At 44.0% G+C, this 115,343-nt stretch carries 95 protein-coding genes and 1 tRNA gene (1 of these 96 running past the window's edge); 58 read left to right on the forward strand and 38 right to left on the reverse strand.

Annotation, left to right across the window (positions count from 1 at the left end; all coding sequences use genetic code 11):
• Positions 1–84 precede the first annotated feature (84 nt).
• The 6 genes from WD077_05690 (at position 85) to WD077_05715 (ending at position 6,357) form a co-directional block, all read left to right on the forward strand.
• Positions 85–1,131, forward strand: a complete 1,047-nt coding sequence (locus tag WD077_05690; GenBank protein MEX0966709.1) for a hypothetical protein — start codon at positions 85–87, stop codon at positions 1,129–1,131.
• A 157-nt stretch (positions 1,132–1,288) separates the two neighbouring features.
• Positions 1,289–1,696, forward strand: coding sequence for a hypothetical protein (locus WD077_05695; GenBank protein ID MEX0966710.1), 408 nt, complete (start codon positions 1,289–1,291; stop codon positions 1,694–1,696).
• Positions 1,697–1,982: 286 nt separating this feature from the next.
• A complete protein-coding gene (locus tag WD077_05700; protein MEX0966711.1) occupies positions 1,983–3,485 on the forward strand; it encodes a T9SS type A sorting domain-containing protein in 1,503 nt (500 codons plus the stop codon).
• A 308-nt stretch (positions 3,486–3,793) separates the two neighbouring features.
• Positions 3,794–4,495, forward strand: coding sequence for a toll/interleukin-1 receptor domain-containing protein (locus WD077_05705; GenBank protein MEX0966712.1), 702 nt, complete (start codon positions 3,794–3,796; stop codon positions 4,493–4,495).
• Between the two features lie 238 nt (positions 4,496–4,733).
• Positions 4,734–5,900, forward strand: a complete 1,167-nt coding sequence (locus tag WD077_05710; GenBank protein ID MEX0966713.1) for an XRE family transcriptional regulator — start codon at positions 4,734–4,736, stop codon at positions 5,898–5,900.
• Positions 5,881–6,357 carry a DUF4411 family protein gene (locus tag WD077_05715; GenBank protein MEX0966714.1) on the forward strand — a complete coding sequence of 159 codons (477 nt, stop codon included), beginning with the start codon at positions 5,881–5,883 and terminating at the stop codon, positions 6,355–6,357. Before WD077_05710 ends, WD077_05715 begins: the two co-directional genes overlap by 20 nt.
• A gap of 173 nt (positions 6,358–6,530) precedes the next feature.
• On the opposite strand, the gene WD077_05720 is transcribed toward WD077_05715, so the two are convergent.
• From WD077_05720 to WD077_05730, 3 genes are all read right to left on the reverse strand, one after another.
• Positions 6,531–6,731 (reverse strand): hypothetical protein, encoded by a 201-nt coding sequence (locus WD077_05720; protein ID MEX0966715.1) that lies wholly within the window; start codon positions 6,729–6,731, stop codon positions 6,531–6,533.
• A 78-nt stretch (positions 6,732–6,809) separates the two neighbouring features.
• Positions 6,810–8,180 (reverse strand): exonuclease domain-containing protein, encoded by a 1,371-nt coding sequence (locus WD077_05725; GenBank protein ID MEX0966716.1) that lies wholly within the window; start codon positions 8,178–8,180, stop codon positions 6,810–6,812.
• 196 nt (positions 8,181–8,376) lie between these two features.
• Complete coding sequence (locus WD077_05730; GenBank protein ID MEX0966717.1) at positions 8,377–9,312, reverse strand: diacylglycerol kinase family protein; 936 nt, start codon at positions 9,310–9,312, stop codon at positions 8,377–8,379.
• A 187-nt stretch (positions 9,313–9,499) separates the two neighbouring features.
• Between WD077_05730 and WD077_05735 the strand changes: the two genes are divergently transcribed.
• The 7 genes from WD077_05735 (at position 9,500) to WD077_05765 (ending at position 18,387) form a co-directional block, all read left to right on the forward strand.
• Positions 9,500–10,954: a glycine--tRNA ligase gene (locus tag WD077_05735; protein MEX0966718.1), complete on the forward strand. Its 1,455-nt coding sequence runs from the start codon at positions 9,500–9,502 to the stop codon at positions 10,952–10,954.
• Between the two features lie 132 nt (positions 10,955–11,086).
• Positions 11,087–11,533, forward strand: a complete 447-nt coding sequence (locus WD077_05740) for a lipocalin family protein (GenBank protein ID MEX0966719.1) — start codon at positions 11,087–11,089, stop codon at positions 11,531–11,533.
• Between the two features lie 286 nt (positions 11,534–11,819).
• Entirely contained in the window at positions 11,820–12,269 is a 450-nt protein-coding gene (locus tag WD077_05745) for a hypothetical protein (GenBank protein MEX0966720.1), read from the forward strand.
• 282 nt (positions 12,270–12,551) lie between these two features.
• Positions 12,552–16,205 carry a PKD domain-containing protein gene (locus WD077_05750; GenBank protein ID MEX0966721.1) on the forward strand — a complete coding sequence of 1,218 codons (3,654 nt, stop codon included), beginning with the start codon at positions 12,552–12,554 and terminating at the stop codon, positions 16,203–16,205.
• A 96-nt stretch (positions 16,206–16,301) separates the two neighbouring features.
• Complete coding sequence (locus WD077_05755; protein ID MEX0966722.1) at positions 16,302–16,604, forward strand: GNAT family N-acetyltransferase; 303 nt, start codon at positions 16,302–16,304, stop codon at positions 16,602–16,604.
• A gap of 56 nt (positions 16,605–16,660) precedes the next feature.
• On the forward strand, positions 16,661–17,212 hold the full coding sequence (locus WD077_05760; protein MEX0966723.1) for a DUF4287 domain-containing protein: 552 nt from the start codon (positions 16,661–16,663) through the stop codon (positions 17,210–17,212).
• Between the two features lie 137 nt (positions 17,213–17,349).
• Positions 17,350–18,387 (forward strand): CNNM domain-containing protein, encoded by a 1,038-nt coding sequence (locus WD077_05765; GenBank protein MEX0966724.1) that lies wholly within the window; start codon positions 17,350–17,352, stop codon positions 18,385–18,387.
• Between the two features lie 69 nt (positions 18,388–18,456).
• On the opposite strand, the gene WD077_05770 is transcribed toward WD077_05765, so the two are convergent.
• Both WD077_05770 and WD077_05775 read right to left on the reverse strand, forming a co-directional pair.
• The gene (locus tag WD077_05770) at positions 18,457–19,746 is read right to left on the reverse strand and encodes an aspartate kinase (protein ID MEX0966725.1); all 1,290 of its coding nucleotides are present in this window, start codon (positions 19,744–19,746) and stop codon (positions 18,457–18,459) included.
• Positions 19,747–19,802: 56 nt separating this feature from the next.
• Positions 19,803–20,351 carry a GNAT family N-acetyltransferase gene (locus tag WD077_05775; protein ID MEX0966726.1) on the reverse strand — a complete coding sequence of 183 codons (549 nt, stop codon included), beginning with the start codon at positions 20,349–20,351 and terminating at the stop codon, positions 19,803–19,805.
• Here WD077_05775 and fbp point away from each other — a divergent pair.
• Positions 20,350–21,348, forward strand: a complete 999-nt coding sequence (fbp, locus tag WD077_05780) for a class 1 fructose-bisphosphatase (protein MEX0966727.1) — start codon at positions 20,350–20,352, stop codon at positions 21,346–21,348. The genes WD077_05775 and fbp overlap by 2 nt on opposite strands.
• On the opposite strand, the gene WD077_05785 is transcribed toward fbp, so the two are convergent.
• Entirely contained in the window at positions 21,349–22,194 is an 846-nt protein-coding gene (locus tag WD077_05785; protein ID MEX0966728.1) for a formimidoylglutamase, read from the reverse strand.
• Positions 22,195–22,236: 42 nt separating this feature from the next.
• A complete protein-coding gene (locus WD077_05790; GenBank protein ID MEX0966729.1) occupies positions 22,237–24,303 on the reverse strand; it encodes an adenylate/guanylate cyclase domain-containing protein in 2,067 nt (688 codons plus the stop codon).
• 206 nt (positions 24,304–24,509) lie between these two features.
• On the opposite strand from WD077_05790, the gene WD077_05795 reads away from it, so the two are divergent.
• A complete protein-coding gene (locus WD077_05795; protein ID MEX0966730.1) occupies positions 24,510–24,944 on the forward strand; it encodes a hypothetical protein in 435 nt (144 codons plus the stop codon).
• Positions 24,945–25,117: 173 nt separating this feature from the next.
• The gene (locus tag WD077_05800) at positions 25,118–25,969 is read left to right on the forward strand and encodes a pirin family protein (GenBank protein ID MEX0966731.1); all 852 of its coding nucleotides are present in this window, start codon (positions 25,118–25,120) and stop codon (positions 25,967–25,969) included.
• A gap of 75 nt (positions 25,970–26,044) precedes the next feature.
• Here the strand turns inward: WD077_05800 and WD077_05805 are convergent, their stop codons facing one another.
• The 4 genes from WD077_05805 to WD077_05820 form a co-directional block, all read right to left on the reverse strand.
• Entirely contained in the window at positions 26,045–26,743 is a 699-nt protein-coding gene (locus tag WD077_05805) for an outer membrane beta-barrel protein (GenBank protein MEX0966732.1), read from the reverse strand.
• Between the two features lie 158 nt (positions 26,744–26,901).
• Positions 26,902–27,501 carry a hypothetical protein gene (locus WD077_05810; protein ID MEX0966733.1) on the reverse strand — a complete coding sequence of 200 codons (600 nt, stop codon included), beginning with the start codon at positions 27,499–27,501 and terminating at the stop codon, positions 26,902–26,904.
• A 48-nt stretch (positions 27,502–27,549) separates the two neighbouring features.
• Entirely contained in the window at positions 27,550–27,996 is a 447-nt protein-coding gene (smpB, locus tag WD077_05815) for an SsrA-binding protein SmpB (protein ID MEX0966734.1), read from the reverse strand.
• A gap of 333 nt (positions 27,997–28,329) precedes the next feature.
• A complete protein-coding gene (locus WD077_05820; GenBank protein MEX0966735.1) occupies positions 28,330–31,974 on the reverse strand; it encodes a gliding motility-associated C-terminal domain-containing protein in 3,645 nt (1,214 codons plus the stop codon).
• A 300-nt stretch (positions 31,975–32,274) separates the two neighbouring features.
• Between WD077_05820 and WD077_05825 the strand changes: the two genes are divergently transcribed.
• Complete coding sequence (locus WD077_05825; protein ID MEX0966736.1) at positions 32,275–33,177, forward strand: MerR family transcriptional regulator; 903 nt, start codon at positions 32,275–32,277, stop codon at positions 33,175–33,177.
• A gap of 245 nt (positions 33,178–33,422) precedes the next feature.
• The gene (locus WD077_05830) at positions 33,423–33,929 is read left to right on the forward strand and encodes a sigma-70 family RNA polymerase sigma factor (GenBank protein ID MEX0966737.1); all 507 of its coding nucleotides are present in this window, start codon (positions 33,423–33,425) and stop codon (positions 33,927–33,929) included.
• A 62-nt stretch (positions 33,930–33,991) separates the two neighbouring features.
• On the opposite strand, the gene WD077_05835 is transcribed toward WD077_05830, so the two are convergent.
• Positions 33,992–34,396 carry an START-like domain-containing protein gene (locus tag WD077_05835; GenBank protein MEX0966738.1) on the reverse strand — a complete coding sequence of 135 codons (405 nt, stop codon included), beginning with the start codon at positions 34,394–34,396 and terminating at the stop codon, positions 33,992–33,994.
• A 286-nt stretch (positions 34,397–34,682) separates the two neighbouring features.
• On the opposite strand from WD077_05835, the gene mnmE reads away from it, so the two are divergent.
• The 13 genes from mnmE (at position 34,683) to WD077_05900 (ending at position 51,008) form a co-directional block, all read left to right on the forward strand.
• Positions 34,683–36,143: a tRNA uridine-5-carboxymethylaminomethyl(34) synthesis GTPase MnmE gene (gene mnmE / locus WD077_05840; protein MEX0966739.1), complete on the forward strand. Its 1,461-nt coding sequence runs from the start codon at positions 34,683–34,685 to the stop codon at positions 36,141–36,143.
• 170 nt (positions 36,144–36,313) lie between these two features.
• On the forward strand, positions 36,314–36,745 hold the full coding sequence (locus tag WD077_05845; GenBank protein MEX0966740.1) for a helix-turn-helix domain-containing protein: 432 nt from the start codon (positions 36,314–36,316) through the stop codon (positions 36,743–36,745).
• Entirely contained in the window at positions 36,742–37,830 is a 1,089-nt protein-coding gene (locus WD077_05850; protein MEX0966741.1) for a site-specific integrase, read from the forward strand. Before WD077_05845 ends, WD077_05850 begins: the two co-directional genes overlap by 4 nt.
• A complete protein-coding gene (locus WD077_05855; GenBank protein ID MEX0966742.1) occupies positions 37,827–38,627 on the forward strand; it encodes a hypothetical protein in 801 nt (266 codons plus the stop codon). The genes WD077_05850 and WD077_05855 overlap by 4 nt, the downstream gene beginning before the upstream one ends.
• 159 nt (positions 38,628–38,786) lie before the next feature.
• On the forward strand, positions 38,787–39,158 hold the full coding sequence (locus WD077_05860) for a helix-turn-helix domain-containing protein (protein ID MEX0966743.1): 372 nt from the start codon (positions 38,787–38,789) through the stop codon (positions 39,156–39,158).
• The gene (locus WD077_05865) at positions 39,155–39,826 is read left to right on the forward strand and encodes a BT4734/BF3469 family protein (GenBank protein MEX0966744.1); all 672 of its coding nucleotides are present in this window, start codon (positions 39,155–39,157) and stop codon (positions 39,824–39,826) included. The genes WD077_05860 and WD077_05865 overlap by 4 nt, the downstream gene beginning before the upstream one ends.
• Positions 39,827–39,829: 3 nt before the next feature.
• Complete coding sequence (locus WD077_05870) at positions 39,830–41,647, forward strand: DUF3987 domain-containing protein (GenBank protein MEX0966745.1); 1,818 nt, start codon at positions 39,830–39,832, stop codon at positions 41,645–41,647.
• Positions 41,648–41,823: 176 nt separating this feature from the next.
• On the forward strand, positions 41,824–45,189 hold the full coding sequence (locus WD077_05875; GenBank protein MEX0966746.1) for a helicase-related protein: 3,366 nt from the start codon (positions 41,824–41,826) through the stop codon (positions 45,187–45,189).
• A gap of 1 nt (position 45,190) precedes the next feature.
• Positions 45,191–48,562, forward strand: a complete 3,372-nt coding sequence (locus WD077_05880) for a DNA methyltransferase (GenBank protein ID MEX0966747.1) — start codon at positions 45,191–45,193, stop codon at positions 48,560–48,562.
• A gap of 173 nt (positions 48,563–48,735) precedes the next feature.
• Positions 48,736–49,323 (forward strand): hypothetical protein, encoded by a 588-nt coding sequence (locus WD077_05885; protein ID MEX0966748.1) that lies wholly within the window; start codon positions 48,736–48,738, stop codon positions 49,321–49,323.
• A gap of 139 nt (positions 49,324–49,462) precedes the next feature.
• Positions 49,463–49,972, forward strand: coding sequence for a hypothetical protein (locus WD077_05890; GenBank protein ID MEX0966749.1), 510 nt, complete (start codon positions 49,463–49,465; stop codon positions 49,970–49,972).
• The gene (locus WD077_05895) at positions 49,951–50,499 is read left to right on the forward strand and encodes a hypothetical protein (protein ID MEX0966750.1); all 549 of its coding nucleotides are present in this window, start codon (positions 49,951–49,953) and stop codon (positions 50,497–50,499) included. Before WD077_05890 ends, WD077_05895 begins: the two co-directional genes overlap by 22 nt.
• Positions 50,500–50,525: 26 nt before the next feature.
• Positions 50,526–51,008: a DNA-binding protein gene (locus WD077_05900; protein ID MEX0966751.1), complete on the forward strand. Its 483-nt coding sequence runs from the start codon at positions 50,526–50,528 to the stop codon at positions 51,006–51,008.
• A 580-nt stretch (positions 51,009–51,588) separates the two neighbouring features.
• Here the strand turns inward: WD077_05900 and WD077_05905 are convergent.
• The 3 genes from WD077_05905 to WD077_05915 all read right to left on the reverse strand — a co-directional run bounded on the left by WD077_05905 (position 51,589) and on the right by WD077_05915 (position 54,077).
• The gene (locus tag WD077_05905; protein MEX0966752.1) at positions 51,589–51,987 is read right to left on the reverse strand and encodes a hypothetical protein; all 399 of its coding nucleotides are present in this window, start codon (positions 51,985–51,987) and stop codon (positions 51,589–51,591) included.
• Positions 51,988–52,091: 104 nt separating this feature from the next.
• A complete protein-coding gene (locus WD077_05910) occupies positions 52,092–53,312 on the reverse strand; it encodes a DUF4407 domain-containing protein (GenBank protein MEX0966753.1) in 1,221 nt (406 codons plus the stop codon).
• 87 nt (positions 53,313–53,399) lie between these two features.
• On the reverse strand, positions 53,400–54,077 hold the full coding sequence (locus WD077_05915; GenBank protein ID MEX0966754.1) for a hypothetical protein: 678 nt from the start codon (positions 54,075–54,077) through the stop codon (positions 53,400–53,402).
• A 320-nt stretch (positions 54,078–54,397) separates the two neighbouring features.
• Here WD077_05915 and WD077_05920 point away from each other — a divergent pair, with 320 nt between their 5' ends.
• Both WD077_05920 and WD077_05925 read left to right on the forward strand, forming a co-directional pair.
• On the forward strand, positions 54,398–56,122 hold the full coding sequence (locus WD077_05920; GenBank protein ID MEX0966755.1) for a hypothetical protein: 1,725 nt from the start codon (positions 54,398–54,400) through the stop codon (positions 56,120–56,122).
• 13 nt (positions 56,123–56,135) lie between these two features.
• A complete protein-coding gene (locus tag WD077_05925) occupies positions 56,136–57,494 on the forward strand; it encodes a hypothetical protein (protein MEX0966756.1) in 1,359 nt (452 codons plus the stop codon).
• Between the two features lie 232 nt (positions 57,495–57,726).
• On the opposite strand, the gene WD077_05930 is transcribed toward WD077_05925, so the two are convergent.
• The 3 genes from WD077_05930 to WD077_05940 form a co-directional block, all read right to left on the reverse strand.
• Entirely contained in the window at positions 57,727–58,011 is a 285-nt protein-coding gene (locus tag WD077_05930) for a hypothetical protein (protein MEX0966757.1), read from the reverse strand.
• A gap of 172 nt (positions 58,012–58,183) precedes the next feature.
• Positions 58,184–58,510 (reverse strand): transposase, encoded by a 327-nt coding sequence (locus tag WD077_05935; protein ID MEX0966758.1) that lies wholly within the window; start codon positions 58,508–58,510, stop codon positions 58,184–58,186.
• Between the two features lie 32 nt (positions 58,511–58,542).
• Positions 58,543–58,953 carry a transposase gene (locus WD077_05940; GenBank protein MEX0966759.1) on the reverse strand — a complete coding sequence of 137 codons (411 nt, stop codon included), beginning with the start codon at positions 58,951–58,953 and terminating at the stop codon, positions 58,543–58,545.
• 202 nt (positions 58,954–59,155) lie between these two features.
• Here WD077_05940 and WD077_05945 point away from each other — a divergent pair, with 202 nt between their 5' ends.
• The 12 genes from WD077_05945 to WD077_06000 all read left to right on the forward strand — a co-directional run bounded on the left by WD077_05945 (position 59,156) and on the right by WD077_06000 (position 74,087).
• Positions 59,156–59,767 carry a DUF262 domain-containing protein gene (locus tag WD077_05945; protein MEX0966760.1) on the forward strand — a complete coding sequence of 204 codons (612 nt, stop codon included), beginning with the start codon at positions 59,156–59,158 and terminating at the stop codon, positions 59,765–59,767.
• A 128-nt stretch (positions 59,768–59,895) separates the two neighbouring features.
• Positions 59,896–60,159, forward strand: coding sequence for a hypothetical protein (locus WD077_05950; GenBank protein ID MEX0966761.1), 264 nt, complete (start codon positions 59,896–59,898; stop codon positions 60,157–60,159).
• A 212-nt stretch (positions 60,160–60,371) separates the two neighbouring features.
• A complete protein-coding gene (locus WD077_05955; GenBank protein ID MEX0966762.1) occupies positions 60,372–62,759 on the forward strand; it encodes a TonB-dependent receptor in 2,388 nt (795 codons plus the stop codon).
• A 26-nt stretch (positions 62,760–62,785) separates the two neighbouring features.
• A complete protein-coding gene (locus tag WD077_05960; GenBank protein ID MEX0966763.1) occupies positions 62,786–63,058 on the forward strand; it encodes a hypothetical protein in 273 nt (90 codons plus the stop codon).
• A complete protein-coding gene (locus WD077_05965; protein MEX0966764.1) occupies positions 63,055–64,980 on the forward strand; it encodes an adenylate/guanylate cyclase domain-containing protein in 1,926 nt (641 codons plus the stop codon). The genes WD077_05960 and WD077_05965 overlap by 4 nt, the downstream gene beginning before the upstream one ends.
• Positions 64,977–66,941, forward strand: a complete 1,965-nt coding sequence (locus tag WD077_05970) for an adenylate/guanylate cyclase domain-containing protein (protein MEX0966765.1) — start codon at positions 64,977–64,979, stop codon at positions 66,939–66,941. The genes WD077_05965 and WD077_05970 overlap by 4 nt, the downstream gene beginning before the upstream one ends.
• Positions 66,938–68,884, forward strand: coding sequence for an adenylate/guanylate cyclase domain-containing protein (locus WD077_05975; GenBank protein ID MEX0966766.1), 1,947 nt, complete (start codon positions 66,938–66,940; stop codon positions 68,882–68,884). Before WD077_05970 ends, WD077_05975 begins: the two co-directional genes overlap by 4 nt.
• On the forward strand, positions 68,881–69,051 hold the full coding sequence (locus WD077_05980) for a hypothetical protein (GenBank protein ID MEX0966767.1): 171 nt from the start codon (positions 68,881–68,883) through the stop codon (positions 69,049–69,051). The genes WD077_05975 and WD077_05980 overlap by 4 nt, the downstream gene beginning before the upstream one ends.
• 22 nt (positions 69,052–69,073) lie before the next feature.
• Positions 69,074–69,556: a hypothetical protein gene (locus tag WD077_05985; GenBank protein MEX0966768.1), complete on the forward strand. Its 483-nt coding sequence runs from the start codon at positions 69,074–69,076 to the stop codon at positions 69,554–69,556.
• A gap of 674 nt (positions 69,557–70,230) precedes the next feature.
• Entirely contained in the window at positions 70,231–73,281 is a 3,051-nt protein-coding gene (gene secDF, locus WD077_05990; protein ID MEX0966769.1) for a protein translocase subunit SecDF, read from the forward strand.
• Positions 73,278–73,997, forward strand: a complete 720-nt coding sequence (locus WD077_05995; GenBank protein MEX0966770.1) for a peptidylprolyl isomerase — start codon at positions 73,278–73,280, stop codon at positions 73,995–73,997. Before secDF ends, WD077_05995 begins: the two co-directional genes overlap by 4 nt.
• A 15-nt stretch (positions 73,998–74,012) precedes the next feature.
• A tRNA-Val gene (locus WD077_06000) sits at positions 74,013–74,087 on the forward strand.
• A 273-nt stretch (positions 74,088–74,360) separates the two neighbouring features.
• On the opposite strand, the gene WD077_06005 is transcribed toward WD077_06000, so the two are convergent.
• Positions 74,361–75,905 carry a glycosyltransferase family 39 protein gene (locus tag WD077_06005; GenBank protein ID MEX0966771.1) on the reverse strand — a complete coding sequence of 515 codons (1,545 nt, stop codon included), beginning with the start codon at positions 75,903–75,905 and terminating at the stop codon, positions 74,361–74,363.
• Positions 75,906–76,563: 658 nt separating this feature from the next.
• Between WD077_06005 and WD077_06010 the strand changes: the two genes are divergently transcribed.
• Both WD077_06010 and WD077_06015 read left to right on the forward strand, forming a co-directional pair.
• Positions 76,564–79,101, forward strand: coding sequence for a hypothetical protein (locus WD077_06010; protein MEX0966772.1), 2,538 nt, complete (start codon positions 76,564–76,566; stop codon positions 79,099–79,101).
• A gap of 17 nt (positions 79,102–79,118) precedes the next feature.
• Entirely contained in the window at positions 79,119–79,346 is a 228-nt protein-coding gene (locus WD077_06015) for a Type 1 glutamine amidotransferase-like domain-containing protein (protein ID MEX0966773.1), read from the forward strand.
• Between the two features lie 65 nt (positions 79,347–79,411).
• Here the strand turns inward: WD077_06015 and WD077_06020 are convergent, their stop codons facing one another.
• The 4 genes from WD077_06020 to WD077_06035 form a co-directional block, all read right to left on the reverse strand.
• The gene (locus WD077_06020) at positions 79,412–80,062 is read right to left on the reverse strand and encodes a heavy metal-binding domain-containing protein (GenBank protein ID MEX0966774.1); all 651 of its coding nucleotides are present in this window, start codon (positions 80,060–80,062) and stop codon (positions 79,412–79,414) included.
• A 14-nt stretch (positions 80,063–80,076) separates the two neighbouring features.
• The gene (locus tag WD077_06025) at positions 80,077–81,159 is read right to left on the reverse strand and encodes a cytochrome c peroxidase (GenBank protein ID MEX0966775.1); all 1,083 of its coding nucleotides are present in this window, start codon (positions 81,157–81,159) and stop codon (positions 80,077–80,079) included.
• A 6-nt stretch (positions 81,160–81,165) separates the two neighbouring features.
• Positions 81,166–82,083, reverse strand: coding sequence for a T9SS type A sorting domain-containing protein (locus tag WD077_06030; GenBank protein MEX0966776.1), 918 nt, complete (start codon positions 82,081–82,083; stop codon positions 81,166–81,168).
• A gap of 121 nt (positions 82,084–82,204) precedes the next feature.
• Entirely contained in the window at positions 82,205–82,834 is a 630-nt protein-coding gene (locus WD077_06035; GenBank protein ID MEX0966777.1) for a class I SAM-dependent methyltransferase, read from the reverse strand.
• 601 nt (positions 82,835–83,435) lie between these two features.
• On the opposite strand from WD077_06035, the gene WD077_06040 reads away from it, so the two are divergent.
• The gene (locus tag WD077_06040; protein ID MEX0966778.1) at positions 83,436–84,308 is read left to right on the forward strand and encodes a DUF72 domain-containing protein; all 873 of its coding nucleotides are present in this window, start codon (positions 83,436–83,438) and stop codon (positions 84,306–84,308) included.
• Between the two features lie 129 nt (positions 84,309–84,437).
• Here WD077_06040 and ftsZ read toward each other — a convergent pair whose 3' ends face one another.
• From ftsZ to mraZ, 13 genes are all read right to left on the reverse strand, one after another.
• Complete coding sequence (ftsZ, locus tag WD077_06045; GenBank protein ID MEX0966779.1) at positions 84,438–85,928, reverse strand: cell division protein FtsZ; 1,491 nt, start codon at positions 85,926–85,928, stop codon at positions 84,438–84,440.
• Between the two features lie 143 nt (positions 85,929–86,071).
• Entirely contained in the window at positions 86,072–87,373 is a 1,302-nt protein-coding gene (ftsA, locus tag WD077_06050) for a cell division protein FtsA (protein ID MEX0966780.1), read from the reverse strand.
• A 3-nt stretch (positions 87,374–87,376) separates the two neighbouring features.
• On the reverse strand, positions 87,377–88,162 hold the full coding sequence (locus WD077_06055) for a hypothetical protein (GenBank protein ID MEX0966781.1): 786 nt from the start codon (positions 88,160–88,162) through the stop codon (positions 87,377–87,379).
• Positions 88,159–89,547: a UDP-N-acetylmuramate--L-alanine ligase gene (gene murC / locus WD077_06060; GenBank protein ID MEX0966782.1), complete on the reverse strand. Its 1,389-nt coding sequence runs from the start codon at positions 89,545–89,547 to the stop codon at positions 88,159–88,161. Before murC ends, WD077_06055 begins: the two co-directional genes overlap by 4 nt.
• A 56-nt stretch (positions 89,548–89,603) precedes the next feature.
• Positions 89,604–90,701 carry an undecaprenyldiphospho-muramoylpentapeptide beta-N-acetylglucosaminyltransferase gene (murG, locus tag WD077_06065; protein MEX0966783.1) on the reverse strand — a complete coding sequence of 366 codons (1,098 nt, stop codon included), beginning with the start codon at positions 90,699–90,701 and terminating at the stop codon, positions 89,604–89,606.
• On the reverse strand, positions 90,698–91,855 hold the full coding sequence (locus tag WD077_06070; GenBank protein MEX0966784.1) for an FtsW/RodA/SpoVE family cell cycle protein: 1,158 nt from the start codon (positions 91,853–91,855) through the stop codon (positions 90,698–90,700). The genes murG and WD077_06070 overlap by 4 nt, the downstream gene beginning before the upstream one ends.
• Before the next feature lie 62 nt (positions 91,856–91,917).
• Entirely contained in the window at positions 91,918–93,267 is a 1,350-nt protein-coding gene (gene murD, locus WD077_06075) for a UDP-N-acetylmuramoyl-L-alanine--D-glutamate ligase (protein ID MEX0966785.1), read from the reverse strand.
• Between the two features lie 2 nt (positions 93,268–93,269).
• Entirely contained in the window at positions 93,270–94,541 is a 1,272-nt protein-coding gene (mraY, locus tag WD077_06080) for a phospho-N-acetylmuramoyl-pentapeptide-transferase (protein ID MEX0966786.1), read from the reverse strand.
• A complete protein-coding gene (locus WD077_06085) occupies positions 94,541–96,004 on the reverse strand; it encodes a UDP-N-acetylmuramoyl-L-alanyl-D-glutamate--2,6-diaminopimelate ligase (protein ID MEX0966787.1) in 1,464 nt (487 codons plus the stop codon). The genes mraY and WD077_06085 overlap by 1 nt, the downstream gene beginning before the upstream one ends.
• 16 nt (positions 96,005–96,020) lie before the next feature.
• Positions 96,021–98,123, reverse strand: a complete 2,103-nt coding sequence (locus tag WD077_06090; protein ID MEX0966788.1) for a penicillin-binding protein — start codon at positions 98,121–98,123, stop codon at positions 96,021–96,023.
• Positions 98,123–98,482 (reverse strand): FtsL-like putative cell division protein, encoded by a 360-nt coding sequence (locus WD077_06095; GenBank protein MEX0966789.1) that lies wholly within the window; start codon positions 98,480–98,482, stop codon positions 98,123–98,125. Before WD077_06095 ends, WD077_06090 begins: the two co-directional genes overlap by 1 nt.
• Before the next feature lie 73 nt (positions 98,483–98,555).
• Complete coding sequence (gene rsmH, locus WD077_06100; GenBank protein MEX0966790.1) at positions 98,556–99,476, reverse strand: 16S rRNA (cytosine(1402)-N(4))-methyltransferase RsmH; 921 nt, start codon at positions 99,474–99,476, stop codon at positions 98,556–98,558.
• A complete protein-coding gene (gene mraZ, locus WD077_06105; GenBank protein ID MEX0966791.1) occupies positions 99,457–99,927 on the reverse strand; it encodes a division/cell wall cluster transcriptional repressor MraZ in 471 nt (156 codons plus the stop codon). The genes rsmH and mraZ overlap by 20 nt, the downstream gene beginning before the upstream one ends.
• A 168-nt stretch (positions 99,928–100,095) precedes the next feature.
• Here mraZ and WD077_06110 point away from each other — a divergent pair, with 168 nt between their 5' ends.
• The 7 genes from WD077_06110 (at position 100,096) to pdeM (ending at position 109,743) form a co-directional block, all read left to right on the forward strand.
• A complete protein-coding gene (locus WD077_06110) occupies positions 100,096–100,584 on the forward strand; it encodes a protease complex subunit PrcB family protein (GenBank protein MEX0966792.1) in 489 nt (162 codons plus the stop codon).
• Between the two features lie 83 nt (positions 100,585–100,667).
• On the forward strand, positions 100,668–101,612 hold the full coding sequence (locus WD077_06115; protein ID MEX0966793.1) for a hypothetical protein: 945 nt from the start codon (positions 100,668–100,670) through the stop codon (positions 101,610–101,612).
• A gap of 620 nt (positions 101,613–102,232) precedes the next feature.
• A complete protein-coding gene (locus WD077_06120; GenBank protein ID MEX0966794.1) occupies positions 102,233–105,406 on the forward strand; it encodes a T9SS type A sorting domain-containing protein in 3,174 nt (1,057 codons plus the stop codon).
• A 386-nt stretch (positions 105,407–105,792) separates the two neighbouring features.
• On the forward strand, positions 105,793–105,990 hold the full coding sequence (locus WD077_06125; GenBank protein ID MEX0966795.1) for a DUF6435 family protein: 198 nt from the start codon (positions 105,793–105,795) through the stop codon (positions 105,988–105,990).
• A gap of 189 nt (positions 105,991–106,179) precedes the next feature.
• The gene (locus tag WD077_06130) at positions 106,180–106,464 is read left to right on the forward strand and encodes a hypothetical protein (GenBank protein MEX0966796.1); all 285 of its coding nucleotides are present in this window, start codon (positions 106,180–106,182) and stop codon (positions 106,462–106,464) included.
• A 91-nt stretch (positions 106,465–106,555) separates the two neighbouring features.
• Positions 106,556–109,006, forward strand: a complete 2,451-nt coding sequence (locus WD077_06135; GenBank protein ID MEX0966797.1) for a ligase-associated DNA damage response DEXH box helicase — start codon at positions 106,556–106,558, stop codon at positions 109,004–109,006.
• A 47-nt stretch (positions 109,007–109,053) separates the two neighbouring features.
• The gene (gene pdeM, locus WD077_06140) at positions 109,054–109,743 is read left to right on the forward strand and encodes a ligase-associated DNA damage response endonuclease PdeM (GenBank protein ID MEX0966798.1); all 690 of its coding nucleotides are present in this window, start codon (positions 109,054–109,056) and stop codon (positions 109,741–109,743) included.
• A gap of 8 nt (positions 109,744–109,751) precedes the next feature.
• Here pdeM and WD077_06145 read toward each other — a convergent pair whose 3' ends face one another.
• Complete coding sequence (locus WD077_06145; GenBank protein ID MEX0966799.1) at positions 109,752–110,774, reverse strand: isoaspartyl peptidase/L-asparaginase; 1,023 nt, start codon at positions 110,772–110,774, stop codon at positions 109,752–109,754.
• Positions 110,775–110,818: 44 nt separating this feature from the next.
• On the opposite strand from WD077_06145, the gene WD077_06150 reads away from it, so the two are divergent.
• Positions 110,819–111,181 carry a carboxymuconolactone decarboxylase family protein gene (locus WD077_06150; GenBank protein ID MEX0966800.1) on the forward strand — a complete coding sequence of 121 codons (363 nt, stop codon included), beginning with the start codon at positions 110,819–110,821 and terminating at the stop codon, positions 111,179–111,181.
• Between the two features lie 56 nt (positions 111,182–111,237).
• A complete protein-coding gene (gene polA, locus WD077_06155) occupies positions 111,238–114,015 on the forward strand; it encodes a DNA polymerase I (protein MEX0966801.1) in 2,778 nt (925 codons plus the stop codon).
• A 128-nt stretch (positions 114,016–114,143) separates the two neighbouring features.
• On the opposite strand, the gene WD077_06160 is transcribed toward polA, so the two are convergent.
• Complete coding sequence (locus WD077_06160) at positions 114,144–114,833, reverse strand: T9SS type A sorting domain-containing protein (GenBank protein MEX0966802.1); 690 nt, start codon at positions 114,831–114,833, stop codon at positions 114,144–114,146.
• Positions 114,834–114,999: 166 nt separating this feature from the next.
• Between WD077_06160 and WD077_06165 the strand changes: the two genes are divergently transcribed.
• A protein-coding gene (locus WD077_06165) for an Omp28-related outer membrane protein (protein ID MEX0966803.1) crosses the window boundary here: on the forward strand, positions 115,000–115,343 show its 5' end (the start). It continues 586 nt past the right edge of the window; the window shows 344 of its 930 coding nt (coding positions 1–344); its start codon is at positions 115,000–115,002; its stop codon lies off the right edge, out of view.

The raw sequence follows: 115,343 nt of genomic DNA on the forward strand, positions 1-115,343 counted from the left end.
AATAGACCTAAACTCTTTTGAAAAATCTCTCCAAGAAATAGGGGTCTAAGACAATTAAACTCGCTTAGAGAAATCATTGAAAGTTTGGATTCTCGTGAAAGTAAACCTCAAATTGGTACAACGGAGTTGAACAACCCTATTGTTATTAATCCAAAAAGCTCATTTGAGCTCACGTTATACAACGCAAACGAAAAAGAAATCAAAAAGGTGATTCAAATCCTGAAAGACGACAACATTTGGAACAAGGAAAAGGATTTACTCCCATTGTTCACCGCTCACAACATTAAGTGTAAAGAGATTGAAGATTACATTTTAGAGTATAAACCACAATACCATAAATTCATTGAACAGGCAAAGGCAAATTCTACCGAGTACAAAACAGCTTCCGAAATGGATAGATTGGATATTGAAAATGAATTCAAAGAAGAAGCAATCAACAATCTTTATGAAAGAGCAGCCTGCGAACTTGATATTCTCTTTGAAGGGAGTGAAATACCTGAAACTATTGACGATGAATTAATACAAGAATATGGGTTCGAGACTATCTCAAAGTATATCGGTTTTAGTTATCGCAAGGATAAGATTATAAGCAATTGGGAAAGAAAAGAATTTGAAGACTTACTAAAAGCAGATTTAGCTATTTCAGGGAATGACCTTCCAAATGAAGAAGTATTATCTTCTCAAACACTTAAAACACTTAATAAGATTGCTGAAAAAGAAGAAGGGCATTTTAAAAGAAAGCAAAAGGCTATTGACTATTTGACAGAAAACCCAAATCTATCAGACAACATTGGAAAGCATGTTTCAACCCGTTCAATGTTTAAAATCAAACCATTACCTGAAAAATTTAGAAATATTGATTTGGAGAACCTTTCTGCTTCATGGTCATACGTCAAAGAGTACATTAGACTATTGACAGATACTTACAGAGATTCGGAACGCTGTACTGAAGACATAAAAGGCGATAAATCTTGGATTAAAGAATTTAGAGTTGAAAAACACGAAGATTTTGTTCCCGACTTAATTTGTCAACGAGCAAGAAAAGAATGTGAGAAAAAATACAGTAAAAATCGACCTCCAAAACTTCCTTTTCATGTTGGTTGTAACTGTAACTTGAGAAGAGAAATATAAAAAAACGTGTGCCAACAATGGCTAAGAAAGCATGGGGCAGGTAAGGCTTTCATAAAGGTTCGTTCATTTAGCAAATTTCGGTTTCGGTGGACAGGAAATCGCATCGAAAGCCCTACGTTTCTTAGCCGAGGCCGTTGCCACACATATAAAGACGACAATGAATGATTGGAACAAGACAGGAAAGGTTAAAGCCGTAATTCTTGGTATTCTTTTCCTTCCGAACATAATTAAACCAATTGGTGCTCAACCTGACATGAGTTTTGCAATGATTATTATGCCGTTAATCTTCGGGATAATTGCAATTCCATTTATCACAAAAATCAATGCAGCCATTTTCGGACAAGTAATTGAAAGACCGACATGGAATGACAATCCTTTAACCTTCAAAAAACCTTTGAGCTTTTTCCATTTTGGTGCATTCTTCTTCCTGACAACAGGACTAAGTATGATAATTGGAACATTGATAAAATTTCAGCAATTAAATCAATTCGGACTGACAGCTATATCTTTTGGAATTGGAATTTTAATTGGTATTCAACTACTTTTAAAAATGACTAAAAAATGAGATTTACAATTTTGATACTCCCGCTCTCGCTCCGCATCCTGCGAGTGTAAGCTATTTCAGCCCTCTGGGCTAATTTAGGCGGGACGCCCTGCATTAGATGACACTCCGCAAGTATGCGGAGCGACAGCCGAGTGCCAGATCAGGGGTGTTCAGTATCCATTGAGAATATGGATATTTGACGCAGGGCTAAAAACAAGAAAAAGCGCAGAATAACGTCCCGGGTAGAATGTTATTGACGGCTTTATCGTACATATAAACAGTTGGGCACCACTAAAGCAACATAACAATGAAAGGTTTAACCATATTTGGACTCTCCATTCTTTTAATTTCCTTCCACGGCTTTTCAGATAAGCACAGAAATACCGAAAGGCGAAATTATGCAGGTAAGCCTGGTTCAGAAACCACCATATCAATTGATAGCAGAATCAGTCAGGTGGTCTTAAAAACAGCCAACGGATGCGGCATAGGAAATTTTTTAATCCCCTGCACAGGAGATACCAGCCAAGGTACTCCGCCCTTGATTGGTTCAATTACATACAATGGGTCCAATTATACCTATAACGTATTGGATACGGTACCGGGAACACACATCAAGGGTGTTGCATTTAAAAGATCATGGTGGTGGCCCCCAAATACGACCATCTTATCCGCCCACTCACCTGCGGAACCTTATGTAGTTGTTTCGGACATAGGTATGTTCTCATACTCGTTTGACGAGACTTTCAGTCCGCAGTACGGCAGCATATCTAAATTGGATTCTCTATTCATACCGGGTATTTTGAAAATGGCCAAACAAATAACCACAGATGCCACCAATCCCATTGTTTTGCTCGTTCAGGATACGATTAGCACCTACCGCATACGGGTTTATTCCTATCCTAATCTACTGGAACAATTCAGCTTTGCTTTTCACTTTGAACCGGAAATATTTGAGGTAATCGAAAATGCTCTGTTCATTACCGGGTGGGACACCAGCGGCACCTATATGCTGTACCATTTCAGCTCCTTACAAGATACTTTATATGCAAGCTACCCGATGAACGATTTTGCCTCTAATGCGCAGGAGTTCTTGAAAATAAGAGATTCACTTTTTGTACTCAGCTCTCCCGGTGACAGTATTACAGTTCTCACCACGCTTAAGACAACAGACAGCACGCTATCACAAAGCGTTGTATATCCCCATTCTGGTGCGCGGGCTACCTACAACGAGTACAAAAACCATAAAAACTTTACCTTTCAACCGACCGATTCAGTGCTTGATAAACAAATTCTTGTACTTGATCCTGCCAATGCTCAGGTCATAGACACTTTGATGATCAACCATAGTCTGGACTGGTTCAAGCACCCGACTCCTGTGCCCGATGCTTTTGGATATTTTTCAATGGGATGGATAGGTGCAAGATGGGGAAATGGCATTAACGACAGTGTGTTTGTTTCAGATGCCTATGCAACCAGCGTTATACAAATAGAAGCAGGAGCCTTTCCGCAACATATAAATGCCACCTACGGTTGCTGGGTAGGAGTTCCTGAGAATGAGCTGGAAGCAATAAAGTTTGAAGTGTATCCGAATCCGGCATCTTCAATTGCAGTAATTAATCTGACAGGACTGAAAAAAGATAGACAATACACATTAACTATTAGTGACATGTCAGGAAGAGTGTATTATACAACCTATCTTAAGGCATATCAGGAAATCAACCTTCCTTTAGGTGATCTTTCAGATGGAGTTTATATGCTGAATCTGGATACCGGAAGAAATATCATTACCAAAAAATTGGTTATTCAATAATAGGCATGTGCATGCCACTTGGGCAATTGTGGACTGCTAACCGTGAAGGTACAAACGAATGCTCGCACCAGACAGGGGGAACTTGTGTTTACGGCTTCTACCGCTTAGTTTTGCTAAAGGTGATGGGATTAAGATACGCGCCCCAGGAGCGTGCCAGATCAGGGGTGTTCAGAATCCTATTGAGAATATTGATATTTAAGGGTGAGGGCTAAACTTGATAAAAATCACATAATAACAACCTCAGTGGAGGGCTAAATGTGATAAAATGAAATATATAAACAAGTTGTACGCAAGCTAAATAACTGCAAATGAGAAAATCCAGCTTCAACATAGAAAGTTTTGATAATCTAAAAGATTTCTTTAGTGAATACGATAAAAATGTATTGTTGCTAAAGAAGAATCACGAATTGCTGGAACCTCTTTTAAACTATAAAGAGAAAACGGATTCAGACGATGAAAAACAAAAATTACAATGGGAAGTTGAAGCCAATTTGTTTGATTTTTATGGAGGCAGATTGTTTTCTTTTTCAACAAGCAATGGAAAAGAAGTTGGTGAGATATCAGAGTATCCGCAGTTGAATGAATACCAGAATACTGCTTTTGATTATTTGAAAAATAGAGCAATTAATTCTCAATCAACATATTTAAAGGCAAGATATAATTTATTGCTGTGGCATAGCAATGGACTTAATGTTTGGTATGATGAATTTACTTTGAGAGTTGGCGACAGCCTAAGACGCTCTATTGACCACGGACTAAATAATTCACGTTATGGAATTGTGGTTTTATCAGAAGCATTTTTCAATAAGGAATGGCCTAAAAGAGAGTTGGACGGGCTGTTTGCAAGAGAAGTAAACGGAGAAAAAGTAATACTTCCAATCTGGCATAAAATCAGTAAAAACGAAGTGTTGAAATTCAGCCCAATAATAGCAGACATGTTGGCTTTGAATACAGCGAGTTTTACAATTGAAGAAATCGCAAAAGAAATCTCAAATAGAGTATTAAATTAACCCTTGAAATCTAAAATAATGGCAAAAAAGACAGTTCCGGTAAAACCTCACAAAAAGTCAACACCGTCTCCCGTTCCAAGAAAAAATCCGGATAAGACCAAGCCTGGCCCTAAAACGATTCCAGTGAAACCGCATAAACGTACACCGCCTTCAAAATAACTGTTTATGATAATTTTGCGTTCAAAAGATATTGAAAATTTCGAAATCTCGTTATTGAGTGTAACTTTGTAAAGTCATTATGCCAAGAACCAACGCACATATTAATCCGGAAATGCTTGTATGGTCAAGGAATACGGTAAAATTAACCGTAGAACTTGCTGCGGAGAAAATTGGTGTAAAGACCGAAAAGCTGGAAGCATGGGAAAATGGTGAATCTTTCCCCACAGTAAAGCAACTTTATAAAATCGCAAATGTTTACAGGCGTCCGTTTGCATTGTTTTACTTCCCAAAGCCACCCAAGCATTTCAAGCCATTAAAGGATTTTAGAAAATTCCATCATCAATACACTCTAACCGAAAACGAAGAGTATATTCTTCAAAAAGAGCTAATGCTTTTCCAGCAAAAGAGAGAGATTGCTCTTGAATTGTATGAACAGCTTGATTCAGAACCTCCTCAGTTCAAATTAAAAGGCACAGTAAATCAGTCACCTGAAGAATTAGCTGAAAAAATCATTGAATATCTTGGCATTAATCACAATGAAGTTGGGGACATTAAGCCGGGTTATGACGCTTTAAACTATTGGAAGAAGCTTCTTGAATCTAAAGGAATTCTGGCTTTTCAAACTTCCGGTGTTCCACTTCATATTATGAGAGGAGCGTGTGTTGCCAAAGATGTATTGCCTGTAATTGTCATTAATAGCAACGATACACAAAACGGACGTATTTTTTCATTATTTCACGAATTGGTACACATTGTATTACGTGCAGATGGGATTAGCAATTTTAGGTACAGCGATAAAGATTTATACGAACAGATAGAGGTTTACTGCAATCAAGTCGCAGCGGAAGTATTAGTTCCTTCAAATTATTTATTGGAATCACTTGTAGTTCGCTCTCATGATTCACGTAATCCCAATTGGACAGCAGACGAGCTAAGAAAGCTGTCAAATAGATTTTGTGTAAGCAGAGAAGTAATTTTAAGACGATTGTTGACCCTTGAAAAAACCACCAATCGATTTTATCAGGATTATCGAAACAATCAGGACTATGAAGATAAAAAAAGCTCACCTGGCGGAGACTATTACCGAAATATAATTGCCAAAAACGGAGGGTTATTTCTGAATCTTGCTTTGCAAGGATATTATCAGGATAAACTGACAGCTTCCTCTCTTTCGGATTTTATAAAAATTAAGGTGTCCAACCTTGCAAAACTTGAACAACTGCTTTATGCAAAAGTACAGTATTGATGCAAGTGCCATATTGGATGCCTGGGTAAGATATTATCCTCACGACACGTTTCCGTCATTTTGGGATAGGTTCAAAGAATTAGCAGAATCCGGTTCAGGTATTGCAACGGAACTCATTGAACACGAAATCAGCAAAAAGGATGATGGATGCCATAAATGGTTCAAGCAAAATAATCTGAATGGATTTTTCATTGAACTTACTGACTCAGTTCAAAATGCTGTTTCCGACATACTACAAAACCCAAACTATCAAAGATTGGTAGAAGATAGAAAGGGGACTTATGGAGCAGACCCTTTCGTAATAGCATTGGCAAAAGTTGAAGACTTAGTTGTTGTAACTGGTGAAAGAGCAACGAATAACATTGCAAAGCCTAAAATTCCGGATGTTTGCAGCGACATGGGAATTGAGTGTATTAACATTTTGGATTTGATGCGTAGAGAAGGATGGCGATTCTAAAACCAACCCTGTTTTGCACATTGAAATCCTCGTTCCTGCGGTTGCAAAGAGCAAAACGGCCAGCGCACAGAGGAAATAGAGAAAAGAAAACAAAAAGCTTCCCCTTCTGGCGCGAGTATTCACTCGTGCCTCACGCTCGGTTAAGCCATCAGCTTAATACCTTCCAGCAGCCCTTATTCTCCGCTGTAGTCCAGGGCACTGCTGTATAAGCAATGATGTGGTTCAGCTACAAAGCCGGCTTTCACTGGATTTTCATGGATATAATCCAGCTTTTGCTGCATCATATCATTTGTGATCAATTGGATTGGATTATTATGCTGCTGCCAAAATTGAAAGCCTTTATTGTGCTTTTCTTTTTTGCCTGCCCTTTTCATCACAGGCTGTAAATTGGACGCCAATCCTGAAGTTATCGGTGATGTTCGAAAGGTAATCTTAACACGAAAGCCAAGTTATTAATACTCAATCAAATCAAATTTCTTTTCTTTTTTCAGGAATTGCCTTAGTATTTTCCGGACGTCAGGATTATCTTTTTTGGCCTGGATGCAGTTCAGAATTTCAGCAGGGCTTTTGGAAGCGCCATTTACAGAAAAGTAACCAAAGCCCTGGTAACTGTGGTTTTGGACCTGGACGGCTGCATATTCATTCACTTCCCTGCCGGGCACAATAATCATAAAGTCGGGCTTTGAAAACCTGAAATTCCCAATGGCTGATTCCACTCGTAAATTATAAGAAACGGGAGGCTCCTTGCCTGCACATGCACCGAGACATTTATGCAGAGAGTAGCCAAAACAATTGCCTTTTCCTGATTCCAGGCCGGCAAGTTTCTCACAAAGCTGGAATTGTTTCACCAGCCTTTTCAAGTGGTTGCGCGCCTGGACGGTAGTGGTAAACATCAGGACGGCCTCGCGGTCAGACTTTACCGGCATGGCTTTGAGGTGCAAATATCCCTCATGGCATGAGCTGGTGTAAATGCCATAGCGGAAACCGGCCTTTCGTCCTGCGCGGTTGTATTTTGGCGCCAGGCGTTTTATTTCATGGTCTTCCAGCAAACATGCAAGCAAGTCGCTTCCGGTCACCTCGCAATCTACGTAGGCCACTTCCTGCTTCATCCGTAGTGATTTGCCGCTTTTCAGGTCGGCTGAGAAATGGCTGATAACACGTTTGCGGATGTTGCGGCTTTTCCCTACATATATAAGGTCGCGGTTTTCATTATAAAAGTAATAAACACCCGGTTCATGAGGCAGCGCATCCACACATTCACGATCCATGTTGGGTGGAAATATCGCATCGGTCATATCATCACTGATGAGCGGCCCGCCATAACTGCGCTGGTATTGCTCCAGAATCATGTCAAAAAGGATGGCTGTAGCTGCGGCATCACCCATTGCGCGGTGGCGGTTAGCCACCTGTATATTGAGTGAACGGCACAATTTGCCGAGGCTGTATGAAGGATGGCCCGGCAGCAATTGCCTGCTGAGCTTCACTGTGCATAATTGCTTCCGCGCAAACTGGTATCCGAGGCGCTGGTACTCGCCCTTCAGCATGGCATAGTCGAACCGGGAATTGTGCGCCACCAGGATCCTGCCTTCCGTGAGTTCAATGATATTCCGTGCTATTTCATAAAACCGGGGGGCATCCCGCACCATGTCGTTGGTAATGTGCGTAATCCCGGTAATGTCAGGGTTGATAGGACATTCCGGATTTACGAGCGTTTGATACCGCTGCACCACCTTTTGGCCGTCATGTACGCAAATGGCGATTTCAATGATCTTGCTGTATCGTGGACTTCCTCCGGTTGTTTCAGTATCTATTATGGCGTACATGAGGCGAAATTAGCACTTTTCAGATATAGTTTTTTGATATGCCGGACCTTTGATATGCCGGACCACAGAATTCCAAAAAACCAAATTAATTTAAAAAATAATCTTATTATTAGAATTTAGTTTTTATCAATAAAATATAAGGAAACACCATTAAAGATCGAAAAGCCAGCGCCATTCGTATTCTTCTAAAGGATATTTAAATTTCTGCATTCGTTTTCCTTACCAGATCCTGAACCTTTGATTTCGGATAAATTACCTTTAATGCAGAGGGTAAAATCCTGAATTCCAATTTTTCGTCAAAGTTCTTAGGCTCTCCATCTATGTGAAGAGGAGCATTATCATAGTTCCAGATCGTTGCACGGGTAGCTTTGATGACCCGGCTATAATTGGTATCATCAATATTCTCAAATAGCATTTGCACAAAAAGTCCCGGAGAGGCAATTTTCGGAAAAGGTTCGATGATCAGAATTTCAAATTTTCCATCCGCCACATCGCCTCCGGGATTAATTTTCAGCCGGGTTCCGAATTGCCGTGCATTGGCAATACTGATCATAAATGCTTTGCCCACAAAAACTTCACTGTCCTCATCAGTCACGATTTTATACCGTGTTGGTTCATACTCCCTGAATTCTTCGAGAGCTATGCGGGTATAAGTACTGAGGCCCCGGCTTTTTTCTTTTGCAAAAAGCTCCACCACGCGGGCATTGAATCCTAAGTCGCTGAGGTGAATAAAATAATAACCGTTTACTTCGAGCACGTCAATAGGCCAGGCTCTGCAATCGCACAAAAGAGTGAGCGCTTCATTCAACTCCAGCGGTATTTCCAGGTCTTTGGCCATGCCATTACCTGAGCCATGCGGTAATATTCCCAGCGTTATGTCAGTGTTTACCAGTAATGAAGCAAGCATGTTTACCGTACCATCCCCGCCTACGGCTACAACTACATCAAATTTGTTTTCCCGGATCTTTTCTTCAATTTTCTGCCGGTCATCTTCTCCGGTGGTAAAATAGATGCTTTTTGAAAGATTATATTTTTTACAATGAAGTTCAATGGAATTAGCGATTTCTTCCTTTTCCAATACCCCGGCAATCGGGTTTATTACAAACAACAGGTGCTGATCTTTCGGCTGCATTTTATTCAGTGATTTTAACGCGATATAAACAGGTTGACGGGCTTTTAGTTTCTTTTCAAATGTGCGAAAAGCGGAGGTCCAGGTGTAAATATTTTCAGCGTATCTGCACAATCTCAAAAAGCAGAATTGTGGACTGAATGCAGAACCGGGTGCAGGTATTTCCGTCTGTCAAATTACTTTTGCGGCTATGGCACAACAAGAAGATCCTCTCAGGAACATCACCTCCCATTGTAAGGAGTATGGTTTTATTTTTCCCAGTAGTGAAATTTATGACGGGCTGGCGGCTATTTACGACTATGGCCAGAATGGCGTGGAGCTAAAGCGCAACCTGCGCGACTATTGGTGGAAAGCTATGGTGCAGATGAACGAGAACATCGTGGGGCTGGATTCGGCAATTTTCATGCATCCAAAAACCTGGAAGGCAAGCGGCCACGTAGACAATTTTAACGACCCGATGATTGACAATAAGGATAGCAAAAAGCGCTACCGGGCCGATGAATTGATCGAAACGAAAATTGCCCAGTATGAAAAAAAGGGCAAAACGCAGAAGGCCGGAGAAATACGCCAGCGCATGGAGGAATTGCTGGAGCAGGGCGACCTGAAAGCCGTGAAAGCCTTGATAGAGGAACTCGGTATAGCTGACCCGGTAAGTGGCAGCAAGAACTGGAGCGAGGTGCGGCAATTCAACCTGATGTTCGGTACGCAGATGGGCTCCGTGGCTGAGGGCAGTGATGCTGTATGGCTCAGGCCGGAAACCGCCCAGGGAATTTTTGTGAATTTCTTAAACGTACAAAAAACCGGACGCATGAAGCTACCCTTCGGGATAGCGCAGGTGGGAAAGGCTTTCCGGAATGAGATCGTGGCGCGGCAGTTCCTGTTCAGGATGCGCGAATTTGAGCAAATGGAAATGCAGTTTTTCGTGAGGCCGGGAACCGAGATGGAGTGGTTTGAATACTGGAAAGAGAAACGAATGAACTGGCACTTGTCACTGGGCCTTGATAAAAGCAAATACAGAATACATGAGCATATCAAACTTGCACATTATGCAAATGCTGCCGTGGATATTGAATATGAATTTCCCATTGGTTTTAAGGAAGTGGAGGGCGTTCACAGCCGCACCGATTTTGACCTGAAGCAACACCAGGAGCACAGTGGCCGCAAAATGCAATACTTTGATCCGGAGGTGAATGAGAACTACATCCCGTATGTGGTGGAGACTTCCATCGGACTTGACAGGATGTTCCTGTTGCTGCTCTCAGCGGCTTATACGGAAGAGGACCTTGGAGAAGGCAGCAGTCGTGTAGTGCTGAAACTGCCACCCGTTCTGGCACCGGTAAAAGTAGGAATCCTGCCTTTGCTTCGAAAAGATGGCCTGCCGGAAAAAGCGCGCGAAATATTCGATACCATGAAATATCGCTGGCGGTGCCAGTACGAGGAGAAAGACACCATCGGCAAGCGATACCGCAGGCACGATGCCATTGGAACGCCCTACTGCATAACGATAGATCATGACACTTTGCAGGACGATTCAGTAACGGTGCGCTACCGCGATACGATGGAGCAAAAGCGCGTGGCCGTAGGAGAGCTTATGCAAATGATGGAAAAGGAACTTGATGAAGCTGCCTTGTTGCGGAAAATTTAACACATCATAGAATGCTCTATATGATTATCCAATAAAAAATATTGGTATTGCACAATTTTCGGAGTTAATTTTTAATCCTGTGAATGCAGCAACCCATATATTTGCTTTTATTTTCAACAAAACACCGAAATCATGAAAAGAAATCGAACCAGCACCATTTCACTGGCTTCTCTGGCTACCGCAGCCATTCTGTTCAATCTCCAGGCTTGCAAGAAGTATGAGGATGGCCCAGGCTTTACACTGAGGACACCTGAAGGCAGGCTTGAAGGAGAATGGGAACTCACAAAAGTAGATTCTAATTCTTTATTAGGCTTCTTTGACGGGGTTGTGGTGGAATTTGAGAAGGACGGGGACTTGGATATTACCTTAACCTATCTTTATACCTATTATGGATATTCAATTCCATACAGCTATACATACAGCGGTGATTGGGAATTTGAAGATGATAAGGAGACCCTGGTACTTGAAATTGAAGGGGAAGAAATGGAATGGGAGATCTTAAAATTGACCAAAGATGAGCTATGGGTCGAATCTTTAGATTATGGCCGCATTTCCGAATATGAATTTGAGAAGCAATAGGTAAAAATATTCGCTCTTGAAAAAAAAGCCTCCACTGCGAGGCTTTTTTTGTGAAATAATATTAAGAATTTATTGGTTTTTATTTTTTTGAATGGACTAATTATTTATATATCAGTGAATTTGGATGGTTGGAAACTATGTGTGATCTTTCGAAAAATTTAACGGAGCATAGAATGCTAATTATGATTATTCAATAATATTAGTTTTTGAAATTGCAGAAATTGCAGTGTGATTTAATGCAGCAAGAGATATGTTTGTTTTAATTTAAACAAAAACACCCAAAGTCATGAAACTCAACCGCTACAACACGATTTCGCTTGCTTCCCTGGCTACCGCAGCCATTCTGTTCAATCTCCAGGCTTGCAAGAAGTATGATGAAGGTCCCGGCTTTACATTGAGAACACCTGAAGGCAGGCTTGAAGGAGAATGGGAACTTACCAAGGCAGATACAAATTCCTTGTTAGGCAGATATGATGAGGTGGTGTTAGAATTTGAGAAGGATGGGGACTTTGATTTGGCAGTAACATATATAGATTCGTATTATGGATATGGAGTGCCTTATACATATAGAGTATCAGGTGATTGGGAGTTTGAAGACGACAAGAATACCCTGATCCTTGAACTGGGTGGAGGTGAGTTGGAATGGGATATCCTCAAATTGACCAAAGATGAATTGTGGGCCGAATCGGTAGAGTATTATGGCCGCATTTCCGAATATGAATTTGAGAAGCAATAAGGAAAAGTTATTCGCTCTTATATTGAAAGGCCTCCACTGTGAGGCCTTTTTTGTGGAATAGAATAAAAGATTTATAGTTTTTTTATACCTGTTGAATTACTAAATATCTATATTTCGGTGCATTTAGAAGACAGATGCCGGCCTGGAACTTCGTGTCGTGTCGGGGCCTGCACAGGAAACCATTTCTCAAATTTTTACGTCCTTTACATCAGCACCCCGGAGAAACCGGCTAATAACCCGCGCACTGAATGAAGTAGTTTAACACATAAATGATTGGCTACCATGAATAAAGCCCTGTACTCCCTGTTTCCCTGTCTCCTCCTTTTACTCCTCCCGGTCTCACCATTAAATGCCACTCATCTAATGGGTTCCGATATTCAGTGGCAATGCCTCGGCAACGATACTTTCAAGATCACCATTACCATTTACCGCGACTGCAATGGTGTGGAACTGTGGAATGATGACCTCACCATAAAGGGCACAGATTGTAATTATAGCTACTCCGAGAGGCCGTTTATGTCAGCTCCGGTTGACATTACGCCCACTTGCAGCAAGTCCTGCACGCGATGCACATCCCCGGCTTGTGCTTTTCCTTACGGCATCCAAAAAATACAACTTACCAGGATTGTTGACCTCGGCAGTGTAAGCTGTTGCCAACTGGAGATCAGTTGGGGCCAAAATGCAAGGAATGATATCATCACGACCGGTATGGCGGGCCAGAGATTCCATATCAACGCCATGATGAATAAATGCCTTGCAACATGCAATAATTCTCCTGTTTTTACCAATGCTCCTGTATCAATGATCTGTATTGGAGAATGCCTGATCTACAACCAGGGTGTAACAGATGAAGAGGGCGATTCACTGGTTTATTCTTTTACCTCTCCCCTCGTTGCATCCGAAGAGCCCGGGAATTACCTCTCCCCCTATTCATTTGAGAAACCATTGCAATTCCAGGGCTTTCCAAATGCTGACCTTCCATTTAACCGCACCACCTGCGAGGGCCTTCATCTCGATTCAGCGAATGGTGATTTAAAATTTAAGCCGCTGATGGCGCAGGTAACCGTTATGGCAATAAAGGTTGAAGAGTACAGGAATGGGCAAAAGATAGGTGAAGTAAGGCGTGATATTCAACTGATTATAATGCATTGCCCTCCAAACAATGCCCCGGTGCTAAGTGGAATTAACGGAACATCAGAGTTTACTGCTGAAGCCTGTCCCGGCCAGCCATTGTGTTTTGATATTTTTAGTGAAGATGAAGATCAGGGAGATACTTTAACCATGGAATGGAACAACGGAATTCCGGATGCAAACTTTTCAATTTCCGGAAAACGAAGACCTACAGGGAGGTTTTGCTGGATCCCGGAAGAAGGAGATGCACGAGCGGCTCCATATTTCTTTACCGTAAAACTTAAGGATGATGCATGCCCTTTCGTGGCGGCTACTGCACGGGCCTATAGTATTTATGTACGGCCCTTGCCTTCTGCTGATTATGTGGTAAATGCCGGACCTTGCGGCAATTACAGCATTGAGATCAACACCAAAAAACCTCCCCATGCAACGATTGAATGGGCCATAGAAAATTACTCAAAACCTTATAATACGGTTGCTCCCAAGCTCGATCTGCAATTGGAAGAAGGCCGGGAATATCCTTTCCGGCTCCGTGTGCAATCAGAATGCAGCCGGGTTTATCGTGATACAATCCGAACGCTGTTTTCAAGTCTTCTGAATAAACATGAAGGAGAAATATGCAAGGGAGATTCAATTCTTTTTGATCCGCAAATTCCACCAACGCTGCAATGCAGGTGGATTGATCAGAGTGATTCCTCATTTGTTTCTCATTCCTCAATATTAAGAGTGGCTCCTGACAGGTCTACAAGCTACCGGCTGGAAGCAACGGATACTATGGGTGGCGCCAACTGCGTGAGAGCCGATACATTTCGTGTCTATGTTCATAATGCTCCATCCCTGGTGCTGAAACCGCTTTCTCCGCAATGCCTTAATAGTGGAATCAGCAGCCTTGAGAACTTTGCCACACCTGCAAATGCCACCTGGAAAGGAAATGGTGTTACGGCCAATCGCTTTAGTCCGTACCAGGCGGGAGTAGGCAGCCACTGGCTGGGGGCTGAAATTACTTCTCCCGCCACCGGTTGCACAAGCAATGATTCCATGCAGGTGGCGATAAGGGACTTGCCCCATTTAAGTGGAACTGGAAATTTTGCCTTATGCATTACAGACGCTGTCAAACCGCTGGTAGCCCAACCTGAAGAAGGCATTTGGCGGGGTAAAGGCATTAAAAAAGACAACAACGGCCAGTTTACTTTTGAGCCTCAGCAGGCTGGTCCGGGGAAATTTCCACTCACTTACATATACACTGATTCCAATGGATGCTCCAATCACCATGTGGCGGAAGCGGAAGTTTTTGAAAAACCCACGGCAGACTTCATAATTCCGGAAAACATTTGCGAGGATTCAATAGCTATACGCCTGCAGGGTATTCCCGAAGGCGGAATTTTTTCCGGGGCAAAAATTGTGGACAGCTTATTTATGCCTGATGTTCCAGGCACGCACAGGGTAATGTATACCTACACTGGCAAAGGAGGTTGTACGGACACGATCAGCAAAAACATCAGGGTGAATGCTCGCCCTGAGGTAAATGCCGCTCTGGCCGGTAACATTTCTGAGCTGTGCATATCTGCGGATGCTACGGAACTGAACGGCACACCGGCTGGCGGAACCTGGCAGGGAAAGGGCGTAAAGGCTAATACTTTTTTGCCTGAAGAAGCAGGAGCAGGAAATCACAGACTTCGCTATACCTATCAAAATCGTTGGGGATGCAGCAGTGAGGATGTGGTGCAGGTGACGGTGGTAGCAGCCCCAACAGTTTCACTTAAAGCACCGCAAGAGGTTTGTGCAGGAGAAGATATAACCCTGCAGGTATCGGCTGCAAACGTCCAAGAACTTACATGGCAAAGCTCAGGCAATGGTATTTTTAATGGCCATCCATCAGAGACCGTTTATCATCCCAGCTCTGAGGACATAGGAACCGGCTTAGTTAAAATTTCCGTTAGCACTGACGGCTCTGTATGTCCATCTACAGCAGACAGTGTCATGGTAATCATCAACCCGATACCTAAAGTAGATTTTTCTTCAAATTATAATATTGGCTGCTCCTCACCAATGGTGGTCCAGTTTAATGAGAAAGCGAATATTCGGGATGGAAACATCAGCCGCTATGACTGGGACTTTGGAAACGGACAATTGGCAGTCGGAAAAAGTCCGGTAGCGACCTATGAGAATGCCGGACTTTATACGGTACGTCTCGTTGTGGTTTCCGATAAAAATTGTTCCTCAGAAGTTACAAAGGAGCAATACATCCGCGTCAATCTCGCCCCTGTCGCAGCTTTTGAGGCCAGCCCGGAAATCACCTCTCTTTCATTTCCTGAAATAAACTTTGAGAATAAATCAGTCAACACAGCCGGGCCTGCTTATTCTTGGAGCTTCGGAGATGCGATGGCCCCTGATGGCGGGATTTCGACAGCCGAAAATCCTGTGCATACCTATTCTGACACGGGCAACTACCTCGTGCGGCTTGTGGTACAAAATGAAAATGGCTGCCTGGATACTGCTTTCGGAGAAATTTACATTCATCCTGATATGCTTGTTTATATCCCGAATATATTCTCCCCAAATTACTCCGGCCCGGCTCCAAACGAAACCTTTCGTCCATCTGTGTATGGAACTTCGGAATATCTGTTCCAGGTCTTCGATCGCTGGGGCGAAAAGGTATTTGAAACGACAGATCCTGAAGATGGCTGGGATGGCCGCTATAAGGGAGAACTGTGTCCGGAAAATGTACATGCTTATGTGCTTGTGGTGAAAGACCAGCAAGGCAAAAGCTACCGGTATACCGGTACCGTTACGCTACTAAGATAGTGGGCCGGTGATTTCTCAGGATGATCCGAGGAACTCCCACTGAATTGAAAAATAGAATAATTTTGTTTTGCTAAAAACAACTAATCCTAAATTCAAATGATCAAGATAAAGCAGGAGATACGGGAAAAGGGCGGTTCATTTTATTATGAAGAAAATGGACAGAGGCTTGCGGAAATGGTATACGTAAATGCAGGGAGCGAAACGCTGATCATTGAACATACCGAAGTTAATGGATCGTTAAAAGGGAAAGGAATTGGCAGAAAACTTTTAGGGAGTTTGGTGGAATTTGCCCGTGCAGAAAAAATCCGGGTAATAGCCCTTTGTCCCTTTGCCAAAGCGATCTTTAAACGCAGCCCCGAATGGCAGGATGTGCTTTCTAAATCCATTACTCCTATTTAAGTCCTTGCAGAAATATTCCTGATATAACCGAACCTATAAAAAATCCCGGATTTACTATGGATAAGGCCACGCAAACCATGATTGAAAACCTGCATAAGAATACAGGCAAATCACTTGAAGAATGGATATCGATTGTTAAAGAGCAAAACCATTCAAAGCACGGAGAGATAATCAAATTCCTGAAGGAGCAACATGGTTTCACGCATGGGTTTGCCAATCTTGTTGCGCATAAAGCCAAAGGGTCAGATGCCGGTTCATCAAGCCAGGATGAGTTGATCGCGAAGCAATATCAGGGCAAGGAGCATCTTAAACCGATATATGATGTGCTGATAGCTCAAATGCAGCAGTTTGGAGAAGATGTGGAAATTGCTCCCAAGAATACGTATGTCAGCCTGAGGCGGAAAAAGCAATTTGCTATGCTGCAACCTGCTACGAAAACGCGTTTTGAAATTGGAATAAATTTAAAAGGCCATGAACCGGAAGGAAAGCTGGAGGCCATCAGAGCAAAAAATTCTATGTGTTCTCATAAAATTAATATTAATGATATTAAGGAGATTGATACTGAGGTGGTAAAGTGGCTCAGAATGGCTTATGACGAGGCCGGATAAGCCTGCACAGCCTTGTTAACCCCGCAGGTTGGGTCAACAGCAGAATAAACATCGCTGCTTAATTCACGGTTATCCATTGCAGGGTTGCGGTGTCAGGAGTTTCCTGGCCGTTGCATTCTATTTAATTATTGATCTTCATGACGCTGTTATTCCTTTATTTATTTATTGCACTTTTTACTTCTTTTTTATGTTCCTTGATGGAAGCTGTTTTGCTTTCCACACCGCTTTCCTACCTGCTGTCGAAATCGGAGCAGAGAGTATATTCAGCCACCGAGTTTATTAAATTAAAGGAAAATATTGATAAGCCTCTTTCTGCTATTTTATCTTTAAATACGATTGCGCATACGGTAGGTGCAGCGGGAGTTGGGGCGCAGGCCACACTGGTATTTGGAGAGGCTTCATTCGGAATTATTTCCGCGATACTCACCATCCTTATCCTGGTGGTGAGCGAAATTATTCCTAAAACGCTGGGTGCCAATTACAGCAAGGAGCTTATGGGCTTCACGGTCAGAATCATTAAGGGGATGATTTTTATAACTTATCCTTTAGTAATACTCTCTGCAGGATTAACGCGATTGCTCTCCAGGAAAAATACTGAATTAACCACAAGCCGAGAGGAAATTTCAGCTTTGGCAAACATAGGACAAGAAGAAGGTGTATTTGGAGATAAAGAAAATAAAATAATTCAGAATCTTATCAGATTAAAAAGTATCCGGTTGTCAGAAATATTGACGCCCAGGATCGTAGTGGAGGTGGCGGACGAAGAAATGAAACTTCAGGAGTTTCTCGATAAAAAGGAGCTTATGCACTTTTCGAGACTACCGGTTTATGCTGAAAACAGGGAAAATATTACAGGTTATGTATTTAAAGAATTGGTGTTTGAAAAATTAGCAGAAGATCAATTTGACCTGAAACTAAAAGATATAAAAAGAGAAATTATAATTTTTCCTGATTCACAAACACTGTTCATGGCCTGGGAGATCATGCTCAGCAAAAAGGAACATATTGCGCTGGTAACGGATGAATATGGAGGAATGGATGGAGTCGTTACGCTCGAAGATATTATTGAGACCTTGCTGGGTTTTGAGATTGTTGATGAAAAAGACAAGGTGGATGATATGCGGAAATATGCCCTGGACAAATGGAAGATCAGGAGAAATAGAAATAAGAGCTGAGCAAAAACCTCATGATCTTTTCATTAAAAGAAAACAGGAAATTTAATTGTTGAGGAAATATTTTTAATGTTATAGAAATGAAATATCCTCTTTAATATTTCCTTTAGGCAAAACATATTGCAGCGTTTTACCAGTTTTTTGTTCCAGCATGATGGCGCTTTCATCAAGCAGTTTATTTAGCAGTTTGCCATGATGGTGGCGAATAGTGAGGAGTTCAAGTCCTTCTACGGTTTCGATTTTAAAATGCTTCTCGAGGTTTTGCAGGAATTCGGTGAGTTTGCGCTCGTGATGGTCAGTGCAAATGGAAAAGCTGATGGCAGATTTCTGCATCACGTTCATCTTCATACCTGAGCGTGCCATTTCCCTGAATATTTCGCTCATGTGGTGCTCAGCCATAAAAGAGAAGTCGCGGGTGGAGAGCGACACCAGCACCTGATTTTCCTTAACAATAATAATAGGTACGCCCTCCTGCATTGGAATTCCGGACTCAATGAGCGTTCCCGGTGTTTCCGGCTTCAGGAATGACCGCACCCGCAGCGGGATCTTTTTATTTTGCAGCGGCTTTATGGTTTTTGGGTGGAGCACCGTAGCGCCATAATATGTCATTTCAATTGCCTCTTCGTAGGAGAGCTTGCTGAATTGCCGCGTACCAATGAATTTTTTGGGATCGGCATTGAGAATTCCCGGTACGTCTTTCCAGATCACAACCTCATCAGCATCCAGCGAAAATGCAAAAATGGAGGCCGTGAAATCCGAGCCTTCACGGCCCAGGGTCGTGGTATGGTGGTCGGGCGTGCTTCCAATAAATCCTTGCGTAATGACCGGCATTCTTTCCAGAATGGGCATCAGCTTGTTGCGTATAAGGTTTGGCGTAACGTCCCAGTTCACAACGCCCTCGCGGTGGTGGTTGCTCGTCATAATGAAGTTCCGGGCGTCAACCCACCGGCAGCGCAGCCCGGAATCGTTCAGGTAGGCATGTATAATCCGTGTGGCGAACAGCTCCCCATAACTCACTACCTGATCGTAAATGTAGTCGTATTCCTCCGAAAATTCCTTTTCAAAGTAGCATTCCAGGTTCAGGAACAAAGAATCCACTTCTTCCCAGATTTCATTATCTTCATCAGCAAAAAGCGATTTCATTATTGAAAAATGAAAATCCTTTATTTCATTAAATATTTTAAGAAAATCACCTTTATCGTAATATGTGTCCAGCAGGTTTTCCAGCGCGTTGGTGGTTTTCCCCATAGCTGAAATGACGAACAGCAGCCTGTCATCAAGATTTTGCTTAATAATGGTAGCAATATTCCTCACAGCTCCGGCATCCTTTACGGACGCACCTCCAAACTTAAATATCTTCATTATTTGAAATTATAAAAATTAAAAGCGGGTAAAAGAAAAGATTGTTCAAAAAATAACTAATGGGTGGCAAGTTGGGAAATTTGCTGTTCCCGTAGCCTGCCATTAATCCATTCCGCATCCAGTTCAGCCTTGTATTTTTTGTAAAATTCAATAGCAGGATTGTTCCATTCCAGCACCTGCCACGCCATGCGCCTGGCTCCGGTGCGGTGCGCTTCGTTCAACACAGCCTCAAAAAGCAGGCTGCCGATTCCTTTACACCGCCAGTTCTCCTGCACCACCAGATCTTCCAGGTACAGCGTTTTCCCTTTCCAGGTGGAATAGGTAAAGAAATAAAGCGCCATGCCCGTGATCTTCCCGTCATTCTCTGCGACAAAAAAATGAAATGCCGGAGATTCTGCAGCAAAATCAAGCTGAAGCTGTTCCAGCGTGAGCGTCATTTCTTCCGGAGCTCTTTCAAATACCGCCAGTTCATATATAAGCTTATGCACCTGTGGAAGGTCTTTTTCGGCTCCTTTCCGGATGTGGCTTGCCTGCATTACGATTGTAGATTGCTGATTGGATAAAAAGTGTGAATTTTGGGCGCGAAAATAATAAAATGATAACATGCTCAATCCAGTTAAAACCCTCTCTCAATTCATTGTTGAAACACAATCTCTATTTCCACATGCTACAGGCGGATTTACCCGGCTGATGAGCGACATCAGTACGGCAGCCAAAATCGTGAACCGGGAGGTAAACCGGGCCGGGCTTGCAGAGATCCTGGGCAGCGCAGGCACCACCAACATCCAGGGAGAGGAAGTAAAAAAGTTGGATGTGCTGGCCAATGAGCAGTTCATTGCTGCCCTCTCAGCCGGTGGAGAATGTTGTGTGATTGCTTCTGAAGAAAATGATCATGTCATCCCCGTGGACAATGATTTTACTGCCGATGCAAAATATGTGGTAACAATGGATCCGCTGGACGGCTCCTCTAATATTGATGTGAATGCATCTATCGGGACAATTTTCGCGATTTACAGACGCCAGTCGAAATCGGGAGCGGGCACTGAGGCTGATTGTCTGCAAAAAGGCGATGCGCAAGTGGCAGCGGGCTATGTCATCTACGGATCATCTACCATGATGATATATACCACAGGATCAGGTGTCAATGGTTTCACGCTGGATCCTTCTATCGGTGAGTTTTGCCTTTCGCATCCAAATATTCGCACTCCGGAAAGAGGGAAGATATTTTCGATAAACGAGGGCAATTATCCGCACTTCAGCGATGGCATCCGCAAATACATTGAGTTTGCGAAGGCTGACCACAAAGCTTCTGACAGGCCCTACTCCGCCCGGTATATTGGCTCGCTGGTGGCCGATTTTCACCGCAATCTGCTGAAGGGAGGTATATTCCTGTATCCGGCCACTACCACCGCAAAAAAGGGAAAACTGAGGTTGGTTTACGAATGCAATCCCCTCGCATTTATTGCAGAACAGGCTGGCGGCAAGGCCACTGATGGTCGCCAGCGCATTATGGATATCCAGCCCGGAGAATTGCATCAGCGCGTGCCATTGTTTATTGGCAGTGCCGCAATGGTGGATGAGTTGGAAAAGCTGCTGGATTAATTACGGATTGATCCTGGCAGCCGCAAAATGATAAGCGGCTACAGCCGCAAGCCTTGCGGTTTGGTTATCAATATCGAAACTGGGATTAAGCTCATAAATTCCGAGAGAAATAATCTTCTCTGCTTTCCCGGCTATTTCCATCATAGCCAGTATTTCTGAGGGGGTAAATCCATCGGCAGCAGGAGCGGAAACGCCTGGCGCAAAAGCGGCCTGTAAAGCATCCATGTCAAGGCTCAGTACAATTTGATCGCATTTTTCCCGCAACTCATTCAATACCGTTTGAAATGCCGCAACTGCTTTCCCCAAACGGATTTCCTCGAAAGGAGCCACATGTACCTGTTTCTGCCTGGCATATTCCCAGAGCTCCGGTGCATTGGCGTGCTTCTGTATTCCGAATTCCACAAGATTTTCTCCTGCGATCAATTGCTGCTCTATGGCCATGTAGAATGGAGAGCCACTGGTAATAAGCGGCTTATCTTTCCGAAGATCGAAATGCGGATCAATATTGATGCAGCCAAGCACAGCGCCCGGAGGCATCGAAGTTTTTATACCCTTCAGGTGGCTGTAGGCATGGTCGTGGCCCCCGCCAACTACCACCCCAAAAGATCCTTCAGATGCTGCTTTTGTAATAGCAGCCGCAGCCGCCTGGTGGTTTTTGTCAATATCTGTCCCGCATTCAGCATCTCCCCCATCGTGGAACTGTTCCATAACTCCGTGCGGCCCTTTGAGGCGGGCAAACATTTCGCGAAAACGTGCGGGTCCTTCTTTAGCGCCTTGCCTGCCGCCAGTATTTGCTACAGCAACGTCATCAGGGATCCCTGTGAGCCACCATATATTTTTGTTCATGACCAAATATTTTAAATATTACGTCCGAAATTGTTTGATGTTTTAGTCGCCATCGGGAGGACGCGTAACCGTAACCGGCTGGCCGGCTTCATTTTTATTTAATACCGGTTCTTCTACGAAATACATCTCCACCTCGCCTTTATTTTTAGCATGAATTTTCCCGCGGTACCGGCATTTGAAGTGGTCTTTTATTAAATGGTAGGTGGCACTTGAAATATTCACCTGCCCGGGTTCACAGTTTTGTTCCATACGGGCTGCAAGATTTACAGTGTCTCCCCAAATATCATAGGCGAATTTTTTCAGACCCACTATTCCTGCCACCACAGGTCCGCTGTGCAGTCCAATCCTGATGTTAAAAATTCCCTGCTGCTTTCTATACTCTATGATAAAATCACGGATGGTCAGCGCAGCTAAAGTACATTGAACGGCATGGGCAGGATTATCTTCAGGCAAGCCACACACCGCAAGATAAGCATCACCTATGGTTTTGATTTTTTCCAGATTATACTTTCCGGATATATTATCAAAGGCTGTAAAACAATAGTCAAGTTCCTTTACTAGGTCATGTGGCGATAATTTTTCACTAATCTGGGTGAAGTCCACGAAATCGGCAAACATTACCGTTACGAACTCAAATTGCCGTGCATCTGCTGAGCCTTTTTGCTTTAGCTCCTCCGCCACCTCTGCCGGAAGAATATTCATAAGAAGGTCATCTGACTTCTTTTTTTCGACTTGCAACTCTTTGGTTCTTTCATTCACTTTAATCTCAAGTTCCTCTTTTCTTATTTCCAGAAGCCGCTGTTTCTCCTGCTCTTGTTCCAGTGTTTTCTGGGAAAGCACTTTTACCTGCGAAAGCTGATGGGTCAGGTTTTTATGAATATCGCCAAAATACCAGGCTAAATAAACTGAAATGGAAATTGGTATGCTAACGCAGGCCAGGCCTATGCCGATCAAAGCCAGCAGTCCTGAAACCGAATCATCAGATGAAATAACTATTTTTGTTTTTACCATAGCCAGGACAGAGATGGTAAGAATAAAAAGTATGCAAAATAATAGTCCTGCTCCTAGTATTTTCGCACCTTTTACTTTCCGCAAAATACCATACATAATAGCTATTATGGCTTCTACTGCAACAACCAGAAGTAGTGCTGTAACTGAATAGATAGCCCATCCTATTCCAAAAAGCCGAAGGATAATTGTAACAATTGATAAGGAAATTATTAAATAAAATATTATCCTTTTTTTCTTAGTAAAAATTTGATTAATGAATCCGCTGAAACTTATTGACAAAGAGCAAATCAAAGGAACAATCATATAGAGCGCCTTGAGTTGGATACCTGGATTATGCATAATTTGATTTAAATAACCAATCATACATAAACCGGCCACACTAATTGCAAAAAAACTGAAATATAGGTTTGAAATAATAAATCTGGAATAAAAAAACAGAAATAGATGAAGAATGCCCAGCGTTAAAAAAATGGCAAACAAAAGAATTGTGATGAAGCTGAAAATAGTTGTCCTTTCGTGCGTGGCATTAATTGCGGAATCAGGTTGCATCAAAAACATCCTGAACCCTGCGAAGGATGACCAAAATCTCCGATAGTTTTTGGAGGCATCAAAATTCGCGTATCTGACAGCCAGCACTTGTTTCCCTGTATCGGCAAAAGAGAATACAAAAGGAACATTTTGCGGGTCATAATATACACTGCTATTCCTGTCTTTTATTTCCCCATAAGTTTTTATAAGGACACCATTCAGATAAATTTCTGAGGCGCCACGATGCGATAAGGTTAGCGCAAGAGGTACATTGACCAGCGATGAATCAATAAACAGATGCAACCGGAACCATGCAATTCCACTAAACCAATGGTCTGTGGCTTTTCGTGACTCCGGCAGTTCCATGTCCGGTTCCTGTATCTTCCATTCGCTGTCATCAAACGCTTTATCAGCAAATTCCGGTGAATCCTCCTGAACGAACCTCCAGTGCTCATTAAAATTGTAGGTCAGGCTATCTTTAGTGAGATACAGCGGGTTTGTCTCATTGGCATCTTTCGCTGATGCCACTACGAAAAGGAGAATTGCAAGGGCCGATAACAGAATTTTCATTTGAGCAAGTTAAATACATTATTGTAATTTAATACTCTGCCCGGTAAAATTTTACACCCATCGTCACGGGTGTGCTGATTTTGCGATAGATTGTTAATTTTACCTTTTTTTTGATAAATATCAGCATACGTTATTTACATGATGAGTAGCTTGTTTTTCTCAGCCGGATTTAAATGAGTTTGACACATCAAAAAATCTTGAGAACCATGAAGGATGCAAATGCACTTTTAGACAGGATTAAAAGAAAACGACAGGAAGTTGCGGACTATCTTAATAAGAATGAGCCGAAGCAATCCCGTTTCATCACAATCTCAATCGTTGCCGGTGCACTGGCTGCGGCTTTAACTGCCGGACCCGGTGTTGGCGGGAGTGGTTTTATTGAAACGGCCAGCGGACTCGTTTCTTTCGGTATCCCGGTATGGCAGGTGCTCTGCCTGTTGGCTACTGTTCTATCCGTGTCAGCAGTTATCTCAAACGGGTTGTTGAAGTCAAACGATCTGACATCCAAAATTTCACAGGTTCGCGGCTGCGATGCAAAACTTGAGGGCCTGGAAATTATGCTCGATATGGAACAGATTGACCTGAAGCAGGCAACCTCTCTGTATACACAGTATCTTACCGAAATACCACACGTCAGATGATGTGTATCCACATTTTCTCCCCGCGTTTAATCAGAAAATGCGTATTGGAAAAATTATGTGCGAAACTTGAGTTAATAATTTAATAGCTGATTATATTTTGGGGAATTCAGGTCTGGTTGTAGCCCATAAAAACATTGCGTTACAGAAATAGTTATGATAAAAAAGTTTACCCAATGCGAAAGATTAAGCAAACCCACCAGGCGGTTTATGCCCCTATTGACGATCTCATCACCTACCGGGCTTTGCCGCTCCCTGCTCTTGAATTTCTGGATCCATTCCTTTTTCTGAATCATCACGGGCCGCAGCATTATAAACCCGGCAATAATGGACTTCCATTCGGACCGCATCCCCACCGCGGGTTCGAAACGCTCACACTGATCCTGAACGGTGAAATAACGCATAAGGATTCGTCAGGTGGCGAGAGCACGATCTATGCTGGCGGCATACAGTGGATGACCGCAGGTAGCGGACTTATCCATTCTGAAGTTTCATCAGAAGAATTTAAGGAAAATGGCGGCCTGGAAGAGGTGATCCAAATTTGGCTGAACCTGCCTTCAAAGCTCAAAATGACGGAGCCAGAATATACGGGACTACAGAAAGAGGAAATTCCGAAAGTTGTGCTGGATAATGGCCGGGTTAGCGTGGATGTAATTTCAGGGCAGTGGGGCCAGACGCAAGGCGCCATTGATCCACCCACCCACATCAGCATGTTTACGATCAAAGGAAAGGAGGGGGCTAAATGGGAGGTGGAGGTGCCGACAGCGCACAATATTCTCTTTTATGTAGTGAATGGAAAAGTGAAAGTAAATGGCCTTGAAGCTGAGACCCATCACCTGGTGGAATTTGCTCATGAAGGAGAGAAACTGCAGATAGAAGCGCTTACTGAGGTGACCCTGGTTTTCGGTCATGGCGCTCCATTTAATGAACCTATTGTGGCGCATGGTCCATTTGTTATGAATACGCAGGAAGAGATCCGGCAGGCTATCAGGGATTATCAAAGCGGCAAAATGGGTGAATGGAACTGAAATGTTAAAATCAGCATAAAAAAAGCAGCTACCTTTCTGATAGCTGCTTTTTTTATATTTAGGAAATAGCGAAAATTAATTGCCTATTAAATATTTAAAGCCCAGCATAAAGCCGGCAGTAATATTATTAGTTGGAGCACGGTCATCGGCACGGCCAGGAAAGTCCTCATTTTCTGAATTTCCAAATGAATAATCGAACCGGAACCCGGTATTAAGCAGGAAGCTTTCTAAAATACGAATATCAATTCCGGTTTCCATCATGGCACCTATAAGCATGCTCTCGTAAGGATCGGGCTCACTCGGAATAATTTCAATTTCATCGCCATCACCATCTTCAAGGGAAGAACTCAGCAACAAAGAAATTTGCGGCCCTGCCCTGAATGCAAACATTACACGATTATCAGGATTGCTATTCAGGGTAAGTGCCAGCGGTATTTTGAGGTAATTGACCTTTTGCTGAAATGAGTATGTCTGCTTTGCTGTATCGGTCATAGTATATTTTTGGCCTTCCATGCTATAAATGAGATCCAGGCCCAGCCCTGCTTTGTCTGAGAACTTGTATCCCCCGCCAAGTCCAAAAGCAGTGCCCATGGTGAATTCGTAATTATGGCTGCCTCTTTCTGAATCGTCTGCGTTCAGCATCATGGTAGCTTGGGGCATTGCGAAAATCCTGATGGATGGCCCTGACTGAGCTGCAACGTTTGCAGGCAAAGCCATTAAAACAATTGCCGAAGCAATAAGGCTGAAAATGAATTTCTGATTTGTGTTTTTCATGTTGAGTTGATTTGAGATTAAAATTTTGATATTGTAAACAAAAAAGGATTCAGTAAAAATTCCTTAGTCGTTTTATTGCCATTTTTCCAGTACAGTTTTCTTCAGGATGTTAGAACACATTTCGGTACAGTGGGTTGCAGAAAAGCAAAAATAAACATTTACACCGCGTTTATTTGCTCCCGGACGAGCTGGCTCAGATTTTCCCAAAACCGGCCTTTCTGATGCCAAATCGGGCTGCGATGAACGATCAGGGTAACAAGAAATCCGCTCTTTTCTGTAAAGCTCATTGTGGTGCCTTGAATTTTTCCGGGTCTTGCTATGCCGAGCAAGCTAAGCAGTTTGTTGTTGATCACCGGATCGTCTTCCAGTTGATACTCCACAACGAAGCGGGTACGATCCTTCACCTCCAGATGAGCAGCCTGGAATGCATTGATATGGACAGTTTTGCCCAGTACTCCCTCTTCCCCAAAGGCTTCTGCCATCCCTTCTGCAAAAGCGCACCCCATACTGAAACCGACCAAATGATGAGGCCCTTCGGTGGTCGAAATTTCCAATAATTTTTCCCGTCCAAATTCATATCCCAAAGCATAGCGCGCACGGCAGGTAGAGAGAAATTTAAAATCAAGGGGTGGGAATTTCATTTGAGGATCGTCAAAAAATTTCGCAGCACCCTGCACAAATTCATCATCTCTTCCCCAGAAAATCCGGCCGGCAGGCGGGGAGCCGAAGCCTATTTTACCATTGATAAACCAGATCATTTATTTTCAGCTTTGGAAAAGGAGTTGTGAGAAATATGGAAATACGCTTCAGAATTGGGTGCGGTCTATTTCGCGCTTTGCATCCTTTTCCTTCAATGATTGGCGCTTATCATAATGCTTCTTTCCGCGGGCAATGGCAAATTGCATTTTCGCAAAGCCGGTATCCGAAATGAATACGCTGAGCGGAATAAGAGTTATTCCCTTGGTTTTCACCTCATTCTCAATTTTGCGCAATTCCCTCTTGTTCAATAGAAGCTTGCGTTCGCGCAGGGGTTCATGATTATAAATATTGCCCTGCTTGTATTCGGCAATATGCATGTTTCTAATCCACATCTCGCCTTGCTTCAGGTAGCAGTAGCCCTCGGCAATGCTGGCCTTCCCCGCCCTGATAGATTTAATCTCGGTTCCTGTCAGGCTCAGCCCTGCCGTAAACTTATCCATGATCTCATATTCATGGTAAGCCTTCCGGTTGCGTATATTCAGGTTTTCACTCATGTCTTGCTTGCCGGTTCTATATGCTGCGAAGGTACAGCAAGGTTTATTTGATTATTGGATAATAGCAGTTTTTGCGCAGTCGTTTCGTACAGCTTAATAATCCCCATTTATTTTATACCCTTTTATTATTTCTTTAAAATTAATCCATAAAAAATAAATTTAAATAATTAAATAAAGCTTATTGTGGTTAAAAAATCAAATATTAAAACAAACAAACTTTTAAAAATAAGTTTTCATTTCTCAATATATATTACAGAAAATTTGATTTTTGAATCTCTTATGGCCAATGACGATTAATCGACCGTGAAAATTATTTATAAAGGCGAATGAATTTTACCGGATGATGGTAACGGTTCCTTTGGTGTGATGACGGCTTTCGTCCCAGCCGGTATAGGTGATAATGTATACGAAGACGGCATCGAAGGGCTCTCGGTCTTTGTATGTGCCGTTCCATCGGTCGTGGCGGTCATTGCTATGAAAAACGCGCTCGCCCCAGCGATTATACACTTTCACTTCAAAATCTTTTACGAAAACGGGGACCATGTTCCACAGGTCATTGCTCTCGTCATCATTAGGAGAAAATACGTTGGGTACGTATAATTCCGGAGCCTGTACAAGCTCGATTTCATTGCTGACGCTTTCGGCACCCAATCCTTTGTCGCCTTCGTGGCCAATGATGCGGTACCAATAGAGGCCCACGTCCAGATTGAGATTTTTATCTATCGTCTGCAACATGTGCTGTTCTGTGATGATCACGACAGAGTCAGGATTATACGGATCTCTACGGATCACTTCATATTCTCTTACACCGCCTTTCCATTTCTCATATTTATTCCAGTCCAGATAGTGCTCAAAAGGAACTGATTCACCTGAAAGATGAATGGAGCAACTGAAGTTGCCGGATGCGCTTTGCAGGAAGCACTGGTCTACATTAGTTACTACATAGCAATAGGAATGATTATGTACGTCAGCCGAATAATCAAAGAATGTAGTATCATCAATATTTTTTATGGTATGCAGCACTTCAAATTCACTATCAGGATTATTTTTCTTCCTCAGAATTTTATACATGTAATAATCATCTTTGGAATATCTCTGCCACACCAGTTTCAGGTAGTCATTATCTACCACGGTTACTGTATAGATATAGGATGAAGGCGGCAGGGAATCTTCGTCAGGAATCGAACATTCCCAACGGGTGGAATCGCCTGACATTCCGCAGATATTTACACCATGAATTAGGTAGCAATAATCCACGTTCGCATGATCGGGAGCGGCCTTATCCAGGAACTGAATATCATCGGGGTTTCTAATCTCCTTGAGAATTTCGATTCGGCCATCCGGGTATCTTTTCAGGAGGTTGTAATGCGACACATATTTGCCGGTTTCAAATTCACCCCAGTTCAGCTCAAGGTTGTTGTCAGACATGCGTTTTAAGCAAAATATGGCAGGGGGGGCTGGGGGTGGTGGAGGTTGCACTACGATTTTGATGGTACCTTCCGAAGTGCGTGGTGTGGGGCAGCCATCATCTCGCATATATATCGTTGCAACAAGGGTATCAGCGTTTGTTATATGATCGCAGGAAGTTTGCCAGGTAAAGCGCCCTGTGGCGCTTGAAATACCGAATTTGCTTACAATCTTAGCATGAGGTCCCGGAAATTTGTCAGGGTCAAACATCGGCCCTCCGAAACTAAAAAATACGGAATCGTAAGGATCTTTGTCAGTGACCATAAATGAAAAATCAATTTTTTCGGTGGCCATAACAGTTATGATCGTATCCCTGAATTCAGGAGCAAAGTTGGATGAGTTCAAATCAATTTTAAATAGAGCGTTGTTACAGCCACCTTCCGGTGAATTGGGGCGCTTTCCATTGTTTGTCTGAGACCAGGCATCTTCGGTGGTCGGAAAATCTGAAAATCCGCCACAGCCGGCACAAACCGATTGATATACCTTCCCGTGTTTGTCGAAACGGCTGGTTCCGCCATCCACATGTTCGCTGCTTCTGCCTCCGCCAAAATAGGTGGCATACACCAGGTCTTTCATGGAGCGGGAAAGGATGATCAGGTAAAAATCTGAGCCATCGGTTGTTGTCTGATATTCTTCCTTGAGGGGCATTCCTGTCATCACAGAACCCGACTGATTGTAAGTATTATTGGTTTGCCCTCCCCAGCCTGAAACATATACACGACCGCATAGATCCACAAGAAATGCCGAAGGGGAGATGTCCGGTACAGAATTTCCGGTTCCAAATACGGTGGAGGCCTTTCGGGTGCTGAGCGCTTTATCAAGCACGGTGATGAACTGCTTGCCGTTGTTGTTGCTGTAAACTCCCGAAGTTACAGGCCAGATGCCTTTTGTCTGGCCCATTGCGTATACCTGTCCTTTGCCGTCAAGCTGTACAAAATAGCACTGGTCATATTGATTGGTACCCAGAAATGTAGAAGCCTGTAATTCTCCCGTCAGCGCATTAATTTTCGCTACGAAGCCATCGGTGCCGCCTGCGAATGTTTCTGTCAAAACACCCGGAGTGGTCTTGAAATTATTGCTTTTTGTTCCGCCACAAACGAACAATTCATTGTCTGCTGAAATGTGCAGTCCGTAAGCGGCATCTGTGCTGTTCCCTCCAATAAAAGAACTCCAGAGGAGCATATCAAGGTCATCTGTGAGTTTCAGCACCACTCCGTCCTGGCCTCCGCCATAAGTCCCCTGAAAAGCATTTCGTACCGGAAAATTTGAGGACTCGGTACAGCTTGCAATTAGAACGTTGTCATTTTGATCTGTAATCACTTCCCCGCGAAATTGGTCGCCATAGTTGTAAGCCAGGGGACTTGTAGCGAATCTTCCATCTCCGTTCAGGCCATCATTGTTATGTCCTCCGGCCAGCGTAGAGGCCAGCAGTGTTTTCCCGTCAGCAGAAATGCGCGAAACGAAAATATCGGTTCCACCCTGCAAGCTGCGATTGAAGGCATTTGAAGAGGTTGGAAAATTAAAGGAAGAGGTAGTCCCCAGGATGATAAGTTCGCCTCTGCTGTTAACCACCATGCTATGGGGCCTATCATCGCCTGAACCTCCCAGGTAGGTAGCATAAAGAAGTTGTTTGCCATCCGGAGAAAGTTTCATTATGCCTGCATCGGTTCCGCTAGAGAGGCCGGATGGGAAGGGACCTTTGAAATTTTGCTGATAAGCACCCGCGGTTACAGGATATCCTTGTTCGTATACGGTTCCGCCACCGTAGCCATTACCCTGATCATCGTAGGTAGCCGTAAAGCCGAAGTTATCACCCACCGATCCGGAGAAGGTAGAGAACACCACCAACGGGTCAATCACTAATGGAATGCTTTTGTTGTAGCGGCCGACTTTAAACTGCATCCTCTCATTTTTCAGCCTGAAGCCGGATTTTACTTCTTTCTCCTGTTCTCCCTGAATTTGGTAGCTGTAAGGTTCCTGTTCCACTATCTTGTTGAGTGAGGTAGACAGCGTGAGTGCGCCCTCCTGAAGTGCCAATTCATCACCTCCTGAGTAAAGCAGCGCGATATCATCAGGATCTCCCCCCGGGTTGACGATAAAGTTATACTTTACGGCCTGGTCCATCGCCACGATCTCAAGATCAATATGATCATAAATATTCCTGTAAATCACTTTTCCAAATGCCTTTACACCAGAAGCCCAACGCGTGGGATCATTACCCAGAAAATAATTGTAGTATTCGGATGAAGTATCATATCCGACAGGTATAACAGCATTGGCACCTTGAAATTTCACTTTTACAGCATGCCCTGAATAGGACTCGGTCGTAGCGCTGTTGTGATAGCGATCATGCACCGCGCTTTCATCATAAAAGGAGTAGGTAAGACCGTCCTTTTCCAGAAACAGCTCACCACCGGGAATTGAAGTCCTGAATTTTACAGGCTCCTCCCATTGCCCTTTGTTCTCACGGAACTTAACCTGAGCTGTGGCAGAGATACATAGAAAAGACAAAAGCAATACGATTGCACTGCTTTTTTGGTAAAAATTTACCTGCATTTGTTGTGCGTTACCTGATTGTAGACGTACTGAATCGGCAGTTAGTTGTACAGGGTGTATTTATACCCGGTTACGTTATTACAAAGCTACTTAATTTAGTCCGTCTTATTATGTGAAAAATTTATAAAACCGGCCATTTAAAAGAATTGAGAAGGATTTTCAGGAGTTCAAACAAATAAAAAATGCTTTCGTTACAACCCGGTCATCTCACAGGCCAATGAAAAGGCTCATCACAAGATTTAACCACCAGGAGATTTGAATTTTTCTATCCGGGAACTTGAGGCGCTCTCAGGCATTAAAGCGCATACCATTCGTATATGGGAGCAGCGCTATGAAATTTTGAAGCCGAAGCGTACAGGTACGAACATACGCTACTATGACGAAGAGGATTTGCGGTTATTGCTGAATGTGGCTTACCTGAACCAGCACGGCTATAAGATCTCTCAGATTGTGGAAATGAGTCCTGAACGGTTGTCGGAGCTCGTTCGCAACCTTGGTGAAAAGGAAAACAGCTTTAACCCGCAGATAAATGCGCTGATCCTGGCTACGGTGGAGCTTGATGAACTGCAAGTGGAAAAGCTGATATCATCATGCACATTGCGATATGGCTTTATCCAGACGATGCTGAAGATCATATCGCCATTGTTTGAAAGGATTGGGATTTTGTGGCAAAGTGGCTCCATCCGGCCCGCACAGGAGCATTTTATTAGCAATATTATCCGTCAAAAAATAATTGTTGCCATAGATGCGCAGGGAACTTCTACTGACCCCGAAGCTAAGAAATTCCTGCTGTTCCTGCCCTCCAATGAGCTGCATGAAATAGGGCTGCTTTTAGCGGCATATATCATCAAGTCCTACCATCATAAGGTCATCTATCTTGGGCAGGCCGTGCCCTTTGCCGATCTGAAGCTGGTATATGAGTGTTATCATCCGGATGTTGTGGTTACCTGCTTAACGCATGTGGCCCCTGCCGGGAAACAGATCCGGGATTTTATTGACGGACTGGCGGAGGCTTTCCCCAAGGCACAGATCATAGCCGGAGGGCTCCAGGTCAGGTGCAGCGACCTCTGCGCGCAGGAAAGGGTTCATTTCCTGCGAAATCTTCCTGAATTCATAGATTTTCTGGAATCGCTAAAAAGAAGCGACAGCCGCAACTAAAAAATATTTCAGGAAGATTTCTCTTTTTTCTGACACATTCCCTGTAAGTTTGTTTAACTTTTTACAACATATATTAAACATTATATGATCATTTCATGTAAATGTCAACATAGAAGAAAATTTCTCCATATCATAGCTCAGGAATTTAGAAATGTTCGATTCAAAAAGGAAGGGCTTCTCTGAACAGGATTCCCTTTTGAAATGTATTGTTTAATATTTTGTTAGTACCATTAAACGTAGAACCAATGCCAACCACAGATTTTACTTCCCAGGTGTATCAGTTTTCCAATGACCTGAAGCCAGTAGCGCTCAATCTTACGCGCGATATGGAAGATGCAAAAGACCTGATGCAGGAGACAATGTTAAGAGCACTTGCCAGCCAGGATAAGTTTAAAGAAGGCACCAACCTCAAAGCGTGGTTATACACCATAATGAAGAACATCTTCATTAATGATTACAGGAAGAAAAGCAAGCGCAGGGTGATTTCGGATGGAACCGATAACCATTTTTTCATAAACTCTTCCACCTCAAGGGAAGTGACGAATGGAGGCGAAGGCCAGCTCGCAATGGAAGATATTGACTGGGCAATGGAGCGCATAAACCCAGACTTTAAGACGCCATTCCTGATGCACTTCAAAGGCTTTAAATATCAGGAAATAGCCGATGCATTTAGCCTGCCCATCGGAACAGTGAAAAGCCGTATCCACTTTGCCCGCAAAGCGCTGAAGAAGCAGCTAAACGGTATGCGCTGATTGTTTTTGTATCCTGCTTTCCATGCCTGCCCGAAGAAAGGAGCAGGGGCTGAAATGAAATGTTATCCCCCGATGGTGCTTTTTAGCTGATCAATAGAAACCTGCCAAACCATTTTGGCTTCCTGTATTTCATCCTCATTCTCAAAGTCAGTAACCATCAGCGCCACATCCCGGGTCAGTTCATCCAACTCTATTTCGAAGGTGAGATACTCTTCAGCATCCCGGTCAAGCCACTGAAATTTTACAAGCTTTCCGGGCTTTTTCCGGATCATTTGCGCCCGCTCAGGGCTTCCATCCCACATAAACGTATAGACATCACCATTTACGGTTACATCATCAGCAAACCAGGCCGTGAGGCCGGATGCCGTTGCCAGGTAATTATAGAGAAGATCAGGACTTGATCTTAGCTGAAATTCTGCTGTATACTTTTCCCTTTTGTTGCTCATGGGGATTTTTGTATTTGTCATAGTTGAATTTTCTTAGGTGGGGCAATAAAGGAAAACTTCCTTGTCTTTCCAAATTTCCAGAGGTATATAAAATTCCCTGTTTATTAAAAAAGCGCGTATCTCACATTTTGTTTTTTGAAGAATGATTTTTTTGCTCCAAGAATTTCAAGCCTTTGCTAAAAATGTTTATCCACTGTCCCTGAGCTTTTCCTGACTCATCACTGTAACCAACCGGCCCATATCTTTTTTCCGTTCGCTAAAAATTCTTATTCTTATTCAACCTTTGCTGTTCAGGAAAAAACGGGTTATGAATTTCAGACAGGACGATACAATTGCTGCAATAGCCACGGCTGCCGGCCCTGCGGCAGTAGGCATGATTCGTATTTCAGGTAAGAATGCTTTTTCCAGCGTGAATCCACTTTTCATCGGCAAGGATCTGACTTCAGTAAAAAGCCATACCCTTCATTACGGTACTTTACAGCATGAGGGACAAACCCTGGACGAGGTGGTGATCGGTATTTTTCGCGGACCGAAAAGCTATACAGGCGAGGATGTGCTCGAGATCAGTTGTCACGGCTCCTCGGTGGTGCTTGAGCGTGTGATGCAGGCATTGATGCTTCAGGGAATTCGCCCGGCAAAAGCCGGAGAGTTTACCATGCGTGCTTTCCTGAATGGGAAGATGGACCTCAGCCAGGCAGAGGCCGTGGCCGACCTCATCAACTCCGAATCGGAGGCGGCCTATAAAACCGCACTTTTCCAGATGCGGGGTGGGTTTGCAGAAAAAATAAAGCAACTGCGCGGACGGCTGGTTCACTTCACGGCACTCATTGAATTGGAGCTGGATTTTGCGGAGGAAGATGTGGAATTTGCCAACCGCGACCAATTCCGACAGTTGATTACAGAAATAAAGGACAATGTCAGTGGCCTGCTAAAATCTTTTCAGTTGGGCAACGTCATCAAAAAGGGCGTATCCGTAACCATTGCCGGCAGGCCCAACGCAGGTAAAAGCACGCTGCTCAATGCCCTGCTTCAGGAAGAGCGCGCCATCGTCAGCGAAATCCCCGGTACCACGCGCGATACGATTGAGGACACCATCAGCATCAACGGCATCCTCTTCCGGTTTACTGACACGGCAGGAATCCGCGAAGCCGGGGATGAGATAGAGCGCATCGGCATTGAACGCACCCGCCAGAGCATCGGCAAGAGCAACATCCTCATCTACTTATATGACGTGAATGAACTTACTCCAGCCGAAGTAAAACAGGACCTGGCAGAGCTGAACCTACAGCAGGAACCGGTTGTGGTGGGAAACAAACTGGATTTAAGTTCTGAGTTCAAAGTTCTGAGTTCAAAGTTCCGGGTTCAAAGTTCTGAGTTCAAAGTTCAAAGTTCAAAGTTCCGGGTTCAGGGTTCACAACGCGAAACTCGCAACGCGGAACCCAGAACCCAGAACCCAGAACCGATATATATATCCTCGAAAACCCATGAGGGCATTGACCAGCTAACCATGGCATTGCTCAACCGCGTTAACCTCGGCAAAGGCATCAGCGACTATGGTGTAGTCACCAACCTGCGCCACCACGAAGCGTTGAGCCGCGCCAGCGAGGCCGTCCGCGATGTCCTCTCCGCCCTCGACAGCGGCCTCACCACCGATCTCCTCACAGTGGACATCCGTAGAGCACTTCAAGCCCTAGGTGAGATCACCGGGGAGATTACTACTGATGAGATTCTGGGGACTATTTTTTCAAAGTTTTGTATTGGAAAGTAATTACTTTTCAGATGTTTAGCTAATCCTTTCTTAGTTATAGCTTAAAGGCTGTTTTATCTATTTTTATTTGTTGCTAACTTTCCTTTTTTGGCATAGATTTGTTGCTAATCTGTTGCTGACATCCCGATTATTGTTGTTAGCAACAAAATATTTAGAACACGGGCGAAATTATGATACATAGAGATACATTGGGATACAATGAGAGACAATCTGATACATACTTTGGCCACAACAAGACATCACACAATATGAGCAGCAACATTAGAGTACCAAAAATCTGTCAGCACTGCGGAACTGAGTTTATTGCCAAGACCACAGTTACCCAATATTGTGGGGACAACTGCGCCAAACGGGCATACAAGAAACGAGTGAGGGAAGCCAAGATTCAAGAGGTAGTACCAACGGCCATCCAGAAGCAAGACTTCATTCAGGAGCAAGTCAGCCAAAAAGCTTTCCTGAGTATTGCGGAAACCTGTAAACTCCTCGGAACAAGCAGAATGACCCTATACCGCCAAATTAAAACCGGGAACATAAAAGCAGGTAAAGTCGGTAGGCGTACGATCATCAAAAGATCATCCATCGAAAAGCTTTTTCAAACATGAAAGTAACGCTAAGAGAACGCAACCAGGGCGGACAAACCAGCCTCTACCTTGACTATTATCACAAGGGCCGGAGAAAGACGGAATCTCTTAAACTATACCTGAACCCTAAAGCCAGGACTAAGGAGGAGAAGGAGATTAATAAAAAGACGCTACAACTGGCAGGTACAATTAGAGCACAGCGACAAATCGAAATCCAAAATGGGATCTATGGGTTTCGTGATAATGCGAAACTAAAGGGTAGCTTTACAGCCTACATTGGATTACTCACCGAGAGACGAAAAGACAGCTCCGGCAACTACGGGAATTGGGACAGTATGCTTAAACATTTAAAGGAATTTATGCCTGCAAACATAACCTTCGCGCAGGTTGACAGGCAGTTTGTCCAGGAGTTCAAGTTTTACCTCGATAAAGAGGCCAGAACCAAAAGCAATGAGCCGCTATCTCAGAACTCCAAATACTCCTATTTCAACAAATTTAGGGCAGCACTGAAGCAAGCCGTAAAAGATGAAATCCTTCCAACCAATCCAAGTGAAGGAGTTGAAGTATTCAGGCAGGGTGAACCGGAGAGAGCATTTTTGACACTGGAAGAACTGCAAGCAGCCGTAAATTCAGAATGTGAAATTCCGTTACTGAAAACCGCCTTCATCTTTTCATGCCTTAGTGGGCTTCGCTGGTCAGACATACACAAGCTACTTTGGTCTGAGGTGCAACACTCCAAGAGCATGGGGTATTATATCCGTTTCATGCAAAAGAAAACTAAGGGGACTGAAACCCTTCCTATCTCAGAGCAAGCCTATAACTTGCTAGGCGAACGCCAGGAGAACAGCCAAAGGGTTTTTGATGGATTAAAATATTCGGCATGGCACAATATGAAGTTGCAACAATGGATGATGAAGGCAGGTATTTCCAAGACCATCACTTTTCACTGTGCCCGACATACCTATGCTACGTTACAGCTATCCGCTGGAACAGATATTTACACGGTTTCCAAACTCTTAGGACATAGAGATTTAAAAACAACCCAAGTATACGCCAAGGTTATTGACGACAAAAAACGAGAAGCAGCTAATAAAATCAAAATATGAGGCCACCAAAAAATTTTCTTTATGCTATTTCCTTTATTGAGATGAGTTCTATAAACTGTCTAAATAATGAAAGGAAAATCTATGAAATCTGCATAGAAGATTTAGAAGAACTGAGACAAAAGTTGAATTTTATTTCTCTAAATGATGCATACTCCTACTATGTTTTAGAAAGGATAAGTAAATTCAATGTTTTTCAAAAGAAGGAATTTATAGTTTATCAGTTTTCATTAGTGGAAAATGAAAAACAATGGTTTCTTGATTTGCAGAGTCTATTAGATAAAGCCCAAACTTTTATGGGTGAAACCTATAACCCCTGGGAGAATTCTCTTAAGGGCATCAATGAAATAATGAAAGAAATATATGAGGAGTATTTCAATATTATAGAAGGTAAACCTAACCTTAAGAATAAACAGATTCCATCGAGTACTCATTCATTTACGTATCTTCAATATGCGGTAGACCCCGACAAGCTTGCCAACCTATATGAAAGTTTAAAATTTACTCACCTGATTGATGCAGGCACGAACCTTTCAAATTTTAATAAGGTATTCTCAAATAAAGAAATTAAAACTCCTACAACTTGGACCGGCAGCATCAGTCAGCTTTACTATTTCATCAAACTCATTCATAACGATTGGAAATTAATAAAGAACCTAAAACAAGAGCAATGGAAAGTAACCTGCCAGTGCTTTGTTGATGCTGATGGGAACTCCTTTGACAGAAAGAAATTTAGGTCAATGAAAAAGCCAGTAAAAACCGCGCACATTATTGAAAATGCAGCATCCCACTTGAAGTAGGGCACTCTGCACCCTGCACTATTATTTTTTTTTGCTTTTGTTTAGGCCTTTCTTTCTCAGAGTGAGCTCTTGTTTTCACCTGACCGAACACTCTGCACTCTGCACTCTGCACTGCACCTGCCTTGCTGTGGTCATATCCCCCTAAAACTCAATATATTTTTGAGCCGTATTCGACAAACGAATATGGCTTTAGCGCTAAAGTCCATTTCTCACATCATAATTGACATGAAAATGGACGAAATAATATTACGTCTTGACAATCTCCAACGCCTCATAGAGCGCCAGGGGATTCAAACTAAGGAAGTTTTGAACTTCAAAGAGGCTTGCGAGTACTTGGAGCTTTCTCAGTCACACTTGTACAAATTGACAAGTGCAGGGAGTATTCCGCACTACAAGCCCAATGGGAAGAAGCTTTATTTCAAAAAAAGTGAGTTGGAAAGCTGGTTGCTGCGCAATCGCAATTCCACTCAGGATGAAATTGACCAAAAAGCTGCTGATTATCTAATCAAAAAAGGGAGGGTGAAGCTATGAAAGAGATAAATAGTCCCGTCCGTACTGAATCGCATGATGAGTTCCTCAATTCAGGCAATAATTGCTATCCAAGCGTAGGCAAACACGAGGAATTACAATCTGAACTTGCCGATAATGAATTTAAGAAGATAAAATCACCTGTATTCAGCTACTTTAAGAAACCCTTGTTTAATCTGTTTCCAAGTCACACTGTTTCCCTGGTAGATGTATTTCACCTTATTAGGCGAAAAGATTTTAATTGGGCTACAGATAAACTCCGCAAAATTCAGGATGTAATTGCTTCCAGAAATTTTAAGGCTAAGAATTTTGATTATGTAACCTTTTCTGGTTTGTTCACGCAAAGAGCTAATGCATATCTGCAAAAACATTCAGGATTACTTACCATCGATTTTGACCACCTTAAGGACATTCCTAACCTCAAATCATCACTGCTGAATGATCGTTATTTTGAGACTGAGCTACTCTTTACTTCTCCTTCAGGGAATGGCCTCAAATGGATAATTCCAATTGACTTGACTAAAGCAAAACACAAGGAATATTTTAACGCTGTAGGAAATTATATACTCAAAAACTATCAGGTTAAAATAGATGAAAATGGAAAGGACATATCTAGAGCCTGTTACCTCCCCCACGATCCAGAAGTATTCATCAATCCCAAATACTTATAGGACATGGAAAGAGAAACATTTAATCCTATGGATTGGCTTGATAAACCTACCCCGCAAAGCAAGGTTACAGAGCAGCACCAATTCAAGACAGATGCCCAAACAAACGAAGTAGAACGCATCATCCAGTACATTGAAACCAACCGGGTAGATATTACCTCTGCTTACAAAGATTGGGTAAATGTAGGTTTCGCCTTTGCCCATGAATTTGGGGAGAATGGCCGGAACCTATTTCATAGGGTAAGCCAGTTCTACCCCGACTATTCAGCTCCTGAGTGCGACACGCAATTTGACAATTGTTTGAAATCAAAAGGTCGTGGGGTTTCACTGAAAACCTTTTTCTACCTCGCAAAGGGTGCTGGAATTGATATTACACCTCCACGGACAGAAAAACAGGATCAGCACACTTTCAAGAGGGAGAAGCTGAACGGTAGTCAAACTGAATATCACCAGCACGGAAATCAGGAACAGGAAGAAATGCCAACATTTCCTGATTCCTTATTTCCTGAACTTCCTGACTTTCTTCAAAGGGTAGTGAAGGCAGCATCCTCTAACGAGGAAAGGGATATTTTGCTCCTGGGATCCATTGTTACCATCAGTGCCTGTTTACCCAATGTTTTTGGCATATATGATGAGAATCGGGTCTATCCCAATCTGTATCTGTTTATTACAGCACAGGCATCCGCAGGGAAAGGTCGTTTGGTTCATTGTCGGCAATTGGTTAAACCCATCCATAAAGAACTAAGAGACCAAGCCAAACTCAACAAACAGCAATATGAATCAGAAATGGCAGTATACAATTCCAAAAAGAACAGAACCGCTGATATTGAGAAGCCAGTTCCACCGCCTATAATGTCATTTATCATTCCAGCCAATAATAGTGCAACAGGCACATATCAGATCTTAAACGATAACAACGGCATCGGACTTTTATTTGAGACTGAAGGTGATACATTAGCCCAAGCTTTTAAAAGTGACTATGGGAATTACAGTGATGGGTTTAGAAAAGCTTTTCATCATGAGCCCATAACATATTTTCGAAGAACTGATCGGGAGTACGTAGAAATAGAAAAGCCATGCCTTTCAGCGGTTCTTTCTGGTACGCCAAAACAGGTTTCGACTTTGATACCCAATGCGGAAAACGGCTTATTCAGCCGTTTCATTTTCTACTATATGAACGTTCGTCCAGTATGGAAGAATGTATTTTCCAACCGAACGGATAATGGTTTAGATAATTACTTTGAAGCATTGGGCAGTGAGTTCTACAAGTTCTATAAAAGTCTTATGAAAGATGATCTACGCCAGGTTTTGCTAACCGCAGATCAACAAGACCAGTTCCATCAATCCTTTAGACAATTACTGGAAAAGTACTATAGCCTAAAAGGATTGGATTACATGGCCACGATCTATAGGCTGGGTTTGATAGCCTACCGTTTCTGTATGATATTGACGGTATTGCGGAACATGGAAACAGGCGATACAGCCAAGGAGCATATTTGCGAGGAAAGGGATTTTCAGACTGTACAAGCTATGATCAAAGTTTTAGTGAAGCATTCAAGCAAAGTGTTTGGCGAGTTGCCCCAAGAAGAAATCAAACCCTCACGGAGGAACAAGAAAGAAAAGTTCCTCTATGAGTTACCTTATAACTTCAACCGCCAGAAGTACCTTGAAGTGGCTAAAGGTTTGGGGATTCCAGACAAGACTGCCGAGGGGTATATTACAAGCTTTGTCACCTCGAACTTGATTCATCGAGAATCCAAAGACCAGTACATAAACACCTCACTTGAGGAAATTCAGGATTCTAAGGAAACTAAGGACGGATAATCCTTAGTTTCCTCTAATTCCTCAAAATCCTGAAATTAGTTTTCTCCCTACTTCTTGCTTTTTAATCGTTTTCTTTCAACATTTTGAGATAATTATGGATCTGATAGCAGGGACATTTGGTGCCATCACAGCTACCTGTCTTGTAAACATCAGGGATCAGACGTGTGATTGCAAAAATGTTTTCCATACTTTCACCGCAAAAAGCTTTGCCCCGGATATTTGATAACATCGAGAAACACCTCAATCAGGGATTAAAGGATTCCATCGAAGTGGCGTACAAGAGTGATTTCTGTATAGGCTACTTCAATCTTAGAGGTTGGAAACATTTGGCGGATTATGTAGAACGCTGGGAAGGAGGTGATGAGAAATGCTGCCGATTACTCATTGGAATGCAGAAGCACCCGCAAGAGGTGCTTAAAGATTACTTCAACCATGTTGAGACTGGTGAAATAGATAACAAGCGGGCTAAGGATTTCAAGACCAAGTTAGCCCACGAGTTTCGCAACCAGTTAACCATCGGAATCCCTACCGACCAAGATGAAATAACATTACGCCAGTTAAAACATCAATTGCTCTCAAAAAAGGTAGTAGTGAAGCTTTTTTTGAAGCACACCCTTCATGCAAAATTGTATTTGCTTTACCGGGATGATAAAAATAATCCACGAACCGGATTTGTTGGAAGCAGTAATCTCACCATGTCCGGTTTGGCGAAGCAGGGAGAACTTAATGTGGATGTTCTGGATCATGATGCATCAGAAAAGCTGGAAAAGTGGTTTGCCGATCGTTGGGAAGACCGCTGGTGTATAGACATTACTGAGGAACTTGCTGAAATAATCGAAGAATCCTGGGCCCGTGAAGAACTTATACCTCCTTATCATATTTACTTAAAAATAGCTTACCACCTTTCGCAGGAAGCGCGGTCTGGCCTTTCAGAGTTCAAACTGCCCAAGGAATTTGAGAAGAAACTGTTTCCTTTCCAACAGCAGGCAGTGAAAGTAGCGGCCCATCATCTCAATAAGCGGAATGGAGTTTTGATTGGTGACGTGGTAGGGTTAGGAAAAACAATTACAGCAACTGCATTAGCCCGCATTTTTGAAGAAGACTTCAGCCTGGAGACTTTAATTATTTGCCCCAAGAACCTGGTGAAAATGTGGGAAGATTATGCTTTCGAGTATAGACTTAGAGCAAAGGTGCTATCCATTACCAAGGTTCAGGGTGAACTCACGGATATGAGAAGATACCGTTTATTGATAATTGATGAAAGCCATAACCTCAGAAACCGATTTGGCAAACGATACCGGGCTATACACGAATATATCAAACTCAACGGTAGTAAGGTAATCCTTCTGACAGCTACCCCTTATAACAAAACCTACCTTGACCTTTCGGGCCAATTGCGGCTATTTATTGACGATGATCAGAATTTAGGCGTCAGCCCGGAGCGTTACATAGAACGGATTGGCGGAAAAACGCGTTTTTTGGCCCGCCACCAAACGGCAGTAGATACGCTACCTGCATTTGAGCACAGTGAGTTCATTGACGACTGGCGTGAATTAATGAAGCTATTTCTTGTGAGGAGAACCAGGAGCTTTGTTAAAAACCACTATGCGCTTACTGATAAGACAAATGGGCGGCAATACCTGGAATTTCCAGATGGCAGCAAATCTTATTTTCCTGATCGCGTTCCAAAGGCGGTCCAGTACCCGTACAACCCGGAGGATTCAGAGGATCAGTATGCCAGGCTTTACTCACCAGCGGTAGTAAGTATCATTGCCGGATTAAATTTGGCCAGATACGGATTGGGCAACTACCTGAATGACAATGCTGAGAATAAGGCTACTGAAGCTGAAAAGACAATTATTCAGAACTTGTCCCGTGCTGGTAGACGGTTAAAAGGTTTTGCGCGTACCAACTTGTTCAAACGCCTTGAAAGCAGTGGTTGGGCTTTCCTGCTTTCGGTTTCGCGGCAGGTTATGCGGAATTACACATTTATTTATGCTATTGAGAATAAAGAAAAACTTCCCGTTGGACAACAGGAAGCAAATATGCTGGATTACTTTCTGGAAGATAAGGAGCCGGACGGGGAAAGCAAGCCTGATATAACTATGAATCTGCTGCTTGATGAGAAGCAATATCTTAATAAGGCAGCATCTGTTTTCAAGGTATTAAAGGCTGAGAAGAATCAAAAGAAGTTCGATTGGATTAAGAGTGACTTGTTCGAGAAGAAGTTGAAGGATGAACTATATGCTGATAGCAAGAACCTCCTAAAAATCCTTGAAGCAGGCAAAGAATGGAAAGCACTGGAAGACAGACAGCTCAATAGGCTTTTTGAGTTGATAACGAAAGATCACCCGAAAGAAAAAGTCCTCATATTTACTCAATATGCCGATACCGCCTATTATCTGTGTGATGAACTCAAAAGGCGAAAGGTCAAATCGCTTGAATGTGTAACGGGAGACGTAGAAGAACCCCGTGAATATGCGGTCAGGTTTAGCCCTAAAAGCAATGGCCGTAGTGAGATAGAAAATGAATTGAGAGTACTGGTTACAACAGATGTTTTGAGCGAAGGGCAAAACTTACAAGATGCACATATTGTGGTCAACTACGATTTGCCCTGGGCCATCATCCGGTTAATACAGAGAGCTGGACGTATTGACCGCATTGGGCAACAATCAAAGGAGATAATCTGCTACTCATTCTTGCCCGAAAATGGAGTAGAGCAGATAATCAATTTAAGAGGACGGCTTCGTCAGCGCATTGAAGAAAATGCTGAAGTAGTGGGAGCCGATGAAGTTTTTTTCGAGGGCGATCCGGTAAACCTGGCAGATTTGTATAATGAAAAATCCGGTATCCTGGATGATGCTGGTGAGGAAGAAGTAGATTTGGCCTCCTATGCCTATCAAATTTGGAAGGACGCCATAGATGCCGATCCTAAATTGAAACAGATCATTACCAACATGCCTGATGTAGTCTATTCCACTAAGCCCCTCGGTAATAGAGAAAAAGATGAAGGTACGGTTGTTTATTGCCGAACCGGAGAAGGAAATGATGTGCTCACCTATGTGGATAGCCGTGGAGGTGTGGTGACCCAATCCCAATTCAGGATTTTAAGGGCCTTAAAATGCACACCAGAAACTCCGGCACTCGAACGCTTGCCGAATCATCATGACTTGGTGGCAAAGGGTGTTGATTACGTTCGGGAATTTGAAAGCCAGATTGGCGGCCAGCTTGGCCATAAGCGTAGTGCCCGGTACAGGGTTTACATGAGCCTGGAAGGGTTTTACAACGCCAGTCCTGATGATCTTTTTGCAGGCCCACGCCTGAAAGCGGCAATTGATGAAATTTATCAGTTTCCACTCAAGGAATATGCACGTGACATCCTGAACAGGCAGTTGAAAACCGGAATATCAGATACTGATCTTTCAGAATTGGTTATCAACCTCCGCGAGGAAGATAGATTGTGTATTGTTGATCCAGAGGGTGTTAAAGAATATAAAGCCCCGCAAATCATTTGTTCAATGGGCTTAAAAGAGGAAAATTAGAATGGAGCATCTGATTTCAAAGAAAGTTTTTAATCAATATCTAAAGTCGTTCGATTTCTCAGGGTTATTTGTTGATTTGGGCTGGGCCCACGCAAAGAAAAGGGAACCGGTTGAAGCAGCCAACGAAGTTTACACACTCAATGCCGCTGCCGAGAAGCAGAGTTTTGTGGTGTTGATCTGTGATCCGGGGCCTGATGGTAAAATTCCTGAAAGCGCCATTCGCAGAACCATAGAAAAAAAGGTGCGTAGCCTGTTCTTTGAGCACATCATTATTTATGTAGATAAGGCCCAGAAAGAACAGCTTTGGCAGTTGGTGATTCGTGAGCCTAACAAACCTGCGCGAATTGTGGAGCACCGCTACCATGTGAACCAAGCCGCAGACTTTTTATATGAAAAATTGCAGGGCCTTCTCTTTACGCTGGATGAAGAAGGCAATATTGGAATAGTTGATGTAAAAGCGCGTGTTCAGGCACAGTTTAGCCAGAATGCAGAGAAAGTGACCAAGAAGTTTTATGCTGAGTTTAAGCAGCAGCATGGCGCTTTCCGCCAATTCATTGATGGAATTGCAAAAGAAACGGACAAGGATTGGTACACCAGCCTGATGTTAAACCGCCTTATGTTCATCTACTTCATTCAGAAAAAGGGATTTCTGGACAAGAATTTCAGTTATTTACAGGACAAGCTTAAAGAGGTAAAGGCGCAAAAAGGTAAAGGTAAGTTCTTTAGCTTTTATCGCAACTTCCTTATGCGGCTTTTCCATGAAGGGTTGGGGAATCCTGACCATTCTGATGCGGACTTGCAAAAGCTCATCGGCAGGGTTCCTTATCTCAATGGCGGCCTCTTCGATGTGCATGAACTGGAAAAGGATCATGCAAAAATCAACATTAAGGACGAAGCATTTGAGAAGGTCTTTGCTTTTTTTGATAAATACAACTGGCATCTTAATACTAATATCTCATCATCCGGCAAAGACATTAACCCGGATGTAATCGGGTACATATTTGAGAAGTACATTAATGATCGCGCCCAAATGGGTGCCTACTACACCAAAGAGGATATTACCGACTATATCGGTAAAAATTGCATTATTCCCTATTTGTTTGACCAGGTAAAGGAACGTTGTAAAGAAGCTTTTACAGGCGATAGTAGCCTTTGGAATATGCTGAAGGAACAGCCTGACCGCTATATTTACCCTGCTATGAAACATGGAGTGTGGGAAGAACCACCCACCGATGGAAAAGATGGAAATCTGCGGGAATTGCCGGGGAATATTGAAATTGGGGTGGATACCAGCAAGCCCAACCTCATTGAGCGCAGGAAGGATTGGAATACCTCAGCGATAGAAGAATATGCGCTTCCCACCGAGATTTGGCGGGAAACCGTGACCCGCAGGCAGCGCTATTTTGAAGTAAGAAACAAGCTGGTAAATGGGGAGGTAACCAACATCAATGATTTCATTACCTATAACCTTGATATCCGGCAGTTTGCACAGGATGCTGTGGAGCAGTATGAAGGCATTGACTTTACCCGTGCCTTTTACCGCACGCTGCAAGAGGTCACTATTTTAGACCCTACCTGCGGTTCCGGGGCATTTTTATTTGCCGCGCTTAATATTTTGCAGCCGCTTTATGAAGCTTGCCTGTTGCGCATGGGGCAGCACAAAGACGACATGGAACGGCAAAACCGCAATAAGAATACCTATAAAAACGAGCGGGAAATTTTAGCCCAGGCAGCGCAACACCCCAACCTGGATTACTACATCTTAAAGAACATTATCCTGCGCAATCTTTATGGGGTTGACATTATGAATGAGGCCGTGGAAATAGCCAAGCTGCGCCTGTTCCTGAAAATGGTGGCCGTGGCCGAACCGGATTACCAGAAAGAAAACTTAGGGCTGGAGCCATTGCCTGACATTGACTTTAACATCCGGGCAGGGAATACATTGGTGGGCTTTGCCACGGAGGCGGAGTTAAATAAAAGCTGGCATTTGTTCCCGAACGATTTGTACGATAATCCAAAAGAAGCCAAAACAAGGGTGAACGATAAAATGGACTATGTTGCCAAAGCATTCACCCGCTTTAAAGAAGTACAAACAGCTCACGTTCAACTTCAAGATTTCAAGTCTTTTAAAGATGTGAAGTCAGAACTTGAAATAAAGTTGAAGGAGCTAAGAAACGAACTCGATTATGTTCACGCCCTGACTTATGGAATTTATCCAAATACCAGTCGAAAGCAATTCGAGGATTGGAAGCAAACGCACCAGCCCTTCCATTGGTTTGCCGAGTACTATGGCATTGTGCATGACCGTGGCGGGTTTGATGTGGTAATTGGGAATCCACCTTATGTTGAATATTCGAAGGTAAAGAAGTCTTATTCTATTATAGGACTCAAAACAATACAGAGTGGTAATCTTTTCGCCTTTTGTATTGAAAAAGCACTAAATATTTTACAAAAAAAAGGGTGGTTTGGATACATTGTTCCTGTTAGTTTGACTTGTACTCAGCGAATGGCGTCATTGCAAAACCAATTCCTTCAATATTCTGATGAAGTTTGGCTATCAAGTTATGGAGAACGTCCTTCAAAGTTGTTTGAAGGAGCTGAAGTATTGCTTTCTATTTGTATGTTTTCAAAAGGCAGCCAAAGTTTATTGAGGTCAACAAATTTAAGGAAATGGCACAGTGATTACCGTCCGCATCTGTTTGAAACAACTCAATACTCTCCTCCAGTTCAAAGGATTAGGAATTACATCATCCCCAAAGCGAAGGAGACACTAGAAGTTTCTATAATCCAAAAACTAAGTGAAGGAAATTCAGTTCTTGAAAAATTCTATACTGAGAAGAACAAAAACAAAATATACTACAGAATTGGTGGAGGTCGATACTGGAAGATTTTCACCACTTTTCAGCCAAATTTCGTTTTAAACGGCACTCAATCAGTGTCCTCCCGGGAAAACTATCTCTATTTCGATAACTTGCTTACGAGAGACTTGGCTGTAGCACAGTTAAGTAGTACCCTCTTTTTCTGGTGGTATTCAATTACCACTAATGGTAGAGATATGAACCCTGTAGATCTTGCCAAGTTTCCATTTGCTTACCAGAACCTAAGTAGTAAAACAATATCTGCTCTTCAAGGTGATAGTCAATTATTAATGGCAGACTATTCTAAAAAGAAAGTGGAAAAGGAGAAGGTGTCAACTAAAACTGGCAATGTTATTTATGAAGAATTTTATCCAAGACTTTCAAAGGGTCTAATTGACCAAATTGATATACAACTTGCCCACTATTACACCTTCACAGAAGAAGAACTTGACTTCATCATCAACTATGACATCAAATACCGGATGGGAAAGGAATTGGAGGGGAATGAGGAGTAAGGATAGAGGACATACAGCGGGTACTCTACGGATAGAGGGCACTGCGCCAGCGAACGAACCAAGAGCATCACAAGTTGTAAGAATATTAAATTTGCGCGGAAATGGAGAAATACGGAATTCCTGAACGCTTCAAGCCAGGCTTTGAAGCGCTAATAGCCCTGGATGAAAAACAGGTGGAAGAAATTGCTGAAGTGATAAGCAAATATGAACCGGGTGTAGGGCCGGGCATTTTCGCCAGTCAGCTCTCTGAAAAGTTTCAGATTCCCGATATGAGGGAGATAGCAATGGTTGCTTTTAGTTTCGGGAGTTTATTAATCGCGGCTGATGATGGAACTGAACAACTTTCACAGGCATTGGCACAGTCTTACTATACTCAGTTTGAAAAAGAAGCTGAAAAGAACTATGTGGATTCGCTTGCTAAAAAAATACATTTGCTATTGCAAAAAAGCGATCCTTTAAAAACCTATAATAAAGCTTTGGGGCTGATTGCAGAAAGCGATAAGCTGTTCCGGGATTGCCGCATAATTAGTGATATTAGGCTGCTATTTCAGGAAAGTATCAGCAAGGAAAGCAACCATGCGATTGTGCTACATCAACTTAAGATTGAATATCAGACCAATGAAGAATTGAAAAGCGCTTTCTTTAACCTAAAACGGGAAGAGCTAGAGCAATTGAAGAAACAGGTAGATAGAGCTTTAGAAAAAGAAACAAGCATCTATAAGAATTTTCCAGGAATTCAGTTTATCCAATTAAAGAATTAATGCAATGAAAGATAGCCTCCAGATTGAGAACAAAAGCAAGTCATCCAGAACATCAGGTTTTTTTGCCGATAGTTATGAGCCTGAGCATATTGCAGTAATACAGAATAAGCCTTATGGCTCAGGTAAGTCTAAATTGCCGTTGGAACTGATAAAGGCTATATCGAAAAAGAAACTCCCATCCGTGCAGATAATTAACACAGAGACTGCCTCAGAAAATGAGATTATATTGGAATTAATTGATGTAAAGGTAAATATTGATTTCAGGTTTTCTGAAATAGCAGATGAGATTGAAGCATCCAAGTATATTTTGGAGTTAGAGCAGGGATGGGATGGGGAAAATGCTGAAATCATAAAAAGTGAAATATGGAAAGCCGCCACTAAATTTTTGATTAATGCTGCTTTGGAAATCAATAAGGAATATTCGGTTATTATTCAGACCCCGGAAATAAACCCTGTTAAAGATGGATCAATTGATCTATCATGGAGAACGGAGAAGGCAAGAATGCTGATCAACGTAAGAGAAAGAGCGGGTGAAATGGTTGCGAATTATTATGGTGATTTCTATAATAATGAAAAACCCCGGAAAGGTTCTGATTCACTTGATTCCAATATTGAAGATTTAGTAGTATGGATGAGGAATCTGGTTTAGAAGAAAATCCTTTTGAGGTAAAAGAGATCCATGAGGAGCATAATGTATTCAGACAGGTTCATTTTAGCGATTTAGTTGGGCCAAAGAAAAAAAGATTTCCCTCTGAAGCTCATTTTGCCCCAGACCCGGATGGCCTATCGGTCTATTGGGGTCAAATGATTAATGCAATGGGAGTTCTCATTACCATAGGATTATCCTTTAAAAAAGACGATACCTTTAAAAATCCCACGGAATTTAAGGTACTGGAATTCACCGTTTCTTATCTACGTAGTATTGAAGGTGTTCTAGACTTAATTCACACGCCTCAGTTCAATGGAAATCCTGCTGCGGTTGGATCACCCAATATTCCTTCACACGCCTCAGTTCGCTATGGTATAGAAGATTTAGAGGTTCGGGTTAATTTGAGTGATTATTGCCGCGAGAATCGCGAAGAAGTGTTTTGCTCCATTAATGCAAACTCAGTATTGGAGGAGGTAGAGCAATTACGACTGAGATTAAATGATACACCATACCATATAGTGAGTTAGCAACAAACTTCTAATGCTGGTTAGTCATGAAGGTTATTACCCTATATGATCGAAAAGTTTCGGTTTTAGGAGACACTCAAATCCTTGACCAACAAAAAACTGCTTTTTTTTGTAGCCGCAAATTCCCGGCATCCGTAGTCCTCAAAGCTTATGACTGGGCCACCGAAATGCGCGACCAGGGTAGGTGCGTTATTTCCGGCTTTCACTCACCAATTGAGAAGGACGTGCTTCATTTTCTTCTAAAAGGCACTCAACCCATCATTCTGGTCCATGCCCGGTGTCTGAAGAAACGAGAAGAACCGGAGGTATTGAAAGCAGTATCAGAAAATCGTTTATTGGTGCTTTCTCCATTCAACGAAGATCAAAAGCGTATCACCAGCAGGTCAGCCTTCATTCGTAATCAATTTATGGTTGAAATGGCTGATGAGATTGTGGTAGGTTATGGCAAACAGAGTGATTCAATCGCAAAAATTCTCAATAATAGAATACATATCAAATATTTAGTATAGGCAGCTATTAATACCAGTACAAACCTTTTTTACCGGAAAGCTTTAAGATTAGCCGCTTTACGGTGGATTGGAATGGTTGGCCGAATAAATTCGTTTTCCACCGCTATTAACGCTTTTTTTGCCATTACTGAGGTATGCCGCAGGAGAGAGGCCGGTTCAACTCCCTGAATCTTTGTATTCCTGCTGACACCACAAAGGAATGCTAAAATTGCAATTTTCGCGGTCATAGCGGTCAATTGCGAGGATATTCAAGTACATCCCCACACTTTGTCCCGAAGCTCTGTTACAACTTGCACTAGCCAAAGCCCCCGTGCAATCCCGAAAAAATGCAGTAGAACTCGTTAATTTCCGCATTTTCATTGTACAGCCGCAAGCTTAGCCTTGCCGATAAGAAAGAGATTTAAATATCCCGCTTGCTCAAAGAAGCCTCACAGGCGGATGATGAAGCTGGGCTAAATGTGTTGCACCAACTTACTGAGCAGGTGCTGTAAGAGGTTGGAGTTGGTGGAAAGTGTTGACGATGTCAACCGGAGTATAGGTGCCTGTTTAGTTAGTATCCAGTCCGTTCAGATATAATTTCTTAGAACCCCATTAAAACCATTATGCTCTCCACCAATTCCTTTGCTGGTTTTAAGCGTTCATCAACAAAAACTAAATGGCGTTGATTTTCATCCTGGTAAACCACATACAATTTTCCAGCAATATCAATTATTTCACCCTTTCGATAAGGGACCGGAGTAAGGAGTAAAATATCTTCTCCGCTATCGTCTGTTATAATTGCTTTGCTATAATTTAAAACGCTCTCACATTTGGTAACACGAACATTTTCTAAGGTTATCAGACTATCAGCAAAAACTGATTGCCTATTATTTAGATCAGCAATTGTAGTGGCTGGTTCAATTTGTTTTTCAATAATTCCTTTGCAGGAAAATTGAATTAAAGTGACAATTGACATAATTACCATGAACAAATTTTTCATTGCTTTAAATTTTAAGGTGTAAGATGAAATTTGAAGAAGATGCTTGTCTTTAGTCGCAACATGCCCTCAGCCCTTATTGAGGACTGAGGGTATATTACTTACGATTAGCTCAGGTCGCTGATATAATCGGAACTTGGATCCTTTTTATCCATTAGCCTTCGCAAGGCTTTCTCGAAGTCCAGATAAATGTCTTCTACCTGATCCAAAAGATGGTTACGGAAGCCTTCATCCTTAACCGTCTTAAAAATTTGAAACTGTACTTGCAATTTATGATCAGATGCACGCTTGAGTTGACCCATGAAGAAATCGAATCTTTTTTGTGCATCCTGCATAATCGAACTCATTTCGGTGAACTGCAATTTCAATAACTCCGCATTGACAAAGGCACGTTGTTGTTTCACCATCAATTCAGCCCTAACCTGTTCAGTTTGTTGGTTCACACTGACTGCCGTTGCCCCATTCTGCTTCACAATTTCATGATAAGTATCTCCATCCTTACCTGAACTCAGTTTGATCGAGATTGGCACCAATTCAATACTTAGGAAAAACAGCCTTAGTAACCATATGCCCCAAAAGACTGTATTGTCCTCCTTACTCAGCGTTCCTAATGCTCGCATTCGCCCAAGAAACCCTTCTGCTTGCGCCTTGGTGATTTGCGTAATCTTTTCCTTGCGCTGAAGATTCAGAGCTGCAATTTCAGTGTTTTTCGCACTTGTATAGATTTTGGCATCTGATTCTGCCGCCTTCCACAATCTTTCCTTTTCTCGTGCGATGGGACCTTTATTAGCCTTTCCAGAGCCGGAAGTGCCATCCACTTCACCAATATAGGAAAGGCGCAAGGCTTCCACTTTAGCTGCGGAAGTATTGATTTTATCATTCAAACCTGCGATTTTCACATCAAAGTCAGCATCTATGAGGGCCACCTTGTTACTGAGGTTGTCAGAAAGCTTTTCTTGAATCGCATCTTCAAAAACCTTCAACTCCATTGGCACCGCTATCACCACGGCAAAAATGGTTGCGAGCAGCAGGCGCGCAATCACTCCCAAATTGATTACACCCGGCTGAGTATTAGCCACAATGGCACGCTCAATCATAAAAATCACAAAACCCCATAAAAAACCAAAGCCAAGGGATAGGGGCAAGTTTTCACTAAAGGTGAGTATGGCAAATGTTCCTGATGCAAATCCCAAAATTGGGGTGATCAGGACACAAGAGCCAATTATCGCCTTTTTTCGCTGTTCTGCGGAGTTACATTGCCTCAAAGTGGCTATGTCACACCCGGCACAACTACACAAGAATTGAGTGAGTAAACCAATACGTTTCATTGTATTCATTTTTAGTTGTTAAAAAGAAAGGTTTTAGTTTGAAACGAACTCCCGTGCATTTTCAAGAACACACGGGAGTTCGTGGGTTCAACTGAATTTCTTCAGCTCTTCTCTGATGATGTTTTCAAAGTTCATCATCAGCTTTTCCAAAAAGTCGAAGTACCTATCCTGCTCACGTTCTATTTGAGCTGCATACCTGTTGGCCGTTCCAGGGATGTCCGACATGGTTTTCAGAAACTGGTGCTTTTCACGCACCATTTGGATGAAGGCATACTGCCGGTTCTGTACATCTTTCGACAGACCTTCCAATTTGCCCATCATGAATGAAGCTACTTGTGAACGATACTCGGCCTTGATCATCTTCAAAGCCGCATCGTATTTTTCCCGCATCCCCTCAAGCATGAACTGCGTGTTGAGTTTGTATAGGTTTAGGCGAAACTGCAAAGCTTCCTTGGCCGTGTTCCTTTCCATCTCCGCAACCAGCTTATCCATTTTGTTTGGGAAAATCTTGCGCAGAAGTGGGCGGTTCGTTTCGAGTAACTGTCTTGTCCGCCCATCGATGCTTTGGGCATTTCTGATCATTAGATCAAAATTGTCATCAGCTCTCTCCACCAGGACTTTGTTCTGCTTATCCTTCATGGCGTTCACATAGGCCGCATTGGTTTGAACCTGCTCATCGCTATGTTGTGTGAAATTTCCAGAATCAGCTTCCTCGAAGCCACTCTGATGGTTTTCACTCATACCATCTTGGAAGTTTTGTTCCATTTAAGTAAAATTTAGCGTGATTAAAAAATTGGGAATTGGATTGACTTCGCATTCACTACTGCGGAGCGTGGCCGGGGTACTCAGGTGAGGCTCGCCATGCCCGACCTTAGGAGTCTTAGTGAGTGTCTTTTCTTTCTCTCGTTTAAAGGTTTGAAAACAAACTGAGCTGTAAAAGTAAAGGTAAATGTTTAGAAAGCGACAAAAAAAAGTTGAATAAGTAGTTGAATACGTACATGACATGCTAATAGAAGGTATGGTTATCCCTTTGAGAGTAGGTTTTACACTCTAATCTGCTACTTTTGCAGTTGACAAAAGAAGACATGGCTGACATACGCATTACCAGAAAAGAGCTAACTGCTCTCAGAGAAGCGGTTGCCAATAAGTTCAAGCAGGCTGACCTCGGTAAAAATCTTTCGATCCAGTTCAACAGTATGCCAGACAGTTATCAGGCGCTTTCAGATTCGATTAGTAAGGAGGTAGGCTCCAGTCTTTCAAACTCATTTCTACGTGACTTCTTCTACGCGACTCAAAAGCAGAAGGACAAAGACATTTTCACTTTTCGAGAAGCCACCCTTGATACGCTGAACTTATATGCTCATGGAAAATCCAGGAAAGAATTAGATAAGATTGGTGGGCACTACAAACACATCGTTATTTATGCTGGATCAAATGTTCCAAGTGTTGAGGATTTGGGATTTAGCCCCCACCAATTTGACCACATTGATGCATGGGCCTATGATGAATTGATTCTCACGGCAAAAGAAGATTCCGTTTACATTACACTGTATGTGAATGAAGCATTTTTAAAAAATAAACGTGGATGCGTATGGTTAATTAACCTTTTCACACACCACGTCTATGATCTTATAAGAAACCTTACCGTTCGCATTTTCGTCTCCCCTTCCCTAATGGATACATCGCAACCTGACAGTGCTCCTCCTCGTTTTGAAATTGCCTCAGAAATTGGCCGGATGGCTATCCTTAATTTTTGGGAGAACGTTAAGGAGACGTTAGAAAAATTTGAAAAACGTCTGAACAGGGAAGATGGTAAATCAAATTCTGCCATAGGTATAGAAGATTATAACAAGCTATCGGGCTCAGCATTTCGTAATGCTTTGATTTCTCTGAATGCGTATAGCGCACGGAAGTGGCTTCAGGAACCTTCAATGATTGGCCAGTGGAATCCCGTAGAAGCCTTGAATACATTCCTACGGATAGCTAAAGACACCGACCCGGAAAAGCTTAGAAATATTATTAAGGATTACCCTAATGAGGATGAGGATTCAAATGGAAAGTTCGCTTTCTATTGTACAATTGGTTACCGGGGCTATCTGCAGCCAAAGGACCGATCGGAGATGCTTCTATATTTCTTTCTTTTTAATACGAGTTTGATTGAGCATAACCATAAAATCATCCGAATTTTTTCTCTTCCTTGCAAAACCGCCTCCGGTTCGGAATGGATTTCCCTTTTAAAGGAAAATGAGCAAAGAAATGAAAACCAACAGCTATTTGAGTTTATCTGTATGAACGTACTCACGAATGTGGATACCTACCTTTTTGCCTACCTCTTTGATGAAGTTCACCCTTCTCTCCAGAGCGATTTTCAACAGGATTACGTCATCAGGATAGGGATGAGGGATGGAATTAACAATCCACGACTGAACATTGATACCAGGCTGGTAAGTAATGATTCACTAGGTCAATCCGAAGAAGGTCAATATGATAAACTTTACTTAGCATATCCCGAAGAACCAAACGGCATTAATCGGCTAATAGGCATTACTGAAAGAAACGATATAATCCGTTTCTGTGAAGACTATAGATTGCGCTTAGAGACTGTTGGCCCTCCAAAAAAGGATGACAAGCGGAGAACCATTAAAATCGATCAAAATAACCTAAAGCCGATCTCATCGCTTCTGGGACTGGATGAGGCGAGATTGAAGCAACTTTTCGAGAGGGTCGAAATTGAATTCAATGACATGAGCGAGGTTAATAAGATGAAAAAACTCTCCCAGTTGCCAGAACAAGGAAACTCTCCAAAATAAATTTTAAATTAAGATGAACCAAAGGTCAGTGTTAAGCGACAATGCTCAACAAGAGCGATTATCAATTCAGCCAATAAACCTATCTTCCGATCACGTCTATGGCAAGGAGGCAGAAAAATCCTCAAAAAAAATCCGACTTGAGAATACAATAGCCAAAGCTCTTCAGTTAAAAGCGACTTTAGGTTCCGTTTGGAAATATATACCCGGTCAATTCCCTTCTGATTTTCAGAATTATACTAAAGGATGGAATTCACCGGATAAGGATAACCAACGGAATTCGGATAATGCGCAAATGTTCTACATTAATTTGGATTTGGAAGATTCCGGGTGCACCAGGAAGTGTTCGCACTGCTTTACCATGGCGGGGCAAATAGATATTGAAAGGGGCAGAATCAGAGAGAACAGAGTACAGCCATTAACCCGAAAAATTTTGAACAAAGTTCGTTTGATTGAACAGATTAAAATTGCGCAGGAAGAGCTTGGGTTAAGATCAGTGCGTCTCTTAGGTCGGGGTGAGCCCACAGAAAGTTCTTATCTACTGGAATTTACAGAGAAGATGGCGGAGTTGGGTGTGGTCACTGTTTTGTTTACTCGGGGTCATGTAGTAGGAAATGACATTCATGCAAGAAGGGTTTATAGAGGCTATGGTATTGAAAACGGCTTCCAGCTCGCAGAGCGGCTATTTGCACAAAACGTGAGTGTAATTCATGGATATTCGGCATTGAATGATACTGTGCATGATGGGATGACAGGTATAGAGGGACATTCAAAGGAATCAACCTTAGGTTTACAAAGATTTGTTGAGACAGGGTTCCTCAATCATCATCCGACCCGGCTGGGGATAGAGGCTCCGATAGCTAAGATTAACATGATTGAATTTCCAGTTAGTTATGTTTTCTTTCAGTGCATCGGGATTAGCCCAATATTCAATTCCTATATGGTAACAGGCCGGGCTGATCAGAGCTTTTTTGATAAACACACGCCCTCCTTTGAAGAAAGGTTAGACCTGCATGCTAAAATTGTTTATTTTATGCGGCAGATGGGCATAAAGGGCCAAGTTGGCCCATACCTTGGGACTAAAGAATGCCATGATGTAGAACACGGGTTATATATACCCAGTTCAGGCGATGTTAGACCGTGTACCGGCTATGAGTCCATCGAATCAATTCAAGGAGATTTAAATGTTGAGGATATTCGAGATGTCTGGGCTCACAGTCGGATTAAAGGGCGACAACATATCTGTCCTCCTAAGCTTAATCATGGATTTCCTCTAGACTATGTTTCACAACTTGAGGATATGCTTTCCAAAAGAAGCCATCTTTATGACCAAGAATATCAACAGATAATCAGTGGTTTAGGCTTGCAACAGTAGGCATCTGATCTCGGGGAAATGAATTTTTAACTCCTCCCAAAAGCCCTCCATCTGACCCAGCAGGTTTGCCCGAAGACTTGAGTACGTCTGCTCAGTTTTACGGAGTTATTTTGTAGGGCGCCATCCGTAAGATTAGGAGCAAGCGCAGATACTTCTACGTGTTTCGTGTTCTATATACCGGAGATGATGGTAGTCGTTTCTGCTGTGGGCGACTTCATTTCCTTGTTACCTACTAAGTCGGCCGAGCCGCTGTAGAAGCGGCAGGTTTTGTGGGTTTGGCTTCGAGTTGTAGCGCAGAGTTGGTGTGCGGGTTTTTGAGTGCAAAGGGATTTGGATTTCTTATTCTTTGCCCATATCCTCCTTTTAGTTGTACTCTTTTGTTGCTAATCTGTTGCTGAATCAATGTAAGTGACTGAAAAACAATGCGTGAACACATACTGTATTGGGAAGTAAGCGTTACGGGATTATGTAAGGTTTTATGGACGTTATTGTCAAGTGGATATTTTGTAATGGGCATTTTGGCTAGCTTTCAGGTTGTATTTATGAGGGGTCTTATCCTTCTCAGGTCAAGCTAAACGGAAGCAAGCTCTGCTGGGGAGCAACTTGCCAGGGATAAATTTGTTGGCTAACGGAAATATCATGGTATGAAGGCTGGGCTACATATCCGGCCTTCTTAATTTTTGAAGCCCTCATACCTTCAAAAATCCATCAATCAATTTCTTTTTACGGGCCAGGGAAAGACCATTGTGGTTCCTGAGTTTATTCTTAAGGTCGGCAAAGTGCCCGTCAATGGCATTGGTGGTATTGGGGATGTTCAGATCCATATAGTCGTACCAGGTGAACAGCCAAGGCAGGTTTGTTTTCAGGCTCCTATAGGCACTTCGCAACTTCTTATGGGTATAGTGGCTTTTGCCGGTCGCTGGGTTGAGCGTGCGTTCATTCAGGAACTCCATCCATTTGACATGCCAGTCATTCAGCCCTCCTTCAAAGCTTTCCCGGTCGGTGCTTTTCATCATGTCCACCAATGCCTTAAGCTCAATGGAAGCTGCTAATTTGGGCCTTTTGGTAAGGTACCTCCTGACGATCGCTGCCTGATGGAACTGACACATCTGAACAGGATGCCTGCAAAACTTGACAGGAGCCCCTTACGCCCGTCACAAACAATTGCCAGGACCTCAAAGCCTCTTTCGGCAAGGAGGGCGATCCCCTGCTTATACAAAAGGTTGCTTTCTGTCTTTACATATTGCTTATACAAGTTGCGGCTGGTGAGGGCATCTTTAAATAGCATAACACCAAAACCCCGGCCCCAGTAAGTAGTATCCATTAATACCACAACCTTGTTTGCATCTGGCAAGGGGTTCTCGATCACATGCTTATCCAGCCGCCTCTGGATGGTCTTTATACTACAGCCAAACTGCTCGGCCAATTGTGTGTAGGTTTGTTTCCCTGACTGGTACATGTCCCAAATCTCTCCCCACCTCGGTCTTTCTCCTCCTGAAAACTGTTTGCTACAACTATGGCATCTGTAACGTTGAACCCCTCTGGCAACCCATATTTGGTGACTGTTGAGGACTTACAATAAAAGCACTTTTTTTATTCATGACCTTTCAACGCCTGAAACCCTTGCCGGGCATATGTTCTAACTAATTTTACCATTCTAAATGTCCATTAAGCCAGAAATTATAACAGACAAATCTCCCTGGTACTACCTAAACACATATGTTACCAACACAATACAGGGTAAAGTTTACGTGGTTGACGGACAACAAAGACTTACCACCCTTACTTTAATTTTAATTGCACTTCTTCACAAGGACAGAGCATATGAGCCAAAATTGGTCAAGTGTATCGAAGGAAGAATTGCCGGACAGTCTGGATATGAGGATGAGTTCTGGATGAATCATGAGAAGCATTTGTCTACCCTTCAAGAGTTGTTCGAAGGTAAAAAGGAATTGAAGGAGATCGACACAAATTCAGGAGCCACTGCCGTAAACATGGTTCAGAACTATAGCACTATCCGGACTTGGTTGGACCGTGAATTAAATACACATCACAAGTTTGAAACCTTTGTGTTCTATTTTCTGCATCGCTTAGTTTTGATTAATCTTTCAGTGGAGCAAACTGATGTACCGATGGTCTTTGAGGTAATTAATGATCGCGGCCTAAGGCTAAAACCATATGAAATTTTAAAAGGTAAACTCTTGGGTCAAATTGATAAAGTGGAGCTATTGAATGATGACTATAATAGTTTGTGGGAAACGAAGGTCACATAATCAATAGGTTTAAGGAGGATGAAATAGATGCTTTTTTTCGGTACTATTTCAAAGCTAATTACTCCAACACAAGTAAAGAAGGAACTATATTTGACGGTGAGTATCAACGAGATATATTCTCAAACGATATGAACGAAAAGCTAGGGTTTAAATACAACCCATCGGCCGTCAAAGAATTTCTTCGAAATGATTTTTCTTATTTCTCTGACCTCTACACGCAAATCTTGGAAGCCTATTACAATGATAGCCACCGATACCCATACATTTATCTGAATAGGCTCAATGTGATGGATAATCAGTTTTTGTTACTTCTATCTGGAATTACGTTGAAGGATCAGGAGGCAGAAGAAAAGTCGAAACTCATACCTTATGAACTTGATCGGTTCTTTTAACTCCTTCAACTCCAGAACGCATACGACAGCAACGCCTTTATTGATGAAATCTACTTGATCTCTAATGAAATCCGAAACAAGCCCATTGCACTTTACAGAAATATATTTGATGATCATCTTCCCGGTACAGGCACCTGGCAACATCAGAAAAAAAGGGGATATTTGGCGAAACGTCAATTATATTTATATTTATCCCCCTAAACTCATTGCTAATGAGACTTATCGTACTTACGTCATTCCTGATGGCTACTTGTGCTTTTCCTGCAAAGGCCCAAATAACTCAGACCATTCGGGGCATTATTAAAGATACTGATTCCAGGGTGTCCCTTCCCGGTGCCACCGTTGCCGTGTATGAGGGGCATACCTTCATTTCAGGTACCAGTTCAGGCCAGGACGGGGGGTATCGAATAGAAAAAGTCCCGGTGGGCAGATATACCCTGTTGGTAACCTACGTGGGGTATCACAGTTTTTCAGCACCGGATATAATTGTCAATACCGGAAAAGAGGTGGTACTTGATATTTTCCTGGAAGAGTCGGCCGTGCAATTGGATTCAGTGGTGGTAACAGCCGTTCCCAAAGGGGAGCCTTCCAATGAAATGGCCATGGTAAGCGCCCGCCCGTTTTCAGTGGATGAAACTGAGCGCTATGCCGGCAGCCGGGGTGACCCGGCCCGGATGGCCTCTAATTTTGCCGGTGTACAGGGAAATGATGATTCAAATAACGGCATTATAGTAAGGGGCAATTCACCTTATTCCATGCAATGGCGCGTGGAAAACTTAAATGTGCCGGGCATGAACCATTTTGTCCTTACAGGAAGGACTAACGGACCAGTAAGTATTTTGAATAACAAATACCTCGCTACCTCCGATTTTTATACCGGTGCATTTCCCGCAGAATTCGGCAACAGCATCGGAAGTATTTTCAACCTTAAAATGCGGAATGGCAATAATCAGCATCATGAGTTCACCGGGCAATTGGGACTTTTTGGTACAGAGTTGTTCCTTGAAGGGCCAATATCGAAGCAAAACCGGTCTTCTTATTTTCTGAGTTACCGGTATGGTACAGTGGCCATTTTCCAGGCTTTGGGCATTAGTGTGGGCACCAATGCAATACCTTACTACCAGGATGGTGCCTTTAAACTGAATTTCCCCGGCAACAACAGTAATCTCTCCATCTTTGGAATTGCCGGACACAGTAAAATTGACCAGATACAGAGCACGGAAACAGATACAGGGTTTGTGGACTTATATTCCTCGGTACCGAGTGATCAATACTTTTCTGCGGGAAAATATGTCACAGGGATGAACTATGGCAAAACCCTCAATGAGCGGACTTACCTGAGGATCACCCTTGGCGCTACCCGTGACCATTCAAACAATGAGGTTTATGATGTACACAGGCATATAGAAAGTGGCAGCTTTGTTATAGATAGCCTCACTTTTGACCAGAACTATGATTATACTTTTGATAAGTTTTCGCTTAATCCCTACCTTACTAAGAAACTTTCACGAAAACATAAAATACGGTTAGGGGCGGATGCGGAAATGTTGCACTTCGATTTGTTCAGCAGGCATCAGGATTATGTTAAGAATGTAGTGATAACTTCACGGGATTTCCGTGGGAACGCATGTTTTCTTCAGCCATACGTGAGCTGGTTATATGCGGTGTCTGAAAAATTTTCCTTCAAAGCAGGTTTACATGCCCAATATTTGGGCCTCAATGGCAGTGTATCGCTCGAGCCAAGGACAGGGTTCAAATGGCAGCTCAATGACAGGCAGAAAGTTAGTTTTGGGGCTGGTTTGCATAGCCAGATGTTATTGCCTTTCACTTATTTCTCCCGCACTATTTTACCTAATGGGAATGCTTCACTTGAAAGCTTCAACCTCGACTTTATGCGTAGTGCCCAAGGGGTGTTGGCCTATACCCATATATTTGGTACAGTTAGAACGAGGTTGGAAGCCTACTATCAGCATTTGTACCGCGTACCGGTAAATAAGGAACCATCAAGTTATTCCTATTTGAATCAAGGTGCTGGCTATTCAGATATTGTCCCTTATCAGCTAACCTCAGCAGGTTTAGGAAGAAATTATGGTATTGAATTAACTATGGAACGGTTCTTTAGCAATTCTTATTTTTTCCTGATCACCGCCTCATTGTTCGACTCCAAGTACAAGGGCAGTGATGGGGTTTGGTATAATACCGCGTTCAATGGTGTGTACGGCTCCAGTATTTTGGTGGGCAAGGAATTCAAGTGGGAGAAAAATAATCAACATACAATAGGGGTGAGCGGTAAGTTAACCCTTGCCGGGGGCAGGCGGTACACACCTATTGATACTGTGGCATCAAGGTTAGAAGGACGGGCAGTTTATGTAGAAGGCGCGGAAAATTCCCTGCAATTGAAAGATTACTTCAGGACAGATCTGCGGATTATTTACAAAATGAATACCCCCAAAATTACCCATGAACTCGGTATTGACCTGGTGAATATATTCAATACCAGAAATGTATTGCGGCAGGTGTATAATCCGTCTGAAGTGAAAGTGGTGGAAGTTTATCAATTGGGCTTTTTACCGGTATTTTTTTACCAAATTAATTTCTGACATTCTGAAACCTTTTTGACGCCTTTATGAAAAAACTGCTGCCCCTACTTTTCCTGGCCCCTCCCAACATTCTAATTGCAGGGGCACCTGATTCCATTGCTACATTTATATTTCAAGAACAATTAAAAACGGAATACGGCCTCATTCCATTAATGGAAGGTTTTATAGGCAAGCCTGATACAATTGCCATTCATGATTGCCAGGTTGAAATAGCAGCAAAGAATAAAGGTGGGATCAAAATGTATTTTGTGAAAGGGGCCAGCACCTTGAAATTGTCACGAATTGGAGGCCCATTATGAAAAAACTGCTGGTCATATGGCTGTTGATAATCCCAGCCCTCCTCCAGGCGGATACAGTTTATACCTTTGTCTTTAAAGAAGGGATGCAAGCCAGGTACGACCTTAGTGACCTTGTGGACCGGATGGTTGATACTACGGGCCGTATTACCATTGAAGAGATCTTGACAAGCAGAGACCTTCAAGGGCGGTTTAAGCCTATTGACAATTTAGGAAAAGAAACATCACTTGACGCTGTTGTATGGAGCAGGGCGGTATTTCTGAACATCTCGAAAAGGCCAGTGGACTACCTCCTTTCACTGTCCAATGCTGACTCTTTGGCTGTTTTTAAAGTAAACCAGGGCAAAATCACTAAAGATGTTTTAGGTAAAAAAATACCTATTCAGCAAAAAACATTTAAAAGTCATCTTGACCATGTTAGGGTCGTTTTAAACCCTGGCGAATCGGATACCTTTTATATAAGGGCTTCAGGGGATCAGTTTTATGATATTTTGCCCGGTACTTCGGTGCAGTTGATTCAAGAGTCGAGATGGCGCCTGGTGCAGTACCTCTCCATTTTCACAAGTGGCATCCAGGTGCTGATGCTGGGCTTATGCTTGCTATTGTTTTTTATTTTCAAAGACCGTCAATACCTGCTTTTTATCTTGCCGCTGACTGGTTTCCTGATTTGGTTTTCTTACAGGACTGATATTCACATTATTTTTAATACATTTCCTGTGCTTACGAAATATCAACCTGTTTTAACGGGCTGGTATATGCCATTAACAGTTGCCGTTTTTTTTCTAGGGTATGTAGGTATCCGCAAGAAACTGAAATGGGTGTATTATACCCTTTGGGTTTTAATCCTTGCTACAGTAGGGGTATCACTTTTAAGCCTCTTGGTGCTCCATTATTCAAATAACATGGTGAATAGCCTGGTCCTTATTTTTATGTTGGTGGGATATGGTAGTGGAACTTACCTCGCATTTAGGGGGGATAGAAAAGCCTTTGTGTGGTTATTGTTCACCGCCCCCCTATTTATTACCGGGCTTCTATACCTGATTGATGACCTGTTTCTCTCGATCAATCTCGATGTGGTTTCCCTAATGCAGATAGGGGCATTGGCGTCAAGCCTTATCATTGGATATATGATGTACGACCGTGTAAACAAGACTATACGTGATAATATAAATATCTCCCGCACCAATGAGCGCCTGGTAAGGGAGCAGAATGTGATCCTTGAGCAAAAAGTTAGTGAAAGGACCCGTGAATTGGCCGCAGAAAAACAGAAATCAGATTCCATATTGCTAAACATATTGCCCGAAGAAGTGGCCGAAGAACTGAAGGAAACAGGCCGTTCACAGGCCAGGCTATTTGAAAAAGTCACTGTCCTCTTCACTGATTTTGTAGATTTCACCAAAGCCGGGGAACGGCTGACTGCCCAAGCATTGGTCAGTGAACTGCACAATTGCTTCAAAGCATTTGATGAAATAATTCAAAAGCATGGACTTGAAAAGATAAAAACGGTTGGTGATGCTTACATTGCAGTAGCCGGTTTACCTGTGTCTGTAAAAGACCATGCGGAGCGGACGGCAAAAGCAGCATTGGATATCCGCGAATTCATGTCCGCACGGCACCACCAGCTCGGGGAAAAAACATTTAAGATACGCCTTGGCATCCACTCAGGTTCTGTGGTGGCCGGTATTGTGGGGGTGAAGAAATTTGCCTATGACATTTGGGGCGATACCGTAAACACGGCTGCCAGGATGGAGCAGAACAGTAAGGCCGGACGGGTCAATATTTCACAGTCCACTTATGGGTTAATCAAAGATAGTTTTGAATGTACACCACGGGGAAAGGTGGCAGCAAAGAATAAGGGGATGATGGAGATGTACTTTTTAAATGCTGCAATAGACATAAAATCAGAAATCAGTTTCCCGCAATGAAACAACTGTCGGCCATTGTTTTTTTGATGCTTTTTTTCAGCCAAGCCCAGGCTCAAGACTCGGTGGCCACATTTGTCATTGAACAGGACCTCAATTCGCGACATAGCCTGACAGACATCACCGAGCGGCTTTATGATCCCGGAGGAAACCTAACGCTGGAGCAAATTTTGGCTGACAGTTCACTCCAATCCAGGTTCAGTAAGACAGTCGTTGTTGATTCTATGTATCAGAATGGCCGGTATAAGTTCTGGAGCCGTATCAGGATATCCAATCAGTCGGAAAAAACCTTGCAGTCTTACCTGAATTTTGGCTTCGCAGATACCTTGGACATTTATGAAATCAACAATGACAAAATAACGCATTGGCAAACGGGGAGGAGCCTTGATTACCATGACAAATACAACCATAACAATTCTATATTGCTTACCCTGGCGCCCGGACAGTCTAAATTATTTTACTGCCGTCATTCAAGTGATTTATTTTATCCTTCTGGACTTATTTTGAGCGTTTATACAGAAAATGTTCTCAGGTGGAATAAGCTGATGTACTTTTCTTTGTTCGTGGATGGCTTTCAGATAGTAATGCTAATCCTCGGCTTTATGCTTTTCTTTATTTTTAAAGACCGTCATTATCTGCTGTGTACCATACCTTTAGTCGGATTTCTGCTGTGGTTTAGCGATATAAATGGAGAGCTGCATTTATTGCTGAACTCACCTGGCCCCTTTATAAAATATTTTAATGCGATTTTCACAAGTTGGTTTATGCCGGTATGTATTGTTATTTTTTATAGCAGTTATGTTCGGTTAAAGAAGAAAATGCCCTGGGTATATTATACCTATTTGTTGCTCCCGGGGTTGATAGTGATCGCTGTTGTTGGACTAATTCAAAACAGGTGGTATCCGGATATTTCAAATTTCATTATACTTCTGCTGACGGTAATCACTTTTTTCAGTGCTGTTTATATGTCTTTTAAAGGTGAAAAGCGGGCGCGGGTTTGGCTCCTGTTCACTTTCCCCCTGATAATTGGAGGGGGAATTCACCTTATTCGTTTAATTACGAATCTGCAAATGGATATTAGTTCAGTCTTCCTAATGCAATCAGGGGCACTTATCTCAAGTACCATCCTCGGATATTTAATGTACGGGCGGGTGAATGGGACAATCCGTGAAAATTTCAGGGTAGTAAAGGCTAATGAAAAACTGGTGAGGGAACAGAATGTCAACCTTGAGAAAAAGGTAGCGGAGCGAACCCTGCAACTGGAAGAACAGGCACGGCAATTGGACCTGGAAAAACAGAAATCAGATTCCATATTGCTAAACATCCTACCCGAAGAAGTGGCCGAAGAACTTAAGGAAACAGGCCGTTCACAGGCCAGGCTATTTGAAAACGTCACGGTCCTCTTTACTGATTTTGTAGATTTTACCAAAGCCGGGGAGCGGCTGACGCCACAGGAACTGGTCAGTGAACTGCACAATTGCTTCAAAGCATTTGATGAAATAATTCAAAAGCAAGGACTTGAAAAGATAAAAACGGTGGGCGATGCCTACATTGCTGTTGCGGGGTTGCCTGTGCCGGTGAAAGGCCATGCGGCAAGAGTGGCAAAGGCAGCATTGGAAATAAGGGACTTTATGGTTGCACGCCAGAAGTTGCTGAAAGATAATACCTTCCAGGTACGCCTCGGCATCCACTCGGGGCCTGTGGTGGCCGGCATTGTGGGCGTAAAGAAATTTGCCTACGATATTTGGGGGGATACCGTGAACACTGCTGCACGGATGGAGCAGTGCAGTGAGGCCGGAGAGGTCAATATCTCAGAAACTACATACGGATTTATCAAAGGCCAATTTGAATGCACATGCCGGGGTGTAATCGCTGCAAAGAATAAAGGTAAGATGCAGATGTATTTTGTGAAAAGGGAGAATCAGGCCAATGTCCTTAAAGCGATAACAAAGGAAGTGATATGAAAAAGATACTGTTCCCTCTTCTTTTTTCATTGGTTATAGCAAGTAGCGCTACATCTGCAGACTCTACTTTTACGCTGATCTTCAAAGATCCTCTTCCGGCCACTATAGATATTACCGAAGAGGCAGAAATCCTATTTGATAGTTCCGGGCGGGTAACGATTGAACAACTGCTGAATGATGTTTCAATAAATAAACAGTTTGTTAAGCAGGGAAACCTGAATACTTTACCTGATGGGGTAAATTATTACTGGAGAAAATTCAAAGTTGTCAACCAGATGGCACAGCCGGTAATGTACTACGTACCTTTCAAAGGTGATTCAATTTGGGTTTATGAAATGGATTATGCGAAAACATATATCTATATAAGCGGCACTCTTGTTCACCCAAGCCAACGCCCTACTCATCATGCCCGCGTCTTGGTGCCCATTTTTTTAAGGCCTGGTGAGGTAAAAACGTATTACATACGCGCCAAATCCCAAACCTATCCTCCTGCCAGGATCAGTGGGCTCAAATTGCAATCAGAAAAAGCTTTTCGGTACACTGAGTATTTCAGTTCCTTTCATGCCGGGGCCATACTGCTCCTTATCCTGGTGGGGCTTTTTCTCTGCTTCATTTTCAGGGACAAGGTGTATTTTGTTCTCATCTTGCCCGTGGTCGCCATTCTTATTTGGTTTTCTGAAAATAGCGGCCTTCTGGACCAGTTGGTAGGGGCGGGGCCATTTTTTTCGATGTACTCCAACACTGCCTTTTCAGCATGGTTTCTCCCCTGTTCCTGTATCTTGTTTTTGATGGTTTATATCGATTTAAAGCAGAAAATGAAATGGGCCTATTATTTTGGCTGGATAGCTATAGGTGTCATCATTTTTATGTTCATGAGACAGCTAGCTCTGCCTCACACATTTGGCGATGGCAACCGCGTATTGCTTCCAATAATCATTTTCCTGTTAGGCCTGGTTATTTATCGTGCTTTTAAAAAAGATAAGCAGGCACTGATCTGGGTTCTTTTTATGGCTCCATTTCTCCTCTCAGGTATTATTTTTATCGTTAATCAACAATTCTTCAAAATACCACTACCTCTTGGCACATATCAAATCCTTCAGATTTCTTCATTACTTTCTGCCCTGATCATCGGATATGCCCTGTATGACCGGGTAAATTCCACCATCAAAGAACGGGTACGTGCAGTGAAAGATAAGGAGCGGCTCGTAAAGGAGCAGAATATTGTCCTTGAGCAAAAAGTAGAGGAACGTACCCGTGAACTGGAAGCAGAGAGACAAAAGTCTGAGGATATCCTACTGAATATCTTGCCGCAGGAAGTCGCTGAAGAACTCAAAGAAACAGGCGGCTCACAGGCAAAACTATTCGAAAATGTCACCGTCCTTTTCACCGATTTTGTTGATTTCACCAAGGCGGGAGAACGGATGGCACCGAGGGAACTGGTGAACGAACTGCACAACTGCTTCAAAGCATTTGATGAGATCATCCAACAGCACGGCCTTGAGAAGATCAAAACTGTGGGGGATGCCTACATTGCTGTAGCGGGGCTGCCTGTGCCGGTGAAAGGCCATGCGGCAAGAGTGGCAAAGGCAGCATTGGAAATAAGGGACTTTATGGTTGCACGCCAGAAGTTGCTGAAAGATAATACCTTCCAGGTACGCCTCGGCATCCACTCGGGGCCTGTGGTGGCCGGCATTGTGGGCGTAAAGAAATTTGCCTACGATATTTGGGGGGATACCGTGAACACTGCTGCACGGATGGAGCAGTGCAGTGAGGCCGGAGAGGTCAATATCTCAGAAACTACATACGGATTTATCAAAGGCCAATTTGAATGCACATGCCGGGGTGTAATCGCTGCAAAGAATAAAGGTAAGATGCAGATGTATTTTGTGAAAAGGGAGAATCAGGCCAATGTCCTTAAAGCGATAACAAAGGAAGTGATATGAAAAAGATACTGTTCCCTCTTCTTTTTTCATTGGTTATAGCAAGTAGCGCTACATCTGCAGACTCTACTTTTACGCTGATCTTCCAAGATACTTTTCCGGCTACTATTTACATTACCGAAGAGGCAGAAATCCTATTTGATAGTTCGTTCCGGGCGGATAACGATTGAACAACTGCTGAATGATGTTTCAATGATCATACAGGTACTAAGGCAGCAGTTGCAGAACCAGGTTGAGGAGCTAAGGACAAATGAAAGGCAGCAGCGGCAGGAAGTTCAGCAGGAATTTTTGGATCATAAGGATGCCGCTGGCAAGGAGCGGGACCAACAACTGCCATCGCTGCAGGAAGGCCATGAAGCCAAACTGGACGAATTGGCAAAACAGGAAGAGTCCTACAGGGAAAGGTGGTCTGGTTTGCGTGAAAAGAGGATTGCGCTGAATGAAAAGCAGTTTTGGGGAGAGGAAATTAGGGAACTGAAGGATTCGATCGGTAAAATGCAAAATGAAGCAGAAAATGTTACGCATCAAATTTCGTTTCCCGCTATCCCCAAAAACTTGACCTGGTCCGGTAGCTGCAATCCATTCCCAACCCCTACCTCCATTTTGGTGATCTTGACCTGGCCGGCATCGCCATCTTCGAAAATGAGTACCGAAAGTACATTTAAAATTAAATAATAAACTCCAGAAGAAAGGTTCCTTAAATCGAGAACCCGCTTCGTTGCTATATCTTCAAATTTTCCTACAATTACTATTCTTCCTCTACTATCAATTAGTAATAACTTCGTTGCCGGCTGGTCGAACGGGTAAGGTAGTTCCATAGTAACAATACCTTTTATAGGATTAGGATAAACAAGCAGATCGCGAACTTTGGTAGAATCCGGTCCTTCAAAAATTTCAAACGAATCAGTTTTAGATGAATAGAGAAGGGTATCCGGAGGCAAAGGTGAAATAATGGTTATTACCGTATCTACTTGTCAGAAGCAGAATTTACTGCATTGGAGGATGAACAGAATACCACGTCCGAAACGGAATTTGCAGATTCCGAGAATAAACAGAAATCACCACAGGCATAGCTTCTTTTTCATTCAGAAAATTCAGAGATTCGGAATATCCTGATGCGGACAAATAAACAGATGTCGGGACCTGCTACTACTTGGTGGCGGTGCTATCACTGATCTCCAAAAGGCATGGCTTTTAAATTCGTAGAAGCTTTTGTTCCTTACTCTACTCAAAAATGTATATTTGCCGTTCGTTTTTGAGGGCCATAGCGTGCCTATGTAACGTTTTCTATATCATTTGATTACAAATTTAAACGGGTTTCAAAGCCCGTTTTTTATACCCAGAGGAAAATGAAGAGTAAAGGAGCCATTAAGTTTTTTGCCATAGCGTTAACGCTGGTTTGCCTGTTTCAGTTGTCGTTTACCCTTGTCAGTTATATCGAGGACCAAAAGGCTGAGAACTACGCAAATGGTGATAAAGAGAAAGAACGTGCTTATCTTGATTCAATAGCATACCAGGAGGTTTATAACCTGGGAATCAGGCAGTATACCTACCTTGAGTGCAAGGAGCGCTCGCTGAACCTGGGACTTGACTTACGTGGCGGAATGCACGTTACGCTCGAGGTTTCACTCAGCAGTTTGGTAAACCGCCTCGCGAATAATCCTTCCGACTCCACTTTTGTGCAGGCGCTGCGAAATGCAGAGAGAGATCGTGGCGAAGCAGAGGACGGCTTTATTTCGCTGTTTTATGAGAAATTGACAGAGCTGGATCCTGATGTGAAGCTTTCAAATTATTTTGCGACCAGCGATAATCAGGATCATGTAACGTTCCAGTCGTCCAATCAGAATGTGATGGAATTTCTCCAGGAGCAAGCGGAAAGCGGGCTGGATAACACCTATAATATTCTTCAGACACGGATTGACCGTTTTGGCGTAACCCAACCCAACATTCAGCTACAGGAGAATACCGGTCGGATTGTTATTGAACTTCCCGGTGCTGATAATCCTGAACGGGTGAGAAAACTCTTGCAGGGTACAGCGAATCTTGAGTTCTGGGAAACCTATAAAAACCAGGAGTTCTCTCAATACCTGGTGGCGGCCAATGATGCCTTAGCTGATGAACTGGAAATAACAGGCGATACAACTCAGACCGAGGCCGGGGAACGGATGGATGATTATTTCGACCAGCAGGAGGAGCCCGATACCGGCCTGGAAGCCAGAGCCGATACCATTGCAGCGCCTGATGATACCGGGGATATTGCAGCAGTGGATACCGACAATCTTTTGTCTGCTCTGGGGAGGGAGGATACGGCTGGAGACGATACTTCAGAGCAACTTTCTGAAGCGGAAATGAGACAGCAAAATCCGCTGTTTGCGCTTCTCTATCCAAACATTACCCAGAACGATGAGGGCGCATTTGCCAATGAGGGACCTGTAATAGGATATGCGAGAGGAGCTGATACCGTGAAGATCAACGAAATGTTGAATTCGGATGCGGCCCGGGAAGTGCTGCCTCCGGATGTCGTTTTCTTTTGGGAAGTAAAAGCCCTTCCTGAATCGGACAACAGTTTCGTATTGATCGCAGGACGTGCCGCTCCGGGTACCGGAGGCGCGGTACTGGATGGGAAGGTGATCACCGATGCAGGGGTGGATATTGATCAAGCCGGCTCCCGCCAGATCCGTATGGTGATGAATAGCGAAGGTGCTGCGGAATGGAAGCGCGTAACAGCAGCTAACATAGGTAACGAAGTGGCAATTGTTCTGGATAACAAGGCTTATTCTTACCCTACGGTACAAGGAGAAATACCAAACGGAATTTCCACGATTACCGGTGGTTTCAGTGCCCAGGAATCAGAAGACCTCGCGAATATCCTGAAATCAGGAAAGTTGCCTATTTCAGTGAATATCATTGAAGAGGCGATCGTAGGGCCATCATTAGGAGAAGCATCTATTAATCAGGGAATGCTTTCTCTTTTGGTTGGTTTGCTCCTGGTACTGATATTTATGGGATTCTATTATCACAAAAGCGGCCTGGTAGCTAATTTTACTTTGGTAGCTAACCTCTTCTTTATTTTAGGCGTGCTATCCTCTCTTGGTGCAGCACTTACGCTGCCAGGCATGGCCGGTATTGTTCTCACCATCGGTATGTCAGTGGATGCAAACGTTTTGATCTTTGAAAGAATCAGGGAAGAACTAAGAGCCGGCAAAGGAATGCGGCTCGCGGTTGCTGACGGATATAAGAATGCCTACTCTTCAATCATAGATGGAAACCTAACCACGTTGCTGACGGGGATTATCCTGCTCACCTTTGGAACCGGTCCTATCTATGGATTTGCTACGGTATTGGTCATTGGTATCCTCACTTCTTTCTTTAGTGCCGTATTTATCTCCCGTCTTATTTTCGACTGGATGCTGGATAAAGAAACGGTGATGAAGTTTGGAACCAAAGCCACGCTGCACGTCATGGAAAATCCCAACCTCAATATCCTGGAGAAAAGTCGTGTTGCATATATGGTTTCCGGGGTTGTCATTCTGCTGGGTCTCATCAGCATGTTTACCCGTGGATTTGATTTTGGAGTAGACTTCAGCGGAGGTTATTCTTACATCGTTGAATTTGAAGAACCACAACAAACGGAGGAAATACGCTCCATGCTGGAGCCACATTTTGGGGGTGCCCCTGAGGTCAAAACGTTTGGTTCCTCCCGGGACTTTAAGATCACCACATCTTATCTTATAAATGAGGATGCCGAAGGCACAGCCGCGCGGGTGGAATCCAGCCTCCAATCCGGACTGGAACAATTAAATGGGGGCTATGAAGTGCTGCGAAGTGAAAAGGTAGGGCCGACTATAGCCAGCGATATTAAAACTTCAGCCTTCTGGTCGGTGCTGTTCTCGCTGCTCGTTATTTTTCTCTACATATTTTTCCGCTTCCGAAGGTGGCAATATGGGCTGGGTGCCGTTGTAGCGGTGACGCATGATGTGCTCCTTATCCTTGGGCTCTTCTCGCTGCTCCACAATATTGTTCCATTCTCTCTCGAAGTTGATCAGGCCTTTATTGCTGCTATTCTCACAGTGGTCGGTTATTCAATTAACGATACAGTAATAGTGTTTGACCGGATAAGGGAAAACCTGGGACTGCACAAGCGCACTCCGCTGACTGAAAATATGAACAATGCACTCAATGCTACCCTTAGCCGTACAATGATCACATCCGGCACCACTTTCCTGGTGGTACTGGTGCTGTTCCTTTTTGGCGGTGAAATTATACGCGGGTTCAGTTTTGCCCTCCTGATAGGTATTTTGGTAGGCACTTATTCCTCACTCTTTATTGCTACACCTGTGGCGGCAAAATTCCACAGGATACAGATGGAAGCTGAGAAACAAAATAAAATGGCGCAATGATGAGGTATTTTCATTTTACCTTATTGCTTTTAATGGCCCTGGCCGCCTGCTCCTCAACAGGAGACCGGCAAGCGGAAAACAACGGGGATACCAGCACTTCAAATAAAGAATTGAATGCTGCCCAGGATTCAGAACCAGTAAATTCCACAGAAACAATGGCTCAACAGGAACCTAAGGATAGTATGGAAGTAGTGAAGATCAGTACCCGGCTGGGAGATATTTACATGACGCTTTTTGATGAAACTCCAAAACACCGGGATAATTTTTTGAAGCTGGCCCGTGAAGGATTTTATAACGGCACCACCTTTCACAGAGTAATTGACCGGTTTATGGTGCAGGGAGGTGATCCTAACAGCAAGGACGATAACCCGGCAAATGACGGGCAAGGCGGACCTGGTTATACGATCCCGGCTGAGATACAGCCTGAATTCAGCCATAAGCATGGAATGGTGGCAGCAGCACGCCAGGCCGACCAGGTGAATCCCAGGCGGGAGAGCAGCGGATCGCAGTTTTATATTGTGGAAAATGCCCAGGGAACTCCCCACCTGGATGGGGCATACACAATTTTTGGAAAGGTGATAAAGGGCATGGAGGTAGTGGAGCTTATTGCAGAACAACCCGCAGGTCCCAACAACCGGCCCATCGAAGATATTCCCATGCAGGTGGAAATAAAAAAGTACTCAGCCAGTGAATATCAGGAAAAATTTGGCGACTGATTTCCGCAAATTCCGGGGATATTAGCTCAGTTGGTTTAGAGCACTGCCTTGACAGGGCAGGGGTCACTGGTTCGAATCCAGTATATCCCACATTCTGAGAGAGCCCTTGCAGCTTATAATTTACTGCAGGGGCTTTTTTTATTTGGGAATTAAGCAATTGATTCAGATGTTTTTCAAAATTCAGCAGCTATAATTTATATAGTGTTAATATTCAAATTTTAGAATAGCAGAAATTGAATGTTAAAAATAAGTATCCTGTCAGGTTTTTCGCTGAATAAATAATATCAGGTAGCTGATTCAATTAAATCTTAGTTCTGCTTTGTGCCTTGGAGTCTTTGTGACAATATACTCAGGGTTAATTTATTATTTTTTATTCCCTGGTTTTCGTTTTAAAATAAACACCGGTTTGCCCTGGCGATCATTGTTAAAATAGTGATCCTCTACCACTTCTCTGTTTTCGAATGGAGTGTCTGAGACGGAAAGCTGGATTATATCAAACTGATCCAGATCCAGATTTTCATACCAGAATTGCTTTGCCGTGGCATCAGCGTGCATAATGGAAGTGTTGCGCAAAATAACAAAGTCAGCATTGAGACCTTCGTTGATATCCTCACCTGAAAGTGCCCCTATGATTCTAAGATCAGTATAAAACTTTAAAGGTAAATCGCCATAGGTTATTGCGACTTTATCTCCGGGCAATGCCTGATTTTCAAAGTAGGTGATGATTGCGGTAACCGGGCCGGTCAGTTGTTTTGTAGTGATCTCTCTGAAAAATTTATCCAGGGGCGCAGAAAAAATCAGCCAGGCTGCAAACGAGTACGGGATGAGGAGATGCATCTTCTCTGAAAGGGAAAATATCCAACCCAGGTAAAGCAAGGTAATGGGGAGCAGCGGAGCCAAATACCGAAAATAAAAAGCATTTGAAAGCAGAGAAAAAATTGAAATATAAACTATGATTAGGATCCAGTATAGTGCAGCTTCTTTCGAAATAAAAAGTTTTTGCAATACATGTTGCCAGCTTTTATTTTCATGGTTCTTTTGATTCCGGTGAATTAACATCAAAAGGCCTGTTACGGCAATAAACGGCCATAAAGAAAAAATACCATTGATGAACTCTACTGTGTATTCTTTTAATAAGGAAAGAACATTTGTAATGGAAATAATATTCGAAACTTCATTAAAATACGGATTGTCAAAAAACCATATAAAAAACGGAACATTGAACAACGCCACTCCTGCCATGCATAAAACCGGTTTCCAGGCTTGCCGTCTCTGGAAGATGAGCGCATGGATACTAAGGGCGGCAACGAGTGCAGCAGCAGAGATATAATGTGTATGGATAAGAAATAATGTTGCGAAGCTGAGATGCAGCCACCAACGCTTTTCACCCTTCATCCAACTGGCATAGCCCAGTACCAGCCAGAGTGAAAAAGCCATGGCCGGTGCATAGTAACGCGCCTGCCGGCTCAGCAGCAGATAAGCGACAGAAAAGGCCAACATAAATACGGAAATTGTGGCTGCATTGCGATTATTCCAAAGCTTGTGGGACAAAAGGTAAAGCAGCAATAAAGAAAGCAAAGAGCAAAGCGCGAAGGGCAACCGGGCCGTGTAGGTAGAAACCCCGAATACGGCAAACGAGCCGGCAGTAAAATAAAACTGCAACCATGGATGCAGCTTCCATTCTCCGTTGGCGCCCAGTTCCTTGCCCTGAAGCTGGCTATAGGAATGGGGGCCCGATTTGCCGTAAGGAATTCCCCGCTCCAGAATGGTCTGCCCCACCAACGCAGTTTCTGCTTCGTCCTGCCAGAGGATTTGGTTATCAAGATTATAAAAAAGATTGAAAGCGAGTAAAAACATCAAAATCAAGAAGGGCAGGTGCCGCTTAACGCTTTCTTTTAATCGAATCATATTGAGGATTTTAGACAACCAAATCTTTTGATTGAACCTGATGTTATAGGTTTAAAATAGATTCGCAAATTATTAAAATAATGGATCCTGAAGCTGTGCAGGAAGCTGATATGGAGAGGGGCATTAAGTTCCCTTTCCCAACCAAGCTGAGCTGAATCCCGGATTCTCTGCCGGCAGTGATAGTCGAAAAAGTAATAGGAAATAGATTCACCTGTTCTGGTGTAAGATTTCAGTAAATATGATGGCAGATTTTTTTTAACAGTGCTAATTTCTTTAAACGGATGTCAGGAACAATTGAGATTGATACCGGCCTCCAACAACCGTTAAGCAGAAGATGATCTGGTCATTTTGAATTTTGTTTCCTGATTTCCACCACCCACGCGAAGGCAAACCCTCTGAGCACCGTCCATGAGCACCTCATTAATAACCTGAATTTCGGCTCACCTGGAACGATATGCAACATTTCTGACATCTGCATTCAGCGGCTGGAGTTAAATTGCCGTTGCTCAGGATAAAATACATCTTTGCTCTTTGTTTTTAAACTATTGCCCTAACGTGAAAAATACAACCGATAACAGTAAGTGTGAGTACCTTCAGGACGATTTGATCCTAACAGAGACGCGATTTATGCCAATCATAAAATACATCTTTTGACAGAATGATAACCGGATTACATAGCATCATTTGCCGGCTTGCCACGCTAATCTGTTTTGCGTTGTTCCTGTTCTCGGACCTGGATGTTTATGCTCAGGGCTGCGGTAGTTCCACACCGGTGTTGCTTGTGGATCTTCGTGGAAACCCTGACGGAGTTTGGGTCAGCGCACCAATAAGTCGTTCAGGGTATTGTTGCGGAGTAGGCGGCAACAACCGCTGCATCAAGTTCTTTGTGCAGTTAGATAGCATGGCCGGGGGAGTAATACTGGATATTGCAGGAGGCTCAGGCTCTACATATTATAGCTTGGGCTGCAGCACTTCCACTACTGTGGGCACCATGAATTGCATAAGCCAGGGCGGGCTGCACGAGCTTACTGTTTGTAAACCCGGAGGTAATGCCCAGACATATATCATTACCTCTATATCAAGGCCGCATGCCGTTACACCTGTTTATCTTACGCCTACCTGCGTTGCGGAGCTCAATACTGAGGGGCTGGTGACAAGTTCCATAAACTGGGATGCAGTAGGGAACCCTGCCTTCAACAACAACCTTAGCTGTACAACGGGATGTAACACCTCTTACATGACCTATTCCCAAAACTTGCCGGATACTGTAATTTATGAAATTTGCGGTAATTCTACATCCCCATGTCTTCCCGGCATTTATTGCGATACAATGGTTGTGGTGATGCTTGAAGCCAATGCCGGAAATGACACTACCATATGTGAATCATCCAACTACGTCAATTTGAATGGTTCTATCCGCGGACCCTCCAACGGAAAATGGCTGAATGGAACCGGAAGATTTCATCCTAATGACAGTGCTTTGGATGCTACATACATTCCATCTAAGGCAGAGGTTACTGCGGGGTTTGTGGACCTGGTATTGAAAACCGACAGTCTGGGCGAAGAATGTGGCGCCCATTACGATACCGTACATATCACAATAGTCCAGGCTCCGGAGCCAATCGTAACGGGCAGTGATCTAGTTTGTGAAAATGAGGATAGTGTGGTTTACTCTACACAGAATGTACCCGGTTATTCTTATGAGTGGACTGTTTTGGGAGGCAACATCACCTCCGGCCAAAACACCTCTGAAATTGCAGTAGAATGGGGAGATGAAGGAGCCGGTTTCGTGTATGTGACCGTAATTAACTCCGGGGGATGTTCGGCTGTTGCAAGTATTTCCCCTTTGGTCCACTACGATTTTAATTTTGCCGAATTGGGTGCAGCAACGAATGGCCCCGATGCAACTAATGTGAATCCTGATGCAGGTGGAACCGGAATAGGTGCGACTGTACTGGATAATTGCGGAGCAGGTACCGGCTTAGATATAACAGTAAACGGAAACATTTTTAACTATGGCAGGCTGGCCATGTTCTTCCGTTTTCAACGCGATGAATCGAATGCCGATTTCTTTGAAAGAGGAGCTTTCAAATTCAATATCGCTGGAAATCTAATGGTGGAGATGGAAGTAATTGACACCAATGGCAATACAACTTCCACAGGCCCGATAAATACAGGCTATAATGTGCCGGTTGATGACGTTTTTCGTAATTATGCCATGCTTTACGACTCAGCCAGTGGCGAAGTAACGTTGTACGTAGATGACGCTGAGATGTGGACACATAATTTAGGCAGGAACAAATCGCTCAATTGGTCCTCGGCCGGGGACGGCATTATTGGGGGATTTATGGATGGTGATTGTAGCAAGAAAGCGTTTATTGACTTTGCCAATATCTCGTTGCCGGTTACCATAAAAAAGACCCCGGATCCCTCCACTATAGTCGGAGGCCCCAGCAACATTTGCGAGCGCAGCGGTAATTATTTTTATCATGTACCTTATACTTCAGGACACACCTACAATTGGTCTGTTTCAGGAGGTTCAATCATTTCTGGCGCCAATACCGATTCTGCACTCGTATATTGGGCAGATGTTGATACAGGCGTGATTACCATTACTGAAACATCGGTTTCTGGTTGCAGTGTCAGCTCCAACAAGAAGGTACCACTTATACGCAGGCCTGTTCCTGAAGTTAATGGCCCTGATTCAGTTTGTAAAAACAGCCCGGGTATTTTTTACAATGCCACTTCCACGAGCAATAACTATAACTGGTCTGTAACCGGTGGAACCATTGTACATCAGAGCAGCAACAATATTACGGTGGATTGGGGAGCAGGTGATACCGGGATTATTACTTTAACTGAAATGAACAACCACTGTGACAGTACCATCAATTTTTTAGTAATTATAAATCCAGTACCTGATCCTGATATCATTGGAGATACGATAATTTGTATTAACAATTCAGGAAATGTCTACTCAACCCCTGTTACTGTCGGCAGCACTTATTCATGGAGTATATCAGGAGGTAATTTTATCTCCGGGAATACTGGCCCTAGCGTCAATGCAAATTGGACAGCAGTTGGGGCGAATACAATCAGCCTAACGGAAACCGTCACGCAAACCGGGTGCAGCCACACTACCGTCCTCAATGTCACTGTCCATCCTGCTGTTTCCACATCTGATATTAAATACTAACCTCTTAAAGTACAACCATTCGCCTCCTTCTTCTCAGCAATTCCACCAATCCGGGGGAGGACTACCTGGGTTGGCCACAACATCACCTTTCAACATTTCTTGGCAATTCGGTCAGGAAGATCCTCTTCATTCCGTATGCCGGGGTCACATTAAATTGGGATGACTACACCAGCCGGGTAGCTGCCGCATTTGGTTCGGCAGGCGGTGATGCGGTAGAAGGCATCCATTCCTGCGATAGCAACTAAGCCCATGACCTTGTATATAGCATTTCACGCAATACGCAATAATCTTTATTAGTCATTGGTTTTCTTTAATATGCTTCCACTTTGAATTGTTCAAGATGTTGAAGACGATTATTCAGAGAAACAAGCTCTTCAATTAATTTGGCTCTTTGTTGTCCGAGCACTTCTGAGTTTTTAAGTTTCACTGCCGTTCCAGCCATGCAAACCATTATCATTCCTTTGCCATCGCCCAATTCTGAATAGTCAATATCGGTCGCTATCACAGCATTTCCGCCAGCATCTAAGGTTAGTTTTCTAAGTTGAGCAAAACACATATTTTCCCCGGCTTTTAATTTTTTGTTATGCCTTCCTGATTGGGCGCCAAATAAGTCAGTAAAGGAAGATGTAAATTCAGAAATAACACCGGTACCGGTGGTTGATTGTCCGGTTACCATATCCAAAATGTTGTAATCCCAGTTCAAAGGAGAGTGCGTTGAAATAACCGGAATAGCTGAAATCATATCCTGAAGTTTATTTGTGATTCTGCTTTTTTCGTCAATCAGCTTTGATTTGTATTTATCATATAATTCTTTCCCGCACTTGTTGCAGTAGTTACCAGATTTTTGATCGTGGTACTCGTTAATAATTTTTGCCTTGTCAGCACTCAATAATTTAGTGTTTGACATAAGTCCGGTTTTTAACTCGGCTCTGCAGTTTGGACAGCTTGTTATTTCACTCATTTGATTCTGTTTTTCTAATTTTTTGTCATAAACGGATTTCCAAATTCAGGGTTTATCAGAAATGTTGAATCGGTCAAGGTTTTGAGAAAAGCAATTACTTTTTCTTTTTCGTTCTCTGTCAACCGAACTCCTCCCTGATGTGCCATTCCCATTTTTGAGTCTATATTGTAGCTATTATTTATACCCTCACTATAAAAATCCAGTACTTGCACTAATGTCTCGAAACGTCCATCGTGCATGTACGGTGCGGTGACAACAACATTTCTCAGCGAAGGAATTCTGAATTGGCCTGCATCTTTTGTCTGTCCTGTTACTTCTGCCTTTCCTTTATCTTTATAATCGTCCGGTTTAAAGGCAGCCTCAAGTCCGTTGTTGCTAAATTTTGTTGTCGTTCCCAGGGCATCTGCATCTGTGGTGTGGCAGTGTAGGCAATCGCCTTTGGTTTGATCATTTATGAGATCGAATCCTTCTAATTCCGCTGGCGTAAAGTATGCCTCACCTCTCAGCACCTGGTCGTATTTGGAATTGTTTGAAATCAGAGTACGTTCAAATTGCGCAATCGCTTTGGCTATTAATATACTGTCAATTTCTGCGTTGCCGAAAGTCGCCTGGAATTTTGGCAGGTAAAAATCGCTTTGCCTGATGCGCTGAACTGCCGTGCTCCAGTCCAAATTCATTTCATTATGTGCTCTCAAGGGATGAAATACCTGCTCCTCAATACTTGCCGCCTTACCATCCCAGAAGAGGGCAGGATACCAGGCAAGGTTGAATAGAGGCATAGTGTTACGCTTCATTAGATCTCCGTCAATTCCTTTACTGAATCGGTTGGGTGCATCAGAAAAGGCGACTTCTTGTCTATGGCAACTTGCACAGGAAAAGGTTTTGTCAGCACTAAGGATGGGGTCGTAAAATAAGAATCTGCCCAGCTCCGCCCCTTCCAATGTTGGAGGGTTATCGGTAACAGGCATTTTGGGGAAAAACCTCAATTCGGGTAATTCATAGGGAGTGGGTTTGTCCGCATTCTTAAAACTCAAAACCATCATAGCCGTGAATGCACCAATGAAAACTAATATGCCGCCTGTTTTATGAAAACGCATGAGTTGCTATCGTTCAAGTACTATTTTAAATGTATTGGAATTTATGTTGGTAAAAACGTTGAGAAAATAAATACCATTGGGGTGATTGCCAATGTCAACGTAAAACTTGGTTGGGCTGGCGTTCCACTCCTGAACAATCCTCCCTTCAACATTCACCAGTTCAATTTTCTCAATGATGTTGAACTCGTTCATTTTCTTGGTGGCAATATTGAGTCTTCCTGTTGTCGGGTTAGGAGTAACGGTCATGTATTTTTCTTGTGCCACTTCATTAACAGTATGACGAATACTATTATGTACCACCATGTTGTCAATTAACCACCCCTCTTTATGGTTGTCAACCGAATCTGATTTTAGAGTAAACCGAAATATGAGTGAATCAAAGGTTGACATCCACGATTGGTCGAGGCAAAACCAAATATCTTTCCAGGTACTGTCTGTACCACTGAAGGCATAGTCACCGGTAATGAGAGTGTCTTGGTTGGCCGGATCAAACCCGTAGAAGTTATAAACGTATGGGTTATTGAATACGTTTTGCCATGTATTTCCAGTGTCTGTGGAGAATTCAATGATGCCTCCGTCATAACCGCGATCCATATCCAACTTCTGTTTCCATCGAATCGCCAAAATGCCCCAACTGAACCATTGCGCAAGGCCAAATGAAAAACGTGAAGTGTTGTTAGGCGGATAATTGTTAATCGTGTCCGTCACTATCGCATTTGGCAATGTTGCCGCACGATCAAAACTCAATTTTTGAGGCGGTCCGATTTGCCAAACGATTGATTCTGCCGTGTCAATTTGTATGAATAAAGAATTCCCTTCGGAAGTGTCTGCACCGTCAAAGTATTGGCTAAATGTTTGGCTGTGTCCTAAAAATGGGATTGCCAGTCCGAAAAGTCCAGCGATGATTTTTGTTTTCATGTTCATAATTTTTATGTTTGACAATTTGATTGTAACCAACAGATTTTCTTTAGAATACGGTTCCATGTTCACCGCTGGTCAGGGCCTGGGTTTCAAAATGATTTGTATGAATGTTCGTTTAGATTATTTATTCCGTCTGTAATTTTCTAAAACTGCAAAAAACAAAGTTCTGAATGGTGTCAAATGGTGTCCTGTGGTCAACCGTAACACACCTAATTTTCTCGAACAAATTTTCCAGTCTTTCAGTCATTGTTCTTTCCGAATATTGTTTTATTTCGATTCCGCTGCACTTTTTTGGTCCTTGTTCGGAAAACGTCCCGATTACCAAAATACCGGTCGTTGAAATGCCGCATTGTGCGGTTTCAAGGTAATTGGAGATTTCCTTTTGATCTGTCAGAAAATGGAATGCTGCCCGGTCGTGCCAAAAGTCGTATTGCACAGTGGGTTGAAATTTCGCAGCATCAGCCACAATCCATTTTACATTATTAGCCTGTTGGCCAAGTCGCTTTTTTGCTCTTTCAATAGCTGCTTCCGAAATGTCGAGTACGGTAATGTCCTGATAACCCCTGGCAAGCAAATGGTCAACTAAAAAACTGTCGCCACCGCCAATATCAATGATTTTGGCAGTTGAAGGCACATTAAATTCTTCAATGAAATCAAGGGAAGTTTCCGGTGTCGGCTGATACCAGCTTACTTCATTTATTTGTTTTGTACGATATATGTCCTCCCAATGCTTTTTTCTGTCAAAGTACTCCATTTTATCCTGTCTGTTTAGGTTGCTGTAATATCATCCTTCATTGCTCTCGCTCTCGCCAGTCAAAAATAAGCAAAAGTTACCTCTAAGTTTACGGTAAATCACCTGATGATAAGCGGGCATGCATCCGCTTTTTTTCCTTTTTTCCAGCGGATAGCAAATACATTCTCTCTTTCTTTAAAGAGAGTTTTGAACAAATTCAGTTTTTCATTTTCTGCATATTGTTTCATCTTGGCGATTTGTCAATCAGACAATTTTATCTGAATTCTCCAACGTGCTGTTTTCCGATCCTGCTATTTTTATTACACCTTACACCGGCATCCGGCATCTCTTAATTTTTTAATGGTCCTTTCTTCGATGCTTTCGCTCTTACTTGCCATAATATATTGGCACTCAATTGTATGATAAATCAAAAATCAGCCTTTCATGGATGCTCCACATTATAGCTATTGGCGTATCGAAGCTTCTTATTACCGAACAAGCCTTTATTCTCAAAAGCCGAATTATCTTGTTCAAGAATCGCAATTGGAGTATTGTTAATAATATGCTGAACTCTACCTGCCGGATTATTGTCTACACAGATATTCATCAATAAAACAAAAAAATGAAGTTTGGAAAGATAGCCGATCCATCCGAGATAGATTTCTCCTTGCCGGCTGAGCATTCTGACACGATACGGATCCTGCAGAAACAAAAGAAAACAGCCAGGCCTCCTGTTTACATCGGCTGTGCTAAATGGAACCGGCAGGATCTGAAGGGTTTTTATCCGCGCGGTACCAAAGACGAGCTTGCCTATTACGCCACGCAGTTCAATTCCATAGAACTTAATGCTACCTTTTATCAGCAATACGATGCCGGGCAAATGGAGAAATGGAAGCAGAAAGTACCGCAGGGTTTCAGGTTTTATCCGAAGATCCCGCAGCGCATCAGCCACTTTGGGCGGCTCAGCAACGTGGAAGCTCTCACCGAAACAACCTGCGAGTGCTACCGTGCGTTTGGTGAAAATCTTGGCATTACCTTCCTGCAAATGCCGGATAACTTTGGGCCGAAGAATTTTGACAGGCTGGAGAGCTTTCTGCAAAACTGGCCGGGTGACATGCGGCTGGCGCTTGAACTGCGCAACAAACTGTGGTACAAGGACAGCGATATAACTGATCGCCTCTGCCATCTCATGGAGCAGCATGCCATTACCCATGTACTCACTGACACAGCAGGCAGGCGCGACTTGTTGCACATGCGATTTACCACTCCTTTTACCTTTATCCGCTATGTGGGTGCAAACCACGAAAGCGACTATACCCGCATTGACGACTGGTTTAAGCGGCTGAAACAATGGATTGCCGGGGGTGTACAGGAAATCAACTTCTTCATTCACCAAAACCTGGAGAAAGAATCACCACTGCTTTCCGCAAAGCTTGTGAAACGATTCAATGAAGAATTGGGGTATGACCTGCCATTGCCGGCTATTGCAAAGTGAGAGATAATTAATCTGGACCCAGAGCAGGCCTTTCCTTTTGCACTACGCAAAAAAACCCCCGGCAGCCGAAGCTACAGGGGGCTTACAAACAGAAAAACTCAGGGACTTAAAAAATTCGGCAGTGAAATGCTAATCTACATTATCATGAAGAAAGCCATTGCTGGGACGTATTTCAGGCTTTTCCTCTTTTTCTTCGAGCGAGTAGCGCGAAATATTGCTGTCAGATGAATGGGGCACTTTGTCGAGCTGTACGTTCCTGCGCTTAAAGGCCGGTTCTGATTCAATCTGGTCCAGGTCAGTCTTCACGCTGAAACTCAATCGCTTCAACTTCTCTACGCGCAAATCCCGCTTTTTCCGCGCAAGCTCTCCTCTCAGTTTTACCTCCAGCGATTGCTGATCCTGTTTCTCATCATCATTCTCTTCTGCAACATTTTCTTCGTTCACTTTCATTTCCATTTCCTGCTCCAGGGCTTCCTGTTCGGCCTCTTCTGCTTCTATGTCGCTGACAAGACGAGGTTCTTCCTCTGCCTGCGCTTCTTCCCTGCGCTGCTCAAACAAAAACATCTGCTGCGTGGGCGATTTAACCGGCTCTTTCTCATCCAGCTTTCTCACCACTTTCTCCGGTTTCTCCTTCAGGCTTTTGTTGTGCTTGCCTTCAAATGCAGTGGCGATAATGGTCACAGAAATTTTTTCTGAAAGCGATTCATCATAACAATGGCCCCAGATCATATCCGCATCAAGACCAACTTCCTCCTGGATGTAATCCGTAATAATTGAGATCTCATCCATCAGGATCTCCTTTGTTCCGGAGGTAATATTGAGGAGAATGTACTTCGCTCCCTGGATGTCATTCTCGTCAAGGAGTGGCGACTTTATGGCCTGTTCCACTGCTTTCAACGCGCGGTCCTCACCCTCTGCTGTGCCGGAGCCCATAATGGCTGCACCGCTGTTGGCCATCGTGGTTCTGACGTCCTCAAAATCCACATTGATGTAGCCCGGCACCGTAATGATCTCCGCTATGCCTTTTGCTGCTGTAGAGAGAATTTCATCGGCATTCCCAAAAGCCTTTGAGAGCGGCAGGTTTCCATAAATTTCCCGCAACTTCTCATTGCTGATGAGGAGGAGTGTATCCACATTGGCCTTTAACTGCTCAATGCCTTCTATGGCTTTTCGTCTGCGCTTTAATCCCTCAAAAGTAAAAGGCGTTGTAACGATGCCCACGGTGAGGATACCCATATCGCGCGCGGCTTTGGCAATAATCGGAGCCGCGCCAGTGCCGGTACCGCCTCCCATTCCTGCCGTTATAAAAAGCATTTTTGTTTCCTTCATTAACAGGTTCTTGATGTCCTCAAGATTCTCCATTGCTGCGTTCTTTCCCACTTCAGGATCAGAGCCTGCTCCGCGGCCCTCGGTGAGGTTTGAACCCAGTTGAATTCTGTTGGGCACGGGGCTTAGCTCAAGAGATTGTGAATCAGTATTACAAATGGCGAATTCTACACCCTTGATGCCTTGCTCGTACATGTGATTCACCGCATTGCTTCCCCCGCCCCCTACACCTATTACTTTAATAATAGAGCTTTGGATCTTAGGAATGTCGAATTTTAAATCCTCGGTTTTCATTGTTCTCAATTTTAATTAAAAAATCTGTTTGTTCTGTTTTGGGATTTAATAAAAAAACACAATTTTAATTTATCAAATCCTCAAGCTGGTTTTACAGATCCCAGGTTTAAAAAAATAATTAAACCTGAATCAATAAAACAAAATCACTTAATATAATCGTCCATGCCGCTATCATCCTCCAGCCATTTTTTTCCTTTAGAAAATATAGAAGCATACCAGGGATCGCGCGCTGGTTTGCCATTTTCCTTAGCCGGATCCTTCAGGTTTCCGGGCTGGGTCAGCGAGCTTTTCCTGCGTGCGTTCAATCCTCTGATCACGAGGCCAATTCCGGTAGCGTACATCGGGCTTTTCACTTCCTCGATCATCCCTTTTGAAAGATGCTCTGTAGGATAACCGATGCGCGTATCCATTCCGGTAATATATTCCACGAGCTGAGTAATGTGCTTCAACTGTGCTCCACCGCCTGTGAGCACGATGCCACAGATCAGTTTCTTTTCGAAGCCACTGCTTTTGATCTCGTAATAAACATGCTCAAATATCTCCTCCACCCTCGCCTGGATGATATGCGCCAGGTTTCTTACGCTGATTTCCTTGGGTTCGCGCCCTTTCAGTCCCGGAATTGAAATGATCTCGTTCTCGCGTGTTTCATCAGCCAGCGCAGAACCGAACTTCACTTTCAGCGTCTCTGCCTGGCGTTTCATCACCGTGCAGCCGTCTTTAATATCTTCAGTAATAATATTTCCGCCTAAAGGAATTACAGCCGTGTGCCGGATAATTCCTTCCTGGAAAATAGCGATGTCAGTGGTTCCTCCTCCAATATCAACAAGCGCCACCCCCGCTTCTTTTTCTTCTTCGGCCAGCACCGCCTCTGCTGATGCGATGGGCTCCAGAATGAGTCCGGCTACTTCAAGTCCTGCTTTGGTTACGCAACGATGGATATTTTTGGCTGCCGTCACTTTGCCGGTGATAATGTGGAAGTTACCTTCCAGCCGTACCCCGGCCATGCCAATCGGATCTTTGATGCCATGCTCGCTGTCCACCGTATATTCCTGTGGAATGACATGAATGATCTCCTCTCCCGGCTGCATCACCAACTTGTGCATATCATTTATGAGCCGGTCAGTATCATCATAATTGATTTCATCCTCTGCCCGGTTGCGCACAATGATGCCCCGGTGCTGAAGGCTTTTGATGTGCTGCCCTGCAATTCCTACATGCACCACCTTGATCTCCACATCGCTCTTCATGCCTGACTGCTCCACGGCATTTTTTATTGCATCCACGGTTTTGTCAATATTGGTAACCACGCCACGAGAGACGCCAGCCGATTCGCAACGGCCAAGCCCTAAAATATCAATTTTTCCGTATTCATTTTTACGGCCCACTATTGCGCAGATCTTTGTCGTCCCGATGTCAAGTCCCACAATTATTTCTGAGTTTTCCATGCTTTATCTGTTTGCTATTATTTGATCCTTGTATTTCACGTTTATCATCCGGTAGGTGTCCCATCCTTCCTTTGGCAGCGCCTCCCTGTAAAAAATGCTGAGCCGCCCGAATTTTTCATCCAAATCATCGAAACTTCCGAAAAGCACCTCGTGCCTCCCCACCCTCGGAATGATCATTAATTCACGGTTGGCATCCACCTGCACATGGCCTGTGAGGGCATTGTAAAACGCGTGATCTTCCAGGTACAGCGCCAGCCGATATAGATCCTGAACCAGTTCCGTGCGTACCGAGTCATCCTTTCCCAGCCCCTCTTCTATGTGGCCCGTAGCAAGGAGTACTCTTGCGCTGTATTTGGGATTTAGCGGCATTTTCATTCCATTCCTGTCAATGTAATATCCCTGGCCGCTCTTGCTCCAGATACGAAGCAAAGGTTGACGTTGCTCCACACGGGCCCGAAGTTCACCGTGAAGCGTAGTATAAACCTGGGCATCCCGCACAAAGGCATTCTCCTTCAGCTTTTCCTCCAGCCGCTCCAGCTCTATTTGCGATAGCTTCCGGCTAACCGGGGAATCAAAATTCTGGTCAGTAATGATAGAATGTATCATGTCCTCAGACACAAACCGTAATTCCGGATTAGCGATCTCTACCTCTATTTTGTGGCAAGTGGATTCCTTGCCATGCCGCTCTGCAAAGGCAATAAAAACCACCATCAGCAAAAGCCCGCACACCGCCAGGATCAGGTTATTTTGCTTCTTCAGCATTTCTTTTATTTCATTCCATTTCTTCATGATGCCAGGTGTTTTTCGTTGAGTCGCTGACGGAGGAGGTTTGCGATAGGGCCTGCCAGCCGGTCAATGTCTCCGGCTCCCAGCGTGGCAAGCACTTCCACCTTATGTGTTTGCAGGAAACCCAGCAAATGCTCCTTCTTCACCAGATGCTTATCGGCCAGCGTCATTCGGTTCAGTATCATCTCAGCATCCACACCGGGTATCGGCTCCTCGCGTGCCGGATACACAGGCAGCAACACCACCTCATCCAGCAATGACAGGCTTTGCGCAAAGCTCTCTGCAAAGTCGCGGGTGCGGCTGTAGAGGTGCGGCTGGAAAATGCCGGTCACCTTTTTCTGCGGATATAGCTCCTGCAGGGCCAGGATGGTTTGTCGCAATTCCTCAGGATGGTGGGCATAATCATCCACATACACCATCTCAGGCGTACGTAAATGATACTCAAACCTGCGATGCACCCCGGTAAAACTCTCCAGTCCTTTCTTCACCTGCTGCGGACTTTCTACCAAATTAGCGGTAGCGGCAAAAGCGGCCAGTGCATTCAGTACATTGTGCCGGCCCGGTACCAGCATTTTTATAGTAAATGTTTGTTTTTGTTTTTCATTTAATTCAAAAACAAAATGGCCGTTTTCAATTCTTATGTTTTCTGCGGTAATATCCGAGTCATCTTCAATTCCAAAACTCACTAGTTTTTCCGCTATTTCAGGTTTTTTAATATTCAATCCCTGACGTACCGCCAACGTTCCTTTATTCCGAATCCGATTTGAAAATTCGATATATGCTGCGGTAAGTTGATCTGCATCTGCATATACGTCAAGATGATCGCTGTCCATACTGGTGATCACTGCCACATCAGGATTCAGTTGCAGGAATGAGCGGTCAAATTCATCAGCTTCAGCCACGGCTATGGCTTCCTTCCCATTTTCGTAGCTATAAAAATTGGATTGAATATTTGTCGCAATTCCGCCAAGAAAAGCCAGCATTGGCATTTTTGCTTCGCGAAGAATGTTGACAATCATAGCCGCTGTTGTGGTCTTTCCATGCGTTCCGGCTACGGCAATTGTGTATTTAAAGTTTACCACTTCAGCCAGTACCTGGCTTCTCTTTTTTATTTCAAAACCATTATTTTTAAAATAATTTAATTCTGAATGGGAAGCAGGAACGGCTGGCGTGTAAACCACTAGAACATTATTTTTTTCCCGAAATTCCTGTGGTATCTGTTCCACATTATCTTCAAAATGCACAGGGATATTTTGCGCTTTTAGCATCTCAGTTATTTCAGAAGGAGTGCGGTCATAACCGGCCACAATATGCCCTTTCAGCTTAAAATAGCTGGCCAGCGCACTCATCCCGATTCCGCCAATTCCTATGAAATAAATTCTTTTCATTTAAATTTTAATTCCGCTTTAGTAATCATTTATCCTTATTTTCTTTTTTTAAATTTTCAAATGCCTTTCGCGAGGCGCATTATTTCCTCAGCAATTCGCTTTGTTGCATCAGGCTTTCCGAGTTTGGCGATATTTTGTTTTAATTCTGATCTTTTGTTTTTATCATTTGCAAGGGCAATAATGGCGTCTGCTAATTTTTCTCTGGCCTCGGCATCCGTAATAAGAATTGCGGCATTTTTCATTTCCAGGCTTCGCGCATTTTTGGTCTGGTGGTCTTCGGCCACGTTGGGAGAAGGCACCAGGATGGTGGGCTTTCCAAGAAGCGAGAGTTCAGAGATACTAAGTGCGCCCGCCCTCGAAACCACAATGTCAGATTTTTGATATACCTCATCCATGTTATCAATAAATGGCATCATGGCTATGCTTCCATTGAGCATTCCTTTTGTGCGCTCCTGCATTTCCTTCCAGTAGTAATTGCCGGTTTGCCAGGTGAGCTTAAGTTTTGCGCTGCGCAACTTTTCAAGATTGCCGATGATGCTTTCGTTCAGCGTTCTTGAGCCCAGGCTTCCTCCCATCACCAATACATTTACTTCATCGTGAAAAGCGTCCGGCTTTCCTTTATTATCGGCAATGGATTGGCGCACCGGGTTTCCGGTCACCACAATTTTCCTCTGGTCAAAATACTTCTCCAGGCCCTCGAAACCAGCACAGATGGTGGCGGCTTTTTTCCCGAGCATTTTGTTGGTAATTCCGGGAAATGAATTCTGCTCCTGAATAAGCGTAGGGATCTTTTGCTGCTGAGCCGCGTAAAGCACCGGGCCACTGCTGTAACCTCCAACACCCACCACCACCAGCGGCCGGAAATCGCGGATCATCCTGCCGGCCTTTCGTACAGCTTTCAGGATCTTGAAAGGCAAAGCAAGATTTTTCAACATATTGCTGCGGTTGAAGCCCCTGATGTCCAGGCCCACAATTTCGAATCCCAACTCCGGTACGCGGGTCATTTCCATTTTTCCCAGGGCACCTGCAAAGAGCACCTCCGCCCCGAAGTGATCGCGCAAATATTGCCCGATCGCCAGTGCAGGAAAGAGATGCCCTCCGGTGCCTCCACCGCCAATGATGATCCTTAAATCTTTATGTGGCTTAATGCTCATGCAATGGCCATTTTTTCGTTCTGTTCCAGTTCTTCATTAATCTCTATGTCGCGGCTCACGCTGAGAATGATGCCCAGCGACAAACTGGTAAACCAGAGGGAGGTTCCTCCCATGCTCACCAGCGGAAGTGTAAGTCCCGTTACCGGGAAGAGATGGACATTCACCGCCATATTCACCATCGCCTGGATCACCAGACTGAAGGCCAGGCCAACCCCCAGCAAGGCCCCAAAAGCGCGCGGACTTTTAATGACTAAAGCAATGCTTCGGTACAACAAAAGCAGGTATAGCAAAATGAGGAAGAATCCACCAAGAAGGCCATATTCCTCAATAATGATCGCGAAAATGAAATCCGAAAACGGGTTGGGGAGGAAATTTCGCTGTGTGCTGTTGCCGGGTCCTTTTCCGAATATTCCTCCTGTGGCCATCGCGATCTTAGCCTGCTGATTCTGATAACTTCCCAGGTCGTCATTCCAGAAGCTTTCCACGCGCGACTGCCACGTTTCAATACGGCCGGTGCTGCCGGTTGCCGTGGCAATGCCGATGTATATGCACAATACGATTATGCCCGCAGCAGGTGCCAGCAGCAGATGCCGGACATCCATGCGCCCAATAAACATCAGGATGAGGCAGGTAAGAAAAAGCAGCATTGCCGTGGAAAGATCAGCCGGGGCAATACAGGCGCAGACGAGCAGCACCGCACCCATGATGGGCAGGTAGGCTTTGCTGAAGCTCTTGATCATATCCTGTTTCTTGCTGAGCATCCGCGCAATGAACATGATAAGCGCCAGCTTTCCGAGGTCAGAAGTCTGAAACGTGAGATTGATGCCGGGCAGGGTGAGCCATCTCTTGGCATCGTTTATTTCAGTTCCTAAAAAAAGCGTTAACAGGAGGAGCGGCACTGAAGCCCAGAGCAATACTTGTGAAATCCGCGAGTAGTATTTATAATTGACGCGGTGAGCGAGATATACCACGCCCAGGCCAAATGCGAGCAGCATCAGGTGCTTAAAGAGGTAGTACTCCGTATTGCCGGCATGGTAGCGATAAGCCAGCGTACCTGTGGAGCTATATACCGCCAGCAGTGAAAATAGTGATAGGATGAGAATGATCATCCAGATCAGCATATCACCTTTCGTACGTGAAGTCAGCCACTGCATTTTATTTAAAATTCAATTTTCAAATTGTCAAAATATTTAAATGCCCAAAAAATTTCCGCTCATCACAAATGCCTCACGGCCTCCTTGAATTGAGTTCCCCTGTCTTCGTAATTTCTGAAAAGATCGAAGCTGGCGCAGGCCGGAGAAAGGAGAACGGCATCACCCGATTTGGCCAACTCAAAAGCCTGGTGGACCGCTGTAGTCATATCCCGCGTTTCCACCATCAGCGGAATATCCTCACCAAATGCCTCCCGGATCCGGGAGTTGTCAATTCCGAGGCACACAATGGCTTTCACCTTTTCTCTTACCAGAGTAGCAAGCTGGCCGTAGTCATTTCCTTTGTCTATTCCTCCAACTATCCATACGACCGGCTGCTTCATGCTTTCCAGTGCATACCATACGGAGTTCACATTCGTACCCTTGCTGTCATTGATAAAATCAATACCCCGCACCTTCGCCACTTGCTCAAGGCGATGCTCCAGGCCGCAGAACGATTTCAGGCTTTCTCTGATCGTTTCGCTGCGAACACCGGCAAGCTTGGCAGCAATCCCCGCAGCCATTGTATTGTAGCGGTTGTGCATTCCCTGTAAAAGAACTTCTTCAAATGAAGTCATGAAATTTTCCCTCTTATTTATATTAAAATGAATGTGTTCGTTTTTAATAAAGGCTCCTTTCTGCAACGTTTCCTTATGGCTGAAAGGCAGGAGCGCTGCACTGGACTTGTGCTTTTCAACCTGTTTTCTTATGGCCTCATCATCATAGTTGCAGATGAAATAGTCATCCTTTGATTGGTTCAATCCAATTCTGAATTTTGACTCGACATACTTTTGGAACATATTATCGTAGCGCTCAAGGTGGTCAGGCGTAATGTTCAGGAGCACCGCGATGTGGTTTCGGTAGCTTACCAGTCCATCCAGTTGAAAACTGCTGAGCTCAAGCACATAGAATTCGCGATCGCGCTCAGCCACGAGGCGCGCCAGGCTTTTGCCTATATTTCCGCCAAGGGCTACATCCAATCCTTCCTGTTGCAGGATGTAGTGCGTAAGAGCGGTGGTGGTAGATTTTCCGTTGGTTCCGGTAATCCCGATCATGGTTCCGCTGCTGTGACGGTAGCCAAATTCAATCTCAGAAATGACCGGAGTTCCCTGCTTTTTTAGTTGCTGAATGATCTCCGCCTTGTCAGGAATTCCCGGACTTTTTATTATCTCGTCAGCCTTTAATATCCGGGCGGCAGTATGGCCATTTTCTTCAAATTCAATATCTGAATCCAAAAGCTCCTTTTTGAAATTGTCCTGAATGGCCCCGGAATCCGAGACCAGCACGCCATAGCCAAGTTTCCGGGCAAGAATGGCCGCGCCTGTTCCACTTTCTCCGGCTCCCAAAATCACGATATTTTTCTTCGCTTCCACCATTGCTACCTTATCTTTAATGTGATGATGGTGAGAAGCCCCAGAAATACGCCTACGATCCAGAAGCGGGTCACGATCTTGCTTTCATGAAATCCTAATTTCTGATAATGATGATGAAGAGGTGCCATTTTGAAGATTCGCCTGCCTTCACCATATTTTCTTTTGGTGTATTTGAAATACGCCACCTGCAGTATCACCGATACATTCTCAATAAGGAAAAGGCCGCAGAGCAGTGGGATGAGCAATTCCTTACGTACCAGCAAAGCCAAAACAGCGATAAGCCCGCCCAAGGCAAGACTTCCGGTATCGCCCATAAATACCTTCGCGGGAAAGGCATTGAACCATAAAAATCCCACGCAGGCCCCCACCAATGCTCCGGAAAATATTACAAGCTCACCCAGATTTGGGATGTACATTATATTAAGATAATCCGCAAAAATGGTATTGCCGGAAACGTAGGCAAAGAGTGCAAGTACTGCGAATACGATAGCCGACAGTCCGGAAGCGAGGCCATCCAGGCCATCCGCCATATTCACCCCATTGGAAACGGCCGTGATGATGAAGATGACGATGAGAATGTAGAGGATCCAGGTGTATTCGCGGTAGTCGCTCGAAATGGATTCCAGTATGATGGCGTAATCAAATTCATTTTCCTTAAAAAACGGAATCGTGGTTTTGGTGGAATGCAGATCAACATTGTACAATTGCCCAGTATCTTGTGCCGTAGTATTTTCCTGTACATTATATATATCGCCATATCCGGGATCAAGCTGCTCCAGTTTATGAGAGGACATGCTTTCGCGGATCACGATGTCCGGATGGAAATAGATCAGCGCTCCGACAATAATCCCAATGCTTACCTGGCCCATGATCTTGAACTTGCCTGCCAGGCCGCGTTTGTCTTTTTTGAATACTTTAATATAATCGTCAAGAAATCCTATCGCACCCAGCCATACTGTGGCAATAAGCATAATGAGAATGTAGATATTGCCAAGTTTAGCAAAGAACAGCACCGGGAATAGGATGGCTGAGAGTATGATGAGCCCGCCCATAGTCGGAGTTCCCTGCTTCTCAATCTGTCCTTCCAGTCCCAGGTTGCGAACTGATTCCTTTACTTGCTGCCGCTGCAACAGGGCAATAATCTGCTTTCCGAAGAGCATGGTGATGATGAGCGAAAGCATCACCGCCATTGCCGTCCTGAACGAAATGAACTGAAACAGTCCTGCACCGGGTATCCCGTACTCGGCATCGAGATATGTAAAAAGATAATACAACATCAGCTCATCAGTTCTTTCAGGTTTTCATACAGCTCCATTTTATCATCAAAATCCTTTTTCACTCCGTTTATTTCCTGGTATTTCTCGTGTCCCTTTCCGGCCACTAATACTATATCTCCACGGCTTGCAATATGGCAGGCCGTACGAATGGCTTCCCTGCGATTGGTAATGACAAGGATCTTGGCCCGGTCTTCCGGCAGGAGGCCGGTTTTCATATCGTCAATAATTGCTTCCGGATCTTCATTCCGCGGATTGTCTGACGTGAGGATCACTTTATCAGAATATTCTGCGGCCAGGCGCGCCATAACGGGTCGTTTGGCTTTGTCGCGGTTGCCGCCACAGCCTACCACGGTAAGCACATTCCCTTTCTCAATATTTATTTCACGGATGCTGCGCAGCACGTTTTCGAGCGCGTCAGGCGTATGGGCATAATCCACAATGCCGGTGATGCCGCTTTCGCTTCGCACAAAATCAAAGCGCCCTTCCACCTGTGCCAGTTTGCTCAGCCCGTGAAGGATCTCGGTTTCCGGCACTTCAAGTTCCGAGGCTACGGCAAATACCGCCAGCAGATTGCTCGCATTGAACCGTCCGGTAATCTGAGTATAAAGATCCTGCTGCCCTATCCGTAAGTGCATTCCGGTAATATCGTTCTCCAGCACCTTTGCCGAGTAATCAGCCATAGAGCGCAAGCCATAACTCCTGATCCGTGCGGAGGTATTTTGCACCATCACCTTTCCATTTTTATCATCCTCGTTAAAAAGTGCAAATGCCTGCTTCCCCAGCCGGTCAAAAAAAGTTTTTTTGGCTTTGATATAATCACTGAAAGTGAGATGGTAGTCCAGGTGGTCGTGGGTGATATTGGTGAATACTCCGCCTGAGAATATCAACCCAGAGACACGATGCTGAACCACTGCATGGCTGCTCACTTCCATGAAGCAGTAGTCGCAACCTTCATCCACCATTTGGCGCAAGAGTTTATTGAGTTCGACCGGATCAGGAGTAGTATGTGTGGCAGGGACAACCTGCTCTCTGATATGCACATTTACCGTTGACAGCAACCCGGAGGGATAGCCCAGCCAGGTAAAGAGCTGGTATAGCAAGGTACATACGGTGGTTTTTCCATTCGTGCCCGTTACGCCCACCAGTTCGAGTTGCCGGGATGGATGCTCATAAAATTCAGCAGCCGCCATGGCCAGAGCTTCCCGCGAATCTGTCACCTGGATAATAGTGGAACTATTTCCGGCTTCCTCCGGCCATTCCTCACATACCACTGCCACGGCACCGCTTTCCGTTGCCTTTGAAATAAACCGGTGGCCATCAGCCAATACACCCTTTACCGCAAAAAATAAGGAGCCGGACTTCACTTCCCTGGAATCAAAAGTGAGATGCAGCACCTCTTGCTGCAAGTCCCCTTCAGAACGCACAATGAGATTACCGGGCAATATGTCTTTGAGCAGAGGCAATTTTTTTCTATGCTTTTTAATTAAGTGTTAAATCAATTTTTCTTCTTGAAATAATGGGAGTGCCGGGAATCACAGACTGGCTGACCACTTTTCCTGAGCCACTGAATCCTACATCAAGACCGTGGTTTTCCAGCAGGAACACCGCATCTGTGAGGGCAAGTCCTCTGACGTCAGGCACTTCATTCTCCTTTTGAAGCTGCCGCCTCCATTCCACTTTCTCCTGCTTCACCTCCGGCTTTACCCAACCATCCACTACGGTACGATCGCGATAAGGAACCTGCAGGTTTTCATATATCAGTTTGATATCCGGCTCATAGCCGTGGCGCATCATCGTTTGGACGCTTGGCTGCGCAATGGCTTCAGGATTGTTTTCCGTTTGGATCTCAATGTTATTGGAATATATCTTATCCGCGATTTCACGGAATACAGGACCTGCCACCCAGGCACCGTAGTAAACATCCTTGGGATCGCTGATCACCACGATGCAGGAATATTTCGGTTTATCAGCAGGGAAAAATCCGGCAAAGGAAGCCTGATACTTTAAGGTTCTCCGGTAGCTGCCTTCATTCAGAACCTGCGCAGTACCTGTTTTTCCGGCAATCTTATATTGGGACGTACGGATATTTACGGCAGTGCCACTATCCACCACCTCCGTCATCATGGACAGTAATTGCTGCAGCGTTTGATCGGAGCAGATTTTTTCCTTGAGCGCTACAGGGTCGAATTTTTCCACGGTATTCCCCACCTGGGTCACTTCACTCACGAAGTAGGGTTTCATCATCCGGCCTTTGTTGGCTACGGCATTATATAGCGTCAGCATTTGCACAGGCGTCATTCTCACTTCATAGCCGATAGACATCCAGGGCAGCGTGGTTCCGCTCCAGCTCTTGTCACTGGGAGATTTGATGACCGGCTTCCCTTCCCCAGCGATCTGCAATTCAACAGGATCATTCAGTCCCACTTCATTGAGAAAGTCTATAAACTTGGCGGGGTTGCTTCCGTAGTTTTTGTTTATGGCTCTTGAAATTCCCACGTTAGAAGACTTTGAGAAAACCTCCTGGAGCGTCATTACCCCGGAGCCGCCTTCTTCAGAGGCATCACGCATGGTTCTGTCATAAAATTTCACCTCGCCATTAAAGGTGTGGATGGTATCAGTAGGCTTCATATATCCATGCTCCAGCAGTGCCATGGCCGAAGCCAGTTTGAATGTCGAACCCGGCTCAGTGCTTTCTCCGATAGCATAGTTATACCGTTCCCCGTATTTTCCGTCTTTATCCACCGCCAGGTTCGCAATGGCCTTGATGGCGCCTGTTTCCACCTCCATTACTATGGCGCATCCGTGGTGGGCATCGTATCGCAGGAGTTGCTTCAGCAAGGCACTCTCCGTTACATCCTGAATATTAATATCAATAGTAGTGGTAATGTCCTGACCATTTTCCGGATCCATTTCATTTTCATCATTGATAGGAATCCAAATTCCGCCAGAGACTTTCTGCATCAACCGCTTTCCGGCAGTTCCGGAGAGGTAATGATCATAAGCACCTTCCAATCCTACCGGACGTACATCCTTTACTTTGAATCCCAGGGTCCGTGCTGCCAGCACCTGAAAAGGCTTTTTCCTTTGGCTGTTTTGTTCCACGATAACACCGCCTCTGTAACGCCCCAGCCTGAACATTGGGAATTTGATTACCTTCTTCAACTCGATGTGATTGAGGTCGCGCTTCAGCAAGAAATAGCGGGCGCCTTTATTACGCTCATTTACGAGCAAATTCCTGTATTCACGGGCACTCCGGTCCTTAAAATAATTTGCGAGACACCAGGAAAGCGAATCTATGTTGTTATAAAAAACCTCGTCCGTCAGGGCATCGGCATTCAGGTCCAGCCGTAAATCATAGATGGGCAGCGAGGTGGCCATAAGGCTTCCGTCAGCCGCATAAATATTTCCCCGGATGGGATCAATATTCACGAAAGCCGTAGTAAGCGATTGGGCCTGCTGCTTCCAATATTTCCCCTGCACCTGTTGTACCTTCACGATCTGCACAAGAATAGCCACAGACAGAAGCACCATCAGGAAAAAGGCGACATAGACCCTCAGCAGTATGTTCCTTTTAACGTTCATTATTCTTCAGTGTAAATCTTTTTAGGGGGTTCATCAAGTTCGTTAATGCCCTGGCTCTCCACCATTTTGGCCACTTCAGATTGCTTGCTCCGAAACATCAGGTCTGCCTTAATGGTGAGGTAGTCTGCCCGCAGTTCCTTCAATTCTTTATTCATTTTATTGATACTGATCAGGGTGCCTTCTGCGTAATGCGTATTGGCTATGTACAGGATGGCCCAGAAAGTAAGATACAGAATGAATGGAATCAGCCTGGGCATCTGATACTTGTCCACCTTAAAGGCAGGATCAAACACAAGCCTCAATGAACTTTTCTTTTCCTTTACGTCAGGTGGCTCCTTCTTTCTTGCTGTGTTTCCCATGGTTTTCTTCAATTCAAATTCAACTTTTCATATTATTTCAAATCCTTCTTAGTCGGGCGTTGATCCGCAGGTTTCATTTTAATTTTTCTGCTACCCGGAGTTTTGCACTTCTTGCCCTCGGATTGAGCACCACTTCCTCCACGGATGGAATAAGAGGCTTTGAATGCAACTGGCGCAAGGGTTTACGTACGTTTCCAAAAATGTCCTTATCCTCGTTTCCCCTGAATTTTCCCGTGCGAAAGAAGTTTTTCACCAGGCGATCTTCCAGTGAATGATAGGTAAGCACCACGAGTCTGCCACCCGGAGCCAATACTGCAGCAGCCTGCTCCAGGAAGCTCTTGAGGTTTTCCAGTTCCTGATTTACCTCAATGCGCAGCGCCTGGAATACCTGCGCCAGGTATTTCTTTTCAGGAACAGAGGCCGGGCAAACTGCCCCTGCAATATCCACCAGTTCACCGGTAGTGCCGATCTCCGCGATTTGCCTTCTGCGCACTACCTCCTCTGCAAGTGTGCGGGCGTTGGGTACTTCGCCCAACATGCCGAAGACCTGCTGGAGGTCTTTCTCTTTATAGGTATTAAGCAGTGTGGCTGCTGTCAATTCCAAATCGGCATCCATGCGCATATCCAGCGCTGCATCATACCGGAAAGAAAATCCGCGATCTGCCGTATCCACTTGGTGGGAGGAAATACCGAGGTCAGCCAATATTCCCTGCACAGGTATGGTACCCAGATACCGGAGGTAATTCTTCATGTAAGCATAGTCATGGTGTACCAGTATCAGCCGTTCCATCCGCGGAGCGTTGAGCAGTGCATCCTCATCTTTATCAAAAGCGATGAGTTTTCCCTTTTCTCCAAGCCGTACCAGGATTTCAGCGGCATGGCCCCCTCCGCCAAAGGTGGCGTCTACATACGTGCCCTCCGGTTGGATGGCGAGTGCATCAATACACTCCTTCGCCATCACGGGTATGTGGTATTCAGCCATTGATTGCATCATCAGATCTTTTATTGCCCATTACTTCTTCAGCGAGATCAGCAAAGTCTTCAGGCTCGCTGCTCAACATATTGTCGTATATTTGCTTGCCCCATACCTCAATTTTGCCGGTATGCGCAAAAAGGATCATATCCTTGTCTATACCAGCATATTGCAGGAGCGGCTTAGGTAGCAACAGCCGTCCGTTACTATCAAGTTGCAGCTCAGTAGCACCTCTGAAAAAGTATCGGATGAACTCGCGATTCTTCTTATTATATGGATTGAGTTTATTGATTTCCGATGTGATACGTTCCCATTCGGTACGCGGGTACAGTACCAGGTTTTGCTCAAACCCACGATTAATGACAAATTTCTCATCCGCTTCCGGAGGCAATTGCTTTTTAAGGCCTGCCGGGAGCAGAATCCGCCCCTTGATGTCGGCCTTGCAAGCAAATTCTCCCAGGAAATAGGTCATAAATCAGTTTCAGTTTGACCGGTAAAATTATATGAAAATCCCACTAATTCCCACTATTTGTTATGATTAAACGAAAAAAGTTTTACACAGGTATCAAAACTCTTTATATTCGCGAAAGAAAACAGGTGGGAAAAAGTGGAGATATTGATTTCTATATTAAATAGATGAATGATGAAAAATGTTCTTCTTTTTTTGATGGTGACGCTTACGCTATGCAACTGCCAACGAAAATCGGCTCCTCAGGAAGCCGATCTATCGCCACCTCGCCCCTTTACATTATCTTCCACACAGGGAGGGCTTGACAGCGAATTTTTTGTCATCATCAATAATGAGCACGACTGGGAGCATTTGTGGCGGGAAATGCTGATTTCAGGAACCGGCTCTAATCCACCTCCCCTTAACTTTCAGGATAGCATTGTGGCGGTTGCTTTCCAGGGAATGAAGGGAACGGGAGGTTATAGCGTCTCTATAGTTGAGGTGGTAGAAAAGAGCAACATGGTAATCGTTTATGCAGAGTATGTTTCGCCTGGCGAGAATTGTATGGTAACGCAGGCTACCTCTATGCCTTTCGCCATGATCCAACTTCCAAAACCTGAAGGAGACACGCCTGTACTCATGGAAAAAATTGAGAAGGTGGACAATTGTGGGGAAGAGTGATGATCCCTATTCCTTCCGGTGGTTCCAGAAACGTGACATTCAAGTTCATCTCTACCCATTAAAACTTTTTACGCATTGCCTCCATGAAGATCAGCGGATTTACTTTCGGAAAAAACACGGTGAAGCTTTACTATCCCATTCGTGAAGCGATTGAATCAATCCTTCCTATTGTGGACGAATTTGTAATAGCATTGGGAAAAGGCGATGAAGACGATACCACGCTTTCGGAAATAGAGCGCATCAACTCGGATAAGATCAGGATCATCCATACGGAATGGGATACGAAGGCATACCCTGACGGAACGGAAAATGCCCATCAGACTGACATCGCTATGAAAGCCTGCACGGGCGACTGGCTCTTTTATCTGCAGGCAGACGAGGTAGTGCATGAGAAATACCTGGACACAATCCGGAACCGATGCCGTGAACTACTGGATAATCATGAGATAGAGGGTTTGATCTTTCGTTACAAGCATTTTTTTGGCGATTATTGGCATTTCAACGACAAACACGGCTGGTACCCTTACGAGATCCGGATAGTGCGTAACCTGCCGGATATTCATTCCTATCAGTCTGCACAGTCATTCAGGCGAATCCCTGATTTTGATGGCAAGAGCTACCGCAAAAAGGAAGGAAGCCATAAACTGCAAGTGGCGAAAGTGGATGCAGAAATATATCACTATGGCTGGGTGCGGCCGCCAGCCCTGATGCAGAAAAAGACCATTGCGCTCGAAACCATCCATAAAGGTGCTGATGCTACAATCAAACGCTACACGGAAGGGCCGGCCTATTTCGACTATGGACCTCTTCGCTCTCTGCTCACATTCAAAGACTCACATCCGAAGGTGATGCAAGAAATGATCAGCCGGTTCAACTGGAAAGAACAATTGAATTACAAGGACTTCTATGTGCCTGACCGTAGGTTATTCAAGCATGAAAAGCCAAAATATAAACTTCTCAACATCCTGGAGAGAACTATCGGAAGGCAACTTTTTACGCATAAAAACTGGATTGAGAAGAAGATTTGACTGGTCTTCATCTGCGCGATTTTTATAGGAGGAGGCGGCAGCAGATGAAAGATAGTGATATGCCGTTATCGTCAAGCAATAAAACTATTTTTTTCGAGAGTAAGATACTCACACGTTTATACCTGTAGCAGGCTACCAAAATAATATCACCTGACAAACCTAAATATATCTAATACAACATTTTAAATCCTTTTATAGTAAAGAAAGTTACTTTATATGCTTACTGAATCCTACCAAATCAAAATATATTTTATCGTTTTTGCTGGTTAGATAAATATATTTATTGTACCATTGCAGACCAATTCGATAGCTTTATTTACTAAGGATGCAGATTAAGCAGTTTATAAAGTATCGCAAGAAATGAAAATTGAAAAAAAAATGTCCAGATTAATTTTCATACCTTCACATAAAATACATTTTTATTACATGAGAATTTTAGCCTGCCCGGAAGTAACACAAACGGATTCCTAAAAAATGTGATTTCAAAAAATTTTCAGGAAAACAAACTGGAAATATATCTAAACATATCTTTGTTTCATCAGGAAGCCATAATGCCCTCCTGGCATTGTGATCACCTGTGATTACGTACTTTTTAAAAAAATCATTAAAAATCAATCATCATGTCGAAATTTCTTACAATGCGAATAGCTTTGGTGTTAGCCTTAAGCTATTTCCCTCTTCAGGCGTTTGGGCAATGTCCCAATGATGTGATCAGGATGGCCCTGATCAATCCCTCCTCCGGTCCTAATATTGGCTTGGAGCCGCACGGTATATGGGCCGAATCAATGTTTTGCGGAACGAACTTTTCCTACTTCTATATTCTGCCAAATAGCTATCTGGATGTTTATGCAGATGGCACAGGCGCTGTACTTCACGGCTCAGCCAAAATTATCAGAGGCGGAAATTGCCTGAGCAATCCCAATGACACCTTTTATTTTCATTCCTCCTTTATGAGCGCTGATCAATTGGGATTAAACATCTCCGGAAAGGATAATCTTCCGCCAAATACACTTAATCCGGACTGGATCAATGACTGGTTGTTTTTTGTGGCCAATGATGATGACTCCTATTTGCATAATGGCACTGATACCATCTGGGCACCCCACTTTTTTGGTGCGAATCCCAGTGTGAATAAATTTGGATTGCAAATCGGGTATGGTGCCAATGGCAAAAACCTGGCTTTTGGAATGGCCTGGTGGTTAACCTATCACAACGGCACACGCACCGGCATGGCAGATTACGCTACCGAACTGGATACCGTTTGCGTTCCTCCTGCACCTAGTCTTGCACTTTGTCCTGATCAGGAAATCGTGAAGGGGCTGGCTACACAGGATGTGGCACAGATCACCTCCACTGTTTCTGGCGGAGTGCCTCCGTACCAATATTCATGGACCAATGCCCCAGACACAACCCCGGATATTGTAGTGTCTCCAAATTCAACTACAGTTTATACCCTGACTGTAACCGATGCCCTCAATCGCACTGATGTAGCTGCTCATACTGTAACTGTACATGATATTAGCGCAAGCAATGGAAAGGTGTATATGTGTAACAACAAGAAAAAGCCAAAAACCAAAAAAGTAAACCTCAGCTCCGTTTCGACCAAGCTAGGACAGGGATATACACTGGGCAGTTGCGGAACTTCAATTGACCTGGACGCAGGATCCTGCGGGGAAATCGTCCCTCCTACAGACTATGGCCCATGTGATTGCGATGGCCGCATAAAGGAACTGACGCTTGTATACAGCGGACCTGATAATGTAACTATTAACGTTTACAGCCTCCAGGGGCAAACTCCCACATCAGGGTCAGTATTTACGGGTGTGATGAATGGAGATACTATTATCACCAAATCATCAGATGCCGGATTATCCCGGTTTGGACCCAATACACGTTTTGAGATCGAAGGCTACTCCAGCCTTAATCAAGAAATCCATACTTCCTGCTCTCAGGAAATATTAGGCAAGCATTTCGGAGTATTCTATGTACTCGGACATGTAGATTTTAATAATAATAAATGCGGGACAACCTTTACGCCTCCGCCATCTTCACCTCCAACCGATCCACCTTCCTCATGCGATTGCGAAGGAAGAATAAAAGAACTGACGGTAGTTTATTCAGGTCCGGGCAATGTAGACATCAATGTTTTCAGCCTACAGGGACAAACCCCTACTGCTGCTACTTCTTTTACCAACGTACAGACGGGTGATACTCTGGTAGCGAAAAGCAGTGATGCGAATCTGGGCAGATTCGGACCCAATACGCGATTTGAAGTGGCAGGAAATTCTTCATTGAATCAAACCATTCATACTTCCTGCTCACAGGAAATTTTAGGATTCACCTTCGGATCCTTCTATGTAGCGGCTCATACTGACTACAACGATAATCAATGCGGAGTTCCCGGCCCTGATCCAGACCCGGATACGGCAAGCTGTCCGCAAGGCGTTACACGTTTGGAATTAATCAATCCCTCGCAGGGTGCGAATATTGGCCTTACTGCTCACGGCATTTGGGCTGCAGACCTGTTCTGTGATAATACGAATGTTACTTATTTCTACGTATTGCCGGAATCTTACCTTGACCTGAACCAGGATGGCTCCGGAGCAGTAATGTACGGATCCGCACGCGTAATCGCTGGAGATAACTGCCTGCCAGTGGCTGAGCAGGACGCAGTGTGGCAATTCCATGCAGAATTCTATGATCCGGCCGATTCCGGGCTTACCATTTCAGGTAAGGATAATTATCCCGGTGGTATGCCGGATACATCTGTTATTAATGACTGGATATTTTTGGTCGCTGATAATAGCGCATCCTATTTATATAAAGGAACCGACACTATTTATATGCCTCACTTTTTCGGGGTAAATCCAAGTGTCCAAAAGTTTGGTATGCAGATAGGAGAAAATGCCAATGGTAAAAATCTTAGCTATGGCATGGCCTGGTGGTTTACATACGTTAATGGTAGCCGGACAGGCGTTGGAGATTATTCTACAGAGCTGGACACTATTTGTGTGGGTGAGCCGATCCCTCCTGCCCCACCTGCCCCGCCAGCAGGCCCTTGCGACTGTGAAGGCAGGATGAAAGAAGTGCAGGTAGTTTACTCCGGCCCCAGTAACGTGACCATTTCTACGAAGAGCATGCAGGGCAACCGTAACGGCACAAATGCCACCGTATTCAATAATGTGCAGGATGGAGACACCTTAGTCGCTAAAAGCAGTGATGCAAGCCTGGACAGGTTCGGCCCTTTCCTCGACTTCTTTGTGTCTGGAAATTCTAATTTGGATCAGCGAATTCATACATCCTGCTCTCAGGATATTCTTGGCAATACTTACGGAGCATTTTACGTCCACGCGCATACTGACTATCAGAACAACCATTGCAATGCGACCTTGAATCCAATGATGGTACAGGATGAGCAGGATCAGATAGAAACCGGCCTGGCCAATGAGACCGATGGCGGACATCAACCGGCATTTGGAGAGATGACGAAAGACCTGGAAACACAGGCTGAAAAGGCAGATGGAAAAACAACTCATACCGCCAGCGGTCTGGAAGTATATCCTAATCCTTTTAACAATCAGGTTCAGATCTCATTTTATAATAAGAGCAATGAAGGGAACACGGTGCTGAAAGTAACAGACGCACTCGGAAAGGTGATCCTCCGGGAAGTCGTCTCCGGCAGCAACAATGCCTGGATACAACGGACAGTTGAGATCAATGGAAAAGCGGGACTTTACATTCTGAGTATTGAGAATGCTGAAGGATTGCAGACCAAACGCCTGATCAAGTTCTAATCGCCTGAACAGGTTATCTATACAGGAAAGGCCGTTCAGGCATTGACTGAACGGCCTTTCTAATTATACGGCCTGTAACCTATTATTGGCGCTCCGTTTTTACCTTTGCGCCTCAAATTTCCCGATTTAAAGGGGCGGCTCATTATTTTAACACCCAGTGAAGCCACGAGCGTACTCCTTCCAAATTCAAGCGCTTTGCAACCCCGTAATTAAATACCTGATGTCATTACTGTTTCGTTGTTTAAGAAAATTAATGCAGACCAGGGAATACCAAACTAAAACACTTAGTAAATCCGTTATAATTACCTAACACTTTTTACCTATTTTGCCGAACCAATTTTTCCGGCTTCTGTTTAATTAAATGTAACTAAAAAAAGCCATTTCTAATGTTCTCAATGTTTAAACCCGCTGATAAAACGCCTTTCGAGGCTCAATACATACAGTTAAAAATGGCTGCCCGGCAGGCACAGCAATCAGGAGATCTGCGTAAGTATGCTGACCTCGTGGCCGAAATCAATCGCACGCTCGTTCAAATGTTCCCAAGCCGCAAGAGCGAAACAGGAAAAAAGACTTTTCAGGCCTGACATTCTTTTGGGTCGACAAAACCGGGCGCATGAGTCTGCAAGTGGCCTGGCGACTTCTTGCTAAACGCTACCCTCATTTTTTCATAGCTCATTAGAACACTACGGACTAAAACCGGGTTTTTTTCGTGTCAATATGGCTAATTCGTTTTAATTTAGCCCACTGTTTTGAACAATAACATGTTATAAAAAATGAGCACCCATAGCGCTGAAGACGATGTTGTTTTCCCCGTTTACAGAAAGTATCCTCACAATCGCACCTTCTTTAAGGTTCTTTCTGAGGCTGAATTTGAGGAGCTGAGTATCGTTGGCGGAACCTTTACCCTGCAGAACTTCAAGGCCCGGATATTTTCAGTGCGGGTTTTTCTTCACGATCTCATCTATGACATGCAAAGCCATTGGGAGTCAATAGAAGAGGGTGAATACGAGGATATGAAAATGTTTTGTCTTGAGTATATGGAGGAAATGAAAGTCTGAGAAGTATTACCAACCAGAAAAACAGACAACAGAAGCGGAGCAGGAATCTCCGCTTTTTTTATGCCTTTTCAGAAATAACTCCTGCAATTTCTTGAATGCTTATCAAATAATCAAAAGCTGGTTTAGCAGCAAAGGCTGGAAATCTTTTCCATTCCAGGAAGAAGTTTGGCAGGCATATCTGCGGGGTGAAAACGGCCTCCTCAATGCCCCTACCGGCAGCGGAAAAACTTACGCACTTGGTGTCGCAGCAGTACTGGAATGGATGAGAAACTATCCTGATCATTACCAAAGCCAAACCAACAATGGGCTGCAACTCCTTTGGGTTACTCCGCTGAAGGCACTATCAAAAGACATCGAAAAGGCCCTCACAGAACTCGTAAATGAAACCGGAATATCCTGGAAGGTAGGAAAGCGGACGGGCGATACTTCATCAGGGGAGAGGGAGCGGCAGAAGCGGCAAATGCCGGAAATCCTGATCATCACCCCGGAAAGCCTGCACTTGCTCCTGGCTTCAAAAGGTTACCCTGCAATGTTCCGCAACCTGAGATTAGTAGTGGCGGATGAATGGCACGAATTGCTCGGAACAAAACGTGGCGTTCACACAGAACTCGCCCTTTCACGTTTGAAATCTGTGGCATCCAACCTTCGCATCTGGGGCATATCGGCAACCATCGGAAACCTGCAGGAAGCAACCGAAGTGCTGCTAGGCGAGGACATGCATGCTAAACCTTTTCGTATTGTGCGGGCCAACATTGAGAAGAGGGTGAAGATTGAAACGTTGCTGCCTGACGAAGTGGAGCGGTTTCCCTGGGCCGGCCACCTCGGAATTAAAATGCTGGACAAGGTGATCCCTATCATTCGCGACAGCAAAACCACCCTGATTTTTACCAATACAAGATCGCAATGCGAAATATGGTACCAGCGGCTACTGGAGGCTTACCCCGAACTGGCCGGAGTGCTGGCCATTCACCACGGCTCCATTAGTAGCGAAACGCGCACCTGGGTGGAAGAGGCGCTTCACCAAGGTATTTTAAAGGCGGTGGTCTGCACCTCCAGCCTCGATCTGGGTGTAGATTTCCACCCGGTTGACACAGTGGTGCAGGTGGGAAGCCCGAAGAGTGTAGGGCGCTTTTTGCAGCGTGCAGGGCGAAGCGGCCACCAGCCGGGCGCAGTAAGTGTGATTTATTTTGCCCCTACCAGTTCACTCGAATTAATAGAAGGCGCAGCCCTCCGCACGGCTGCCGATACGCGGCATGTGGAAGACCGCATACCGGTGCTTAAACCCATGGATGTGCTTTGCCAATATCTGGTTACCCTCGCTGTTTCTGAAGGTTTTGAACCGGCAAAAATTTTAAGTGAGATCAGAAAAACTTTTTCCTACGGGATGCTGCGCGAAGATGAATGGCAATGGGCGCTACAGTTCATCACTTCCGGAGGCGCCACCTTGCAGCAATACGAGGAGTATTCTAAAGTAGAAGTGGAAAATGGACGCTATCTGGTAAACAGCCGGAAGACTGCCTTGCGGCACCGCCTCTCCATCGGCACCATCGTGAGCGAAGCCAGTATGAGAATAAAATTCCTCAGGGGCAGCAGCATCGGTAGTATAGAAGAATCATTTATTGCACGAATGAAACCGGGAGATGTATTCGTGTTTGCAGGCCGGGTGCTGGAACTGATCCATATCAAGGGAATGATCGCGTACGTAAAAAGAAGCAAGAAAAAAACAGGTATTATTCCGCGCTGGGATGGTGGTCGAATGCCGCTTTCATCCCAGCTTTCAGAAATGTACCGTGATAAACTGGATGAATATCTTGAAAAAAAGATCAATGCCGTTGAAGTTGAAAAAATGGTCCCGTTGCTGGATTTGCAATTCAAGCGTTCGGGAATTCCCCACAAGGATGAGTTCATGATCGAAGTGTTGGAAACAACGGAAGGATACCACGCCTTTTTTTATCCTTTTGAAGGACGCCTTGTACACGAGGGGCTGGCCGCACTTTTCGCTTTTCGAATCAGTCAGATCATGCCCATCAGCTTCAGCATAGCGATGAATGATTACGGTTTTGAGCTATTGGCAGATAAACCCATTCCGCTGGAAGAAGCCATTAAGCAGGGGTTGTTTGATACCCATCGGTTGGTGGATGATATCCAGCAAAGCGTGAACTCAACTGAAATGGCGAGGCGTAAATTTCGTGAAATTGCCGCCATTGCCGGTCTGGTATTCTCAGGATATCCGGGCAGGAATAAAAGCAACAAGCATCTCCAGGCCTCTTCGGGATTGCTCTTCGATGTATTTAGCGAATATGATCGTAACAACCTCCTCATTCTTCAGGCTTATGAAGAGGTGCTTACTTTTCAACTGGAAGAAGGACGTATGCGAAAAGCGCTGGAACGCATCCGGCAGCAAAAGCTCCTCATCACCCACCCCTCACGGCCCACACCTTTCGCCTTCCCCATTTTGGTGGATCGTCTCCGTGAGAAAATTTCCTCGGAGAAGCTTGAGGATCGCATTAAGCGCATGCAGATCCTGTACGATGAAGCCTGAACAGGGCTCGCCTTAATTTACCTTTGCATCCTATAAACAGCCCTTTTTTGCATTCCAAAATATTTAAGTTAAAAAACCAAACACTTCGCTTACTGCCGGAAAAAGCACTCTATTGGCAGGAGCAGAAGTTGCTGTTGCTGGCTGATGTACATCTGGGCAAAGCTGGCCACTTTCGCAAAGCCGGCATTCCTGTTTCGAGTGATATACACTGGGCCGACCTCTATCGGTTGACCTTGCTGATGAAACGATGGAAACCTGAGCGGGTTATTTTCCTTGGCGATCTTTTCCATAGTGATAAGAACCAGGAGTGGGAAATTTTTCGTGAATGGTTACTTGAATGGCCACAAACAGAATTCATATTGGTGAAGGGCAACCATGAATTCCTACCGGATGCTGATTACTCTGCTGCCCATCTCCAGATCGTTTCTCAACTCGAAATGCAGCCGTTTTTATTTGTGCACCAACCGCCACCGGAAGCTGATGAGGCCGGACGATATGCCCTATCAGGGCACATCCATCCTGGCGTGAAGCTGTGGGGTGCAGGTCGTCAGTCGCTACGGTTGCCCTGCTTTTACTTTCACCGGCACTACGCCATCCTTCCCGCCTTCGGACATTTTACAGGACTCGCGCTGGTAAAGCCAATTGAAGCTCAGGCCATTTTTGCGATCGCAGATGAAGAGGTAATTGATTTGAGCCGGAAAGCGAGCGAAAAAGAAAGTTCTATACGAGATCTTTGAACGATATTTTAATCCTCAAAAATTCTAACGACAGGTTTTTCTCCTTCTTTTAGATAACCTCTGAACATGCCGGAGGTATTGAAAACCATAGCTACGTTTCCGCGTCTGTCCAGGCCGATGACGCCACCCTTGCCTCCCATTTCAGAGAGCTTCTTCACAACCTGCTTAGCCGCAGATTCCAGGCTTTCCTGACGGTATTTCATTATTGCTGTAATGTCGTATGCCACTGCCAGGCGTATGAAATATTCGCCATGGCCTGTGCATGAAATCCCGGCTGTGCTGTTATCAGCATAAGTACCGGCCCCGATTACGGGCGAATCGCCAATCCGGCCAAAGCGCTTATTCGTCATACCACCTGTAGAAGTACCTGCCGCAATATTTCCATCTCTATCCAAAGCCACACATCCTACAGTTCCCATCTTCTCAAATTCCATCGGGATGAGTGATCCTTCATCCAATTGCTGCTGACCCTCTCTGTCCTTTATTCTTTCCAGTTCCTCGTAGCGTTCTTCATTATAGAAATACTCCGGATCCACCAATTCAAGCCCATGTTGATCTGCGAATTTTTCGGCTCCTTCTCCAGCCATCATTACATGTGGGCTTTTTTCCATGACCGCTCTTGCAGCCTTTATTGGATTCTTAACGGTGGTAACGCCTGCCACCGCACCCGCCATCAGATCCTTTCCGTACATTATGGAAGCGTCCAACTCATTCTTGCCCTCGTTAGTCATAACAGCACCTTTGCCTGCATTAAAAAGAGGAGAATTTTCCAGCATCGTGATGACTGCTTCCACCGCATCCAGGCTCCCTCTTTTTTCAAGTGTTTCATAACCTACTATTAGCGCTTCTCTCAGTACAGCCTCGTATTGTTTTCTCTTTTCAGGCGATATGTTATCCGGATTCATATTGCCTGCACCCCCGTGGATCACAATGGCAATAGGCTGACGTTTTGTTTCAGCCGAACGCTCCTGAGGTGCGGCCCCTTCTTTTTGAATTAGCATCAAAACGAAAATCAAAAGAAACTTTTTCATTTTTATCAAATTAAGTATTAAAATTTTACCAAAATACCAGAAAAATGTCAGGAGAAAAAGTAAAAGAATTTCAGGCTTACCGGGATCGCCAGAATGAGCGGCTGCTGGGGCAAAACAACCTGGTGATAAACAGACTGTTCAACCTTGATAGCCGCGTGTATGAAGATGGCGCCCTGAATAAATCCACAAAAGAGCTAATGGGGCTGGTCGCTTCGCTTGTTCTTCGTTGCGATGATTGTGTGAACTATCATTTATTGCAGTGCCATGATCTGGAAATTTCAGACGATCAGCTCTTCGAGTCCTTTTCAATAGCGCTCATGGTGGGTGGCTCCATTACCATTCCACACCTAAGGCGTGCCACTGAATTTTGGGACAACCTGAAAATTCCGGAGGATGAGAAGGAATAGTTCTTTCCGTACCTTTTCCGGCTCAAATTAAGCTCAAAAATGAACCTATTTTCGTAATGGCAAGAGATAAGAAACTATTCCTGTTGGATGCGATGGCGCTGATTTACCGTGCCCACTTCGCACTCATCCGTAATCCCATCCGCAACTCCAAAGGTGTAAATACTTCAGCAGTGTATGGCTTTACCAATACCCTTCTCGAAGTGCTGGAAAAAGAACGTCCAAGCCATATTGCCGTGGTCTTCGATCCACCTGTGCCCACATTTCGCCACGAAGAATTTGAAGCATATAAATCGCAAAGGCAGGAGATGCCAGAAGATATTGGTGCAGCCATCCCAATCGTGAAAAAGCTGTTAAAGGCATTTCGTATTCCCTGCATGGAGAAGAATGGTTTTGAGGCAGATGACGTGATTGGCACACTCGCCAAGCAGGCTCCGGCCCACGGCTTTGAAGTATTTATGATGACTCCTGATAAAGATTACGGGCAACTTGTGGAGGAGCATATATATATGTACAAGCCCAGCTATATGCAGAATCCCAGAGAGATCCTTGACGAAAAAGCGATTCTCAAAAAATGGGGTATTGCCAGGGTAGATCAGGTAGTGGACATCCTCGGCCTTATGGGAGATAGCAGCGACAACATACCGGGTGTGCCGGGCATAGGGCCCAAAACTGCCGCCAAACTGATTGCGGAGTTCGAGACTATCGAAAATCTGCTGGATAACACAGATAAGCTGAAAGGCAAGGTGAAGGAGCAGATTGAAATGAACAAGGAACAAGCGCTGCTCTCCAAGCGCCTTGCAACTATTATCACCAATGTGCCGGTGGAATTTGATGAAAAAGATCTGGAACTGGAAAAACCGGATGAGGAGGCGCTCGCGGTATTGTTTGCCGAGCTTGAATTCCGAACGATCAGCAAGAGGGTGCTGGGCCAGGAATTCCGCATAAAAGACGTGAAGACTTCTGCTCAGCCTGATCTGTTTAACCAGGAGGGCGGACCGGTGAAGGAAGCCGGGCCGTTGCAAACCTTTAAGGACAAAGAGTGCAGCTATGAACTTGTGAATACTGACGTCAAAATGCAGGCGCTGGCAGCGATGCTGAAGAAAACTGAATCGTTTTGTTTTGATACGGAAACATCAGGTTTGGATCCACTCCAGAGTGAGATCGTAGGGTTTTCCTTTTCCATAAAACCAGGGCATGCGTATTATATCCCCACCCAGGCAGACGAGGACGAGACGAAAAGGATCCTCTCGTTTTTCAAAGATGTATTTGAAGACAGCGCAATCGGCAAAACCGGTCAGAACATCAAGTTTGATATTCTGGTGCTGAAGCAATACGGCATCCATGTGAGGGGAAAGCTTTTCGATACGGTGCTGGCTCATTACCTCCTGGAGCCCGACCTGCGCCACAATATGGATATGCTTTCGCAAACCTACCTGGGTTATTCTCCCATCTCTATTGAAACGCTGATTGGCAAACGCGGAAAGCAACAAAAAAGCATGCGCGATCTCATCCCCGAAGATATTGTGGATTATGCCTGCGAAGATGCCGATGTAACGCTCCAGCTTCAGCGCGTTTTTGAACCGCTGCTCAGCGAAATGAAAGTGGATAAGCTGTTTTATGAAGTAGAGAATCCGCTCATTTATGTATTGGCCGAGATGGAAAACAAAGGCGTCCGGGTGGATAAAGGAGCGCTAAACGAATATTCGAAAGAACTGAATACTGACCTGGTCCGGTTGGAGAAGGAAATTTTCGAGCTGGCAGGAATGCAGTTCAATATCAGTTCGCCAAAGCAATTGGGTGAGGTGCTGTTTGACCATCTGAAGCTTGATCCAAAAGCAAAGCGAACTTCCAAAACCAAGCAGTACAGCACGAGTGAGGATGTGCTAGCCAGGCTTGCCGCCAACCATGAAGTGGCAGCAAAACTCCTCGATTTCCGTTCTATTCAAAAACTGAAGTCAACTTATGTAGATGCGTTGCCCCTTATGATAAATCCTAAAACCGGGCGGGTGCATACAAGTTATAATCAGGCTGTAGCAGCTACCGGCAGGCTCAGTTCTACCAATCCAAACCTGCAAAATATTCCTATCCGTACGGAGAAAGGGCGCGAGATCCGGAAAGCATTCATTCCTGCTGATGATGATCACACGATCCTATCGGCAGATTACTCCCAGATAGAATTGCGGCTTGTAGCAGAAATAAGTAATGATACCGGCATGCTTGAAGCCTTCAAAGAGGGTATTGATATTCATACAGCAACCTCGGCAAAAATTTTTGGGGTCTCTCTTGCCGAAGTAACTGGGGAAATGAGGCGTAAGGCTAAAATGGTCAATTTCGGGATCATCTACGGAATTTCGGCTTTTGGCCTGGCTCAGCGGTTAAATATAGCGCGGAGTGAAGCCTCAGAGATCATCCGGCAATATTTTGCTCAGTATCCCAATATAAAAAAATACATGGACGACCGGATCACTATGGCGCGTAAACATGGCTATGTGGAAACGCTCATGGGTCGAAGACGCTATCTGCGCGACATAAACAGCAGCAACCACACCGTACGCGGATATGCTGAACGAAACGCCATCAATGCGCCCATACAGGGAACGGCTGCGGATATGATCAAAGTTGCGATGGTGAATATTCACGAAGCTTTCCTGCGCGAAAATATCCGCAGCCACATGATCCTTCAGGTGCATGACGAACTGATCTTCGATGCGCTCAAAACTGAAGTGGAGCAGGTGAAGAGAATTGTGGAGGATAAAATGCGGAATGCATTGAAGCTTGAAGTACCGATTGTTGTAGAAATCGGTGCCGGGGAAAATTGGCTGCTCGCACATTAAGAGAAGCACAATAGCCCAGGTGCTGTGGCAACGCTCCTTCCCTTCCAATAAGGTGGGTGCCATAAAAAAAGCGCCATAAAAATAAGGCGCCTTTTCTACTTAAGTTATTACTTCCGTTCAGCAGTTAGTTATTCCTTTGTCAAAGTTTTCGTTACTACTTTCCCTTCTGCTGATCTGTAAGTAAGGATATACATTCCTTTAGGAAGATCAAAAAATGAGATGTTCAATGTTGATTGATTGTTGACCTGATAAGTTCCCACATTGTTTCCCAGAATATTAAAGATTTCAACTGTATGATCTCCTTTGACGGGGAAGTCAATGGTCAGCTTTTCCTTCACAGGATTAGGATAGAAGTTAAATTTAGCTTGCGGATTTTCATTTAGCCCAACCCGCCATCCGGTGGCGAAGTATGTAGCAAACTGCCCGTTTGCACTGTCTCCAACAGCAAAAAGAAATACTCTTACTTCAGACTCTCCGGAAACTGAATTGGGAATGAAATGCACATCCATAATGGAAGTATCTCCGGCTCCAAGTACAAATTCTGCAGAACTGACGTGAGGCAGGTAGCACTGTATCTTATCACAAATCTGGGATTCCCAGCCGTTCTCCAGGCCCTCATCGAATCTATACCACCGAAAAGTCTGCGTTTGGGAGGTGGTATTAACCATCTGGTTGTAGCCCACTATTTCCGCCTCTCCTGAAGAAGCCGTAACAGATACAGAATCCTTAATGAACTTGAAGGTCTGGGCCTGTACGAGGCCAACACCTCCTATTAAAAACAATGCACATAGTATCAAGGTGTAAAATCTTATTTTCATATACAGTCTTATTTCGAGGTTTTAATCAAACGGTAAATCTAACAAGAATACATCTAACATCGTTCCTTTACCTCTGTTTTTATAATTAAGGACAAAATAAGTTCCTTTGTTCAAAATACTGAGCTGGTTTTTTATTAAATTGCGCCAAACTTAAAAAATAGGTCAAATGAAAAAAATTTATCTTCTCTTATTGGTCATCGGAGTTGCTTTTGGCTCCTGTAAAAAGGATTCCAATGATGATCCAAAAAACAAGGATCCTGAAAAAGATCCCATTGCAGGTTGTATGGATGAGATGGCTCAGAACTACAATGCAGAAGCCACCGAGGATGATGGCAATTGCGAGTATCTGGCTGCTACTACCAGTGAAAAGCGGAAAGTAGTGTTGGAAGATTTTACGGGCGTTAAGTGTCAATGGTGTCCAGATGGGCATAGAAGAGCTCTGGAGCTTCAGGCCAGCTATCCTGATGATGTCATTCTCCTGGCGGTACATGCCAAAGCTTATGGAACCCC

This window comes from Bacteroidia bacterium, assembly GCA_040880525.1.
Taxonomy (GTDB): domain Bacteria; phylum Bacteroidota; class Bacteroidia; order CAILMK01; family JBBDIG01; genus JBBDIG01.

Bases quoted from the DNA above. Each gene is read 5' to 3' on its own strand.
- WD077_05785 (MEX0966728.1), bottom strand. From the start codon at position 22,194: ATGAACAAAAATATATGGTGGCTCACAGGGATCCCTGATGACGTTGCT.
- WD077_06110 (MEX0966792.1), top strand. From the start codon at position 100,096: ATGATGAAAAATGTTCTTCTTTTTTTGATGGTGACGCTTACGCTATGC.
- ftsA (MEX0966780.1), bottom strand. From the start codon at position 87,373: ATGGAAAACTCAGAAATAATTGTGGGACTTGACATCGGGACGACAAAG.
- WD077_05950 (MEX0966761.1), top strand. From the start codon at position 59,896: ATGAACGAAAAGCTAGGGTTTAAATACAACCCATCGGCCGTCAAAGAA.
- WD077_06130 (MEX0966796.1), top strand. From the start codon at position 106,180: ATGAGCACCCATAGCGCTGAAGACGATGTTGTTTTCCCCGTTTACAGA.
- WD077_06035 (MEX0966777.1), bottom strand. From the start codon at position 82,834: ATGGAGTACTTTGACAGAAAAAAGCATTGGGAGGACATATATCGTACA.
- mraY (MEX0966786.1), bottom strand. From the start codon at position 94,541: ATGTTGTATTATCTTTTTACATATCTCGATGCCGAGTACGGGATACCC.
- WD077_05735 (MEX0966718.1), top strand. From the start codon at position 9,500: ATGGCACAACAAGAAGATCCTCTCAGGAACATCACCTCCCATTGTAAG.
- WD077_05700 (MEX0966711.1), top strand. From the start codon at position 1,983: ATGAAAGGTTTAACCATATTTGGACTCTCCATTCTTTTAATTTCCTTC.
- WD077_06010 (MEX0966772.1), top strand. From the start codon at position 76,564: ATGATAACCGGATTACATAGCATCATTTGCCGGCTTGCCACGCTAATC.
- WD077_05995 (MEX0966770.1), top strand. From the start codon at position 73,278: ATGATGAGGTATTTTCATTTTACCTTATTGCTTTTAATGGCCCTGGCC.
- WD077_06090 (MEX0966788.1), bottom strand. From the start codon at position 98,123: ATGAACGTTAAAAGGAACATACTGCTGAGGGTCTATGTCGCCTTTTTC.
- WD077_05800 (MEX0966731.1), top strand. From the start codon at position 25,118: ATGCGAAAGATTAAGCAAACCCACCAGGCGGTTTATGCCCCTATTGAC.
- WD077_05920 (MEX0966755.1), top strand. From the start codon at position 54,398: ATGGCTGACATACGCATTACCAGAAAAGAGCTAACTGCTCTCAGAGAA.
- WD077_05750 (MEX0966721.1), top strand. From the start codon at position 12,552: ATGAATAAAGCCCTGTACTCCCTGTTTCCCTGTCTCCTCCTTTTACTC.
- WD077_05805 (MEX0966732.1), bottom strand. From the start codon at position 26,743: ATGAAAAACACAAATCAGAAATTCATTTTCAGCCTTATTGCTTCGGCA.
- WD077_05755 (MEX0966722.1), top strand. From the start codon at position 16,302: ATGATCAAGATAAAGCAGGAGATACGGGAAAAGGGCGGTTCATTTTAT.
- WD077_06025 (MEX0966775.1), bottom strand. From the start codon at position 81,159: ATGCGTTTTCATAAAACAGGCGGCATATTAGTTTTCATTGGTGCATTC.
- ftsZ (MEX0966779.1), bottom strand. From the start codon at position 85,928: ATGAAAACCGAGGATTTAAAATTCGACATTCCTAAGATCCAAAGCTCT.
- WD077_05770 (MEX0966725.1), bottom strand. From the start codon at position 19,746: ATGAAGATATTTAAGTTTGGAGGTGCGTCCGTAAAGGATGCCGGAGCT.
- WD077_06070 (MEX0966784.1), bottom strand. From the start codon at position 91,855: ATGCAGTGGCTGACTTCACGTACGAAAGGTGATATGCTGATCTGGATG.
- WD077_06095 (MEX0966789.1), bottom strand. From the start codon at position 98,482: ATGGGAAACACAGCAAGAAAGAAGGAGCCACCTGACGTAAAGGAAAAG.
- WD077_06005 (MEX0966771.1), bottom strand. From the start codon at position 75,905: ATGATTCGATTAAAAGAAAGCGTTAAGCGGCACCTGCCCTTCTTGATT.
- WD077_05930 (MEX0966757.1), bottom strand. From the start codon at position 58,011: ATGCCCATTACAAAATATCCACTTGACAATAACGTCCATAAAACCTTA.
- WD077_05795 (MEX0966730.1), top strand. From the start codon at position 24,510: ATGAAGGATGCAAATGCACTTTTAGACAGGATTAAAAGAAAACGACAG.
- WD077_05730 (MEX0966717.1), bottom strand. From the start codon at position 9,312: ATGCAGCCGAAAGATCAGCACCTGTTGTTTGTAATAAACCCGATTGCC.
- mnmE (MEX0966739.1), top strand. From the start codon at position 34,683: ATGAATTTCAGACAGGACGATACAATTGCTGCAATAGCCACGGCTGCC.
- WD077_05875 (MEX0966746.1), top strand. From the start codon at position 41,824: ATGTTTTCCATACTTTCACCGCAAAAAGCTTTGCCCCGGATATTTGAT.
- WD077_05695 (MEX0966710.1), top strand. From the start codon at position 1,289: ATGAATGATTGGAACAAGACAGGAAAGGTTAAAGCCGTAATTCTTGGT.
- WD077_05915 (MEX0966754.1), bottom strand. From the start codon at position 54,077: ATGGAACAAAACTTCCAAGATGGTATGAGTGAAAACCATCAGAGTGGC.
- WD077_06160 (MEX0966802.1), bottom strand. From the start codon at position 114,833: ATGAAAATAAGATTTTACACCTTGATACTATGTGCATTGTTTTTAATA.
- WD077_05955 (MEX0966762.1), top strand. From the start codon at position 60,372: ATGAGACTTATCGTACTTACGTCATTCCTGATGGCTACTTGTGCTTTT.
- murG (MEX0966783.1), bottom strand. From the start codon at position 90,701: ATGAGCATTAAGCCACATAAAGATTTAAGGATCATCATTGGCGGTGGA.
- WD077_05720 (MEX0966715.1), bottom strand. From the start codon at position 6,731: ATGAAAAGGGCAGGCAAAAAAGAAAAGCACAATAAAGGCTTTCAATTT.
- WD077_05775 (MEX0966726.1), bottom strand. From the start codon at position 20,351: ATGTTATCATTTTATTATTTTCGCGCCCAAAATTCACACTTTTTATCC.
- WD077_05760 (MEX0966723.1), top strand. From the start codon at position 16,661: ATGGATAAGGCCACGCAAACCATGATTGAAAACCTGCATAAGAATACA.
- WD077_05710 (MEX0966713.1), top strand. From the start codon at position 4,734: ATGCCAAGAACCAACGCACATATTAATCCGGAAATGCTTGTATGGTCA.
- WD077_05810 (MEX0966733.1), bottom strand. From the start codon at position 27,501: ATGATCTGGTTTATCAATGGTAAAATAGGCTTCGGCTCCCCGCCTGCC.
- WD077_05790 (MEX0966729.1), bottom strand. From the start codon at position 24,303: ATGAAAATTCTGTTATCGGCCCTTGCAATTCTCCTTTTCGTAGTGGCA.
- WD077_05855 (MEX0966742.1), top strand. From the start codon at position 37,827: ATGAGGCCACCAAAAAATTTTCTTTATGCTATTTCCTTTATTGAGATG.
- smpB (MEX0966734.1), bottom strand. From the start codon at position 27,996: ATGAGTGAAAACCTGAATATACGCAACCGGAAGGCTTACCATGAATAT.
- WD077_05845 (MEX0966740.1), top strand. From the start codon at position 36,314: ATGATACATAGAGATACATTGGGATACAATGAGAGACAATCTGATACA.
- WD077_05850 (MEX0966741.1), top strand. From the start codon at position 36,742: ATGAAAGTAACGCTAAGAGAACGCAACCAGGGCGGACAAACCAGCCTC.
- WD077_05965 (MEX0966764.1), top strand. From the start codon at position 63,055: ATGAAAAAACTGCTGGTCATATGGCTGTTGATAATCCCAGCCCTCCTC.
- WD077_05935 (MEX0966758.1), bottom strand. From the start codon at position 58,510: ATGATGAAAAGCACCGACCGGGAAAGCTTTGAAGGAGGGCTGAATGAC.
- murC (MEX0966782.1), bottom strand. From the start codon at position 89,547: ATGAAAAGAATTTATTTCATAGGAATTGGCGGAATCGGGATGAGTGCG.
- WD077_05925 (MEX0966756.1), top strand. From the start codon at position 56,136: ATGAACCAAAGGTCAGTGTTAAGCGACAATGCTCAACAAGAGCGATTA.
- secDF (MEX0966769.1), top strand. From the start codon at position 70,231: ATGAAGAGTAAAGGAGCCATTAAGTTTTTTGCCATAGCGTTAACGCTG.
- WD077_06145 (MEX0966799.1), bottom strand. From the start codon at position 110,774: ATGAAAAAGTTTCTTTTGATTTTCGTTTTGATGCTAATTCAAAAAGAA.
- WD077_05940 (MEX0966759.1), bottom strand. From the start codon at position 58,953: ATGTACCAGTCAGGGAAACAAACCTACACACAATTGGCCGAGCAGTTT.
- WD077_05905 (MEX0966752.1), bottom strand. From the start codon at position 51,987: ATGAAAAATTTGTTCATGGTAATTATGTCAATTGTCACTTTAATTCAA.
- WD077_05705 (MEX0966712.1), top strand. From the start codon at position 3,794: ATGAGAAAATCCAGCTTCAACATAGAAAGTTTTGATAATCTAAAAGAT.
- WD077_05985 (MEX0966768.1), top strand. From the start codon at position 69,074: ATGATCATACAGGTACTAAGGCAGCAGTTGCAGAACCAGGTTGAGGAG.
- WD077_06040 (MEX0966778.1), top strand. From the start codon at position 83,436: ATGAAGTTTGGAAAGATAGCCGATCCATCCGAGATAGATTTCTCCTTG.
- WD077_05865 (MEX0966744.1), top strand. From the start codon at position 39,155: ATGAAAGAGATAAATAGTCCCGTCCGTACTGAATCGCATGATGAGTTC.
- WD077_05970 (MEX0966765.1), top strand. From the start codon at position 64,977: ATGAAACAACTGTCGGCCATTGTTTTTTTGATGCTTTTTTTCAGCCAA.
- murD (MEX0966785.1), bottom strand. From the start codon at position 93,267: ATGGTGGAAGCGAAGAAAAATATCGTGATTTTGGGAGCCGGAGAAAGT.
- WD077_06030 (MEX0966776.1), bottom strand. From the start codon at position 82,083: ATGAACATGAAAACAAAAATCATCGCTGGACTTTTCGGACTGGCAATC.
- WD077_06150 (MEX0966800.1), top strand. From the start codon at position 110,819: ATGTCAGGAGAAAAAGTAAAAGAATTTCAGGCTTACCGGGATCGCCAG.
- WD077_06115 (MEX0966793.1), top strand. From the start codon at position 100,668: ATGAAGATCAGCGGATTTACTTTCGGAAAAAACACGGTGAAGCTTTAC.
- WD077_05715 (MEX0966714.1), top strand. From the start codon at position 5,881: ATGCAAAAGTACAGTATTGATGCAAGTGCCATATTGGATGCCTGGGTA.
- WD077_06020 (MEX0966774.1), bottom strand. From the start codon at position 80,062: ATGAGTGAAATAACAAGCTGTCCAAACTGCAGAGCCGAGTTAAAAACC.
- WD077_05960 (MEX0966763.1), top strand. From the start codon at position 62,786: ATGAAAAAACTGCTGCCCCTACTTTTCCTGGCCCCTCCCAACATTCTA.
- WD077_05975 (MEX0966766.1), top strand. From the start codon at position 66,938: ATGAAAAAGATACTGTTCCCTCTTCTTTTTTCATTGGTTATAGCAAGT.
- WD077_05870 (MEX0966745.1), top strand. From the start codon at position 39,830: ATGGAAAGAGAAACATTTAATCCTATGGATTGGCTTGATAAACCTACC.
- WD077_05830 (MEX0966737.1), top strand. From the start codon at position 33,423: ATGCCAACCACAGATTTTACTTCCCAGGTGTATCAGTTTTCCAATGAC.
- polA (MEX0966801.1), top strand. From the start codon at position 111,238: ATGGCAAGAGATAAGAAACTATTCCTGTTGGATGCGATGGCGCTGATT.
- WD077_06125 (MEX0966795.1), top strand. From the start codon at position 105,793: ATGTTCTCAATGTTTAAACCCGCTGATAAAACGCCTTTCGAGGCTCAA.
- WD077_06120 (MEX0966794.1), top strand. From the start codon at position 102,233: ATGTCGAAATTTCTTACAATGCGAATAGCTTTGGTGTTAGCCTTAAGC.
- WD077_05725 (MEX0966716.1), bottom strand. From the start codon at position 8,180: ATGTACGCCATAATAGATACTGAAACAACCGGAGGAAGTCCACGATAC.
- WD077_05895 (MEX0966750.1), top strand. From the start codon at position 49,951: ATGGATGAGGAATCTGGTTTAGAAGAAAATCCTTTTGAGGTAAAAGAG.
- WD077_05880 (MEX0966747.1), top strand. From the start codon at position 45,191: ATGGAGCATCTGATTTCAAAGAAAGTTTTTAATCAATATCTAAAGTCG.
- WD077_05980 (MEX0966767.1), top strand. From the start codon at position 68,881: ATGAAAAAGATACTGTTCCCTCTTCTTTTTTCATTGGTTATAGCAAGT.
- fbp (MEX0966727.1), top strand. From the start codon at position 20,350: ATGCTCAATCCAGTTAAAACCCTCTCTCAATTCATTGTTGAAACACAA.
- rsmH (MEX0966790.1), bottom strand. From the start codon at position 99,476: ATGATGCAATCAATGGCTGAATACCACATACCCGTGATGGCGAAGGAG.
- WD077_05835 (MEX0966738.1), bottom strand. From the start codon at position 34,396: ATGACAAATACAAAAATCCCCATGAGCAACAAAAGGGAAAAGTATACA.
- WD077_05910 (MEX0966753.1), bottom strand. From the start codon at position 53,312: ATGAAACGTATTGGTTTACTCACTCAATTCTTGTGTAGTTGTGCCGGG.
- mraZ (MEX0966791.1), bottom strand. From the start codon at position 99,927: ATGACCTATTTCCTGGGAGAATTTGCTTGCAAGGCCGACATCAAGGGG.
- WD077_05740 (MEX0966719.1), top strand. From the start codon at position 11,087: ATGAAAAGAAATCGAACCAGCACCATTTCACTGGCTTCTCTGGCTACC.
- WD077_05745 (MEX0966720.1), top strand. From the start codon at position 11,820: ATGAAACTCAACCGCTACAACACGATTTCGCTTGCTTCCCTGGCTACC.
- WD077_05945 (MEX0966760.1), top strand. From the start codon at position 59,156: ATGTCCATTAAGCCAGAAATTATAACAGACAAATCTCCCTGGTACTAC.
- WD077_05765 (MEX0966724.1), top strand. From the start codon at position 17,350: ATGACGCTGTTATTCCTTTATTTATTTATTGCACTTTTTACTTCTTTT.
- WD077_05900 (MEX0966751.1), top strand. From the start codon at position 50,526: ATGAAGGTTATTACCCTATATGATCGAAAAGTTTCGGTTTTAGGAGAC.
- WD077_06055 (MEX0966781.1), bottom strand. From the start codon at position 88,162: ATGAAGAAATGGAATGAAATAAAAGAAATGCTGAAGAAGCAAAATAAC.